This window comes from Streptomyces sp. BBFR51 (assembly GCF_044591655.1).
In the GTDB taxonomy this organism is placed as follows: Bacteria; Actinomycetota; Actinomycetes; order Streptomycetales; family Streptomycetaceae; genus Streptomyces.
Map to the genome: position 1 here is coordinate 5,101,803 of NZ_CP172448.1, position 111,316 is coordinate 5,213,118.

Below are 111,316 nucleotides of genomic sequence, written 5' to 3' on the forward strand. Positions count from 1 at the left end.
ACAAGGGCGACGTCAAGAACATCGCCGAGGTCCGCGCCGAGAACGCCGCCGCCCGTGCCGGCAACCGCCCGGCCCGTGGTGGCGCCGACCGCCCGGCCCGCGGTGGCCGCGGTGGCGAGCGTCGTGGGCGCAAGCCGCAGCAGCAGTCGGCCCCGGCCGCCGAGGCCCCCAAGGCCGAGGCTCCGGCCGCCGCTGCCGCTCCGGCCGAGGCCTCGTCCTCTTCTACTGGCGGAACGGAGGCCTGACCGAAATGCTGATCCCCCGTAGGGTCAAGCACCGCAAGCAGCACCACCCGAAGCGTCGTGGTCAGGCCAAGGGCGGTACCACGGTTGCGTTCGGCGAGTACGGCATCCAGGCCCTCACTCCGGCGTACGTGACCAACCGCCAGATCGAGGCCGCCCGTATCGCGATGACCCGCCACATCAAGCGTGGCGGCAAGGTCTGGATCAACATCTACCCGGACCGCCCGCTCACGAAGAAGCCGGCCGAGACCCGCATGGGTTCCGGTAAGGGTTCTCCCGAGTGGTGGATCGCGAACGTGCACCCGGGCCGGGTCATGTTCGAGCTGTCCTACCCCAACGAGAAGATCGCCCGTGAGGCGCTGACCCGTGCGGCCCACAAGCTGCCGATGAAGTGCCGGATCGTCAAGCGCGAGGCAGGTGAAGCGTGATGTCGGCCGGTACCAAGGCGTCCGAGCTGCGCGAACTGGGTGACGAGGAGCTTCTGGCGAAGCTTCGCGAGGCCAAGGAAGAGCTGTTCAACCTCCGCTTCCAGGCGGCGACGGGTCAGCTCGAGAACCACGGTCGGCTCAAGGCCGTCCGTAAGGACATCGCGCGGATCTACACCCTGATGCGTGAGCGCGAGCTGGGCATCGAGACGGTGGAGAGCGCCTGATGAGCGAGAGCAACGTGACTGAAGAGACGAAGGCCTCCCGCGGCTTCCGCAAGACCCGTCAGGGTCTGGTCGTCAGCGACAAGATGGACAAGACCGTCGTCGTCGCCGTCGAGGACCGCGTGACGCACGCGCTGTACGGCAAGGTCATCCGCCGTACCGAGAAGCTCAAGGCCCACGACGAGCAGAACGCCGCGGGTGTCGGCGACCGCGTCCTCCTCATGGAGACCCGGCCGCTGTCCGCGACGAAGCGGTGGCGCGTCGTCGAGGTCCTCGAGAAGGCCAAGTAGGCAATTCGCGTAAGCGAATTCCAGAAATGCGCCTGCGGGGCAAACCCACGCAGGTCAGTTCCGCCAGGCTCGGCAGGGGTTCTCGTACTGAGACCCCTGCCGGGAACCGGCAGACAAACAGGAGATAGACGTGATCCAGCAGGAGTCGCGACTGCGTGTCGCCGACAACACTGGTGCGAAGGAAATCCTTTGCATCCGTGTGCTCGGTGGCTCCGGTCGCCGCTACGCGGGCATCGGTGACGTCATCGTCGCCACCGTCAAGGACGCGATCCCCGGCGGCAACGTGAAGAAGGGTGACGTCATCAAGGCGGTCATCGTTCGCACCGTCAAGGAGCGCCGCCGTCCCGACGGCTCGTACATCCGCTTCGACGAGAACGCCGCTGTCGTTCTGAAGAACGACGGCGACCCTCGTGGCACCCGTATCTTCGGCCCGGTGGGCCGTGAGCTGCGCGAGAAGAAGTTCATGAAGATCATCTCCCTCGCGCCGGAGGTGCTGTGAGCATGAAGATCAAGAAGGGCGACCTGGTCCAGGTCATCACCGGCAAGGACAAGGGCAAGCAGGGCAAGGTCATCGCGGCCTTCCCCCGTGAGGACCGTGTCCTGGTCGAGGGTGTCAACCGGGTCAAGAAGCACACCAAGGCCGGCCCGACCGCTCGCGGTTCGCAGGCCGGCGGCATCGTGACCACCGAGGCTCCGGTCCACGTCTCCAACGTCCAGCTGGTCGTGGAGAAGGACGGCAACAAGGTCGTCACGCGCGTCGGTTTCCGCTTCGACGACGAGGGCAACAAGGTTCGCGTTGCCAAGCGGACGGGTGAGGACATCTGATGGCTACCACCACCACTCCGCGTCTCAAGACGAAGTACCGCGAGGACATCGCGGGCAAGCTGCGTGAGGAGTTCTCCTACGAGAACGTCATGCAGATCCCCGGCCTCGTCAAGATCGTGGTCAACATGGGTGTGGGCGACGCCGCCCGCGACTCCAAGCTGATCGAGGGTGCCATCAAGGACCTCACCACGATCACCGGTCAGAAGCCGGCCGTCACCAAGGCCCGCAAGTCCATCGCGCAGTTCAAGCTGCGCGAGGGCCAGCCGATCGGTGCCCACGTCACGCTCCGTGGCGACCGCATGTGGGAGTTCCTGGACCGCACCCTGTCGCTCGCGCTGCCGCGCATCCGCGACTTCCGCGGTCTGTCCCCCAAGCAGTTCGACGGCCGTGGCAACTACACCTTCGGTCTCACGGAGCAGGTCATGTTCCACGAGATCGACCAGGACAAGATCGACCGCACCCGGGGTATGGACATCACCGTGGTGACCACGGCGACCAACGACGCTGAGGGCCGCGCGCTCCTTCGTCACCTCGGCTTCCCCTTCAAGGAGGCGTGAGCGAGATGGCGAAGAAGGCTCTGATTGCCAAGGCTGCTCGCAAGCCCAAGTTCGGTGTCCGCGGCTACACGCGCTGCCAGCGCTGCGGCCGTCCGCACTCCGTGTACCGCAAGTTCGGCCTGTGCCGCGTGTGCCTTCGTGAGATGGCTCACCGTGGCGAACTGCCGGGCGTGACCAAGAGCTCTTGGTAATCCGGTAATTCCGGGTTATTCAGACTCTCGGTAAGCATCTGGGTGGAAGAGGCCCGGCTCCGCATGCCTTAGGCTTGTGGGGTTGGGCGTCTGCCGCCCCGAACGCCCGCAGGCAGCGCCTGCAAATACATGCTTACTACGCCGTAGGTCCACCGCGCCGCACCCGTCCCGTCTCGGATCGGGGAGAGGGATGGCGCACCAGGAAACCACGGCGAGAGAGGCCGAAGGCCAATTCATGACCATGACTGATCCGATCGCAGACATGCTTACGCGTCTGCGGAACGCGAACTCGGCGTACCACGACTCCGTGACGATGCCGGCGTCCAAGATCAAGTCTCACATCGCGGAGATCCTCCAGCAGGAGGGCTTCATCACCGGCTGGAAGACCGAGGACGCCGAGGTCGGCAAGAACCTCGTCCTCGAGCTGAAGTTCGGCCCGAACCGTGAGCGCTCCATCGCGGGCATCAAGCGGATCTCCAAGCCCGGTCTCCGGGTGTACGCGAAGTCCACCAACCTGCCCAAGGTGCTGGGTGGCCTCGGCGTGGCGATCATCTCCACGTCGCACGGGCTCCTCACTGGACAGCAGGCCGGCAAGAAGGGCGTAGGCGGAGAAGTTCTCGCCTACGTCTGGTAGCGGAAGGGAACGGAGGAAACAGCTATGTCGCGCATCGGCAAGCTCCCCATCGCGGTTCCCGCCGGCGTGGACGTCACCATCGACGGCCGTACGGTCGCGGTCAAGGGCCCCAAGGGTTCGCTGACTCACACCGTCGTGGCGCCGATCGACATCGCCAAGGGTGAGGACGGCGTGCTGAGCGTCACCCGCCCCAACGACGAGCGTCAGAGCAAGGCCCTGCACGGCCTGTCCCGCACGCTGGTGGCGAACATGATCACCGGCGTGACCCAGGGTTACGTGAAGAAGCTCGAGATCAGCGGTGTCGGTTACCGCGTGCTCGCCAAGGGTTCGAACCTGGAGTTCTCCCTCGGCTACAGCCACCCGATCCTCGTCGAGGCCCCCGAGGGAATCACCTTCAAGGTGGAGAACCCGACCCACTTCTCGGTCGAGGGCATCGACAAGCAGAAGGTCGGCGAGGTTGCGGCCAACATCCGCAAGCTGCGCAAGCCCGACCCGTACAAGGCCAAGGGCGTCAAGTACGAGGGCGAAGTCATCCGCCGCAAGGTCGGAAAGGCGGGTAAGTAAGCCATGGCATACGGACAGAAGATCCTCAAGGGCGACGCCTACAAGCGCGCCGCGATCAAGCGCCGTCACATCCGGATTCGCAAGAATCTCTCGGGTACGGCGGAGCGTCCCCGTCTGGTCGTTACCCGCTCGAACCGCCACATCGTGGCCCAGGTGATCGACGACCTCAAGGGTCACACCCTTGCGTCGGCGTCCACCCTGGACACCTCGATCCGTGGTGGCGAGGCGGACAAGTCCGCGCGGGCCAAGCAGGTCGGCGCCCTGGTCGCAGAACGCGCCAAGGCCGCCGGCATCGAGGCCGTCGTGTTCGACCGTGGTGGCAACCAGTACGCCGGGCGCATCGCCGCTCTGGCGGACGCCGCCCGCGAAGCCGGACTGAAGTTCTGAGCCGCCCGTCGCGGCAGCGACTGATGTCGCTGCGCAGCGCCGGAAACAGAGAGAGGTAATTCCAATGGCTGGACCCCAGCGCCGCGGTGGCGGTGCCGGTGGCGGCGAGCGGCGGGACCGGAAGGGCCGTGACGGTGGCGCAGCCGCCGCCGAGAAGACCGCTTACGTTGAGCGCGTAGTCGCGATCAACCGCGTCGCCAAGGTTGTGAAGGGTGGTCGTCGCTTCAGCTTCACCGCGCTGGTCGTGGTGGGCGACGGTGACGGCACCGTGGGTGTCGGATACGGCAAGGCCAAGGAGGTGCCGGCCGCCATCGCCAAGGGTGTTGAGGAGGCCAAGAAGCACTTCTTCAAGGTCCCCCGCATCCAGGGCACCATCCCGCACCCCATCCAGGGTGAGAAGGCTGCCGGCGTCGTGCTGCTCAAGCCCGCGTCCCCGGGTACCGGCGTTATCGCCGGTGGTCCGGTGCGTGCGGTGCTCGAGTGCGCCGGTATCCACGACATCCTGTCGAAGTCGCTCGGCTCCGACAACCAGATCAACATCGTGCACGCGACCGTGGAGGCCCTCAAGGGCCTGCAGCGTCCCGAGGAGGTCGCGGCCCGCCGTGGTCTGCCGCTCGAGGACGTCGCCCCCGCGGCTCTTCTCCGCGCACGTGCCGGGGCGGGTGCGTAATCATGGCGCAGCTCAAGATTACGCAGGTCAAGTCCTACATCGGCAGCAAGCAGAACCACCGTGACACCCTGCGTTCCCTTGGTCTCAAGGGGATCAACACGCAGGTCGTCAAGGAGGACCGCCCCGAGTTCCGCGGCATGGTGCACACCGTCCGCCACCTCGTGTCGGTCGAGGAGGTCGACTGATCATGGCGGAGAACAACCCGCTCAAGATCCACAACCTCCGTCCCGCCCCGGGCGCCAAGACCGCCAAGACCCGTGTGGGTCGTGGTGAGGCGTCGAAGGGTAAGACGGCCGGTCGTGGTACCAAGGGCACGAAGGCCCGTTACCAGGTTCCGGAGCGCTTCGAGGGTGGCCAGATGCCCCTCCACATGCGTCTTCCGAAGCTGAAGGGCTTCAAGAACCCGTTCAAGACCGAGTTCCAGGTCGTGAACCTCGACAAGCTGGGCGCGCTGTACCCCGAGGGTGGCGAGGTCACCGTCGAGGGCCTCGTGGCCAAGGGTGCCGTTCGCAAGAACAGCCTCGTCAAGGTCCTCGGCCAGGGCGAGATCTCCGTGGCGCTGCAGGTGACGGTCGACGCCGTCTCCGGCTCCGCCAAGGAGAAGATCACCGCCGCCGGCGGTACCGTCACCGAGCTCGTCTGAGTCCTTCAGGCGCCTCGATGACTTGAGCGATCCCGACCGGGGATACCCCACAAAAGGGGTATCCCCGGTTGGTCGTTCCAAGGGAAGTGCTCCCGCCGGTAAGGTGGCCTGCGCTGCCCTCTTTCACGGGTGCGTCACATGAGGCACTCTGAGCGGCGGTCCACCGTTACTCACTTAGTCGTCTACTCACTCAGCCGTCAGTCGAACCTCAAGACCGTCACCCTTGACGCAGTAGCGCGGGGGTCGCAGGAGGCACCGTGCTCACCGCGTTCGCCCGGGCGTTCAAGACGCCCGACCTGCGCAAGAAGCTGCTCTTCACGCTCGGCATCATCGTGGTGTACCGACTCGGTACCCACATCCCCATTCCAGGTGTCGACTACAAGAACGTCCAGGAGTGCGTGGACCAGGCGTCCGGCAACCAGGGCCTCTTCGGCCTGGTCAACATGTTCAGCGGTGGCGCCCTGCTGCAGATCACGGTCTTCGCGCTCGGCATCATGCCGTACATCACGGCGAGCATCATTCTGCAGCTGCTCACCGTCGTGATCCCGCGTCTGGAAGCCCTCAAGAAGGAGGGCCAGGCGGGTACGGCCAAGATCACGCAGTACACCCGTTACCTGACCGTCGCGCTCGCCATCCTTCAGGGCACCGGCCTGGTGGCCACCGCCCGCAGCGGCGCCCTCTTCTCCGGCTGCACCGTCGCCGGCCAGATCGTCCCCGACCAGGCGATCTTCACCACCGTCGTCATGGTCATCTGCATGACCGCCGGTACCTGCGTCGTCATGTGGCTCGGTGAGCTCATCACCGACCGCGGCATCGGCAACGGCATGTCGATCCTGATGTTCATCTCGATCGCCGCGACCTTCCCGTCGGCCCTGTGGGCCATCAAGAAGCAGGGTGAGCTGGCGGGCGGCTGGATCGAGTTCGGCACGGTGATCCTCGTCGGCCTGGTCATGGTCGGCCTGGTCGTCTTCGTGGAGCAGGCGCAGCGCCGCATTCCGGTGCAGTACGCGAAGCGGATGATCGGCCGCCGTTCCTACGGTGGTACCTCGACGTACATCCCGCTCAAGGTGAACCAGGCGGGTGTCATCCCCGTCATCTTCGCCTCGTCGCTGCTCTACATTCCGGCGCTGATCGTCCAGTTCTCGAACTCGCAGGCGGGTTGGGCGACCTGGATCACCAAGAACCTCGCCGACACGGCGGCGACGCCGCACATCATTCTGTACTTCTTCCTCATCGTGTTCTTCGCCTTCTTCTACGTGGCCATCTCGTTCAACCCCGAGGAAGTCGCGGACAACATGAAGAAGTATGGTGGCTTCATCCCGGGCATCCGGGCTGGCCGACCGACCGCTGAGTATCTGAGCTACGTACTCAACCGGATCACCTGGCCGGGTTCGCTGTACTTGGGTCTGATCGCTCTCGTCCCGACAATGGCGTTGGCTGGTTTCGGGGCAAACCAGAACTTCCCGTTCGGTGGCACCAGCATCCTGATCATCGTGGGTGTCGGTCTCGAGACGGTGAAGCAGATCGAGAGCCAGCTCCAGCAGCGCAATTACGAAGGGTTCCTCCGCTGATGCGAATCGTCCTCGTCGGGCCGCCGGGCGCCGGAAAGGGAACGCAGGCCACCCGCCTTGCCGAGACGCTGCACATTCCGCACATCTCCACGGGCGACCTGTTCCGCGCGAACATCAGCCAGCAGACCGAACTGGGCAAGCTCGCGAAGTCCTACATGGACGCCGGCAATCTCGTGCCGGACGAGGTCACCATCGCCATGGCGAAGGACCGCATGGAGCAGCCCGACGCCGAGGGCGGCTTCCTGCTGGACGGCTTCCCGCGCAACGTCTCCCAGGCCGAGGCGCTGGACGAGCTGCTCGAGACCGAGGACATGAAGCTCGACGCGGTGCTGGACCTGGAGGCCCCGGAGGACGAGGTCGTCAAGCGGATCGCCGGCCGGCGCGTCTGCCGCAACGACTCGGCCCACGTCTTCCACGTGACGTACACGCCGCCGAAGAAGGAAGACGTCTGCGACGTCTGCGGCGGCGAGCTGTACCAGCGGGACGACGACTCCGAGGAGACGGTCCGCAAGCGGCTGGAGGTCTACCACACGCAGACCGAGCCGATCATCGACTACTACAAGGCGCAGGGCCTGGTCGCCACCATCGCGGCGACGGGCCCCGTGGACGAGGTCACCGGCCGCGCGCTGGAGGCGCTCAAGCGCGACAAGTAGTTCTCAGCCCTGGCTGCGGCCGCGGTCCCTCGCTCAGGGGCCGCGGCTGTGCTGTGTGGGGCGGGTGGCGCCCGCCCCGTATCGTTGGAAGCGTTCCCCGTCCCCTCCGGTCGAGAAAGGCCGCAGCCCCCATGGTGCAGATCAAGAGCCCCGAGCAGATCGCCAAGATGCGTGAGGCGGGGCTGGTCGTCGCCGCCATCCACGCGGCCACGCGCGAGGCGGCCGTCCCCGGTGCCACGACCAAGGACCTGGACCAGGTCGCGCGCAAGGTGCTCGCGGAGCACGAGGCCAAGCCGAACTTCCTCGGGTACGGCGGCTTCCCCGCCACGATCTGCACCTCGGTGAACGAGGTCGTCGTCCACGGCATTCCGTCCGACGACGTGGTCCTCAAGGACGGCGACATCATCTCCATCGACTGCGGCGCGATCATCGACGGCTGGCACGGCGACGCCGCCTACACGGCCTTCGTCGGCTCGGGTCACGCCCCGGAGCTGGTGGAGCTCTCCCGGGTGACCGAGGAGTCGATGTGGGCGGGCATCGCGGCCATGAAGCAGGGCAACCGGCTGGTCGACGTCTCCCGGGCCGTGGAGACCTACATCCGCCGCCAGCCCAGGCCCGGCGGCGGCAAGTACGGGATCATCGAGGACTACGGCGGCCACGGCATCGGCACGGAGATGCACATGGACCCGCACCTGCTGAACTACGTCGACCGCCGCCGAGGCAAGGGCCCCAAGCTCGTCCCCGGCTTCTGCCTCGCCATCGAGCCGATGGTCTCCCTGGGCACCCCGCGCACCGAGGTCCTGTCGGACGAGTGGACGGTCATCACCACCGACGGCACCTGGTCCTCCCACTGGGAGCACTCGGTGGCCCTGACCGAGCAGGGCCCCCTGGTCCTGACGGCCCCCGACGGCGGCAGGGCGAAGCTGGCGGAGCTGGGCGTCACGGCGGCGCCGGACCCGCTTGCCTGACTGCCGCCCGGCCACGACCGCCGGTCGGAGGCCGGCGCAGCCGCTCGAAGCATGTGAGGCGCCCTCGGCGCCGAGCCCGCGAGAGCGGCATGAAGGATTGGTCGGCGGCAGGGCGAAGCTGGCGGAGCTGGGCGTCACGGCGGCGCCGGATCCTCTTGCATAACGATCTCGTATCCGGGGCAGACTTCCTCGTTTCGCCTTTCCGGGTGTGCTGACGTAGACTGACTCGTCGGCTCCCGTGCACCCGCATGTCTGCGTTCAAAGGTTGATATGCGATACGGCGCACAGGAGTCGATCAAGGTAGTCGATTCGAAGGGCGAAGCGTGGCCAAGAAGCAAGGTGCCATCGAGATCGAGGGCACTGTCGTCGAGTCTCTTCCGAACGCCATGTTCAAGGTCGAGCTCCAGAACGGCCACCAGGTCCTGGCACACATCAGCGGCAAGATGCGCATGCACTACATCCGCATCCTCCCTGACGACCGGGTCGTGGTGGAGTTGTCTCCGTACGACCTGACGCGTGGCCGGATCGTCTACCGGTACAAGTAGATCTTGCCCACGTCCCGCGTGCCTCGCGCGCGGGTCCGCCGGCAACTGACCCGGAGAACCTCACACCCATGAAGGTCAAGCCGAGCGTCAAGAAGATCTGCGACAAGTGCAGGGTGATCCGCCGTCACGGTCGGGTCATGGTCATCTGCGACAACCCGCGCCACAAGCAGCGCCAGGGCTGAAGCACGACCGTTCCCTCCGCGATTCGCAGGACTTCGCGCGACGCGAGCTGAATTTGTTCATACGCAGAACCCGGACGCCCAGGCGTCCGACACCCCCGGTTCGGAGGCCGGGGACCCGAGTCGTACCAAGTCTTCGAAATGAAGGCGCCGGCGACCGGGACCCGGTTCTGTGGAAGACCTCCGACAACCAACTGGAGCCATTGAATGGCACGCGTTTCCGGTGTTGACATCCCGCGCGAAAAGCGCGTCGAGATCGCCCTCACCTACGTGTTCGGCATCGGCCGGACCCTCTCGCAGCAGACGCTCGCTGCCACCGACGTGGATCCGAACACCCGTGTTCGGGACCTCTCGGAGGAGCAGCTCGTCGCGATCCGCGAGTACGTCGACAACAACATCAAGACCGAGGGTGACCTCCGCCGCGAGGTCCAGGCCGACATCCGCCGCAAGGTCGAGATCGGCACCTACCAGGGTCTGCGCCACCGTCGTGGTCTGCCCGTCCGCGGTCAGCGCACCAGCACCAACGCTCGCACCCGCAAGGGCCCGCGTCGCGCCATCGCCGGCAAGAAGAAGCCGGGCAAGAAGTAGTCCGCAGCGGACTCGCCGTCCAGCGGTCTTCGCTGTAGGACCGACCACCTCCCGTAGGAGAACGACATGCCCCCCAAGGGACGTCAGGGCGCTGCCAAGAAGGTGCGCCGCAAGGAAAAGAAGAACGTCGCTCACGGCCACGCGCACATCAAGAGCACGTTCAACAACACGATCGTGTCCATCACGGACCCGACCGGCAACGTGATCTCCTGGGCCTCCGCCGGCCACGTCGGCTTCAAGGGCTCCCGGAAGTCCACGCCGTTCGCCGCGCAGATGGCCGCCGAGTCGGCTGCCCGCCGCGCCCAGGAGCACGGCATGCGCAAGGTCGACGTGTTCGTCAAGGGCCCGGGTTCCGGTCGTGAGACCGCCATCCGCTCCCTCCAGGCGACCGGCCTCGAGGTCGGCTCGATCCAGGACGTCACGCCCACCCCGCACAACGGCTGCCGTCCGCCGAAGCGTCGTCGCGTCTGACGCACCGGTCGGCTCGGCTTCCGGCTGGGGGTGTGGGGGTTATCCCCCACATGTCGCGGCACGGCTGCCGTCCGCCGAAGCGTCGTCGCGTCTGATCTCGCTTCACCGCTTCACCGTTTCATCGCGTCACCAGGGTTTCCGGGCGGTACGGCTCTTTCGGGTCGTATCGCCCGTACCCTTGCAGTACTGGTCGGGCGTCAAATAGCGGGCGCCCCTGACTGAAGGATTCACGCATGCTGATCGCTCAGCGTCCCTCGTTGACCGAAGAGGTCGTCGACGAGTTCCGCTCCCGGTTCGTCATCGAGCCGCTGGAGCCGGGCTTCGGCTACACCCTCGGCAACTCCCTGCGCCGTACGCTCCTCTCCTCGATCCCGGGTGCGGCGGTCACGTCCATCCGCATCGACGGTGTCCTGCACGAGTTCACCACCGTGCCGGGCGTCAAGGAGGACGTCACCGACCTGATCCTCAACATCAAGCAGCTGGTCGTGTCGTCCGAGCACGACGAGCCCGTTGTGATGTACCTGCGCAAGCAGGGCCCGGGTCTGGTCACCGCCGCCGACATCGCGCCCCCGGCCGGTGTCGAGGTGCACAACCCCGACCTCGTCCTCGCCACGCTCAACGGCAAGGGCAAGCTGGAGATGGAGCTGACCGTCGAGCGCGGTCGCGGCTACGTCTCCGCCGTGCAGAACAAGCAGGTCGGTCAGGAGATCGGGCGCATCCCGGTCGACTCGATCTACTCGCCGGTCCTCAAGGTCACGTACAAGGTCGAGGCCACGCGTGTCGAGCAGCGCACCGACTTCGACAAGCTGATCGTCGACGTCGAGACGAAGCAGGCCATGCGTCCGCGCGACGCCATGGCGTCGGCCGGCAAGACCCTCGTCGAGCTGTTCGGTCTCGCCCGCGAGCTGAACATCGACGCCGAGGGCATCGACATGGGTCCGTCCCCGACGGACGCCGCGCTGGCCGCCGATCTGGCGCTGCCGATCGAGGAGCTCGAGCTCACCGTTCGGTCGTACAACTGCCTCAAGCGTGAGGGCATCCACTCCGTGGGTGAGCTCGTCGCGCGTTCCGAGGCGGACCTGCTCGACATCCGCAACTTCGGTGCGAAGTCGATCGACGAGGTCAAGGCCAAGCTCGCGGGCATGGGTCTGGCCCTCAAGGACTCGCCTCCCGGGTTCGACCCGACCGCCGCCGCGGACGCCTTCGGCGCGGACGACGACGCGGACGCCGGGTTCGTGGAGACCGAGCAGTACTAGAGCTCGGGTTCGACGGTCCGTTTTCGGCTGCCGGCCGGCTGTGGCTGGTCGCGCAGTTCCCCGCGCCCCTTAGGGGCGCGGGTCTCCGACGGGCGACCGCCCGCTCGGATACTGACCTCGGTACCTGATACGGCCGGGGCAGACACCTAGGAGAAACACCATGCCGAAGCCCACCAAGGGTGCCCGTATGGGCGGCAGCGCCGCGCACGAGAAGCTGCTCCTCGCGAACCTCGCGAAGGCGCTGTTCGAGCACGGCCGGATCACCACCACCGAGGCGAAGGCGCGCAAGCTGCGTCCGTACGCCGAGCGTCTGGTCACCAAGGCGAAGAAGGGCGACCTTCACAACCGCCGTCAGGTGCTCCAGGTGATCACGGACAAGAGCATCGTCCACACGCTCTTCACCGAGATCGGCCCGCGCTACGAGAACCGTCCCGGTGGCTACACCCGCATCACCAAGATCGGTAACCGCCGTGGCGACAACGCGCCCATGGCCGTCATCGAGCTGGTCGAGGCGCTGACCGTGTCGCAGCAGGCCACCGGCGAGGCCGAGGCCGCGACCAAGCGTGCCGCCAAGGACGCCGAGGGCTCCGCCGAGGTTTCCGAGGCCAAGGTCGACACGACCAAGGCCGACGACGAGGCTGCGGCCGAGGAGTCGAAGGACGCGTAAGCGTTCTGCCGGAGGCTGTGTGTCGGCGGCTGCGGCTTCGTCGTGGCTTGTCGCGCCCACGCGGCGGAGCCGCATATCGAGCACAGCCCCGCGCCCCTTTGGGGCGTTTGCGGGTCCGTCCTTTCAAGGGCGGGCCCGCTTTCGTGTGGGTGAGAGGATTTCTGGGTGAGTGACGAAGTGGAGCCCGGCTACGTTCGGGTGCGGCTGGATCTCTCCTACGACGGGAGCGAGTTCTCCGGGTGGGCCAAGCAGGCCGGGGGGCGGCGGACCGTGCAGGGGGAGATCGAGGACGCGTTGCGGACCGTCACGCGGTCGCCGCAGTCGTACGAGCTGACCGTGGCGGGGCGTACCGATGCCGGCGTGCACGCGCGGGGGCAGGTCGCCCATGTCGATCTGCCGCGTGAGGTGTGGGCCGAGCACCACGTGAAGCTGCTCAAGCGGCTCGCGGGACGGCTGCCGAGGGATGTGCGGGTCTGGGCGCTGCGCGAGGCGCCCAGGGGCTTCAACGCCCGGTTCTCGGCGGTCTGGCGGCGGTACGCCTACCGGGTCACCGACAACCCCGGCGGCGTCGACCCGCTGCTGCGGGGGCACGTGCTGTGGCACGACTGGCCGCTCGACGTGGACGCCATGAACGAGGCCGCCCGCGGACTGCTGGGGGAGTACGACTTCGCGGCCTACTGCAAGAAGCGGGAGGGCGCCACGACGATCCGGACCCTCCAGGAACTGAGCCTGGTGCGCGGCGAGGACGGGATCGTCACCGCCACCGTGCGGGCCGACGCCTTCTGCCACAACATGGTGCGCTCGCTCATCGGGGCGCTGCTGTTCGTCGGCGACGGGCACCGGACGCCCGACTGGCCGGCGAAGGTGCTCGCCGCCGGTGTACGGGACTCGGCGGTGCACGTCGTACGGCCGCACGGGCTGACGCTCGAGGAGGTCGGCTACCCGGCCGACGAGCTGCTGGGGGCCCGGAACAAGGAGGCGCGCAACAAGCGGTCGCTGCCGGGAGCAGGCTGCTGCTGACGGGTGCCGGCGGGCGGGTGTCGGTGCCGGCGGGCGGCGTCAGCCCTCCGCCGCCGCCGACGCCTGGGCCTCGCCGCGCCGGCGGATCTGCCGGAAGGCGAACTCGGCGAGGTCGTCGCCGGCCCGGAACACGCCGGTGGACTTCTCGGTGACGTCCTTGGTGCCCGTGAAACCGGCCACGGTGAAGTAGGCGTAGCGGCCGTAGGAGTTGGTGGTGGAGCGGCAGACGGCACCGGTGCAGAAGGACTTGACGCCGCCGCCGGACAGAGAGCGCACGATGCTCTTCTTGTCGGCCTGCTTCTTGGCCTTGGCGGCCTGCGCCTCGGTGTCGAAGACGGCCACGCCGACCGTCACGGCGGTGTCGCCCTTGGTGTACGTGACGCGGATCAGCCGCGTGCAGTCATTGGCGTCGAGGACCTTCGGCAGGGTGCCCTGGGCGGCGGAGCCGCAGGTGCGGGTGTCGGCCGTCGGGCCCTTCTTGTAGACCGTCTCGCCCATGGTCAGCTGGGTGCCGGGGAAGAGCAGGTCCGGGCTGAGCGGGGCCTTGTCCTTCTTGGCGCTGGAGACGAAGTCCTTCGGGTCCAGCGGCGGCGGGGCGCTGGTCGGCGCGAAGGACGGCTCGGTGGCCGTCGAGCTGGGTATGTCCGCAGTCGTGGGGAGCTGCGAGGAGCCGCCGCCGGATGCCTGGTCGGAGCCGTTCGCCGAGACCACGGCCACGGCGACGGCACTGGCTATCGCCACGGTGGCCAGCGCGCCGCCGCCGATGAAGAACAGCCGGCGCCGCTTGGCACGGGCCTCGGAGGCCTCGGCGAGAGCGGCCCAGTCCGGCGTGTTGTCAGTGTTCCCGCTGTTCCAGGGCTGCTGCGACTGCTGAGACTGCGGCTGCTGCGATTGCGGTTTCCAGGGATCCCACTGCGACTGAGGTCCCCCCTGCCCAAAGCTCATGGGGCGCATCTTAGACGGGCCGAGAGGCGTGCTGGTGCGCGTCCCCGGGCCTCGCAGGGCCTAGCGTTCCGTTCATGCGGACGGGCAAAAGCGACATCTCCGGGTGGTTGGTGCGACCGGCGGGACGGCACCTGTGGGCGGTGCTCGTGACGGTGCTGGCGGCGTCCGCCGCACACGCGGCCCGTGTGACCTCGGACGGCGGGATGGACAACGCGATCGTCGTGCGGGCCGCGCGCACCTGGCTGGCCGGTGGCTCCCCCTATGACGATCCCCACTTCCTCTATCTGCCGAGCGCGGTCCTGGCCGCCGTTCCGCAGGCGCTGCTGCCCGGGGCCGTGCTGCGGGTGCTGGTGCCGTGCGCGGTGACGGTCCTGCTGACGCTGGCCTGGGCGTGTGCGCTGCGGCTGCACCGCGTGCCGCTCGGCAGCCGGCTCGCGGCCCTCGGGCTCACGGGTCTCGCGCTGGGCTTCGCACCGTTCGGACACCTGGTGCGGCTCGGCAACTGGACGGTGACGGCGACGGTGGCGCTTCCGCTGGCCCTGCTGCTGGCCAGCCGGGGCCGGTGGACGGCGGCGGGCGCGGTGATCGGCGCGGCCGTGGCGCTCAAGCCGCTGCTCGCGCCGGTCGTCCTGCTCTTCGTCTTCGCCGGGCGGTGGCGGGCGCTGGCGGCGGCCGTCCTGGTGCCCGCGCTGGCCTCCGCCGCGGCGGCGCTGGCGATGCCCGACCCGGCCGGCTTCTTCACCCGCACCCTGCCCTTCCTGCTGCACGGCGACGACGGCTTCGTACGGCTCTACGAGGCGTCCCCGGCGGCCGTACTGCCCCGGCTCGGGGTGCCGCCGGCGCTCGCGCAGGGGCTCGCGGTGGCGGCGGCCTCGGCCGGGGTGCTCTGCGCGTACCGGCGCTGGCGCCGCGCCGACCCCGGTCCGCTGCGGCTCGCGGAGACCGGCGCGGGTCTGATGCTCTCGGCGTTCCTCGTCTCCCGGCCGTCCTACGACCACTACCTCCTGGTCGCCCTGCCGCTGCTGCTCGCCGGGCTGCCGTACGCCGGGTCGGTGGCCCGGGGGGCGTGGTTCTGGATCGCCCTGGTGCCCCAGGTACCGGGGCTGGCCTGGCCCTGGCTGGAGTCGGAGCGGCGGCGGGCCTTCCGGGACGCCTTCACGCTGTGCGTGCTGGCGGTGACGGTCGCCAGGCAGGCCAGGACGGGAGTGCCGGGCACGGACGATCATGCGGGCGCCGGGCGCGCACCGGAGCCGGTGCCGGAACCCGCGCGGGCTCCGGCGACCCCGTTTTGACCCGGCCGCCGAACCCCGGGTATTCTGCTCAGTCGTATGTGTATTGGCTTGCTCATTCTCACGTGAGGGGCCCTTACACCGGTCCACCGGGACCGATGACCAGCGACCTGCACGCGGTATGCGTCACCGCAGTGCGGTCAGGGCTGTCGTGATCGTCTTCGGTGACCATGTCAGGACCACTCACTGAAGAAGCGAAGGCTACGAACCGTGCGTACGTACAGCCCCAAGCCCGGCGATGTGACGCGCCAGTGGCACGTCATCGACGCCCAGGACGTAGTCCTGGGTCGTCTGGCCACCACTGCGGCCTCCATCCTGCGCGGCAAGCACAAGCCGATCTACGCGCCCCACGTCGACACCGGTGACTTCGTCATCATCATCAACGCCGACAAGGTGCACCTCTCCGGCAACAAGCGGACCCAGAAGATGGCGTACCGCCACTCCGGCTACCCGGGCGGTCTGCGCTCGGTGCGCTACGACGAGCTGCTCGACAAGAACCCGGAGAAGGCCGTCGAGAAGGCCATCAAGGGCATGCTCCCGAAGAACTCCCTGGGCCGTCAGATGCTCTCGAAGCTGAAGGTCTACAAGGGTGACCAGCACCCGCACGGCGCGCAGCAGCCGCAGCCGTTCGAGATCACCCAGGTCGCGCAGTAGTTCCGGCCACCCTTTAAGACTGAAGAGAATCTGAGGAGCATCGTGGCCGAGACCACCCCCGAGACGACTCCCGAGCAGCCGCTCGAAGAGCTCGACATCGACAGCTACACCACCGAGTCCGAGGTGCCCGTCGAGGGCGAGTACACCTCGGAGTCCATGGCGTCCGCGTTCGGCGAGCCCCAGCCGGCCGCCGGCCTGGGCCGTCGCAAGAACGCCATCGCCCGCGTCCGGATCGTCCCGGGCACCGGCAAGTGGAAGGTCAACGGGCGCACGCTCGAGGACTACTTCCCGAACAAGGTGCACCAGCAGGAAGTCAACGAGCCCTTCAAGGTGCTCGAGCTGGACAACCGCTACGACGTCATCGCCCGCATCTCCGGCGGCGGCGTCTCCGGTCAGGCCGGTGCGCTCCGTCTCGGTGTCGCCCGCGCGCTGAACGAGGCCGACGTGGACAACAACCGCGGCGCGCTCAAGAAGGCCGGTTACCTCAAGCGTGACGACCGTGCGGTCGAGCGCAAGAAGGCCGGTCTGAAGAAGGCCCGCAAGGCTCCGCAGTACAGCAAGCGCTAAGCCGCGCCTGCCTGTACTCCGAACGCCCCGGCGGCACGCCACTGTGCTGCCGGGGCGTTCGTTTATCCCAGCCGTTGGGCGTATAACGGCACAAGACGTTCAGACGTTCAGACGCTCAGAGGTTCAAAAGCCGAGAGGTTCAAAAGCTCAAAGGCTTGTGTGATCGGATGGCCGGACGGTGCGTTGCGACGCGTGTCCGTGACCACGGGAGCCGACTGCGTGGGCCGCACTCATCGGCAGCCGCTTCCGGAATTGACGTTTCCTCAGGAGGACAAGTGGGACGACTCTTCGGCACGGACGGCGTGCGCGGTGTCGCCAACGCGGATCTGACGGCCGAGCTGGCGCTGGGCCTCTCCGTCGCCGCGGCGCACGTACTGGCCGAGGCGGGCACCTTCGCCGGGCACCGGGCGACCGCGGTGGTCGGACGGGACCCGCGCGCCTCCGGGGAGTTCCTGGAGGCCGCGGTGGTCGCGGGCCTGGCCAGCGCCGGCGTGGACGTGCTGCGGGTCGGCGTGCTGCCGACGCCCGCGGTGGCCCACCTCACCGGCGCGCTCGGCGCCGACCTCGGCGTGATGCTGTCCGCGAGCCACAACGCCATGCCCGACAACGGCATCAAGTTCTTCGCCCGCGGCGGCCACAAGCTCGCCGACGAGCTGGAGAACCGCATCGAGTCCGTCTACGCCGATCACCGCACCGGCGCCCCCTGGGACCGCCCGACCGGCGCCGGCGTCGGCCGCGTCCGCGACTACGACGAGGGGCTCGACCAGTACGTCGCCCACCTCGTCGGCGTGCTCCCGAACCGCCTCGACGGACTGAAGATCGTCCTCGACGAGGCGCACGGCGCGGCCTCCCGGGTCTCGCCGGAGGCGTTCGCGCGGGCCGGCGCCGAACTGATCACCATCGGCGCGGTCCCGGACGGCCTCAACATCAACGACGGCTGCGGCTCCACCCACCTCGACCTGCTCAAGGCCGCCGTCGTCGAGCACGGCGCCGACCTCGGCATCGCCCACGACGGCGACGCCGACCGCTGCCTGGCCGTGGACCACACCGGCGCGGAGGTGGACGGCGACCAGATCCTCGCCGTGCTCGCGCTGGCGATGCGGGAGCGCGAGGCGCTGCGGTCCGACACCGTCGTGGCGACCGTCATGTCCAACCTGGGCTTCAAGCTCGCCATGGAGCGCGAGGGCATCCGGTTCGTGCAGACGGGCGTCGGCGACCGGTACGTCCTGGAGGAGATGAAGGAGCACGGCTACGCCCTCGGCGGCGAGCAGTCCGGCCACGTCATCATCCTCGACCACGCCACCACCGGCGACGGCACGCTGACCGGCCTGATGCTGGCGGCGCGGGTCGCGCAGACCGGCCGTACGCTGCGGGACCTCGCGTCCGTGATGGAGCGGCTGCCGCAGGTGCTGGTCAATGTGCCGGACGTGGACAAGTCGCGGGTGACGAGCTCTGCCGAGCTGGCGACCGCCGTGGCCGAGGCGGAGCGGGAGCTGGGCAGCACCGGGCGGGTGCTGTTGCGGTCCTCCGGAACGGAGCCGCTCGTGCGGGTCATGGTGGAGGCCGCGGACATCGAGCAGGCTCGGTCTGTTGCCGGGCGGCTGGCCGATGTCGTGAAGTCTGCGTTGGGGTAGTTTCCTGCGCCGAGTACGGGGTGGGGGTGCTGTGTGATGCGGGGTGCGGCGCCGTCGTGGCTGGTCGCGCCCGCGCGGCGGAGCCGCACATCAGCAGAGCCCCGCGCCCCTAGGTTGGTGCCCTTACCCCGAGTTGTCAGGTTTGGTCAGTCGGTTGCGTTGGGTTGACCAGAGTGCCTTCTGGGCCAGCAGGGTCAGGGTTCCGGCGACGACGATGCCTGCCAGGTTGAGCAGGAGCTGTTCGCTGGAGCCCACTGTCTGCTTCGTGTCGCCGAAGCTCAGGGCGACGGCCGCGTTGGCGGCCGCCGGGACCGTGGTGACGGAGATGGCGACGCCGACCAGGGCGCCGGACTTCGCCGAGGTCAGCGAGAGCGTGCCCGCGATGCCGGCGAGGATCGCGACCACGAAGGAGAAGGCGTCGGGGGCGTAGACGAAGCCGGTGTTGGGGCGGTCGCCCTCCAGTTTGCCCTCGCTGAACAGGTCGAACGCGGACATGATCCAGCTGAAGCCCACCGTCACCGCCATCGCCACCGCGAAGCCCACCAGCAGGGCGATCAGTGAGCGCAGCGCCAGGCGCGGGGCCCGTTGGACGATCGCCGTGCAGATCCCGGCCAGGGGGCCGAACTCCGGTCCGACCGCCATCGCGCCCACGATCAGGACCGCGTTGTCGAGGACGACACCGCAGGCCGCGATCATCGTGGCGAGCGTGATGAAGGCGACGTAGGTGATGGAGAGGGTCGACTCCTCGTGGGTCGCCTCCTCCAACTGCTCCCACAGCACCGCGTCGGCGGCCTCGCCGGGTGCGTCCCGCTCCGCCTTGTCGGCGCGCTCGGACAGCGACAGATCGATGTTCTCGGCGGTGATGGCGCCGCAGCTGTCCATGCCCAACGCCCGCAGGCCGTTGATGAGTTCGTCCCCGGCCTCGCGGGCCACGTCGCACATGACGACGTCGCCCTCGGGGTCGCGGGCGACGCCCGGCAGCACGACGAGGTGGGTGGTGCCGACCGTGCGGTCGATCAGGTGGACCACCTCGTCGGTGCGGTCGGCCGGGGTGATCACGCGCAGACGCAGCATCCGGTAGTTCTACCGTCCGGCGACGGCTCCCGTCACAACTCGCACCGCCTACAGCTTGCGCAGGCTCAGGCGCTGCACCTTGTGGTCGGGGCCCTTGCGCAGCACCAGGGTGGCCCGGCCCCGGGTGGGGGCCACGTTCTCCACCAGGTTGGCCTTGTTGATGGTGCGCCAGGTGGTGCGGGCGTAGTCGAGGGCCTCCTCCTCCGAGACCTGCGTGTACTTGCGGAAGTACGAGGACGGGTTCTGGAAGGCGGTCTCGCGCAGCTTCTTGAAGCGGTTGAGGTACCAGCGCTCGATGTCCTCGGTACGGGCGTCCACGTACACGCTGAAGTCGAAGTAGTCGGCCAGTCCGACCCTGGTGCGGCCGTCCTTGCCGGGCAGCGCGGGCTGGAGCACGTTGAGCCCCTCGACGATCAGGATGTCGGGGCGGCGGACGACGAGTTTCTGGTCCGGGACGATGTCGTAGATCAGGTGGGAGTAGACCGGAGCGGTGACCTCCGCCTTGCCCGCCTTGATGTCGGCGACGAAGCGGGTCAGGGCCCGGCGCTCGTACGACTCGGGGAAACCCTTCCGCGACATCAGGCCACGCGCCTCCAGCTCCCGCGTCGGCAGCAGGAAGCCGTCGGTCGTGACCAGTTCCACGCGCGGATGCTCGGGCCAGCGGGAGAGCAGCGCCTGGAGCAGCCGGGCGACGGTGGACTTGCCGACCGCGACCGAGCCGGCGACCCCTATGACGAAGGGGGTGCCGGACTGGGAGCCCTGCTCGCCGAGGAAGGTGTTCAGCGCACTGCGCAGGCCGTCGGTGGCGCCGACGTAGAGGTTGAGGAGCCGGGAGAGCGGGAGGTAGATGTCCCGCACCTCGTCGAGGTCGATGACGTCGCCGAGGCCGCGCAGCTTCTCGACCTCCTCGGCGGTCAGCGGCAGCGGCGTCTTGTCGCGCAGCGCGCTCCACTCGGGGCGGGTGAGGTCGACGTAGGGAGTCGCCTCCGGCCGGGACCGGTGGGCGCTCCGGGGAATCGAGGGGACCGGAGAGATCACAGTCCATTGTTAACGGAGTTTGAACGGGGCGGCAGGTGGGCTGCGTCACGCCGGCGGGTCCGCAGTGGCGACGCGGCCGTCGAGGTCACGGTCGGGTACCGGATGGCTGGTTATCGATCACCTGTGTGATTGCCATGTGTACGGTGCACAAAACCCAGCGGAGCCCGTCACGGATCTCGACATGCCCCGACAACGCTCGACATCCTGCGACACGGGCCGCCCCGACGAAAGAGTGCCGACGTGAGATCGACCGCTGTCCGCCGCACCGCCCTCGCGGCGTCCGCCGCCGCCCTGGTCCTGCTCGTCACCGCCTGTGGCGGGTCGTCCGACGACGACAGCGCGGCCGGTGACGACAAGGCCAAGGCGGACCGGTCCGCCCCCGCGGGCGACGCGGACCGGTCCGCCCCCGCGGGCAAGGCGCTGACCGCCGCCGAACTGGAGAAGGTCGCCCTCGCCCAGGCCGACGTCAAGAACGGCGAGGTCACCACCGAACTGCCCGCGGAGGACGAGGTCGCGAAGGACCAGATCTCGGCGGACGACAAGACCTGCCTGCCGCTCGTGCACGTTCAGGCCGCGGTGGCCCAGGGCGAGTCGGCAGCGGACGTGCAGCGTTCCTGGCAGGGCCAGACGGAGGCGCCCTCCGAGAGCAAGGGCCCGGACGGCCAGGACATGACCACCATCAACGTGAACCAGATCATGCTGAACGTCGCCTCCTACGAGGACGGCGGCGCCGAGCAGGCGCTGGCGGCGCTCAACACGGCCGCCGAGAAGTGCGCGGGCGGCTTCGAAGCCACTGTGGGCAGCGACAAGATGCGGGTCACCAAGGTGAGCGAGACGGACGCCCCCAAGGGCGGTGACGAGGGACTCGCCGTCGACCTCGGTGTGGCCACCGGCAAGGACAAGAGCGGGCTCATGAAGATCGTCGCGGTCCGCAAGGGATCCACGCTCGCCACCTTCGGTGTCGTCAACCTCTCCTCCGTGATGACCGGCGCGGACTTCGACGTCCCCACGGAGGTCATCGACGCACAGGTCGCCAAGCTGGGCTGACGCACCGGTACCCGCGGGCGGCGTTCGTACCCCGGTGGGAATTTCCGATTTCGGGCACGGAAAGCCCGCTTCGTGACCGCTTCACGGCGGATCCTGCTCGTAGGCTGCCGCTTATGTGCGGAATCGTGGGATACGTAGGGTCTCAGTCGGCGCTCGATGTCGTGATGGCCGGACTGAAGCGGCTCGAATACCGGGGATACGACTCGGCGGGCGTCGCCGTGCTCGCGGACGGCGGCCTCGCCACCGCCAAGCGCGCCGGCAAGCTCGTCAACCTCGACAAGGAACTGTCCGAACACCCGCTGCCGTCCGCCACGACCGGCATCGGCCACACCCGGTGGGCCACCCACGGCGGGCCCACCGACGCCAACGCCCACCCGCACCTCGACAACGCGGGCCGGGTGGCCGTGGTCCACAACGGCATCATCGAGAACTTCGCGCCCCTGCGCGCCGAACTGGCGGAACGCGGGCACGAACTGCCCTCCGAGACCGACACCGAGGTCGTCGCCCACCTGCTCGCCGAGGAGTTCTCCGCCTGCGCCGACCTCGCCGAGGCGATGCGGCTGGTGTGCCGGCGGCTGGAGGGCGCGTTCACGCTGGTCGCGGTGCACACGGACGCGCCGGACGTGGTGGTCGGCGCCCGCCGCAACTCGCCGCTCGTGGTGGGAGTGGGGGAGGGGGAGTACTTCCTCGCCTCGGACGTGGCGGCCTTCATCGCCCACACCCGGGACGCCGTCGAGCTGGGCCAGGACCAGGTCGTCGAACTGCGCCGGGACGGCGTGCGGGTCACCGCCTTCGACGGCAGCCCGGCGGACGTCCGCTCCTACCACGTCGACTGGGACGCCTCGGCCGCCGAGAAGGCCGGCTACGCCTCCTTCATGCTCAAGGAGATCGCCGAGCAGCCGAAGGCCGTCGCCGACACCCTCCTCGGCCGCATCGACGGCTCCGGCACACTGAGCCTGGACGAGGTGCGCATCGCGCCGGGTGTACTCCGGGAGGTCGACAAGGTCGTCGTCGTCGCGTGCGGTACGGCCTTCCACGCCGGCCTGATCGCCAAGTACGCCATCGAGCACTGGACGCGGATCCCCTGCGAGGTGGAGCTGGCCAGCGAGTTCCGCTACCGCGACCCGATCCTCGACCAGCAGACCCTGGTCGTCGCGATCTCCCAGTCCGGCGAGACCATGGACACCCTCATGGCGCTGCGCCACGCCCGCGAACAGGGCGCCAGGGTGCTGGCCATCTGCAACACCAACGGCTCGACGATCCCCCGCGAGTCCGACGCGGTGCTCTACACGCACGCGGGCCCCGAGGTCGCCGTCGCCTCCACCAAGGCCTTCCTCACCCAGCTCGTGGCCTGCTACCTGGTCGCCCTGTACCTGGGCCAGGTGCGCGGCACGAAGTACGGCGACGAGATCCGCGACGTCGTCCGCGACCTCTCCCGGATCTCCGGCGCGGTCGAACAGGTCCTCGGGACCATGGAGCCGGTACGGGAACTCGCCCGCTCCCTCGCCCACAAGAACACGGTGCTGTTCCTGGGCCGGCACGTCGGCCACCCCGTCGCCCTCGAAGGCGCCCTCAAGCTCAAGGAGTTGGCGTACATGCACGCCGAGGGCTTCGCGGCGGGCGAGCTGAAGCACGGGCCGATCGCGCTGATCGAGGAGGACCTGCCGGTCGTCGTGGTCGTCCCGTCCCCGCGCGGGCGCTCGGTCCTCCACGACAAGATCGTGTCCAACATCCAGGAGATCCGGGCCCGGGGCGCCCGCACCATCGTCATCGCCGAGGAGGGCGACGAGGCGGTCGTCCCCTACGCCGACCACCTCGTCCGCGTCCCGGTCACCCCGACGCTGCTGCAACCGCTGGTGGCCACGGTGCCGTTGCAGGTCTTCGCCTGCGAACTGGCGACGGCCCGGGGCAACGAGGTGGACCAGCCGCGCAACCTGGCGAAGTCGGTGACGGTGGAGTAGGCCCTCGGCTCAGCGGCCACCGGTGCCGGGCAGCACGGTCACGAGCCGGAAGCGTTCCAGGACCGCGGGCGTCGCGTCGTCCACCGTGAACTCCGGGTCGCCCAGGGCCGCGCGCATCTCCTCGCCGTGCCAGAACCGCTCGTGGCCCGCACGCCACTCGGCCACGCTCGTGTACCCCTCGCCCTCGTCGACCGCGTGGGCGAGGTCCACCTCCGCCAGCGGGACGACGCGTACGCCGGTCACCTCGATGACGGCGACGGGAAGCTCACGCGAGTCGACGACCACCTCGCGGCGCCCGACCTCCGGCAGCGGCTCGCCCTCGTGCTCGTAGTCGACGACGAGTCCGGTCGTGGAGGTCTTCGAGCCGTCGAGGACCGCCGCGACGAGCTGGTCGCGCAGGGGGCCGGGGAAGGCGAACTCGGCCTTGGGGAGCGAGCCGAGGGCTGCGGGGGTCGGGTTCGCGTCGGTGGCCACGCGGCCACACTACTGGCGTGGATGCGGGCCGGCGTGCCGGGGCGGGGGCCCGGATCGGCCACTTCGTCCCGGCAACACGCCGACCCGAGCCTCGTTTTGGCGGGACGATACGTCCAGTCGTCCCCTGCACACGCAGCGCGCGGCGTCGAGCACGTCAGTCCCCCCGCACGTTCCGCCACGCGCGGGGAATCGCCCCCGCCACGTCGTGCGCCCCCGCCGGCGCCCCCTGCGACGCGAACCGGCCCGCCAGCCCGTGGAGGTACGCCGCCGCGCTCCCCGCGTCCAGCGCCGGCAGTCCGGTCGCCAGCAGGGAGCCCGCGAGGCCGGACAGCACGTCTCCGCTTCCGGCCGTGGCCAGCCATGACGTGCCCGTCGCGTTGACCCGGACCGGGCCCCCGTCCGGCGCGGCCACCAGCGTCGTCGAGCCCTTCAGCAGCACCGTCGCCCCGTACCGCGCCGCCAGTTCGCGCACCGAGGTCAGTCGCGCGCCCTCGACCTCCTCCCGGCTCACCCCGAGCAGCGCCGCCGCCTCCCCGGCGTGCGGGGTCATCAGCGTCGGTGCCGTGCGCGCCCGTACCGCGTCCGCGTCGGCCAGCCGCAGGCCGTCCGCGTCGATCAGTACCGGCACCTGGGCCGCCAGCACCTCCGCCACCGTCGCCGCGTCGTCACCGGCCCCCGGTCCGACGACCCAGGCCTGGACCCGCCCCGCCCGCTTCGGGCCCCGGTCGGACACCAGCGTCTCCGGGAAGCGGGCGATCACCGCGTCCCCGGCCGGACCGACGTAGCGCACCGCCCCCGCCCCGCCTCGCAGCGCGCCCGCGACGGCGAGTACGGCCGCGCCCGGGTAGCGGGCCGACCCGGCGGCGATGCCGACGACTCCGCGCCGGTACTTGTCGCTCTCGGCCGCGGGCACCGGCAGCAGCCGCGCCACGTCCGCGTGCTGCAGGGCCTCCAGTTCGGCCGCCTCGGCGGGCAGGGGCAGGCCGATGTCCACCAGGCGCACCGCACCGGTGTACTCCCGCGCCGGATCGATCAGCAGCCCCGGCTTGTGCGTCCCGAACGTCACCGTCAGGTCGGCCCGGATCACGTCCCCACGCACCTGCCCGGTGTCCGCGTCGACACCGCTCGGCAGGTCGACGGCGACGACGGTGGCCCGTGAGCGCGCGGCCGCGTCCGCCAGCGGCACCGCCGCCTCCCGCAGGCCGCCCTTGCCGCCGATCCCGACGATGCCGTCGAGGACCAGATCGGCCCGCGCGATCCGTTCCAACGCCGAAGCCGAAGCCGAAGCCGAAGCCGGAGCCGCAGCCGCGTCGGTCTCCAGCGTCCGGCCGCCCGCCCGCCGCAGCGCCGCCAGGCCCGCGCCGTGCGCCCGCTCCGGCGCGAGCAGCACCGCCGTCACGCCCGCGCCCCGCCGGGCCAGCCGCGCGCCCGCGTACAGGGCGTCGCCGCCGTTGTCCCCGCTGCCGACCAGCAGCACCACCCGGCTGCCGTAGACCCGCCCGGCCACCCGGCCCAGCACCTCCGCGCAGGCGGCGGCCAGCCCGGCCGCGGCCCGTTGCATCAGCGCCCCCTCCGGCAGCCGTGCCATCAGCTCCCGTTCGGCGTTCCTGACCGTCTCCACGCTGTACGCAGTCCGCATGCCGTCGAGTCTTCCCCGTACGCCCGGAACACGCACGGCCCGTCGTACTCCGGGTTCCGGGATGGGGGACAGTTGTCCCATGAGCGGCGGCGACGACGAGACGGCACAGGTGATGACCTCGCTCGGGGCACGCCTGCGTGCCATCCGGCAGGCCCGCGGGCTCACCCTGGCCCAGCTCACCGCCGCCACCGGCATCTCCGTGAGCACCCTGTCCCGGCTGGAGTCGGGGCGGCGCGAGCCGGGGCTGCGGCACCTGCTGCCGCTGGCCAGGGCCCACCGGCTGCCACTGGACGAACTCGTCGGCTCGCGGACCGGCGACCCCCGCGTCCACCCCCGCCCCTTCACCCGGCACGGACAGACGTGGGTCCCGCTCACCCGGAACCCGAACGACGGCCTGCACGCCTACAAGCAGATCCTCCCCGCCCCGGCCACCCCGCGGACCGAGTGGACGCCACGTCCGGAACAGGGATCGCACGAGGGCCACGAGTGGCTCTACGTCCTCTCCGGCCGCCTGCTCCTCGCCCTGGGCGACCACGACCTCGTCCTGGCGGCCGGCGAGACGGCGGAGTTCGACACCCGCGTCCCGCACGGCATCGCCAACGCGGGGGACCAGCCCGTCGAGTGGATCGCCCTGTACGGCGCGCAGGGCGAGCGCATGCACATCCGGGTCCGGCCGACCGCGGACCGACCCCCCGGGCCTTAGGGGGTGTCGTTTGGATCCTGCCGGGGTCGCGGGGTCTGGCACGCACTTCCCCGCTGCCTTAAGGGCGTGGGAGGGGCCCCAGGCGTTGTCGTCGGTCGCCGACTCCCCCACGCTCGCTCGCGCGGGGGGACCCCCATCGCGGCGACTCCCTCCTCCGCCCCGCAGCCGCACGCACCAGACCCCGCCCGGGTCGGCAACACCACACCGTTGCCTGGAGCCGGCCTGATCCGAACGACACCCCCTAGCCCTCCGCGATCACCACCGCCGACGCGATCCCCGCGTCATGGCTCAGCGACACGTGCCAGGACGCCACCCCCAGCTCCGCCGCCCGCGCCGCCACCGACCCCGTCACCCGCAGCCGCGGTCGCCCGCTGTCCTCGACGTACACCTCGGCGTCCGTCCACAGCAGCCCCGCGGGCGCGCCCAGCGCCTTGGCCAGCGCCTCCTTCGCCGCGAAACGGGCGGCGAGCGAGGCGACGCCCCGGCGCTCCCCGCTCGGCAGTAGCAGCTCGCTCTCCAGGAAGAGCCGCCCCGCCAGGGCCGGTGTGCGTTCCAGCGACGCCCCGAACCGCTCGACCTCGGCCACGTCGATCCCGACCCCGATGATGCTCATGCCGGGCACCTTAACCAGTGCCGGGCGCAGTCGGGCGGGGGCGGCCGGGTGCTCTGAGAGACTGGGGGCACGATGAGTGAGACAGCTGCTCGGCGGGACGCGGTCCTGCGCGCCCGGGCCGAGATCGACCTGGCCGCCCTGCGGGCCAACGTACGCGCACTGCGCGAACGGGCCCCCGGGGCGGCTCTCATGGCCGTCGTCAAGGCCGACGCCTACGGCCACGGCGCGATCCCCTGCGCCCGCGCCGCCGTCGAGGCGGGCGCGACCTGGCTCGGCACCGCCACACCGCAGGAGGCCCTCGCCCTGCGCGCGGAGGCCGGACTGCCGGACGACGTGCGGATCATGTGCTGGCTGTGGACGCCGGGCGGTCCCTGGCGGGAGGCGATCGAGGCCCGCCTCGACGTGTCCCTCAGCGGGATGTGGGCCCTGGAGGAGGTCACCGAGGCGGCCCGGCGGGGCGGGGTTCCCGCGCGGGTGCAGCTCAAGGCCGACACCGGACTCGGCCGCGGCGGCTGCCAGCCCGGCGAGGACTGGGAGGAACTGGTCGGGGCCGCCCTGCGGGCCGAGAGCGAGGGGCTGCTCCGCGTCACCGGACTGTGGTCCCACTTCGCCTGCGCCGACGAACCCGGCCACCCCTCCATCGCCGCGCAGCTCACCCGCTTCCTGGAGATGACGGCCTACGCCGAGCAGCAGGGCGTACGCCCCGAGGTGCGGCACATCGCCAACTCGCCGGCCACGCTCACCCTCCCCGAGACCCACTTCGACCTCGTACGCCCCGGCATCGCGATGTACGGCGTCTCGCCCAGCCCCGAGATCGGCACCCCCGCCGACTTCGGACTGCGCCCCGTGATGACGCTGGCCGCCTCCCTGGCCCTGGTCAAGCACGTCCCCGGCGGCCACGGCGTCAGTTACGGGCACCACTACACCACCCCGGGCGACACCACCCTCGGTCTCGTCCCGCTCGGCTACGCGGACGGCATCCCGCGCCACGCCTCCTCCACCGGCCCCGTTCTCGTCGACGGCAAGTGGCGCACGGTCGCGGGGCGGATCGCGATGGACCAGTTCGTCGTCGACCTGGGCGGGGACCGGCCGGAGCCGGGCGCAGAGGCGGTGCTGTTCGGGCCCGGCGACCGCGGCGAGCCCACCGCCGAGGACTGGGCACAGGCGGCGGGCACCATCGCGTACGAGATCGTCACCCGGATCGGAAGCCGCGTCCCACGCGTCTATGTGAACGAGTGACGCGCCCGTCGGTGCAGTGACGCGCTTTGAGGAGAATCAGCGGCCGGCGGGTATCCGCACAGTGGCCCGGGCGAAGAGGAGCGGTGTACGTGAGCGAGAGCAACGGGGAGGCCGTCGCGGCGGCCGTCGCCTCCGCCACGGAGGCCGCCACCGAAGTCGCCGCCGGCGGCTGGCGCCGGGCCACCGGCATCGCCGGGGTCGCGATAGGCGTGGTCGCGGCGGGCGCCGCGGCCGGCGTGGCGATAGAACGGCTCACCGTCGGCCGCGGGATGCGCCAGAAGGCCCGCCTCGCCCTCGACTCGGCGGGACCGTACGGCGGAGTGCGCGGCACCCCCGGCAAGGCGTACGCCGAGGACGGCACCGAGCTGTACTACGAGGTCGACGACATCGACCCGGAGGCGGAGTCCGCGCTCACCCGGCGCCGCCGGCGGCTGTTCGGCCGGAAGGCACCCGCCCCCGTGACCGTCGTCTTCAGCCACGGCTACTGCCTCAACCAGGACTCCTGGCACTTCCAGCGCGCGGCCCTCCGGGGCGTCGTGCGCACCGTGTACTGGGACCAGCGCAGCCACGGCCGGTCCGGGCGGGGCGTGTCCCAGGTGCGGGACGACCGGCCGGTCACCATCGAGGACCTGGGCCGCGACCTGAAGGCCGTCATCGACGCCGCCGCGCCCGACGGCCCGATCGTGCTCGTCGGACACTCCATGGGCGGCATGACCGTGATGGCGCTGGCCGACGCCTTCCCCGAGCTGATCCGCGAGCGCCTCGTCGGCGTCGCCCTCGTCGGCACGTCCTCCGGGCGGCTCGGCGAGGTCAACTTCGGCCTGCCGGTGGCCGGCGTCAACGCGGTGCGGCGGGTGCTGCCGGGCGTGCTGAAGGCGCTGGGGCAGCGGGCCGAGCTGGTGGAGAAGGGACGGCGGGCGACGGCCGACCTGTTCGCCGGGATCATCAAGCGGTACTCGTTCGCGTCGCGGGACGTCGACCCGGCCGTGGCCCGCTTCGCCGAGCGGATGATCGAGTCGACGCCGATCGACGTGGTCGCCGAGTTCTACCCGGCCTTCAACGACCACGACAAGACCGAGGCCCTCGCCCATTTCGCCGACCTGCCGGTCCTCGTGCTGGCCGGGGTACGGGACCTGGTGACGCCGAGCGAGCACAGCGAGGCGATCGCCGACCTGCTGCCGGACGCGGAACTGGTGCTCGTCCCCGACGCGGGGCACCTGGTGATGCTGGAGCATCCGGAGCTGGTCACCGACCGCCTCGCCGACCTGCTCGCCCGCGCGGGCGCCGTGCCGGCAGCGGCTACCGTGGACGGCTATGGAAGCACCAGCAGCAGCGCGGGGCCCGGCTGAGCCCTCCGGGTCCTCCGGGATCTCCGGGTCCTCCGGGCCCTCCGAGTCCGCCCCCGGCGTCGAGATCACCGTCACCTCCCCCGAGCAGATGCGGGAACTGGGCCGCAGGCTCGCCAAGCTGCTGCGCGCCGGTGACCTGGTGATGCTCAGCGGAGAGCTGGGCGCGGGCAAGACCACGATGACCCGAGGGCTCGGCGAGGGCATGGGCGTGCGGGGCGCCGTCACCTCCCCGACCTTCGTGATCGCCCGCGTGCACCCCTCGCTCGGCGACGGTCCGCCGCTCGTCCACGTGGACGCCTACCGGCTGTCCGGCGGGCTGGACGAGATGGAGGACCTCGACCTCGACGTCTCGCTGTCCGACTCGGTGATCGTGGTCGAGTGGGGCGAGGGCAAGGTCGAGGAGCTGACCGACGACCGGCTGCGGGTCCGGATCGACCGTGCCGTCGGCGACACCACCGACGAGGTGCGGCACGTGACGGTCACCGGCATCGGCGCGCGCTGGGCCGCGGCCGACGTGAGCGTCCTCACCGGCTGAGCCGCCCCGGCACGCCCATCCCGGCTGCCGAGGGGGCGGTCCCGGGGCGGTCCCGGGGATGTTCCGACAAGACGTCGGCAAGATATTGCGTTCGGGGTCTTGCGCGTGGTCACATGGTACCCAGCTCGTAGTTAGGCATGCCTTACTACGCCCCGCCCCCGACCTTCAGGAGGCGTCCATGTCCCAGACCCCGCCCCAGCCCCGCCCGACGCCCCGGTCGCCCGAGCCCACCGGGGTGTCCATGCGTGACCTGCTCGCGTCCTGCGCCGCCGCGAGGGCGGTCTCGACGCCGCCGGCCGCGCCCGCCGAGGCCCAGGCCCGCCGACCCGTCCGGGAGCACCGCGAGGCCGCCTGACCACTCCCGCGTCCCCGGCGTCGTCAGGGGACGACGACGACCTGGTGCCCGATCGTCGCGAACTCCCACACGGCGTCGCCGTCCGCGCGCGACTCCCGGATGCCGCCGGTGCGCTCGGCCGGGTCCGGCTTCGCCGTCGAGCCGTCGACCGCGGCGCTGAAGCCGATGGCCACGCCCTCGGTGCTGGTGAAGCGCACGACGTGCTCGACCGGGATGCCGTCGGACCCGGTGACCCGGTTGGAGCGGGACGTGACCGTGTAGGTGCCCGGCGCCGGATCGACCGTACTGGGCGTGACCTCGAACGTGCGCCGCACCTTGTTCCCGGCGCCGACCAGCCAGACGCGGTCGTCGTCCACCGAGTACACCACCCGTTCACCCTTTCCGGACCCCGCGGGCAGGGCGTCGGGGTGCCGGCGGTCGCGCGGTGCCTTGGAGGCGCCCGGGGCGGGTGCGCCGCTCGCGTGGGTCCGGCGGAGGTCGGCCGGTGCGCTGTCGGACGCCTGGTGGGCGAGGACGCCGACCGTCACGAGAGCCGCCGTGGTGAGGCCGGTGACGATACCGGCGCTGCTGCTGACCACTGGCGACCACCTCGTCGTCGTATTCGTGCGTTGCCGTACTCGGGCGTTGTCGTACTCGGGCGTTGTCGTTCTCGTGCGTTCTCGCGTCGCGCGGCGCGCGTCCGCCCTCGGCGACGGTAGCAGTACGTGAGCGGGCGAACGCGGTGCGCGACACGGGGCGGACAGTCCCGGCCGGTCGGGCGCCGCCGGGGTTGTCCACAGGGCGTCCGGCGCGGGTCCGCGGCGCCGTAGGCTGTTTGCGTGCTCTTGCTCGCTCTGGATACCGCCACGCCCGCCGTGACCGTCGCGCTGCACGACGGTACGGACGTCATCGCCTCGTCGAGTCAGGTGGACGCACGCCGGCACGGTGAGCTGCTGCTGCCCGCCGTCGACCGGGTGCTCGCCGAGGCCGGTCTGCGGCTCGACGCGGTCACCGCCGTCGTCGCCGGTACCGGCCCCGGCCCGTACACCGGGCTGCGCGTCGGCCTGATGACCGCGGACGCCTTCGGACTCGCGCTCGGCGTACCCGTACACGGCCTGTGCACGCTGGACGGACTCGCCTTCGCCGCCGACCTGGAGGGCCCCTTCGTGGTGGCGACGGACGCCCGCCGCAAGGAGGTCTACTGGGCGCGCTACGCCGACTCGCACACCCGGCTCACCGACCCCGCCGTCGACCGCCCCGCCGACATCGCCGGGCAGGTGGCCGGACTCCCGGCCGTCGGCGCGGGCACGCTGCTGTACCCGGACACCTTCCCCCGGGCGCACGAGCCCGAGCACGTGTCCGCGGCCGCCCTGGCCCGGCTGGCCGCCGAGCGGCTGGCGGCGGGCGAGGAGCTGCCCGCGCCGCGGCCGCTGTACCTGCGCCGGCCCGACGCCCAGGTCCCCAAGAACTACAAGGTGGTCACCCCCAAGTGACCGAAGCCACCGAGCCCGTGACCCCGCCCGCGTCCGCCGCCGTACTGCGCGAGATGCGCTGGTGGGACATCGACCCCGTGCTCCGGATGGAGCGGGAGCTGTTCCCGGAGGACGCCTGGTCGCGGGGGATGTTCTGGTCCGAGCTGGCCCACGCGCGCGGACCGGGGGCGACCCGGCGGTACCTGGTCGCCGAGGAGGACGGCCGGATCGTCGGCTACGCGGGGCTGGTCACCTCCGGGGAGCAGGGCGACGTACAGACCATCGCCGTCGCCCGCGACCACTGGGGCACCGGTCTCGGGGCGCGACTGCTGACCGAGCTGCTGCGGGCGGCGACCGCCTTCGAGTGCACCGAGGTGCTGCTGGAGTGCCGGGTGGACAACACCCGCGCCCAACGGCTGTACGAGCGCTTCGGCTTCGAGCCCATCGGCTTCAGACGCGGCTACTACCAGCCGGGGAACGTGGACGCCCTGGTGATGCGCCTGACCGACCCCTCCACCTCCGTACCGGGAACCGAGCGAGGAACCGACAACCATGCCTGACGAACCTCTGGTCCTGGGGATCGAGACCTCCTGCGACGAGACCGGCGTCGGTGTCGTCCGCGGCACCACCCTGCTGGCCGACGCCGTCGCCTCCAGCGTCGACGAGCACGCCCGCTTCGGCGGCGTCGTGCCGGAGGTGGCGAGCCGCGCCCACCTGGAGGCGATGGTCCCCACCATCGACCGCGCGCTGAAGGAGGCGGGCGTCAGCGCCCGCGACCTCGACGGCATCGCCGTCACCGCCGGGCCCGGTCTCGCGGGTGCCCTGCTGGTCGGCGTCTCGGCGGCCAAGGCGTACGCCTACGCGCTGGGCAAGCCGCTGTACGGCGTCAACCACCTCGCCTCGCACATCTGCGTCGACCAGCTCGAACACGGCGCGCTGCCCGAGCCGACGATGGCGCTGCTGGTCTCCGGCGGGCACTCCTCCCTGCTGCTGTCGACGGACATCACGTCCGACGTCCGCCCGCTGGGCGCCACCATCGACGACGCGGCCGGCGAGGCCTTCGACAAGATCGCCCGCGTGCTGAACCTGGGCTTCCCCGGCGGCCCGGTCATCGACCGGTACGCGCGCGAGGGCGATCCGAACGCGATCGCCTTCCCGCGCGGGCTGACCGGTCCGCGCGACGCGGCGTACGACTTCTCCTTCTCCGGTCTGAAGACGGCCGTGGCCCGCTGGATCGAGGCGAAGCGGGCGGCGGGGGAGGAGGTGCCGGTGCGCGACGTGTCGGCCTCCTTCCAGGAGGCGGTCGTGGACGTGCTGACCCGCAAGGCGGTGCGGGCCTGCAAGGACGAGGGCGTGGACCACCTGATGATCGGCGGCGGCGTGGCCGCCAACTCCCGGCTGCGGGCCCTGGCCCAGGAGCGCTGCGAGGCGGCCGGTATCCGGCTGCGCGTGCCCCGCCCCAAGCTGTGCACGGACAACGGCGCGATGGTGGCCGCGCTCGGCGCCGAGATGGTCGCCCGCAACCGGTCCGCCTCCGACTGGGACCTCTCGGCCGACTCCTCCCTGCCGGTCACGGAACCGCACGTGCCGGGCCACGGCCACCCGCACGACCACGACCACGACCATGACCACGTCCACGAGGTCAGCAAGGAGAACCTGTACTCGTGACCGTCGCCCTGATGTGGGAGGCGCGAGCCGTCCCGGGCCGGGGCGAGGACCTGCTGGCCTGGGCCCGCGCCCAGCCACTCGCCGGCACCCCGCTCCGCCGCGAGACCCTGCGCGCCCCGCAGGACCGCGTCCTGGTCATCACCTGGTGGGCCGCCGCCTACGACGACGAACTGCCGGAACTGCCCGAACCGGGCGCGGAACTGGTCGCTCGGGCGGTGCACCGGTGGCGGTTCGAGTCGGTCGGGAGCGAGAGCCGGCAGGGCGAATGATTCGGGTCCCGCATCGAATGTTCCGATGGGCTTCGGTGCACCGGACCCTTCGTCAGGTGGCCCCATGGGGTTACGATCGCCGCCATGACATCCCCGCAGCCCGCTGAAACCCGGACGCAAAAGCGGTCCGCGCAGACCGCGACCCTCGCCGAGATCGCGCGTGAGGCCGGTGTGTCGGCGCCGACTGTTTCGAAGGTGCTCAACGGCCGGGCCGACGTCGCCCCGGCGACCAGGGCCCGCGTGGAGGATCTGCTGCGCACCCACGGCTACCGGCGCAGGCGGGCCGAGTCGACCCGCTCGCCGCTGATCGACCTGGTCTTCCACGAGCTGGAGAGCGCCTGGGCGATGGAGGTCATCCGGGGCGTGGAGAACGTGGCGCGGGACACCGGGCTCAGCGTCGTGCTCTCCGAGAGCGCGGGCCGCCTCACGCCCGGCCGGACCTGGGCCGACCAGGTCGCCGCCCGCCGTCCGCACGGCGTGATCCTCGTGCTGTCCGGCCTCGACGAGTCCCAGCGGGCCCTGCTCACCAGCCGCTCCATCCCGTTCGTCGTGATGGACCCGGCCGGCGACCCGGGCGCCGACGTGCCGTCCATCGGCGCCACCAACTGGCAGGGCGGACTCGCCGCCACCCGCCACCTCGTCGACCTCGGCCACACCCGCATCGGCGCGATCAGCGGACCCACCCGCATGATGTGCAGCCGCGCCCGCGTCGACGGCTACCGGGCCGCCCTGGAGACCGCCGGGCTGCCGGTCGACCCCGACCTGATCGTGACCGGCGACTTCCACCACGAGGCCGGCTACCGGCAGGGCCTGGAGCTGCTGCGCCGCCCGGACCGGCCGACCGCCGTCTTCGCGGGCAACGACCTCCAGGCGCTCGGGCTGTACGAGGCCGCACGCGAGCTGGGGCTGCGCATCCCGCAGGACCTGAGCGTGGTCGGGTTCGACGACCTGCCGGTGGCCCGCTGGGTGGGCCCGCCGCTGACGACCGTACGGCAGCCGCTCATGGAGATGGCCGAGGCGGCGGCGCGGCTGGTCCTGGACCTCGGGCGGGACGACGGCGCCTCGACGGCGACCCGCGTCGAGCTGGCCACCAGCCTGGAGGTGCGCAGCAGTACGGCACCGCCCCGGGAGGGCTAGGCGAGGGTTTCGGGGTCACCCCTCCCCGCCCGAAACGTTCGGCAGTCTCCGAAGTCTGAGAATTTCCGCAGAAGCCCGACCCGCATGTTCCTGTTTCAATAATTCGGACTTATGTTCTTTCCGGCGGGGCATTCGCGTGGGGACGCGAACGGGACGGCAGGGGCGGGGGCTGACGCATGGCGACGCGGGACGGGCAGGGAGAGCGGAGCGGCCGCTCGAGAGGCCTGAAGGTGGCCGCGCTGGCCCTGACCGGCGCCCTGCTGCTCGGCGCCGGGGCGGCGGGCTGGGCCTACTGGCACCTCAACGGCAACATCAAGGGCGTCGACATCAACGGCGCGCTCGGCGACGACCGCCCCGCACGACCGGTCACCGTGCCCTCCGCCTCGCCCTCCGCGTCCCCGGTGCCCACCGGCGCCCTGAACCTCCTGGTCCTCGGCTCGGACTCGCGCAGCGGCGACGAGAACCAGGAACTCGGCGGCGGCGACAGCGGAGGCGCCCGCTCGGACACGGCGATGGTCGTCCACCTCGACGCCGGCCGCACCGCCGCCACCGTCGTCAGCATCCCGCGCGACACCCTCGTCGACCGGCCCTCCTGCCCGCTGCCGTCCGGCGGCTCGACCCGGGAGGCGAGCGGCGCGATGTTCAACACCGCCTACGAACTGGGCGGGCCGGTCTGCGCGGTCAAGACCGTCGAGTCGCTCACCGGCGTCCGCATGGACCACTACATCGAGATCGACTTCTCCGGTTTCGCCGACCTGGTCGACGCGCTCGGCGGGGTCACGGTCACCACGGACGTGGACATCGACGACGACAAGAGCCACCTGCACCTGGACGCCGGCACCCATCACCTCGACGGCACCGAGGCCCTCGGCCTGGCCCGCACCCGGTACGGGCTGGCGGGCGGCAGCGACCTCGCCCGGATAGGGCTCCAGCAGAAACTGGTCAAGGCGCTGCTGGAGCAGATCTCCGCCACCGACCTGCTCACCGACCCCGCCCGGCTCTACCAGGTCGCCGACGCCCTCACCGGCAGCCTCACCACCGACACGGGACTGGACTCGCTGGGTGAGCTGACCGGCCTGGGCCGCAGCCTCGGCGACCTGTCGGCGGACGACGTACGCACCGTGACCATGCCGGTGCTGCCCGCGCCCTCCGATCCCAACCGGGTGGTGGCGGACCAGCCGGACGCCGATGACCTGTGGAAATCGCTGCGCTGAGAAATTCTCCGGGAAATCTCACGGCGGGTGTCGATCCGGGTCCCGCCCGTTCGACGCACTGGGTGAGAGGCCGGGGACGAACCCCGGCCGCCGAACCCGAGGAGGCACCATGCCCCGCTACCTCTCCCTGATCCGCATCGAGGAGTCCGACGCCCTCTCCGGCGGCCCCAGCCCCGAGCTGATCCAGCGGATGGAGAAGCTGATGGAGGAGATGACCAAGGCCGGCGTCCTGCTCGACACGGCCGGGCTGACCCCGACCGCCCAGGGCACCCGCGTGCACTACGAGGGCGGGCAGCTGTCCGTCACCGACGGGCCCTTCACCGAGTCCAAGGAGGTCATCGGCGGCTACTCCCTCCTCCAGGCCAAGGACAGGGCCGAGGCGGTCGAGTGGACCAAGCGCTTCCTGAAGGTGCACGAGGAGTACTGGACGGTGACCTGCGAGGTGCGGGAGCTGATGGAGGGCTGAGTCCCGTTTTGCCCCGGCGGCCCGAGGGTGTTGCATGGTGGGCTGTGGAACCGCAGCCCACCGAGGCCCTCGAAACCGTCTTCCGGCTGGAGTCGCCCCGCGTCATCGCCGCCGTCGCCCGGCTCGTCCGCGACGTCGGCATCGCGGAGGAACTCACCCAGGACGCCCTGGTCGCCGCCCTCCAGCAGTGGCCCCGGGACGGTGTGCCCGACAATCCGGGCGCCTGGCTCATGGCCGCCGCCCGACGCCGCGCCGTCGACCTGATCCGGCGCCGGGAGAACTACGCCCGCAAGCTCGCGGAGATCGGCCGGGACCTGCCCGCCTCGACGGCGCCGCCCGAGGAGCCCGCCGGCCCGGAGGACATCGACGACGACCTGCTGCGGCTGGTGTTCACCGCCTGCCACCCGGTGCTGTCCGCCGAGGCCCGCATCGCCCTCACCCTGCGGCTGCTCGGCGGCCTGACCACGCCCGAGATCGCCCGCGCCTTCCTCGTACCGGAACCGACGGTCGCCCAGCGCATCGTGCGCGCCAAACGGACCCTGGCCACCAAGAACGTCGCCTTCGAGGTGCCCTACGGCCCGGACCGCGCAGCCCGCCTCGGCTCGGTCCTGGAGGTCATCTACCTGATCTTCAACGAGGGCTACGCGGCGACCGCGGGCGACGACTGGCTGCGCCCCGGCCTGTGCGAGGACGCCCTGCGCCTGGCCCGCGTCCTGGCCGCCCTGATGCCCAAGGAACCCGAGGTCCACGGCCTGACTGCCCTGCTGGAGTTCCAGGCCTCCCGCACCGCCGCCCGCACCGGACCCGGCGGCGAGCCGGTCCTCCTGCGGGACCAGAACCGCCGCCGCTGGAACCGCATGCTCATCGCCCGCGGCATCACCGCCCTCGACCACGCCCACGCCACCACCGGCTCCGGCGCCCCGGGCCCGTACGTCCTCCAGGCCGCGATCGCCGCCTGCCACGCGACGGCCCACACCTACGACGAGACCGACTGGCCGCGCATCGCCACGCTCTACGGCCTCCTCGCGGCCCGCGCCCCGTCCCCGGTCGTCGAACTCAACCGCGCGGTCGCCGTGTCGATGGCCGAGGGCCCGGCCTGCGCCCTGCCCCTCGTCGACGCCCTCGCCGCCGAACCGGCCCTGCGCGACTACCACCTGCTCCCCAGCGTCCGCGGCGACCTCCTGCAACGCCTGGGCCGCACGGCGGAGGCGCGCACGGAGTTCGAAAGGGCCGCTTCCCTGGCCCGCAACGAACGCGAACGCACCCTCCTGACACGCCGCGCGCAGGAGACGGCCGACTAGGGGGTGTCGTTTGGATCAGGTCGGCTCTAGCCAACGTTGCGTTGTTGCCGACCTGAGCGGGGTCTGGTGCGTGCAGCTGCAAGGCGGAGGAGGGCGACAACGCGGAGCGTTGGCAACCGACGACAACGCCGCAGATGTGCGTGCCAGGCCCCGCGACCCCGGCATGATCCAAACGACACCCCCTAGCGCACCGGGTGCCCGATCAGCATCGTCGGCGCCCCCGCGACCCGGGTCAGGAACACGGTCGCCGAGTTCGGCCCCTGCGGTCTGACCTTCTTGCGCAGTTCCTCCGGCTCGACCGCCGAGCCGCGCTTCTTCACCGTCAGCGTGCCGACCTCGCGCTCCCGCAGCAGTGCCTTCAGCTTCTTCACGTTGAAGGGCATCAGGTCGGTGATCTCGTACGCCGTGGCGTACGGCGTCGGCAGCAGTGCGTCGGCGGTGACGTACGCGATCGTCGCGTCGAGCAGCCCGCCGCCGACCTGTTCGGCGACCTCGGCGACCAGGTGGGCGCGGATGACGGCGCCGTCCGGCTCGTACAGGTACCGGCCGGGCGTGCGGACGTCCGGGTCGGGCAGGCCGGCGCCGGGCAGGGTGCGCGGCCCCGGCAGCAGCGTGGCCCGCACCGCCCCAGGCGACGCGCCGGTGCCGAACCACAGCACCGCCTCCTTCACGTCCCCGCCGTCGGAGATCCACTCGGCCTCGGCGTCCTCGGGCACCGCCTCGTGCGGGATGCCGGGCGCGACCTTCAGCGCGGCGGCGCGGGACGCCGTACGGGCCGCCCGGACGGCCCAGGACAGCGGCGGCGAGTACGCCTCGGGGTCGAAGATCCTTCCCCGTCCACCCCGCCGCGCGGGGTCGACGAACACGGCGTCGTACCCACCCGTGTCCACCTCCGTGACATCCGCCTTGCGCACCTCGATCAGGTCGTCGAGACCCAACTCCGCGGCGTTGGCGCGGGCCGCCGCGGCCGTCGCCGGGTCACGGTCGACGGCCAGGACCCGGATCCCGGCGCGGGCCAGTGCGATCGCGTCGCCCCCGATCCCGCAGCACAGGTCGGCGACGGAGGTCACGCCCAGGGCCGTCAGCCGCCGGGCCCGGTACGCCGCCACACTCGTCCGCGTCGACTGCTCGACCCCGTGGGGAGTGAAGAACATCCGCCCGGCGTCCTCGGCCCCGAACTTCGCCACCGCCCGCTGCCGCAGCCGCGCCTGCCCGAGCGCCGCCGACACCGACTCGGCGGGATGCGTGCGCCGCAGCCGGGTGGCGACGGTCAACTCCTGCGCGGGGTCGGTGTCGCGCACCTCGTCGAGGAGCGCGCGGCCTTCGGGGGTGAGCAGGGTACGGAGGGCGTCGAGGTCGTTCACCGGGCCATTGTGGGCCAGTCGGTGGATCGTGTGCCTCCGGCGCGGTGTCGGGCCCGGTTCTGCGGCGGGGGACTGCGAGGATCCCGCTCCATGCGAGCAGTCGTACAAAATGACAAAAGTCGGGCGTCAGGCATGTTTCGGGCGTCGTCCTCCCCCGGTCGCCGGATGCGCGGCGCCACCGTCACCGCGTCCGCCGCCCTCGCCCTCGCCGCCCTCGCCTCCGGTTGTGCGCAGGACGACGGCCACGGGGTGCGGGGCGCCGCCGGTCAGCAAGCCGCGCAGGCGCCCCCGGCCCGCGCGCTCGACGGCGCGGCCAAGGCGCGCGAGGCCCGGGCCGCCCTGGCCGCCGCCGCCAAGCGCTGGGACCTCAGGAAGGTCCCGCTGGCGGCCCCCGCGCCCCCCGCGAAGAAGCCGGAGATCAAGGCCCGCGAGGGCTTCGAGGTGGACGGTCAGGAGACGGAGAACCTCCCGCCCGTCTTCACCACCGTCCCCACCAAGGAGAAGATCGTCTTCCTCACCATCGACGACGGCGCCGAGAAGGACCCGGCGTTCCTGAAGATGATGAGCGAGCTGAAGATCCCGTACACGGTCTTCCTCACCGACGAGGAGATCAAGGACGACTACGGCTACTTCAAGAAGATGCAGGCCCGGGGCATCACCCTCAACAACCACACCCTGAGCCACCCCTACCTCCCCGCGCTCTCCTACGAGGAGCAGAAACGGGAGATCTGCGGCATGCAGGACGTGATGGAGAAGCACTACGGCAAGCGCCCCGCCCTCTTCCGCCCGCCCTTCGGCAACTACAACCACGACACCCTGCGCGCCGCGAAGTCCTGCGGCATCAAGTACGCCCCGATCTGGAGCGAGGAGGTGTACGTCGACCACTGGGAGTACCGCGAGTGGGACCAGGACCTGCACCCCGGCGACATCGTCCTCACCCACTTCCGGGGCAAGGGCGACTGGGACGGCACGATGACCGACATGGTCCGCCGCTTCCTGAACCGGATCACCGCCGACGGGTACGCGGTGGCCCGGCTGGAGGACTACCTGTGAGCCGAGGGCGGTTCCGGCCGGCCCTCGCCGTCCTCGCCGCCCTCCTGCTCGCCGGCTGCGCCCAGCTCGCCGCCCCCGCCGAACACACCGGGGCCACAAGACCCGCCCAGGGTGGAGCCCAGGACGGCGACCAGGGGCGGAACCTGCCGCCCGTCGTGGACCACGTCCGCACCACCGACCGGGTCGTCTTCCTCACCTACGACGACAGCGCCGAGCGCGACCCCCGCTTCACCGGCCTGATCCGCGAACGGCGGCTCCCGGTCACCCTGTTCCTCACCGACACCGTCGCGGGGCCGGCCTACGGCGACTTCGCCCGGCTGCGCTCGGTCGGCGCGAGCATGCAGAACCACACCCTCGACCACCGCTCCCTGCGCGGCCTGCCCTACGCAGGACAGCGGGCCGAGATCTGCGGCCAGCAGACCAAGCTCAAGTCCCGCTTCGGCGTCCGCCCCCACCTCTTCCGCCCGCCCCACGGCACGTACGACACCACGACCCTGCGCGCCGCCGCCGACTGCGGCATCACGGCCCTCGTCCTGTGGCGGGCCACCCTCGACGCCGACGGCGCCCTCGCCTGCACCCGCGGCGAGAACCGCCTCCACCCAGGCGACATCGTGGCCGTCGACCCGGACCACCCCACGGGCGCGGACCTGACCGCCCGCACGGAGCGTTTGCTGAAGACGATCGAGGAGCAGGGGCTCAGGGTGGGCAAGCTGGAAAACTACCTGTAATCACCAGCCCGTCCGGCGCTTGAGGACGAGGCCGTCCAGGCCGAAGCGGGGGCCTGGGGGCGGCAGCCCCCAGCGGGCCCGGCACCGACGCAGGGTGCCTCCACGCACCGGCGTTCACCCGAAAACCCCGGCGACGCGCCGCCGGCATTGGCACTCCGCTTGACCGAGTGCTAATCGCAGTCATAGTCTCGGCACTGGCACTCCCCACTGGAGAGTGCCAACTACGCGACGGGCAGGTCCGGCACCCGCGACGACGGATCCACCTGGTCGCCACCTCAGACAGTTAACCCCGTGAGATCTCCGAAGGGGGAGGTCGGATCGTGACGACCACCAGCTCCAAGGTTGCCATCAAGCCGCTCGAGGACCGCATCGTGGTCCAGCCGCTCGACGCCGAGCAGACCACGGCTTCGGGCCTGGTCATTCCGGACACCGCCAAGGAGAAGCCCCAGGAGGGCGTCGTCCTGGCCGTGGGCCCGGGCCGCTTCGAGGACGGCAACCGTCTTCCGCTCGACGTCAGCGTTGGCGACGTCGTGCTCTACAGCAAGTACGGCGGCACCGAGGTGAAGTACAACGGCGAGGAGTACCTCGTCCTCTCGGCCCGCGACGTGCTCGCGATCGTCGAGAAGTAATTCACCGAAGCACCTTGCTTTCCAGCTGCGCCCCTGGCTCCCGCGACCATAAAAAAGCCGGGTGTCGGGGGCGCAGTGCCGTATAACCCCAAGATTTCCGGAAGAGGGCTCACGCTCCCATGGCGAAGATCCTGAAGTTCGACGAGGACGCCCGTCGCGCCCTCGAGCGCGGCGTCAACAAGCTCGCCGACACCGTGAAGGTGACGATCGGCCCCAAGGGCCGCAACGTCGTCATCGACAAGAAGTTCGGCGCCCCCACCATCACCAACGACGGCGTCACCATCGCCCGCGAGGTCGAGGTCGAGGACCCGTACGAGAACCTCGGCGCCCAGCTGGTGAAGGAGGTGGCGACCAAGACCAACGACATCGCGGGTGACGGCACCACCACCGCCACCGTGCTGGCCCAGGCCCTGGTCCGCGAGGGTCTGAAGAACGTCGCCGCCGGCGCCTCCCCGGCGCTGCTCAAGAAGGGCATCGACGCGGCCGTGGCCGCCGTGTCCGAGGAGCTCCTCGCGACGGCCCGCCCGATCGACGAGAAGTCCGACATCGCCGCCGTCGCCGGTCTGTCCGCCCAGGACCAGCAGGTCGGCGAGCTGATCGCCGAGGCGATGGACAAGGTCGGCAAGGACGGTGTCATCACCGTCGAGGAGTCCAACACCTTCGGTCTGGAGCTGGACTTCACCGAGGGCATGGCCTTCGACAAGGGCTACCTGTCGCCGTACTTCGTGACGGACCAGGAGCGCATGGAGGCCGTCCTCGACGACCCGTACATCCTGATCAACCAGGGCAAGATCTCCTCCATCGCGGACCTGCTGCCGCTGCTGGAGAAGGTCATCCAGGCCAACGCCTCCAAGCCGCTGCTGATCATCGCCGAGGACCTGGAGGGCGAGGCGCTCTCCACCCTCGTCGTCAACAAGATCCGCGGCACCTTCAACGCGGTGGCCGTCAAGGCCCCCGGGTTCGGCGACCGCCGCAAGGCGATGCTCCAGGACATGGCCGTCCTCACCGGCGCCACGGTCATCTCCGAGGAGGTCGGCCTCAAGCTCGACCAGGTCGGTCTCGAGGTGCTCGGCACCGCCCGCCGCATCACCGTCACCAAGGACGACACCACCATCGTCGACGGTGCCGGCAAGCGCGACGAGGTCCAGGGCCGCATCGCCCAGATCAAGGCCGAGATCGAGTCCACGGACTCCGACTGGGACCGCGAGAAGCTCCAGGAGCGCCTCGCGAAGCTGGCCGGCGGCGTGTGCGTGATCAAGGTCGGCGCCGCCACCGAGGTGGAGCTCAAGGAGCGCAAGCACCGTCTGGAGGACGCCATCTCCGCGACCCGCGCCGCGGTCGAGGAGGGCATCGTCTCCGGTGGTGGCTCCGCGCTGGTCCACGCCGTCAAGGTCCTCGAGGGCAACCTCGGCAAGTCCGGCGACGAGGCCACCGGTGTCGCGGTCGTCCGCCGCGCCGCCGTCGAGCCGCTGCGCTGGATCGCCGAGAACGCCGGCCTGGAGGGTTACGTCATCACCTCCAAGGTCGCCGAGCTCGACAAGGGCCAGGGCTTCAACGCCGCCACCGGCGAGTACGGCGACCTGGTCAAGGCCGGCGTCATCGACCCGGTGAAGGTCACCCGCTCCGCCCTGGAGAACGCCGCCTCCATCGCCTCCCTCCTCCTGACGACCGAGACCCTGGTCGTCGAGAAGAAGGAAGAGGAAGAGCCGGCCGCCGGCGGCCACAGCCACGGTCACTCGCACTGAGCGCCGCGCTGAGCTGAACGGTGCCCAGTCCCCTGCGGGGGGCTGGGCACCGCTTCTTTGTGGCGCCGCCGGGTTCGCGTCCGTCCGATCGGGTTCGCCAGGGCCCCGCGCCGGCAACGCCTCGCTGTTCGTGGGCCGGCCGCGGCTCCGCGTCGCGCCCGGGCACCCGCCCGCGGGTGACGGCGTCGGCCGCAGGCTCGCCCGCGAGGCCGGCCGTCGGGTCAGGCGGGCGCCGCGCGGTGGCGCTGAGACGGAGGACGAAGGACGCGGCGACCGCGTCGGCGACCGCCGCTGCCTCGGCGACATGAAGGTGGCGTGTCACCGAGGAGCCGTCACAGCAGCCCGCTCAGCGGCAGTACCCGCTCGGCGAGCCGCCCCCGCAGCCTTCCCCCGGCGGTGTCGGCCTCCTCGGCGAGCCAGCCGGCGGCGACCAGCAGCCCGGCGTGTTCGGCGACATCCTCGGGACGCAGAGCGCAGAACGAGGCGACCGTGTCCAGCGCGAGGCCGCCGCCGTCCTCGCCGACGCCTCCGAGACGCCCGTCGGGCCGACTGTGGGCGGCGGTGTACACGGCGAGGAGCCGGGTGGCGGCGCACGCCTTCTTCTTACGGAGCTTCCGGTCGCCCACCACCTTCTGCGCCCACCCCGAGAGCCTCGCACGGGTGACCTTGCCGAAGGAGAACGGGCGTGGCTCGGTGGGCAGCAGCGTGGGGACGGTGACCTTGGTGGGCTCCTCGGGCCGGGACGTCAGCGCGTCGTCGGCGGTGACGTCCTCCGGCAGCCGCAGCCAGCCGACGTCGGCCAGCTCCTGGAGGACCCGCTCGGCATCTCCCTGCAGCCAGCCGGTGAGATCCTGCCCCGTGACGTTCCCCGTACCGGCGCGCGCGGCCCGCAGGGTGAGCATCAGCACCGCGAGCCGCGCCTCGGCCTCGGGGAGCGGGGCGTGGGCCCGCACGTGCTCCAGCACGGTGCGCCCGTGGGCGGCCTGGGCCCGGGTCAGCAACCGCTCGACGACCGGCCCGTCCCCATCGACGCCGACGCGGTTCGCGTTCATCTCGCGGGTGGTCCGTGCCGCCGCCCCCGCCCGTTCCGCCTCCTCGCGCAGCGACGCGTCGCCGGTGACGGTGCCCCACACGGCGAACGCGCGGGCCTTGCGGTCGTGCAGTTCGGCCAGGACGGCGAGGTCCGGTTCGGGGCGCCGCTGATAGGCGCGGAACGCGTCCCCGAGTTCGATCAGCTCCAGCCGCAGCACGTCGGGCTGAAGGTCGTACGGCACGATCCGCTGCGCGACCTTTCCCGACTGCCTCTTCTCCGGCCGGGACGACGCTCCACGCGGTGCGGCGGTGCGGGCGCGGGGCACCGGAGCGGGCCCGGGGTCCGGGGCGGGCGTGCCGACCATGTCGGAGTCGGAGGGTGCGTGGTCGGAGAACATCACCGCCGCACCGCCGCCCACCGGCCCCCGGTCGGGTCCGGTGGCAACCGCCTGCCGCGTGCCGTCCTCCGCAGCCCTCTCCGTGCGTCCCCTGTCCGTACGCCCCCTGTCGGTGCCGTCGACGAACAGTCCGCCCCCGTCACCAGTACCCGCGCTCACCCGATGCCGCCCTCTCCCTTGCCGACCTGCGACCTCCCGCACGCTGCGGGCGCAGCCACCTGACGCTACGTCGCACCGCCACACAACGTGACGTACGGACCGGGGTAGACCACACGTTCGGGTGACGATCCTTGCCCGGACCCGACTCGGCCGGACCGTTCGTCAAGCGGTCACCTCACGCAGCGGGGGCAGTAGGTCCCGTCCCCGACCGACCGCGCGGGCCCGGCTCAGGCCGAGCCGGGCGTACGGGACAGGGCGGTGCGCAGCGCGAAGACGCCGAGCAAGCCGCCTGACGCGAACCGCTGAGCGGTCATCACGCGTGGCCGGGCGGCCAGAAACCCCGACACCCGTGCGGCGCCCAGCATGACCACGGCGTTCACGGAGATTCCCACGATGATCTGCACCCCACCGAGCTGGAGCAGTTGCGCCCAGGCCGGGCCCGCCTGGGGATCCATGAACTGGGGCAGAAGAGCGGCGTACAGGAGAGCGATCTTGGGGTTGAGCAGGTTGGTCAGAAGCCCCATCGAGAACAGGCGGGCGTCGGAGACGGGAGGCACGTCCCCGGCCGGGGCGAAGGGCGAGCGGCCACCGGGCCTGAGCATGTCCCAGGCCAGGTAGGCCAAGTAGGCGGCACCGGCGAGCTTGACCGCCGTGTACGCCGGCGGTACGGCCGCGAACAACGCGGACATGCCCGCGGCCGCGGCCAGCAGGTAGCACACGAACCCCACAGCGGTCCCGCTCAGGCTGACCAGGCCCGCCCTGCGACCTTGGGTGATCGCACGGGACGCGAGGTGGATCATGTTCGGTCCGGGAGTCAGGGCCATGCCCAGTTCGACCAGGGCCACTCCCCCCGCCGCGGCCGGACTGATCACCGGTCAACTCCTGATCGTTCGTCGGGTGGCCGGTGCTCGGAGCAGGACGGCACCTGATTGCCAAGGGCGGCTGCGACGCATCGGCAACGCCTGCTTCGCCCGCCCCAGGGTACGGCCCTGCCCTTCGCCGCCTCCCTCCCCGTACGCGGGCATGCTTGACGATCACCGGAAGGCGGACGTCCACGTCGGGGACGTCCGGCGGGCGAAGGGGCGGAGGTCGCCCCCGCCCCTACTGCGGCCCGTACTTGCGCCCCGTCCGTGAGGTGATCCCGCCCAGCAGTCCCCGGGGCACCAGCTTCGCCGCGCCCATGAGGGTCTTGTAGCGGGGGTCGGGGATCGAGAGGGACTTGCCGCGGGCGAGGTCGCCGACGGCGGCCGCGACGACCTTGTCCGCGTCGAGCCACATCCAGTTCGGGATGCTGTCCGTGCCCATGCCGGCCCGCTCGTGGAACTCCGTGCGGACGAAGCCGGGGGCGAGGGCCATCAGGCGTACGCCGCTGCCGGCCAGGTCCTTCGCCACGCCCTGGGTGAACTGCACGACCCACGCCTTGGAGGCGCCGTAGGTGCCGCGCGGGACGAAGGCGGCGACCGAGGCGACGTTGACGACGCCGCCGCGGCCCCGCTCGCGCATCGCCTCCACCGCCGCCGAGGTCAGCCGGAGCACCGCCTCGCAGTGCACCTTGAGCATGGTCAGCTCGTCGGTCATGGGGACGTCGAGGAAACGGCCCTTGTTGCCGAAGCCGGCGTTGTTGATCAGCAGGTCGACGGGGTTTCTGCGCGCCCCCAGCCGGGCGGCCACCGAGTCGATGCCGGCGTCCGTCGACAGGTCCGCCGTCAGCACCTCCGCCTCGATGCCGTGCCGGTCGTGCAGTTCGGTCGCCTGTTCGCGCAGCCGCTTCGTGTCGCGGGCCACCAGCACCAGGTCGTGTCCGTCGGCCGCCAGCCGACGCGCGAACGCGGCGCCGAGGCCCGCCGTCGATCCCGTAATCAATGCCGTTGTCATGGCGCAAGGTTATGGGTCCGGACCGGGCAGGTCCGCTTCACTCAGGCGCCGTACCGCGCCACGTACTTCCGCGCCGACGCCAGCGCCTCCGGGTGCAGCGCGTCGCCCGCCGCGAGCAGCCGGGGGAGCAGCTCCCGCTGGGTCGTCACCGCCCGGAACTGCAGGGCGACCGTGACCTCGTGGGCGGGCCGGTGCACGATCCGCACCGGGTCGCCCGCGCGGATCTCGCCGGGCTCGATCACCCGGAAATAGGCGCCCGGCGCGCCCTTCTCCATGAAGCGCTTCATCCAGCGCTCCTCACCCATGTGGCCCTGGAAGGTGCGGCAGGGAATGCGTCCGGACGTCACCTCCAGCAACAGCTCCGGCCCGACCTGCCAGCGCTCGCCGATCAGGGCGCCGGAGACGTCCAGGCCCGTGGTGGTGAGGTTCTCGCCGAAGGAGCCGTTCGGCAGCGGACGGTCCAGTTCGCGCTCCCAGGCGTCCATGTCCTCGCGCGCCATCGCGTACACCGCCTGGTCCGCGCCGCCGTGATGCCGCGTGTCGCACACGGTGTCCCCGGCGAGCCCGCTCGCCCCGACGCCCTTCGACCAGGGCGCCGCCACCCGTACGGGACCGTCGGCGGGGCGCTTGTCGATGCCGGTGACGCCCTCGGGCTGGTCCGTGTACGGCACGGCCTCGGCGCGGCCCAGGTTGACGGACAGAAGCTGCATGGCGGAACGGTTCATGGAGGAACGGTAGGACAGCCCCTGTCAAAGCGTCGACGCATTATTCGCCGTCCGGTCAAAGCGTCGCTTATCCTCGGTGGTGTGATCGAGGCTCGTCATCTCCGCGTGCTGCGCGCCGTGGCATCGACCGGTTCCTTCTCCGCCGCCGGGCGCGAGCTGGGCTGCACCCAGCCCGCCGTCAGCCAGCAGATGAAGGCCCTGGAGTCGTCCGTCGGCACCCCCCTGCTCGTGCGCACCGGGCGCGAGATGCGGCTGACCCAGGCCGGTGAGGCACTGGTGCGGCACGCCGCCGGGATCATCGCCGGGCTCACCGCGGCCGAGGAGGAGGTCGCCGCGATCGCCGGGCTGCGCGCCGGGCGGGTACGGCTGGTCTCCTTCCCCAGCGGCAGCTCCACCCTCGTACCGACGGCCCTGGCCGCGCTGCGTGCCGCGCATCCGGGCACCCAGGTCTTCCTGGAGGAGGCCGAGCCGCCGAAATCCGTCGAGCTGCTGCGCGAGGGCGACTGCGACGTGGCCCTCGCCTTCCGCTACGAGGGCGCGGCCGGCGCGGAGGAGTGGGACGACCTCGTCGTACGGCCGCTGCTGACCGACCGCCTGGTGGCGCTGGTGCCCGAGCGGCACCGGCTCGCGCGCACGGAGGCCGCCGGACCCGTGGCCATCGGGGAGCTGGCCGGGGAGTCGTGGATCGCGGGCTGCCCGCGCTGTCGCGGCCAGCTGGTCGAGGTCTGCGAGGGCGCCGGCTTCACCCCCCGCATCGACTTCGCGACCGACGACTACCCGGCGGTGGTCGGCCTGGTCGGCGCCGGCCTGGGCGTCGCCGTCCTGCCCCAGCTCGCCGTCGAGTCCGTACGGCCCCGGGGCGTCCGCACGGTCGCGCTGGAGCCGGCCGTACGGCGGGAGATCGTCGCGCTGACCCTGCCCGACCTGGCTCAGGTGCCGGCGGTGGCGGCGACGCTGGACGAGCTGGCCCGGGCGGGCGCGCGCCAGTCGGCGACGCGCTGACCGCGTCGGGGAGCCTTGCGTCGCGTTCTTCCAGAGAAACGTTCCTTCAGTGAGGTGCGGCCGCCTCCCCGCCGGCCGACGCCGAGGCCGTCGCCGCCACCAGGCGGTTGCGTGCCCGTCCCATCAGCTCCTCGCGCTCGTCCTCGGTCAGCCCGCCCCAGACGCCGTACGGCTCACGCACCGCCAGCGCGTGCGCCGCGCACTCGGCGCGGACCGGGCACCTCATGCAGACCTCCTTGGCCGAGTTCTCGCGAGCACTCCGCGCCGCACCGCGTTCGCCCTCCGGATGGAAGAAGAGCGAGCTGTCCACCCCGCGGCACGCAGCCAGGAGCTGCCAGTCCCACAGGTCCGCGTTCGGTCCGGGAAGGCGGGAGAAATCTGCCATTGCGTGACCCCTTGTAGCCGTTCTGGGTGGAGACGGTGTCCACGACCGTACAACTACGATCTAAGGAGATGAAAATATGACTCATTGCGAATCTAGCCGCAGACACCAGCGAAGTGGAAGAAAAGCGGCTAAATGGGGCACCGGTTGTGATGAAACGGGGCGGGTCCGAGGCGCATGTCTGCTGCGTGGCCGCCCCCTCACGTAGAGTGCCGAAGACGACACACAGCCCCGTAACTCTTTCGAGTGACCATCGTTGAGAGTGCGGAGGCGGTTGAAGGAACAAGTGCTCGGGCGGGCGTCCGGGACGGTCGACCGCACAGGTGACGATTTCGTACCAGCCTGGAGGCTCAACGTGACGCGCAAGAGCTGCGGAGGACGGCCATGACTTCCGTCCTCGTCTGCGACGACTCCCCGCTTGCCCGAGAGGCGCTCCGCCGCGCGGTCGCGACCGTGCCCGGCGTCGAGCGCGTGACGACGGCGGCCAACGGCGAGGAAGTCCTCCGCCGCTGGGGTGCCGACCGCTCGGACCTGATTCTGATGGACGTGCGCATGCCCGGTCTGGGCGGCGTCGAGACCGTGCGGCGGCTGCTGTCCGCCGACCCCGGCGCGCGCATCATCATGCTCACCGTCGCCGAGGACCTGGACGGCGTGGCCCTCGCGGTCGCCGCCGGTGCCCGCGGCTATCTGCACAAGGACGCCTCGCGCGCCGAGCTGCGCGCCACGGTCACCCAGGCCCTCGCCGACCCGACCTGGCGGCTCGCCCCGCGCCGGCTGCGCTCGGCCGAGATGGGTGCCGCGCCCACGCTCACCGCCCGTGAGATCCAGGTGCTGGAGGGCATGAGCCACGGCCGCTCCAACGCGGAGATCGGCCGCGAGCTGTTCCTCTCCGAGGACACCGTCAAGACCCATGCCCGTCGGCTCTTCAAGAAGCTCGGCGCCTCGGACCGGGCGCACGCGGTGGCGCTCGGCTTCCGGTGGGGCCTGGTCCGCTAGGGCCTGTTCGGCGTGTCAGGTCGCAGGAAAGGGGCGGTGCATGGTCAGCGCAGGTGAGCGGGGTCTGGCGCGTGCAGATGCAAGGCGGAGGAGGGCGGCGACGCGGAGCGTCGGCAACCGACGACAACGCCGCAGATGTGCGTGCCAGACCCCGCGTCTGCGGCATGACACGCCGAACAGGCCCTAGGGGGCACCCCGTGCGGAGGAGGCCGAAAGGGCCCGTCGGGGACGTGGCGATCCCCGCTTATCGCGAGGTGAGCGGGGGTGACAAGGCGACCCGCCGGGTGCCCACTGCTCGTTTCGCCGCGGATGACGCATCCTTGAGGTGTGGAGTTCCTCGGGGACGAGTCGGTCGAGCGGAAGGGGAGGGCGCAGGGGATGAGTTCCGGCGCACCTGCTCATAACGCTTCGGTGCACAACAACGGGCACGGAGCCACGGATCGGACGGCCGCAAGGCACCATGGACCGATGCGTGACGACGAGGCGGCCCCTGACCAAGGGACGGTCGGTGGGCTCGTTCACCGCGCCGTCGACGGGGACGAGCAGGCCACGCACGACCTGCTCGCCCATGTCCACCCCTTGGCGCTGCGCTACTGCCGCACGCGGCTGTCCCGGCTGCCCGGCGACGCCCGGCACTTCGTCGAGGACCTCGCCCAGGAGGTCTGCGTCGCGGTGCTGCTCGCGCTGCCCCGCTACAAGGACACCGGACGCCCCTTCGAGGCGTTCGTCTTCGCCATCGCCGCCCACAAGGTCGCCGACCTCCAGCGCGCGGCGATGCGGCACCCCGGCTCGACGGCCGTCCCGTCCGACGAGATGCCCGAGCGGCCGGACGACTCACTGGGCCCCGAGGAGCGGGCGCTGCTCAACAGCGACGCCGCCTGGGCCAAGAAACTGCTGGCCAACCTGCCCGAGAACCAGCGCGAGCTGCTCCTGCTGCGCATCGCGGTCGGGCTCACGGCCGAGGAGACCGGGCAGATGTTGGGAATGTCACCAGGTGCCGTGCGGGTCGCCCAGCACCGGGCGCTGAGCCGGCTGCGGGCACTCGCGGAGCAGTAGCCGCCGTCCTGAACGGGCGACGGCCGCCGTCCGTACGAAGCTACGAAGACCGCGGGCCGCCCTGATCGTGGAATGAGCCACCCCCGCTTCCCGTTAGCATGGACATCCGCACCGATCAAGGCCATTTGGGGAAGGTGTCATGACTGCCAACGTCGACGGAGTGCCCGAGAAATTCGCGACGCTCGGGCTGACCTACGACGACGTGCTGCTGCTGCCGGGTGCATCAGAGGTGCTCCCCAACGCGGTCGACACCTCGTCCCGCATCTCCCGCAACGTCCGGGTGAACATCCCGCTGCTCTCGGCCGCGATGGACAAGGTGACCGAGTCCCGCATGGCGATCGCCATGGCCCGCCAGGGCGGTGTCGGTGTGCTGCACCGCAACCTCTCCGTCGAGGACCAGGTCAACCAGGTGGACCTCGTCAAGAGGTCCGAGTCCGGCATGGTCACCGACCCGATCACGGTGCACCCGGAAGCCACGCTGACCGAGGCGGACGCGCTGTGCGCCAAGTTCCGCATCAGCGGCGTCCCGGTCACCGACCCGGCCGGCAAGCTGCTCGGCATCGTCACCAACCGGGACATGGCCTTCGAGTCCGACCGCACGCGCCAGGTGCGCGAGGTCATGACGCCGATGCCGCTGGTCACCGGCAAGGTCGGCATCTCCGGCGTGGACGCCATGGGGCTGCTGCGCCGCCACAAGATCGAGAAGCTGCCGCTGGTCGACGACGAGGGCGTCCTCAAGGGCCTCATCACGGTCAAGGACTTCGTCAAGGCCGAGCAGTACCCCCACGCCGCCAAGGACTCCGAGGGGCGGCTGCTGGTCGGCGCCGCCGTCGGCGCCAGCCCCGAGGCGCTGGAGCGCGCCCAGGCCCTGGCCGCCGCGGGCGTGGACTTCCTGGTCGTCGACACCTCGCACGGCCACAACAGCAACGCCCTGAGCTGGATGGCGAAGATCAAGTCCAGCGTCGGCGTGGACGTGATCGGCGGCAACGTCGCCACCCGTGACGGCGCCCAGGCCCTGATCGACGCCGGCGTCGACGGCATCAAGGTCGGTGTCGGCCCCGGTTCCATCTGTACGACCCGTGTCGTCGCCGGCATCGGCGTCCCGCAGGTCACCGCCATCTACGAGGCCTCCCTCGCGGCCCGCGCCGCCGGCGTCCCCCTGATCGGCGACGGCGGACTCCAGTACTCCGGCGACATCGGCAAGGCCCTCGCCGCCGGTGCCGACACGGTGATGCTGGGCAGCCTCCTCGCGGGCTGCGAGGAGTCGCCGGGCGAGCTGCAGTTCATCAACGGCAAGCAGTTCAAGTCGTACCGCGGCATGGGCTCGCTGGGCGCCATGCAGTCCCGCGGCCAGGGCCGGTCGTTCTCGAAGGACCGCTACTTCCAGGCCGAGGTCGCCTCCGACGACAAGCTCGTGCCCGAGGGCATCGAGGGCCAGGTGCCCTACCGCGGCCCGCTGGGCAACGTGCTGCACCAGCTCGTCGGCGGTCTGCGCCAGACCATGGGGTACGTGGGCGCCGCCACGATCGGGGAGATGGAGTCGAAGGGCCGCTTCGTGCGGATCACCTCCGCGGGTCTCAAGGAGAGCCACCCGCACGACATCCAGATGACGGTCGAGGCACCGAACTACAGCCGCAGCAAGTAGGCAGACAGGCAGCAGCCTCCCGAGGGCGGCTCCGGACCATCCGGGGCCGCCCTCTGCGGTGCCCCGGCGAGCCCGTCGGGGATACTGGAAGGCGCTGCAACGCATCAGGGAAAGGCCACAGACGTGACTGAGATCGAGATCGGGCGCGGCAAGCGCGGCCGCCGGGCGTACGCCTTCGACGACATCGCCGTCGTCCCCAGCCGCCGTACGCGGGACCCGAAGGAGGTCTCGATCGCCTGGCAGATCGACGCCTACCGCTTCGAGCTGCCGTTCCTGGCCGCTCCCATGGACTCGGTCGTCTCCCCGGCCACCGCCATCCGCATCGGCGAGCTGGGCGGCCTCGGCGTCCTGAACCTGGAAGGCCTCTGGACCCGGCACGAGGACCCGCAGCCCCTGCTCGACGAGATCGCGGAGCTGGACACCGACAACGCGACCCGCCGCCTCCAGGAGATCTACGCCGCTCCCATCAAGGAGGAGCTGATCGGGCAGCGCATCAAGGAGGTGCGCGACTCGGGCGTGGTCACCGCCGCCGCGCTCTCCCCGCAGCGCACCGCCCAGTTCTCCAAGGCCGTCGTGGACGCGGGCGTCGACATCTTCGTCATCCGCGGCACCACGGTCTCCGCGGAGCACGTCTCCGGCTCGCACGAGCCGCTGAACCTGAAGCAGTTCATCTACGAACTCGACGTCCCGGTGATCGTCGGCGGCTGCGCCACCTACACCGCCGCCCTGCACCTGATGCGCACCGGCGCCGCGGGCGTCCTCGTCGGCTTCGGCGGCGGCGCCGCCCACACCACGCGCAACGTGCTCGGCATCCAGGTGCCCATGGCGACCGCGGTCGCCGACGTGGCGGCGGCCCGCCGGGACTACATGGACGAGTCCGGCGGCCGGTACGTCCACGTCATCGCCGACGGCGGCGTCGGCTGGTCCGGCGACCTGCCCAAGGCCATCGCCTGCGGCGCCGACTCCGTGATGATGGGCTCCCCGCTGGCCCGCGCGACCGACGCGCCGGGCAAGGGCAACCACTGGGGCATGGAGGCCGTCAACGAGGAGCTGCCGCGCGGCAAGAAGGTCGACCTCGGCACGGTCGGCACCATCGAGGAGATCCTCACCGGTCCGTCCCGCAACCCCGACGGCTCGATGAACTTCTTCGGCGCCCTGCGCCGGGCGATGTCGACGACCGGGTACAGCGAGCTCAAGGAGTTCCAGCGCGTCGAGGTGACGGTGGCGGACTCGCAGCACCGGCGGTAGCCGCCTGACGGCTTCGAGGAGGCCGGTCGCCCCGACGGGGGTGACCGGCCTCTTTCGCGTGCTCAGGGGCTCGTGAGGGGGCGCGTGACGTGGCGCGGGGGCGTGCGGTGGCGTTCGGGGCGAATACGCGGGGGAGGGCCGTGCCGGGTCGGTAATGTCCCTGCTCGGCGACCCGCTCTCTGGGGCGCCCCCTTCCAAGGAACCGTTCCGGACCCCGCTCCTCGGGGCCCGGCCCGAATTCCAGACGGACCGCCTACCGGGATATGGGCGGCATCGTGGAAGGGGGCGCGCCATGGGCCGTCACCGCAAGCCCACCCGCTGGGACCGGATCCGTCTGCGGACGGTGAAGTTCCGGAGGAGGTGGATCCTGCGGATTCACGGGAAGTGAGCGGCCACCCCTAAGAGAGTTAGGGGTGGACACTCCGTTCACTTCTCTGGAGCCTGCCTCAGTATCCGGCTGCGGTGGGCTCCAGCCTTTGCGGATGGTGAGCGGCCGTCCCTACGAGAAATAGGGGCGGACACCCGTTGCCCGGCCGCAGACCCACTGCGGTGGGCTCCATCCGCTCCCACCGTACCGGCGCAGCCGCCCTCCCACCACCAACCCCGTGGCACGGTCACCCCCGTGCGCCCCCGCCTCACAACCGGTGCGCCGCCCCCGTGGGCGTGGCCCCCCGGGTGTCCAGGAGGAGCTGGGCCTTGACCGACAGGCCCTGGAGGTCGTACGTGCGGTGCTGCTGGAGGAGGATCGTGAGGTCGGCGTCGGCGGCGGCCTCGTAGAGGGAGTCGGCGCGGGGGACGGGGCGGTCGGCGACGTTCCAGGACGGGATGTGCGGGTCGTGGTAGCTCACGGCGGCGCCCATCGACATCAGGCGGGTCGCGATCTCCTCGGCCGGGGTGGCCTGCTGGTCGGCGAGGTCGGCCTTGTAGGTGACGCCGAGGAGGAGGATGCGGGCGCCGCGCGCGGACTTGCCGTGCTCGTTGAGCAGGGCGGCGGCGCGCTGGACGACGTAGCGCGGCATCTGGGAGTTGACCTGCTGGGCCAGCTCCACCATGCGCAGGCTGTGCGGGGCCCGGCCGGTCAGGTCCTGGGCGACGGAGTGGCCGCCGACGCCGGGTCCCGGGCGGAAGGCCTGGAAGCCGAAGGGCTTGGTCTCCGCGCAGCGCAGGACGTCCCACAGGTCGACGCCGAGGTCGTCGCAGAGCACGGCCATCTCGTTGACCAGCGCGATGTTCACGTGCCGGAAGTTGGTCTCCAGGAGCTGCACCGTCTCCGCCTCCCGCGGCCCACGCGCGCGGACCACCTTGTCGGTGAGGCGGCTGTAGAAGGCGGCGGCCGACTCGGTGCAGGCGGGGGTGAGGCCGCCGATGACCTTCGGGGTGTTGGCCGGGGTGAAGTCGCGGTTGCCGGGGTCGACGCGGCTGGGGGAGTACGCGAGGTGGAAGTCGCGGCCGGCGCGCAGCCCGGAGCCCTGCTCCAGGAGGGGGCGCAGGAACTCCTCCGTCGTGCCGGGCCGTACGGGCGACTCCAGGATCACCGTGGTGTGGGGGCGCATGTGGGCGGCCAGGGTGCGGGCCGCGGCCTCCACCTGGGTGAGGTCCAGGCCGCCGTCCGCGCCCGGCGGGGTGGGGGCGCAGATGACGGCGGTGCGGACGCGGCCCAGCTCCTGCGGCCCGGTGGGGGTCCGGAATCCCGTCGCGAGCATCCGGCGCACCTCGGCGGGGGTGAGCGGGTCGGCCTCGGGACCGGTGCGGTAGCCGAGGGTGGGGATGCCTGCGGCGACGGCGGCCTGGGCCAGGGGCAGGCCGTACGGGCCGAGTCCGATGACGGCGAGATCTGCGGGCATGGCGTGGGCCGTCCTTCCCGGTAGCCGAAGTGGGACAGGTGCGCAAGCCCGGTGGACAGGATGGGCGAGCACAACGTCAGACTAGGAGTAAATATGACCGATTTGCGGGATTGATCCGCCTGGTTTCGGTGAGTGTCGAGCGTCGACGGTGAGCTGCGGGGCAGCGACGGGGAAGTTGTCCACAGGCTGGGGCCGCGCGGCGGCCGATGTCGGGCAGGGCGGTCAGAATCTGGGCATGGTGGGTACCAGGAACCGGGCTTCGCCTCCACGGGTGCGGCCGACGCTACCGACAGCGGGAGGCAGCAGTGAGGACAGCGACCCTGGGGCCGGCGCAGCGCGCCGAGTCGCTCGCGGCCATGGCCGAGCGCGAGCTTGACGTACTGGTGGTGGGCGCCGGTGTGGTCGGCGCGGGCACCGCGCTCGACGCCGTGACGCGCGGCCTGTCCACCGGGCTGGTCGAGGCGCGGGACTGGGCGTCGGGCACCTCCAGCAGGTCCAGCAAGCTGATCCACGGCGGCCTGCGCTATCTGGAGATGCTCGACTTCGTGCTCGTCCGGGAGGCGCTGAAGGAGCGCGGGCTGCTGCTCGAGCGGCTCGCGCCGCATCTGGTGAAGCCGGTGCCCTTCCTGTACCCGCTCCAGCACAAGGGCTGGGAGCGGCTCTACGCGGGCTCGGGCGTCGCGCTCTACGACGCCATGTCGATGGCCCGGGGCCACGGCCGGGGCCTGCCCGTGCACCGGCACCTGAGCCGCCGTCACGCCCTGCGCGTCGCACCCGCCTTGAAGAAGGACGCGCTGGTCGGCGCGTTGCAGTACTACGACGCCCAGATGGACGACGCCCGGTTCGTGACCACGCTGGTGCGCACCGCGGCGGCGTACGGCGCCCAGGTCGCCAACCGTGCGCGGGTCACCTCCTTCATTCGCGAGGGCGAACGCGTGGTCGGGGCGCGGGTGCAGGACGTCGAGGCGGGCGGGGAGTACGAGGTCCGCGCCAAGCAGGTCGTGAACGCGACCGGGGTGTGGACCGACGACACCCAGTCGATGGTGGGCGAGCGCGGCCAGTTCCACGTCCGGGCCTCCAAGGGCATCCACCTGGTCGTGCCCAAGGACCGCATCCACTCCAGCACCGGCCTGATCCTGCGCACGGAGAAGTCCGTGCTGTTCGTCATCCCCTGGGGCCGGCACTGGATCATCGGCACCACCGACACCGAATGGGACCTGGACAAGGCCCACCCGGCCGCGTCCAGCGCGGACATCGACTACCTCCTCGAGCACGTCAACTCGGTGCTGTCGGTGCCGCTCACGCGCGACGACGTCGAGGGCGTGTACGCCGGGTTGCGCCCCCTGCTGGCCGGCGAGTCGGACGCCACCAGCAAGCTGTCGCGCGAGCACACGGTCGCGCACCCGGTGCCCGGCCTGGTCGTCGTGGCGGGCGGCAAGTACACGACGTACCGCGTGATGGCCAAGGACGCCGTGGACGAGGCGGTGCACGGACTCGATCTGCGGGTCGCCGACAGCGTCACCGAGGAGACCCCGCTGCTCGGCGCCGAGGGCTACCACGCGCTGTGGAACGCGCGGGCGCGGATCGCCGCGCGCACCGGACTGCACGTGGTGCGCGTGGAGCACCTGCTGAACCGGTACGGCGCGCTCACCGAGGAACTGCTCGAACTCGTCACCGCCGACCCCTCGCTGGGCGAACCGCTCGGCGCCGCCGACGACTATCTGCGCGCCGAGGTCGTCTACGCGGCCTCGCACGAGGGTGCCCGGCACCTGGACGACGTACTGACCCGCCGCACCCGCATCTCCATCGAGACCTTCGACCGGGGAACGCGCAGCGCCCGCGAGGCCGCCGAGCTGATGGCGCCGGTGCTGGGCTGGGACGAGGGCCAGGTCGAACGAGAGGCCGAGCACTACGAGAAGAGGGTCGAGGCCGAGCGGGAGTCGCAGCGTCAGCCGGACGACCTGACGGCCGACGCGGCCCGGCTGGGGGCGCCGGACATCGTGACACGGTAGGGGCGCCCGGGGCGGGTGCGACCGGAGGCCGGCCCGCCCCGCCGCCCGCCCCCGAGTCCGGTTGGCCCCATTGGCACCCTGGGCGTCGATCACTTGTCGGGTGAGGGACAATGAAGGCTCTGTCAGGGCGGGTTGCATGAGGGGACGCATGTCGGAGGCGGAGCGGGCGGGGACATCCCGTACGGACAAGAGTGCACGTCTCCTCGCCGGGCGGTACCGGCTGGGAGACGTGCTCGGCCGCGGCGGCATGGGGACGGTGTGGCGGGCCGAGGACGAGACCCTCGGACGCACGGTCGCCGTCAAGGAGCTGCGGTTCCCGGGGAACATCGACGAGGAGGAGAAGCGGCGCCTGATCACGCGCACGCTGCGCGAGGCGAAGGCGATCGCGCGGATCCGCAACAACAGCGCCGTCACGGTCTACGACGTGGTCGAGGAGGACGACCGGCCGTGGATCGTGATGGAACTCGTCGAGGGCAAGTCGCTCGCCGAGGCCATCCGTGAGGACGGTCTGCTGGAGCCCAGGCGCGCGGCCGAGGTCGGCCTCGCCGTCCTGGACGTACTGCGCTCCGCACACCGCGAGGGCATTCTGCACCGCGACGTGAAGCCGTCGAACGTACTGATCGCCGAGGACGGCCGGGTCGTGCTCACCGACTTCGGCATCGCCCAGGTCGAGGGCGACCCCTCCATCACCTCCACCGGCATGCTCGTCGGCGCTCCCTCCTACATCTCCCCGGAGCGCGCCCGCGGCCACAAGCCCGGCCCGGCCGCAGACCTGTGGTCGCTGGGCGGACTGCTGTACGCCGCCGTCGAGGGCACCCCGCCCTACGACCGGGGCTCGGCGATCGCGACGCTCACCGCGGTGATGACGGAGAACCTGGAGGAGCCGAAGAACGCCGGCCCGCTGCGGGACGTCATCTACGGGCTGCTCACCAAGGACCCCGCCCAGCGGCTCGACGACGCGGGCGCCCGCGCGATGCTCAACGAGGTCGTCCACGCCCCGGAGAAGGCGGCCGAGAGCGAACCGCTCGACGCCACCAGGGTCGTGCCGCTGCCCGCGCAGCCGGACGGGCGCAGGCGCCGCGGCGGTTCCCCGGGAGCCGGTGGCAAGCGGGCCGAGGAGGCCGGGGAGCGGTTGCGCGGGGCGATGCGTTCCGTGCGCAAGGCCGCCGCCGGGGCCGGTGCGGCCGGTGCGGCCGGTGCGGCCGCCGCCTCGCGGACCAAGGCGGGCGACGGCGACAGGACCGCGGCGCGGGGATCCGCGGGGGCGACCGCCGCGCAGGGGTCCGCCGGGACGGCCGCGGTCGCGCCGGCGCCGAGGGCGGGATCGGGCGCCGGTACGCGTGCCGGTGCCGGTGGGGCCACCGGAGCCGGCCCGACGGCCGGTACGCCGAACGCCCCTGGGGGAGCGCGGAGTTCCGGCTGGCCCGTCGTACCGCCGCCGGACATGCCGGCCAGGGCCGTGCCCCGGGCGCCGCTCACCGACGTGGTGCCGCGCCGGACGCTGATCATCATCGCGGTGGTCGTGGCGCTCGCCGTGCTCGGCACCGTACTGGCGCTCACGCTCGGCGGTGGCGACGACGAGAAGGGCGCCGAGGGCGGCAGCGGTGGCAAGGCCGTCGCCTCCACGGGACCGAGCGGCGACACCAAGCAGGACGAGGGGAGCGGGACCGGCACCGACGGCTCCGCCTCCGACCCGGCGGCCGACGGGGACGCGACCGGCGCCCCGGAGGCAGGGGCGAGCGCGTCCGGCGGCGGGAGCGAGTCGGACGACGCGGGCAAGTCCGACGCCGACGACGACACGGACGTGGCCACCACCCACCAGGGGACCCAGGGGTACGGCATCGGGCTGCCCAAGGGCTGGAAGTACGCCTCCACGGGCTCCTCGGGCGACCGGTTCACCGGACCCGGCGGGCAGAAGCTGCTGGTCGCCTGGACCTCCACGCCCAAGGGCGACCCCGTCGCCGACTGGAAGAGCCAGGAGCAGTACATGGTCCGCTCGAACTACAAGAAGATCCGCATAGAGAAGGTGGGCTACCGGGGCTGGAACGCGGCCGACTGGGAGTTCACCTACACCGAGGGCGGCACCAAGTACCGCACCGTGGACCGGGGATTCGTCGTCAACGACCACCAGGGCTACGCCCTCATGTACACCGCGAAGGCCGACGACTGGGGCAGCGACCTGCGCCGGGACACCTGGCGGACCCTGTCGAAGACCTTCGAACCCAAGTCCTGAGCGGGCGGGGCCCGGGTTTCCCGGGTTTGAGCGCTCCGATATCTGGCATCAGCTCTTTGCGGGTTGCCTCCGGCACGTATCGTGAGTGCTTGCGGACCGTACGCAGCCGGAACGGCCCGCCGGGCGAACGGAATTGACCGACGGGCTGCCGGGGGTGGCGACGTGGACGACTATGCGGGACGGGTGCTCGCCGACCGCTACCGCCTGCCCCTGCCGCCGTCCGACGAGTACGAACTCACCGAGACCCGGGCCTTCGACACCTACAGCGGCCAGGAAGTCCTGGTCCGGCAGGTGCCGTTGCCGGAGGTCGTCGAGGCCGAGGTGCTCGACGCGGACGGACTGCCCGACGGCTTCACGGCCCGGGACGGCGGTGCACAGCACCCCGGCAGGCGGCCGCCCGCGGCGGGCGGCAGCACCCGGCGGCCGGCCGACCCGGTGGTGCGGCGGGCCGTCGAGGCCGCGCAGGCCGCGGCCGCCGTCCCCGACCATCCGCGCCTCGACCAGGTCTTCGACGTGTTCGCCGAGGGCGGTTCGCTCTGGATCGTCAGCGAGCTGGTGGCCGCGAGGCCGCTGGCCGCCCTGCTCGCCGAACAGACACTCACGCCCTACCGGGCGGCCGAGGTGGCCTCCGACGTCCTCCTGGCGCTGCGGGTGCTGCACACGTACGGCTGGGTGCACCGCAACATCACCGCGCGCACCGTGCTCGTCTGCGACGACGGGCGGGTGATGCTGACCGGCCTGGCGGTCGGAGCCGCGGAGGAGGCGCTGTGCGGGTACGACCCGGTGCCCCCGCCCGACGAGGACCCCGCCCCCGCCGCGGTCGACCCGAACGGAACCTTCGGCCCGGGCGGCGGCGTCGCCACCCGGACGCGCGGCCCCGGTGGCGCCGGGGCCGGGGCCCTGGGGCCCGGCGGTGCGCGGACCGGGATCTTCCGCCCCGGCGACGCCGACCCCGAGGCCGCCCGGCGGGCCGCCATCGAGGCGCGAGGCGTCGGCGAGCTCCCGGTGCCCGGGGCGCCGGGGCCGGGCGGCGCCCCCGCCGGACTCGCGCCCGCGTCGCTCGACACCGCCGGGGACGCGCGTGCCGCCCGCGCCGGGGCGATCGCCGCGTACCGCGCGGGCGCCCGGGCCGCGGCCCGCGTCCAGGAGGCCCAGAACGGCCGCGCGGCCCTGCCGGGCGCCCGTCCCGCCCCCGACGAGGCGGCGCATACCGGTGGCCCTGAGGCGCCCGGCTCTTCGTTCGGCGACGGGCCCGGCCGGCCACCGCACGACACCGCGTCCGGCGGGGCGCGGCCCGGCCACGGCGTCGAGGCGGGCGGGACCGGGTACGACGCCGGGCCCGGCACAGCCGGCGGGCGACCGGGTTTCGCCTCCGGTCCAGGGGACGTGTCCGGTGTCCCGGGGTCCAACGACGGTGTCGGTCACGCCTCTTCGTCCGGGACAGCCGTCCCACCCGGTCAGATCGCCGACCCGTACGGAGTGGGCGCGACCTCCTGGCACGGTGCCACACCCCGTCGCAGCGACGATCCGGCCTTCTCCACCCCCCGCACGGGCGGCGAACCGGCCACCGGTCCCGGCCCGGCTACCGGTCCCGGCCCGGCTACCGGGCGCGCCCTGCCCGCCGCGCGGCAGGAGGACACCGCCGGGCTCGCCGCCCCGCGCCAGGGGGGCGGCGCCGCCGGCCCACGGCACGAGGGCGGACCCGCCGCCCCGCACCAGGAAGGTGGCCCCGCCGCCGCCCTGCACCAGGAAGGTGGCCCCGCCGCCCCGTGGCAGGAGGGCGGCGCCGAGACCGCCGCGCGCTGGGGCGACCTGGTCGCCCGTACCCCCGCGCCGCGCGGTCCCGCCACCGCGCTCGCGGCCGAGCGGGCCCGGCAGACGCGGATGGCCGTGGTCGGCCCCGTGACCGAGCGCTGGGCGCCGGAACAGGCCGGTCCCGTGCACGAGAACTGGCAGCTGGCCGCGCCCATCGGCCCCGCCACCGACCTGTGGGCGCTGGGCGCGCTGCTCTTTCGCGCCGTACAGGGGCACGCGCCCTACCCGGAGGAGTCGACCGCCGAGCTGGTGCAGATCGTGTGCGCGGAGCCGCCCGCGTTCGCCGAGGAGTGCGGACCGCTGCGGCCGGTCGTGGAGTCGCTGCTGCGTCAGGACCCCACCGAACGCATCGACTTCGAGGAGCTGCGCGGCTGGCTGCGCTCGCTCGTGCGCTCGGCGCCCGAGCCGGAGGCCGGACTGCACGTCATCTCGGCGCCGCCCGCCGAGACCGGCCGACTGCCCATCGTGCGCCGCCGCGGCGAGCTGGTGCGCAGGCGGCGTGCCGGGCTGCCCGCGCACCACGGACGGCACAAGCGGGGCAGGCCGGAGACGAACCGCTCCCCGCGCAGCCTCGGCCGGACCCTGCTCGTGCTGATACTGCTGGCGATGGCCGGCGCGGTCGCGTACGCCATGTTCTTCATGCCGAAGGGCGACACGAACGGCACGGGCGCCGCCGACCGCACCGGCGCCGCCGGCGAGGCGAGCCAGGCGCCGCCCGCGAAGTCGCCGGACGTCAGCAGCGAGCCCCGGCCCGAGCAGACGTCCCCGAAGGCCGACCCCGGCGCCTCCCGGACGGCGGGCGGCTCCACCGAGACGCAGTCCAACGTCGCCGACGGCTTCACCCTGCGCAAGGACCCGGAGGGCTTCCGCATCGCCGTCGCCGAGGGCTGGGACCGCGCCCCGCGCAACGGCAGCGGCCAGGTCGTCTACAGCAAGGGCGACTTCGAGCTCATCGTCGTACCCGGCCGGGACCGCACGTCAGAGTTCGGCGACGATCCGATGGCCTACCAGCGCGACAGCGAGGCCGAGTTGGCCTCCTACCGTGCCTCCAGCTGGGCCACCTCCAGCGGGCTGAAGACCATCGAGGTCGGCGGACGGACCATGGCCGAGGGGCAGTTCACCTGGACCGGCGCCGGCGGCGAGCTGTACGTGCGCAACGTCGCCATCCTCATCGACGGCCGCTACCACGTGGTGCAGGTGCGCGGTCCGGAGGCGGAGCGTGACGAGGTGACCCGGCTGTACGAACAGGCCTCGGCCACCTACCAGTACGCGCGCTGAACGCAGTTCGGCCCGATGGTTGCCTCCCGTCACGGAAAGCGACAACCGTCACAGAGCGGTTTCCATACCACCCCACCCGTTCCGCGGAGGGTGGCCGGTCCCTAGTGTGGCCCTGACAAGACCATTGCGGGGCAACGTGAATCAGATGCAGGGCCGGCTCGTCGCGGGCCGTTACCGGCTCGGGGAAGCCATCGGCAGCGGCGGCATGGGCCGGGTGTGGCGAGCGCACGACGAGGTGCTGCACCGGACCGTCGCCATCAAGGAGTTGACCGCCGCGCTCTACGTCTCCGAGAGCGACCAGGCCATACTCCTGGCGCGCACCCGGGGCGAGGCACGCGCGGCGGCGCGGATCAACCACTCGGCCGTCGTCACCGTGCACGACGTACTCGAACACGACGGCCGGCCCTGGATCGTGATGGAGCTGGTCGAGGGCCGCTCGCTGGCCGACGCGGTCAAGGAGGAGGAGCGGGTCGACCCGCGGGAGGCGGCCCGGATCGGCTTGTGGGTGCTGCGTGCGCTGTGCGCCGCGCACACCGCGGGCGTCCTGCACCGCGACGTCAAGCCGGGCAACGTGCTGCTCGCCGATGACGGCCGGGTGCTGCTGACCGACTTCGGCATCGCGCAGATCGAGGGCGACTCCACCATCACCCGGACCGGAGAGGTCGTCGGCTCCGTCGACTACCTCGCGCCCGAGCGCGTCCGCGGTCACGACCCCGGCCCCTCCTCCGACCTGTGGGCGCTCGGCGCGACGCTGTACACGGCGGTGGAGGGCAGGTCGCCGTTCCGCCGCACCTCGCCGCTCACCACCATGCAGGCGGTCGTCGAGGAGGAGGCCGGCGAGCCCCGGTACGCCGGTGCGCTCGCGCCCGTCATCAGCGCCCTGCTGCGCAAGGACCCGGCCGCGCGGCCCGACGCGACCGAGGCCGAGCACCTGCTCGCCCAGGCGGCCGAGGGACGGCGCCCGGACGCGGCCCAGGCGTACGTGCCGACCACCCGGTATCCGGGCCCGCCGCGGCAGGGCGACACGGTCCACCAGGGAACACCGGGCCCGGCGGGCGGGACCACGGCGACGCCGTACCCGCCGGTGACCGGCCCCACGACGGTCGGCCCCTCGGCGACGGGACACACCGCGTCGGGCTACGCGGAGCCGGGATACGCGCAGCAGGCCTACGCGCAGCCGGCCTACGGGGAGCCGGGTTACGCGTCGGCGGGCCCCATACAAACGGGCCCCGCGGCCCCGGGGCACACCCCCGCCGTACCGGCGGACCCGGCCGCTCCCCGACGCCCCCGGCGCGGCCGCCTGCGCACGCTCGTCCTGGTCGTCGCCGTCGCCGCCCTCATCGGTGCGGGAACCGCCGTGGTGCTGCAACAGCGCGGCGAAGGCGGCGCGTCGGCCGGCTCCGACCCCACCGACGCGCCGTCCACCTCCGGCTCGCCCTCCGCCTCCGCGACGCCCGGCAAGGGCCCAGGCGGCTCCGTTCCGGCCGACTGGGTACGCCGCGACGACCCGCTGGGTTTCAGCCTGTACCTGCCCAAGGACTGGCAGCGGACGGACTTCGACGGCAACAGCGGCGAACTCCGGCAGATCGACTACACCCCCGACGGCGGGAAGCACGTCCTGCGCATATCCGCCGACTCCGCCCCCGACTACAACGACCCCTACGCACACCAGCTCGACCTGGAGGTGCAGCTCCAGCGGCTGGTCGACTACCAACGCGTCGCCCTGGAACGCGCCGACTACCGCGACCGCGACAGCGCCCGGTGGGTGTACACCTGGACCGCGCTGGCGAAGGACACCTCCTTCCCCGGCCCGCGCCGCGCCGTGTCGCAGGCGTACATGTCCCGGGACGGCGTCGAGTACGCCCTCAACATGTCGGGGCCCGCGGGCGACTGGCCGGCCACGCAACGGCGGTTCAAGGCGGTGCTCCAGAGCTGGCAGGAGAAGACCGGCTGACCCCCGTCGTACGGCGGCCGGGAGCCGGCCGGGCGGCGTCCGTGCGCCCGTCGGTTGTCGGCCACCCGTGTGACAGCGACCCGGAGCCGGTGCGTCCGGTGGGGCATGATGGGGCGCATGGTGACCGAGGGGGCGGGCGGGCGTGTCATCGCGGGCCGTTACCGGCTCCACGAGCGGCTCGGCAGCGGCGGTATGGGCATCGTGTGGCGGGCCACCGACCAACTGCTCGCCCGCGAAGTGGCCGTGAAGGCGCTCCCCCTCGACGAGACCCTCTCCGCGGCCGAGGCCCGGCGCCGCCGTGAGCGCACCCTGCGCGAGGCCCGCGCGGTCGCACAGCTGCGGCATCCGCACGTCATCGTCGTGCACGACGTCGTCGAGGACGACGAACGCGCGTACATGGTCATGGAACTGGTCGACGGCGGCTCGCTCGCCGACCGCGTCCTCACCCGCGGCCCGGTCGACGCCGGCGAGGCCGCCCGCATCGGCATCGCCCTGCTCGACGCCCTGAGCACGGCCCACACCGCCGGCATCCTGCACCGGGACGTGAAGCCGTCCAACGTGCTGATCGCCGAGGACGGCAGGGTCTTCCTCACGGACTTCGGCGTCGCCCAGGTCGCGGGTGCCACCACGCTCACCGAGAGCGGATCCTTCGTCGGTTCCCCCGAATACACCGCCCCGGAGCGGATGTCCGGCGCCGGGACCGGGCCGGAGTCCGACCTGTGGTCGCTGGGCGTGCTGCTGTGCGCGGTCCTCAGCGGCGCGTCCCCTTTCCATCGCGACTCGCTGGGCGGCGTCCTGCACGCCGTGGTCACCGACGAGATCCGCCCGCCCGCGCAGGCCGGACCGCTCCTTCCGGTCGTACGGGGCCTGCTGGAACGCGACCCGCGGCAGCGGCTGGACGCGGCCTCGGCGCAGCGGATGCTGCGCGCCTTCCTCAGCACGGGCCGTACGCCCGCCACGGCGGAGACGCCCGGGAGCGGCGAGTCCCGGCGCGTGAAGCGGAGCGTGCTCATGGCGGTGCTGCTGGTCGTGGTGGCGGCGGGCGCGGGCATCTCGGCGGCCGCGCTGCTCGCGGACGGGGGCGGCGACGGGGGCGGTACGCCTACGCGTTCGGTGCCCATGACGCCGACCACCGCGACGCCCACGACCGAGCCGGACTCTTCGGCACCGGACGCGTCGGCATCGAACGAGTCGGCACCGAACGCGTCGGAGTCCGTCGCACCGGACCTAAACAGGAGATAAGCGGCAACCCGCGTCACGGGTCTGTGACCGCCGCGCACCGGCGGTGGAAACGGACGCGTCCGGCGCGATATGGATGGACCCATGAGCAGCAACGGGGGACCCCGCAGCGGGTCGGACGAGCCGACGAGTTTTGACCTGCAACCGCCGAACCAGCCCGTCGCCGTGCCGCATCCCGGCAACCCGTACGCGGCACCCACCCAGGTCGTGCCGCCGCGGTCGCAGGCCACGTCGTCGGTGCCGTCGCCCGCCCCGTCGGCGGGCACGCCGGACCCGGGCGCCGGACGGCTCATCGCCGGGCGCTACCGGCTGCTCGCCAAGCTCGGGCACGGCGGCATGGGCACGGTGTGGCGGGCGAAGGACGAGACCGTGGACCGCGAGGTCGCCGTCAAGGAGCCCCGCGTACCCGACCACCTTCCCGAACGCGAACGGGACAACGCCTTCGAGCGGATGCGCCGCGAGGCGCGCGCCGCGGCCCGGCTCGACCACCCCGCGGTGGTCGACGTGCACGACGTGGCGGTCGTGGACGAGCAGCCGTGGATCGTGATGGAACTCGTGCGCGGGCGCTCACTGGGCGACGCCCTCCAGGAGGGCACGCTGGGCGCGCGCGAGGCGGCCAGGATCGGCCTGGAGGTGCTCGGCGCCCTGGAGGCCGCGCACGCCGCCGGCATCCTGCACCGGGACGTGAAGCCGGACAACGTCCTGCTCGGCCGCCACGACCGGGTCGTCCTCACCGACTTCGGCATCGCCCAGATCGAGGGCGAGACCAACCTGACCGACACCGGAGGCTTCGTCGGCTCGCCCGAGTACATCGCCCCGGAGCGGGTCCTCGGCCAGCGCCCCGGACCGGCGAGCGACCTGTGGTCGCTGGGCGTGGTGCTGTACGCGGCGACGGAGGGCGTCTCGCCGTTCCGCCGCAGCAACACCCCCGCCACGCTCCAGTCGGTGCTCAACGCCACGCCCGCGCCGCCCGCCTCCGCGCAGGGCCCGCTGGCGGAGGTGATCACGGGCCTGCTGGACAAGGACCCGGCGCGCCGCCCCGACGCGGCCCGGGTGCGCTCCCTGCTGGACGCGGCCGCGAACCCGCCCGCGCCGCCGCCCACCCAGGTGGTCCGGGTCGACGGGCCGCAGGGGGCGGGCGGGGCTCCCCCGTCCCGGTGGAGCGTCCGGCTGGGCCGCAACGCGTGGATCACCCTCGGCGCGGTGGTCGTCGCGGCGGCGGTGGCGTCGTACTTGGTGGTCACGGACCCCTTCGCGGGGGCCCTGCCGGAGGGCTGGAAGCAGCAGAAGCTCCCCGCCAAGGTCGGCATGAGCGTCGCGGTGCCGTCCGAGTTCGTGAAGGCGAAGCACCCGGACGACTGGGACGGCACCAACGAGACCTTCGTGGACCCGAGCGGTGCGGTCACCGTCCTCGTGGACCGGGACATCAAGGCCGACGACAAGACCAACGAGATCCCGGACACCGCCGGCGCCAACGCCTGGGCCGACTGGGAGATGCTCAAGGACGGCGAGTACTCCTGGGACTTCGCCGACGACCCCGCTCCCAAGGGCGAGCCGAGCGAGACCGAGTACAAGGGCAGGAAGGCCGCCGAGAACACCATCGAGTACACGACCTCGGACACGCAGAACCCCCGCGCCCGCGAGTTCCACATCCTCTACTACCGGGCCGACAACGGCGACATGTACAAGGTGTCGATCGACTACCCCCGCAAGGGCTACTTCGCCGACGAGGGACGGGAGATCGCCCGGACGGTGCTCGCCAACTGGGAGGTCGACAAGCTCTGATGGGACTGAGGGGCCGGCTGGTCGGCGAGCGCTACCGGCTGCTGCGGCGCGTCGGTTCCGGCGCGTCGGGCACCGTCTGGCACGGACTCGACGAGGTCGCGGACCGCGAAGTGGCGGTCAGGCGGCCGCGGTTGCCCGGTGACCCGGCCGAGGAGACCTACCGCCGGGCCGCCCACCGCCTCTACCGCGAGGCCCGTGCCGCCGCCCGCGTCGACCATCCCGCCACCGTCCGCATCCACGACGTGGTCGTGGAGGAGGCCGGGCCGGACGGACTGCCCTGGATCGTCATGGAGTGGGTCCCCGGCGAGTCCCTGCACGAGATGCTCCTGCGCGGACCGCTGGCGGCGCCCGAGGCCGCCCGCATCGGCCTCGCCGTCCTCGGCGCCCTGCGGGCCGCGCACGCCGTCGGCATCGTGCACCGCGCGGTCCGGCCCGCCAACGTGCTGCTCGGCGCGCACGGCCGGGTCGTCCTCACCGACCTCGGCACCGCCCACGCGCCGGGCGAGGGGCCCCTGCGGGGCGCGGGGCCCGCGGCCGACCTGCGGTCCCTGGGCGTCCTGCTGCACACGGCCGTCGCGGACGGGTCGCCGGCCGGGCCGCTGGGCCCGCTGATCGAACGGCTGCGGATGCCGGACGCCGGGTCGCGGCCGGACGCGGAGGCAGTCGCCGAGCACCTGGAGGCGGTCGCGGGGGGCCCGGGTGCGGTGACGGGCGGCTTTCCGGCCTCTCCGGGGCGAAAAGAAGTGATCAGGTCCAGCCCTTCCGCGTAACGCCCTGATCAGCGGGTTTGTTGCCAGCGATCACTGGCGTCATGTGAGCACTCGGTGAATCACGGTGAATCCCCATTACCGACGGGTACACAAAGCCCTCGCGGCGTCATACCCTGCGGCTCATGACGGACGCGCAGGCCCCGGAACTCACCGGCACGAACCCCCTCGCCCCCACCCCGGAGGGCGCCCGCACCGCTGCCGACGTGGTGACGCCCGAGCTGGTCGCCCAGCTCACCAAGGGCGTGGCCGGCTCCGGCCGCACCGCCAACCACACCCCGTTCACCGGCGAGAAGCTGGCCGACCTGCCCGAGTCGACGCCCGAGGACGTGGCGGGCGCCTTCGAGCGGGCCCGCGCCGCCCAGGCCGTGTGGGCGCGTACGCCGGTGCGGCAGCGCGCCGCCGTCCTGCTGCGCTTCCACGACCTGGTCCTGGAGCGCCAGGCCGAGGTCCTCGACCTCATCCAGCTGGAGACCGGCAAGGCCCGCCTGCACGCCCACGAGGAGGTCCAGGCCGTCGCCGTCGCCGCCCGCCACTACGGGCGCAAGGGGCCCGCCTACCTGCGGCCCAAGCGGCACACCGGCGCCGTACCGACCCTGACCAAGGTCACCGAGCTGCGCCACCCGCGCGGCGTCGTCGGCCAGATCGCTCCCTGGAACTACCCGCTGGAGCTGTCCGTCGGTGACGCGATCCCCGCCTTCGTCGCGGGCAACGCCGTCGTCATGAAGCCCGACACCGAGACCTGCCTGACCGCCCTGTGGGCGCGTGACCTGCTCATCGAGGCAGGCCTGCCCGCCGAGGTCTTCCAGGTCGTGCTCGGCGAAGGACCGGTCGTCGGCCCCGAGGTCGTCAAGCACGCCGACTACGTCTCCTTCACCGGCTCCACCCGCACCGGCCGCGAGGTCGCCCAGGGCGCCGCCGCCCGCCTCGTCGGCGTCTCCCTCGAACTCGGCGGCAAGAACGCCATGCTGGTCCTCGAGGACGCCGACATCGAGAAGGCCGCGGCGGGCGCCGTACGCGCCTGCTTCTCCTCGGCCGGCCAGCTCTGCATCTCCATCGAGCGGCTCTACGTCCACGAGTCCGTCGCCGACGCCTTCCTGGAGCGCTTCGCCGCCCGCACCAGGGCGATGCGGCTCGGCACCTCCCTCTCCTACGGCGCCGACATGGGCTCGCTGGTGGGGGAGCGGCAGCTGGAGACCGTGAAGGCGCACGTCGCCGATGCCGTGGAGCGGGGCGCGAAGCTCGTCGCCGGCGGCGTCGCCCGCCCGGACATCGGCCCGTACTTCTACGAGCCCACCATCCTCGACGGTGTCGCGGCGCCCATGACCGTGTGCGCCGAGGAGACCTTCGGCCCGGTCGTCTCCGTCTACCGTTTCAAGACCGAGGACGAGGCGGTCGAGCACGCCAACTCCACGCCGTACGGCCTGAACTCCGCGGTCTGGACCAAGGACGCCCGGCGCGGCCGTGACGTCGCCGCCCGGCTGCGCACCGGCACCGTCAACATCAACGAGGGCTACGCCTCCGCCTACGGCAGCGTCCAGTCCCCGATGGGCGGCATGAAGGACTCCGGCCTCGGCCGCCGGCACGGCTCCGAGGGCATCCTCAAGTACACCGAGGCCCAGACGGTCGCCCACCAGCGACTGCTGCCGATGGCACCGTCGCTGGGAATGGACGACGAGGGATACGCCCGGTTCATGAGCCGCAGTCTCCGGATCATGAAGACACTCCGGTTCAGGTAACCGACCCAGGGGCGCGGGGCCGCATCAATGTGCGGCTCCGCCGCGCGAGCGCGACCAGCCACGAACTACCCGCAGCCGACACTCAAAGAGGAGACACCCGTGCCCAAGGACGCTTACGACTACGACGTCCTCGTCGTGGGGTCGGGATTCGGAGGCTCCGTCTCCGCCCTCCGCCTCACCGAGAAGGGCTACGACGTCGGCGTCCTGGAGGCCGGCCGCCGCTTCACCGGCGAGAGCCTCCCCAAGAACTCCTGGGACCTCAAGAACTACCTCTGGGCGCCGAAGCTCGGCATGTTCGGCATCCAGCGCATCCACCTGCTCGGCAACGTCATGGTCCTGGCAGGCGCCGGCGTCGGCGGCGGCTCCCTGAACTACGCCAACACCCTCTACGTGCCGCCGAAGCCCTTCTTCGACGACCCCCAGTGGCGGGACATCACCGACTGGCACGAGGAGCTGACGCCGTACTACGACCAGGCGCGGCGCATGCTCGGGGTACGGCTCAACCCGACGATGACCCCCTCCGACGTGCACCTGAAGGCGGCCGCCGAGCGGATGGGCTGCGGCGACAGCTTCCACATGGCGCCGGTCGGCGTGTTCTTCGGCGACGGCGAGGACGCCGACGGCAAGACGAAGGCCAAGGCGGGCGAGCGGGTGCCCGACCCGTACTTCGGCGGCGCGGGGCCCGACCGCAGGGCCTGCAACGAGTGCGGCGAGTGCATGACCGGCTGCCGGCACGGCGCGAAGAACACCCTCAACGAGAACTACCTGTACCTCGCGGAGAAGGCCGGCGCCGTCGTGCACCCGATGACGACGGTCGTCTCCGTCACGGACGACTCGCGCGGCGGGTTCGCCGTCGCCACGCTCCCCACCGACCGGCAGAAGAAGGACGAGGGCCGCACGTTCACCGCCCGCCGGGTCGTCGTCGCCGCCGGCACCTACGGCACCCAGACCCTGCTGCACCGCATGAAGGCGGGCGGCCAGCTCCCCCACATATCGGACAAGCTCGGCGAGCTGACCCGCACCAACTCCGAGGCCCTGGTCGGCGCCCAGACCGACGACCGGCGCTACCGCAGGGCCACCGGCGAGTCACGGGCCGACTTCACCCGCGGCGTCGCCATCACGTCCTCGATCCACCCGGACGCCAACACCCACATCGAGCCGGTGCGTTACGGCAAAGGCTCCAACTCGATGGGCGGCCTGTCGATCCTCCAGGTCCCCTACGCCGGGCAGACCGCCTCGGGCACCTCCCGCGTCCTGGGCTTCCTCGGCCACGCGGCCAAGCACCCGCTGCTGGTCCTGCGTTCCCTGTCCAACCGGAAGTGGTCGGAGCGGACCATCATCGGCCTGGTCATGCAGTCCCTGGACAACTCCCTGTCCACGCACCTGAAACCGACCGGCGTCGGCAAGGGCCTGCTCACCGCCCGCCAGGGCCACGGCTCGCCCAACCCCAAGCAGATCAAGGCCGCGACCGAGGGCGCCGCCGCGCTCGCCACCGAGATCAACGGCTTCCCCGGCTCCAACGTCGGCGAGCTGATGGGCACCCCGCTCACCGCGCACTTCCTCGGCGGCTGCCCGATCGGCGCCTCCCGCGAGACCGGGGTCATCGACCCGTACCACCGGCTCTACGGTCACCCCGGCATCTCGGTCGTCGACGGTGCCGCCGTCTCGGCCAACCTGGGCGTCAACCCGTCGCTGACCATCACGGCGCAGGCCGAGCGGGCGATGTCGTACTGGCCGAACAAGGGCGAGAGCGACCCGCGCCCCGAACAGGGCGCCGGGTACGAACGGCTGGCCGCCGTCGAGCCCGCGTCCCCGGCGGTCCCCGCGGAGGCCTTCGGCGCGCTGCGGCTGCCGTTCCTGGGCCTGCCGACGGTGCCGCCGAAGAAGTAGTGGCGACGGCCGGCCGGCTGTGGCCGGGCAGCGGAAAGGTGAGAGGGACCCGCACCCCCCTCCGAGCGCGGGTCCCTCTCACCCAGCCTGTGCTGTACCGACTCACCCAGCCTGTGCCGTGCCGCCTACGCGGCTGTCACGCGTCCGAGCCGGCCTTGCGGCGCCGCACCACGAACACCGCACCGCCGCCCACGACGACGGCGAGCCCGCCGACGAGGCCGATCATCGGCAGCGCCGAGCTGGAGCCGGTCTGGGCGAGACTGCCGGTGACCTCGGGGGTGTTGGCGGCCGGCTTCTCGACGGCGACCGGTGCCTTGCCGCCCTCCTGCGGCTTGGTGCCCTCCGTGTCCGTGCCGGCGGCCACGATCTTGAACTTGTAGGCGACGTCGCCGAAACCGGTGCACTCGCCGTCCGCGTCGCCGTAGATCGTCGCGCCGAGCGTGAAGCCCGCGCCGACCGGGGCGCCGGCCCGCACGTTGAGCCGCATCGGGATGTCGACCTCGTAGTCGGGCGCCAGCTCGTCGGTGTAGCCGATGTAGCCGACGGCGTAACCGAGTTCGTTGAGGTCCTCCCAGACCTTGTCCTCGGGGTTCCAGGCCTGGAGGCCGACCTTCTTGCTCTCGAACAGCTCCTCGCCGTCGCGGTCGGCGGAGGCGCCGGCCAGGTACTCGAGGTTGTCCAGCGTGGAGCCGGAGTTGTTGGCGACGTTCAGCGAGAACTCGTGCCAGCCGCTGCCCGCCGCGATCTCGCCGGGCAGGCCCTCGATGTCGACGTCGACCTTGGAGTCCTCGCACACGGACGGCTCGGGGTCCGGGGTCTCGGTCTCCTCGGGCGTGGAGGTGCTCGGCGACGGGGCCGCGGGGGCGGTCGTGGTCGTCCCGGACTCGCCGGGCGCGGGAGTGCCCTCGTCGTCCGTCTCGCTCGGGGAGCCGGGAGCGCCCGGGGAGTCCGCAGACCCCGGGGAAGTGCTCGTCGAGTCGCCCGGAGCCGACGTGGTCTCGCCCGTCGACTCGTTCTGGGACGGCGTCTGGCCGGTGGACGGGTTCGAGTCCGGCCCGCCCGTGGAGCCGTCCGACGAGGCGGACGGGGACGGCGACGTGCCGTCGGTGGCGTAGGCGGTCGGGGCCGCGAGGAGCGCGGCGGGGGCGATCACTGCCGTGACGGCGGCTGCGGCAAGTGCGCGACGAAGCTTCATGCCTCTTTGATCAGTGGAACCTGTGAATGGTTGTCCCCACATTCACAGAATCTTTATGTGGCCTGCGTCACTTCCGACCGGATCGCCGCACGTGGGCGGGGGCATGGCGAAGGGCCCCGCGGAACCGGAGCCGCGAGGCCCTTCCTCGGCCGGCACCGGCGTCAGGGCAGCGCCGGTGCCTCGGGAGCGGCGCCGGGGGGTTGCGCCGCGTGCCTGGGAAGCTTGCGTCGAACGAGGGACCCGTTCCGTCGGCCGGCCCCGGGCGTCCCCGGAGCCGGCCGTTCTCTTGGGTGACCGGGCTGCTGTCCCCTGCCGTCCGGTCACTTCCTGGAGCGAGGTCCCACGACGTACGGCATGATCCGTACGTCTCATCGCTCCAGCGAGCCACGCGTGGTTCTTTCGGGCCCGCCCCTGGCTGACACGGACACCGGGACCAACGAAGCCGCTCGCGCACCGGTCACGCGCCGTACGGGTGAGAAGACGCCCGAACTCAGATACGACCCCGGCACAGCTCCAGCATCGTCATCGCCAGGGCCGTGCCCGGCTTGCCCAGCGCCTGCCGGTAGTGGTCGAGGACCTCCATCTCGCGGGAGAGGTTCACGCGCCGGCCGCCCGAGGTGATCCGCGCGTCCTGGATGACGGCCGAGACGGCCATCCGTTCCTGGATCAACCCGATGATCCGGTCGTCCAGGGCGTCGATGCGCTCCCGGGCGCCGGTGATCACGCCGGCGGCCTCGGTGGTGCGGGCGCCGGTCTTGTCGGCTGCGGCGGTCTTGGCGTCCGCGGTGGACGTGTCCGCTGCGGTGGACGTGTCTGCTGCGGTGACGGTCATCTCGGTGGCTCCTCGCCGAAGAGTGGCGGCGACCGGGAGCGGCGGGGTCCGAAAACGCCAGGCGCCCCGGACCTTGTCGGCCCGGGGCGCCTGGGAAGTCGCTTGTCAGTTGCTCAAGCAGCACGACCATGGCAGCCGGTGGGCCGGTTGCCATAGGTAAACAGGAACGCCTGGTGCGTGAGCATGGGCCAAGTATGCCCCGGCGACGGTCGGTGTCCAAGCCGGTTCGCATGGTGAGACCCGAGGCGAGACCGGGCCACCCGCCCACCTCGGTAGAATCGGCAGCACAAGCCCCCCGCCCGACCGCCGGAAGGCACCCCGTGTCATCAGCGACTCCCGCTGCCGCCGCCCCCGACACCGTCCTGGTCGTCGACTTCGGCGCGCAGTACGCCCAGCTCATCGCCCGTCGTGTCCGCGAGGCGCGGGTCTACAGCGAGATCGTGCCGAGCTCCATGCCGGTCGAGGAGATCCTCGCCAAGAACCCGGCGGCCATCATCCTCTCCGGCGGCCCCTCGTCGGTGTACGAGCCGGGCGCCCCCACCGTCGACCGCGCCCTCTTCGAGGCCGGCGTCCCCGTCTTCGGCATGTGCTACGGCTTCCAGCTGATGGCGCAGGCGCTCGGCGGCACCGTCGACAACTCCGGCGCCCGTGAGTACGGCCGCACCGACCTCGCGGTCTCCAAGCCGTCCTCCACCCTCTTCGAGGGCACCCCGGCCGAGCAGGCGGTGTGGATGTCGCACGGCGACGCCTGCTCCGCCGCTCCCGAGGGCTTCACCGTCACCGGCTCCACGGACGTCGTCCCGGTCGCCGCCTTCGAGAACGACGAGAAGAAGCTCTACGGCGTCCAGTACCACCCCGAGGTCATGCACTCCACCCACGGACAGCAGGTGCTGGAGCACTTCCTGTACCGGGGCGCGGGCCTGGCCCCCGACTGGACCACGGGCAGTGTGATCGAGGAGCAGGTCGCGGCGATCCGCGCGCAGGTCGGCGACAAGCGCGCCATCTGCGGCCTGTCCGGCGGCGTGGACTCCGCGGTCGCCGCCGCCCTCGTCCAGAAGGCCATCGGCTCCCAGCTGACCTGCGTCTACGTCGACCACGGCCTGATGCGCAAGGGCGAGACCGAGCAGGTCGAGAAGGACTTCGTGGCCGCGACCGGCGTGCAGCTGAAGGTCGTGGACGCCAGCGAGCGCTTCCTGGGCGCGCTGGCCGGGGTCTCCGACCCCGAGGAGAAGCGGAAGATCATCGGCCGCGAGTTCATCCGCGTCTTCGAGCAGGCGCAGCTGGAGATCCTCGAGGAGGACGGCCCCGAGGTCGCCTTCCTCGTGCAGGGCACGCTCTACCCGGACGTCGTCGAGTCCGGCGGCGGCACCGGCACCGCCAACATCAAGTCCCACCACAACGTGGGCGGACTCCCCGACGACATCGAGTTCGAGCTGGTCGAGCCGTTGCGCCAGCTGTTCAAGGACGAGGTCCGGATGGTCGGCGCCGAGCTGGGCCTGCCGGACGAGATCGTCCAGCGCCAGCCGTTCCCGGGCCCGGGCCTCGGCATCCGGATCGTCGGCGAGGTCACGCGCGAGCGCCTCGACCTGCTGCGCGAGGCCGACGCCGTCGCCCGCGAGGAGCTGACGGCGGCCGGCCTCGACCGCGACATCTGGCAGTGCCCCGTGGTGCTGCTCGCGGACGTCCGCTCCGTCGGAGTCCAGGGCGACGGCCGTACCTACGGTCACCCGATCGTGCTGCGGCCGGTCTCCTCCGAGGACGCCATGACGGCCGACTGGTCCCGGCTGCCGTACGACGTGCTCTCCAAGATCTCGACCCGGATCACCAACGAGGTCAAGGACGTCAACCGGGTCGTCCTCGACGTGACCTCGAAGCCGCCGGGGACGATCGAGTGGGAGTGACACCCCCTAGGTGCGCCTGAGGGTGCGCAAAGGCTTCCCGGGCTGCCAGACCTGCACGACGAGGTACGCGTCGTCCTCCACGTAGGTCCGCACGACCTCCGTCAGCTCGGTACGGAAGAGGTGGAACGGCTCCGGCGGTTCCACCTCTTTCACGTATCCGGCCTTGGTCTGCGGGTCCTCGACCTCGACCGCCCGGCCGCCGATCCGCACGTCCCCGCCGCCCATGCCGGTGCCGTCCCCGGGGTTCGCCTGCAGTGCGAACCGGGGGTCGCGGCGCAGGTCGAGCGCCTTGAGCGAGTCCGGCATCATGCCGAGCCACAGCTCGCCGTTCAGGAACCGCACCTCGAGGCCGCTGGTGCGGGGCGATCCGTCCTTGCGCAGGGTGGCCAGGGTGTGGTGGGTGTACGCGCCGAAGCGTGCCTCGACGGTGGCGGCCAGTTCGGGTTCGGCCGTGGTGAAGCCGGCCCAGTTCGCGGGGGTGCCTGGTGTCATACGCCGAGTCTGGACCCGAATTCCGACACCGTCTGTCGGGTATGCGGCCCGGATCTGTCCTCCTGGCCCCACCACCGGTAACTTCCGGCTCCTAAGGCACATCCGGCGCCGAAGGACAGAGAACACCGGAGCCGAAGGACAGAGAACAAAGGACAGAGAACACATGGACGGGACGCCCGGGGCCACCCCGCCCCCGCCGCTGCCCACCGACCGGCTGCGCTTCGCGATGCCGCCGATGCACGACTCGGTCGAGGACGAACGCCGGCACCGCAAGGAACGGCTCGCGGGCGCGCTGCGCGTCTTCGGGCGGTACGGGTTCGAGGACGGGGTCTCCGGACACATCACGGCCCGCGACCCCGAGTACAGCGACTGCTTCTGGGTCAATCCCTTCGGCGTGCCGTTCGCGCACGTCACGGTGAGCGACCTCGTGCTGGCCAACTCCGAGGGCCAGGTGGTGGAGGGCGGCCACCACGTGAACCAGGCCGCCTTCACCGTGCACTCCCAGGTCCACGCCGCCCGTCCCGACGTCGTCGCGGTCGCCCACTGCCACTCGGTGCACGGGCGCGCGCTCTCGGCACTCGGCGACCTCCTCGACCCGATCACGCAGGAGAGCTGCGCCTTCTACGAGGACCACGCGCTGTACGACTCCTACTCGGGCGTCGCCGTCGACGCCGAGGAGGGGCGGCGCATCGCACGCGTCCTCGGCTCCGGCAAGGCGCTCGTGCTGCGCAACCACGGACTGCTGACGGTCGGCGACTCGGTGGACGCGGCGGCCTGGTGGTTCCTGTCGCTGGAACGGTCCTGCCAGGTGCAGCTGACGGCGAAGGCGGCGGGGCGGCCGGTGCTGATCGACCACCGGCAGGCCGTGGCGACCCGCGAGCAGCTCGGCGGCGACCTGGTGGCGTGGATCAACTACCAGCCCTTGTGGCGCCAGATCAGCCGGAGCGAGCCGGACCTGTTCGACTGAGTGTCTCGCAGCCCGGTCGCCCCGGTCGGCACGGTCGCCCCGGTGGCGGGCGCGGTCGTCAACACGGCGGTCCGGGCGTCACCCGCGCTGAGCAGAGCGGACCGGGGGCGCCGGGCGCACGAGGGGTGGTGTACGGCACAATTCGCAGTCGTCCCACGGGACTTAGGCATTCTGCCGCGGCCGGTGCCGTGGTGGTCGAGGTGTTCTTTCACGGGTTCGGGAAGGCAGGCGTCGGGCGTGGCGGTGCAGGAAGCGAGACGCGGGAGCGGCTCGGACAAGGACGCGTACGACGGGGCGCACCGCGGCGGCTGCACCTGCGGGGACTGCCCGCACGGGGCCCGTGAGAGGCACCGTCGGGCGGTCGCCGCGTTCCTGCTGCGGCGGGACGAGTTCGCGGCCGGGCAGGGGCTGCCCGCGGCGGTGGCCCACTCGGCCTCTGCCTCCCGCCAGTGGGTCTCGGAGGAGCTGACCCAGTCCGCGGAACTCGTCGCCGAACGCGGTCGCGCCGAGGGCGACGCCTGGCTGGCGGGACTGGGCCGGCGCACGTCGGCCGCCGTGTGGGCGACGGTCGTACTGCTGCTGCTCGGGCAGGCGCTGACCGCGGTCGGGGCCGGCTGGACCGCGGCGCGCACCGCCGGGCTCGCGGCGGCGCTGTTGGTGGCCGGCGCGCTGACGGCGGCGTCGTGGTTCCACCGGACGCGGGGCGGGGCGCTGGCCCCCGTCATCGGCGAGGACAACCGCCTGTCCACGTCCCGTGCCGTGGCGGTGGTCTGGGTGCTGTTCGTCGCCTACGCGGTGCTCGTGCTGGCCGGGCAACTGGCCGTGGCCTCGAGCCACGACCGGCGGGACGCGCTGATCTCGGGTCTCGAACTCGGCCGGGGCGCCGGTGCGGTGACCGTGCTCGCGGTGGTCTGCGGGATCGCGGTCCTGGTGCGGCGGGTGGTGGGCCTGCGGGTGCTGGGACAGCGGCTGCAGAAGGTACGGGCGGACCGGCCGCGCGCGTCCGACCTGCTGACCGACGACGCGGGCCGCGGGACCTTCGCCGACATCCAGTACGTCGTGATCAGCACCGTCGCCCTGGTGTTCGCGGCGGTCCGGCTGGCCCGGCGCCCGGAACAGCTGCCCGACCTGCCGTGGGGGCTCGCCGTGGTGGTCCTGGTGTCGGCCGCGACGTACGTGGCCGGGAAGTACGCGGAGGGCGGCAGGCCGGTGATCCTCTCCGTCGTCCGGGCACGGGAGGCCGGTGACCTGGACGCGCCGATCCGCACCGGCGACGACATCGAGATCCGCGGCGCGGGCTTCGTGCCGCCGGGTGCCCAGCGCGCGGACCGCCTCTCCCGGATGGTCGTGCGCATCGGCGCGGTCAACGTCCACGTCCCCCTGGTCCCGGTGCCGGGCGGCTTCAGCAACCCCACGGACGACCTGCTGACGGTCCCGGTACCGGCGGACGTGGAACCGGGCCGCGTGGACGTCCAGGTGGTCACCGGCGCGGGCGTGGAGACCAACCGGTACGCGATCGACGTGACGGACTGACACCACCCGCCTTCGCCGCGTCCACGGCGGCCGCGACCTGTCGAAACCGACAGCAAGAAACCGGTTGCAGGAGGGTTGAGCGGGGCCTCCGTGTCGTACGTATGGTCTGGTGGGGGGCTCGGCATGCGCGCGGGAGGCGGCTGGCAGTGATGACGCACGGTATGCGGACGGATGTCCACACCTCGTCCCAGGGCGGCGGGGGCTGGCGGGACGACGCCGCCCGGTACGCCCTCCTTCCCCTACGGATCTTTCTCGGTGTCACCTTCGTCTACGCGGGCTTGGACAAGCTCACCGACAGCGCCTTCATGAAGGACGCGGGCGCCGGTTCCGTCGGCGACATGATGCGTGCCGTGCGCGACTCCTCGGCCGTCCCCGCCCTGGTCGACCTGGCCCTGAAGAACCCGCCCGGCTTCGGCTACGCCATCGCCCTCGGTGAACTGGCCGTCGGCATCGGCACTCTGCTCGGACTGCTCACCCGCCTCGCGGCGCTCGGCGGTGCGCTGATCTCGCTCAGCCTGTGGCTGACCGTCAGCTGGGCCTCCGACCCGTACTACTACGGCAACGACCTCGCCTACCTCATGGCCTGGCTTCCTCTCGTCCTCGCGGGCGCCCCGCTCCTGTCGCTGGACGCCGCGCTGCGCTCCCGGCGCCGGCGGCGGACGGGCGGGTACCGGTAGCCCGTCGCCGGCCCGAGTGGCGTCAGCGGCGGGGGAGGCCCGCCCGGGGCTCGTCCGCCGACGACGCCGGGCCGAGCGCTCCACGGCGTCGGTGGACGGTCCGGGCCACGACCCCGACCGCGCCGGCGAGGCAGAGCCCGCCCACGACCACGGGGATCACCACGAACCACGGCGTCTCCCAGAGACCGCCCGCGTCGCCCGCGTAGATGACACCGGCGAGCATCAGGAAGAGCCCGGCCACCAGTCGTCCCGGCTGGAACCTATGACGCAGCACGGGTCACCTCCGCCTGACCGACGCCGACCTGGAGGTCGAGGTCGAGCGTGCCGGCGTCCTTGCCGCCCGGGGTGGGGGACAGGGTGATCTCCTTGTGCTTGCCCGGTGCCACGTCCACGTCCTTCTCGTCGTCGCCGGGCAGCTGTATGTCGCCCACGCCCACCTCGACGTTCAGCCGCACGGTCACGTCCTGCGGCACGACGACCCGTATGCGGCCCATGCCCACGTCGGCCCGGGTGGTCACCGTCTGCCCCTCGGCCACGTCCAGCCGGGACAGGTCGAGGGTGCCGCTGCCGGCCCCGATGTCGTACTGCTCGCGCACGTCCGCCGCCACCGCGGGCTCCCAGGTGGTCCGGACCCACTCGGTGCCGACGTCCTTCGGCACGGCGGCCGAACCGGCGAGCAGCCCCGCCGTGACGACCGCCAGGAAGATCGACCCGGCTCCCGTGCGCCCGAGGAAGGCGCTGACGGCGATACCGAGGCCGAAGACGGCGAGCGCGCACGCCAGGCCGGTCTGCAGACTGGTGCCGAGCGGGTGCTCGTCCCACGTCAGCCGGGTCCCGAGGAAGCCCGCGAGCAGGGCGAGGAGGAACACCCAGCCGCCGATGCCGCGCGGGCCGCGCGTCTGCGCGGACCGGGAGCGCCGGTCACCCGCGGGGACGTGGTCGCGCCGCCCCGGGACCCCGCGACCGATGTTGACGGCCGCCGCGATGTCACGCTCCTCGGAGTCCGGCGGGCCCCACATGTATCCCGTCCCGCCGTCATGGGTGCCGTCCTTGACTATGGGTTCGCGCCACCAGGAGGGCCAGGTGTACATGATCGGGGGCGCCTGCGCCTCCGGCGGGGCGTCGGCGGCGGCCTGCGTGGACAGCGGGTCGGGGTCGGGGGTCCTGCGCTGCCGCGACCAGTACCCGGCGCCCGCGAGGAGCAGGGAGAGGACGACGGCGAAGGTCAGCACGCCGCCGTTGTTCAGCATGGTGAGGAAGACCCCGCAGCCGACCAGGGCGAAGAGCACGGCCGCCAGGGCCTGGCCGTCGACCCGGCCGGTCAGCAGCTTGCGCACCTCGTTCTCCTCCTCGTCCTCGTAGGGGACGAAGAGCCAGGCGAAGCCGTAGAAGATGAGCCCGATGCCGCCGGTCGCGGAGAGCACGGCGAGCGTGATCCGGAATATCACCGGATCCAGGTCGCACTGCCGCCCCAGACCGGCGCACACACCGGCGAGCGCCTTGTGCCGCCGGTCGCGCCGGAACCGGTGCGGCGGCCCGGGGACCTCCGGACCGCCGTCGGCCGCCGCGCCGGCCGTGGCACCCGCAGCCCCCGCAGCCCCCGCCGCACCCGTGGCATCCGTGGCATCCGCGTCGGGCACGGCGTCCCGCGGCCCGGCGCCCCGTGGCGGGCGCGGGCCGGAGCCGGGTCCCGGACCCGTCGCGGCGCGCTCGTGATCTGTCATGAGTCCATGGTGACGGGCGCGGCGCCGTGACGGCAGTCGGTTCGACCCTGGTCCGACCCTGATATCGGCCCTGACCCCGTGCCGGGGGAGTGTTCGAGCCCTTTCCCGCCTTCCGCGCCCCGAAGATCAGGGGTGATTGGGGGAACGACCCTGATGCTCCGGCTCCCGCACCCGTGTGACCATCGGTGTCATGCCGGAAGCCGCAGCAGCACCCGTCGTCGAACCGCGGCCGCCGCGCAAGCTCTACCGCAGCAGCGACGGACGCTGGCTCGGTGGCGTGGCGCGGGGGCTCGCCGGGCATCTCGGGCTGCCCGTCATCTGGGTGCGGTTCGCCTTCGTCGGCCTGTTCATGGCCGATGGCCTGGGCGCGCTGCTGTACGCGGCCTTCTGGTTCTTCGTGCCGCTGGGCGTCGGCGGCGTCGAGGCGCAGAAGCCGCCCTTGCTCGTCACCTCCGAGACCTCGCCGGACGGCCGCCGCAGACTCGTCGCCCGCAAGCCGGACAAGGGGCAGATGGTCGCCCTGCTCCTCATGGTCGTCGTCGCCCTGGTCTTCGTGGGCAATGTCGACCTCGGCGGCGGAGCCAAGGCCTACCTCTGGCCGACCGTGCTCGTCGGCGCCGGCGTCGCCCTCGTCTGGCGCCAGGCGGACAACGCACGCCGGGCCCGCTGGGCCGAGGTGGGACGCCACCGCCGCACCGTCACCCTGCTGCGCTCGGTCGGCGGTGTCCTGCTGGTGACGGCCGGTGTCACCGGCATCTTCGTCCTCCAGGGATCCGCCGCCCACCTCGGCTCCGTCCTCCAGGCGGCCCTCGCCGTCCTGGTCGGCATCACGCTCCTCGCCGGGCCCTACCTGGTGCGCATGACGCAGGACCTCTCCGAGGAGCGGCTGATGCGCATCCGCGCGCAGGAGCGCGCCGAGGTCGCCGCCCACGTCCACGACTCGGTGCTGCACACCCTGACCCTGATCCAGCGCAACGCGGAGAACGCGGGCGAGGTGCGCCGCCTGGCCCGGGCCCAGGAGCGCGACCTGCGCTCCTGGCTCTACAAGCCGGAGGGCAACGGCAAGGACGAGGACGACGAGCCCACCACCCTGGCCGAGGCCGTGAAGCGCAACGCGGCGGAGGTCGAGGACAAGCACGGCGTCCCCCTCGAGGTGGTGGTCGTCGGCGACTGCCCGCTCGACGAGAGGATCAGCGCACAGATGCAGGCCGCGCGCGAGGCGATGGTGAACGCGGCCAAGTACGGTGGCGAGGGCGGCGCCGTACAGGTCTTCGCCGAAGTCGAGGGCAGGACGGTCTTCGTGTCCGTCCGGGACCGCGGCCCCGGCTTCGACCTCGACTCGATACCCGCCGACCGCATGGGCGTCAGAGAATCGATCATCGGCCGCATGGAACGCAACGGCGGCACGGCGCGGCTGCGCGCGGTGCCGGACGGCGGCACGGAGGTCGAACTGGAAATGGAGAGGGCGGAGAAGACGTCATGAGCGACCCGACCGAGGCGAACGGAACGGCGGGAGCGGGCGAGTCGGCGGAGCGCCACGTACGTGTGGTGCTCGTCGACGACCACCGCATGTTCCGCACCGGCGTGCAGGCAGAGATCGGCCAGACCGCCGAGACCGGCGTCGAGGTCGTCGGCGAGGCCGCCGACGTCGACCAGGCCGTCACGGTCATCACCGCGACCCGCCCCGAGGTCGTGCTCCTCGACGTCCACCTCCCCGGCGGCGGCGGGGTCGAGGTACTGCGCCGCTGCGCCCCCCTGATGAGCGACACCGAACGGCCCGTCCGCTTCCTCGCCCTGTCCGTCTCGGACGCGGCGGAGGACGTGATCGGTGTGATCCGCGGCGGTGCCCGGGGTTACGTGACCAAGACCATCACCGGCACGGACCTGGTCAACTCCGTCTTCCGCGTCCAGGAGGGCGACGCCGTCTTCTCCCCGCGCCTGGCCGGCTTCGTCCTCGACGCCTTCGCCTCCACCGACGCCCCGCCGGTCGACGAGGACCTCGACCGTCTCACCCAGCGCGAGCGCGAGGTACTGCGCCTGATCGCCCGCGGCTACGCGTACAAGGAGATCGCCAAGCAGCTCTACATCTCGGTGAAGACGGTCGAGTCCCACGTCTCGGCCGTCCTGCGCAAACTCCAACTGTCCAACCGCCACGAGCTGACGCGGTGGGCTACGGCTCGGCGGCTGGTGTGAGCATGTGGGGCGGTCCGGAAGAGGGGATTCGGCAGTAGGGACTCCGCCCCGACGCGGCCCCGGCAGCATGTGACCATGCAGGCATGGCTTCTGGGCGGATCATCTTCCTCAACGGCACCTCCAGTTCGGGCAAGTCGAGCATCGCTCGGGAGCTTCTGACGATCCTGGACGACGGTGTTTTCTTCCACATGGCGGTCGACGGCTTCAACGCGATGCGGACCAAACGACAGCTCGGGGACGAAGAGCTCGACGCCGCGTTGCGGCGGACCAGGATGGGCTTCCACCGTTCGATCGCGGCCATGGCGGAGGCGGGCAACGACATCGTGGTCGACCATGTGCTCAGTGAGCCGTGGCGGCTGCTCGACTGCCTGACGTTGTTGCCGGCCGAGGACGTACTGTTCGTCGGGGTCCACTGCCCGCTCGACGAGCTCACCCGCCGCGAGCTTGCCCGAGGTGACCGCCCGTCGGGCCTTGCCGCCCACCAGTACGAGCGTGTGCACAGCCACGGCGACTACGACCTGGAATGCGACACGGGCACGGCGAGCCCGCGTGAGTGCGCGCAGCGGATCAAGGAGTTCCTTCCGCACCGCTCCAGCCCCACCGCCTTCACCCGGCTCCGCCTGAGACACGCCGGCTCGCCTCTTCGCTGATCCCAGGCACGAGTGACACCTCGAACCACACCTCCTTGCCGATGCCGCAAGCCCTTCCCTGCGTGCCCCAGTCGTCCGCCAGCGCCACCACCAGCGCGAGGCCCCGGCCCGACTCGTCGTCCGGGCAGGCCGTGGCGGGTTTCGGGAGCGTGGCGTCCGCGTCCGTCACCATGACGCGGAGGCGGTCTTCCGTGAGGATGCAGCGGGCCCAGATTTCGCGGCCGGCCGGGACCTTCGCGTGGCGGTACGCGTTGGTCACCAGTTCGCTCAGGAGGAGTTCCGCCGTGTCCGTCACGTCCTGCGGCAGTTCCCAGGAAGCCGCCTGTTCACGGAAAAGGGCGCGCGCCCGGCCGACGCTGCGTGCGTGACGGGGGAGGCGCCACTCGGTGTCCTTCGGGGCGGTCGTGGGCAGCGGAAGCCGTGGGCTCTGCATGTGCGGTTCATCCCTTGCGCTGACGTTTCGCGGTTGGCGGGATCACCGTCCCGGCTCACGCGTAGCCTCACGAGTAACGGAGTGGGTACAGCGGGTGGTTGTACCCTGCGCGGACCTGCGGGGGTGTGCATGGCGACCGAGGTGAACTCCCAGCCGCCGATCGCGTGGCGGTACTGCGGCAGCCAGATCAAGATGTGGCGTGCGGAGGCCGGTGTCGGTAGAGAGGCGCTGGCCAAAGAGGCTGGGTACGACTACGAGTACGTCAAGTCGATGGAGAACGGTCGGCGTCGACCCACGTTGCGGTTCTTGCAGATCGCGGATCAGGTGTGTGGGGCGGGCGGGAAGCTCGTTGCGGCTCAGGAGTACTTGAAGCCGGAGCCGTTTCCGGCGCGTTCGCAGGAGTTCATGGCTATTGAGGCCGAGGCAATCGCCGTCTCGTGGTACGAGCCGCTGCTCATCCCAGGCCTGTTGCAGACGGAGGACTACGCCCGTGCACTGATCGGCGACAGCTCGCCTCCGCTGGATGATGAAACGGTTGCCGAGCGAGTGGCGGCCAGGCTTCGTAGGGCCGAGGCGCTCCGTCGCAAAGTTGGCGTCATGTATGGGTTCGTGATCTACGAAGCCACGCTACGCACCAACGTTGGCGGTGTTGAGGTGATGCACGAGCAGTTGCGGCACCTCTTGGATGTAGGTGTGCTCCGCAATGTCTCGATCCAGGTTTTGCCGTTCGGTCGCTGTAGCGGCGTTGCGCTGAACGGCAGCATTGTTCTGTTGGAGACACCTGAGCACGAGCACTGTGGGTACATCGAGGCGCCCGAGGTCAGTGTCCTGCACGGCAGCCCTGACAAGGTGAGTGCACTCACTCAGGCTCATGCGATGATCCGCATGCACTGTCTCGGCGTGGAGGAGTCGGCCACGTTCATCAGAAGGGTGATGGAGGAGTGATGGCTGAGGGCCTGATCTGGTTCAAGTCGAGCTACAGCGATAGCCAGGGCGGTGCCTGCCTCGAAGTAGCCCTTGACTGGCGCAAGTCGAGCTACAGCGATAGCCAGGGCGGCAACTGCGTCGAAGTAGCACCGTGCCCCCACACCATCCACGTCCGAGACTCGAAGCTCGGCCCCCAGAGCCCCCGTTTCGCCGTTGCCGGTGGCGCCTGGACGGCCTTCGTCTCGTACGCCCGTACCGGCGCTTGAGCTTCGAGGGGCGAGGCTCGGGATTCGAGCGGCGTTTGTGAGGAATGGGTGGTTGGGGTTCTACCCACCACCCGCCCTCCCGGCGGCAAGCAGCCGCACTGCCAGCCGGGATGACTTTTTGTGATCGGCTTGCGACGCGCCGTCGTCGCCCTCTAGCGTTCGCAGCGACTAAACAACCCCGGTCGGGTGCTGACAACACCCGCCGGGGTCTCACCTCAAGATCTCGACTCTAGGAAAGATCTCGTGGCTTACGAAGACTCTAACGTCGCCCTGCCTGCACACGCAGCACATCCCATGGCCAATCCCGGCTACGGGAAACGCACCGCCCCCGCTGAGCCCGGCGCCGCCTTCCGGCCCGTCGACTTCTCGCACCTGCCCGCCCGCGAGGCCTACATCGCCGCCTACGTGCACCGGCTCCCCGAGGGTGCCGCCATGGACGTCAAGAGCCTCGCCAAGGCTCTCCCGCTCTACGGCCAGCAAGCCGTCCGCAGCGCGCTCAACTTCCTCTCCCGCGCCGGGCATCTGCACCGCGTCCGTGGCCTCGCCGCGACCGGCGACGGCGGCACGCGCTGGGTGTTCCGTACGTTCTGGTCCAGCACGGCACAGGACGGCGCTTGGTGGGCACGCCTCTTGGGCGGTGAAATCACCGTGGAGGCCACGGCATCGGTCGGTGACACCCCCGAGGTCACTCCAGCGAGCGAGCCCACGCCCGCACCCACCACCCCCGAAACGCACCACTCCACCGCCTACGGCACCCTCGCCCGCCTCGGCCGTGTCGAACCCCGTCTCGCCCTGTCCGACGACGACTGCAACGCCCTCGCCGACCTGGTCGTGCCCTGGCTCGAACGAGGGGCGAGCCCCGTATCCCTGATGCAGGCCCTGACCACCGGCCTGCCCGACGCCATCCACGCGCCGCGTGGGTTCGTCGCTCGCCGTCTGCGGGACAAGCTGCCGCCCATGCCTCTGCCTTCCACAGTGCAGGAAGCGCAACTCGACGCCTCTGAACCCCACCTCCTCGGCCGTCTCATGCCGGAGTGCACCGAGTGCGGGGTGCCGGGCCGCCCGGCTGCCTTCGTCGGCGGCCTGTGCCAAGGCTGTCGTACCGTCGTGCCGCGCGGTGATGCCGAGTACGGCGTCGCGAAGGGCGTGTCGCCCAACGTCCCCCGAGCCGTCGTCCTCGCCCGCGAGGGCGCCCTGGCCGCCCGCGACCGTTGCCGTCAGGCCGTCGCGCGCCCCGTGTAGTCCCTGCGGACGGTCTCTGCCGCTGCGTGTGTGAGCCGTTTCCGCGCACGGTCCCCCAGTACCTCCAGTTCACCACGTCTGTTCACACGCCTAATAGGAGTCTCACGCATGGCCATGCGATACCCTCGCATCATGGCAGCCAAGAAGCCCATCTCCGTCACCCTCGACCCTGACCTGCTCGAAGAGCTGCAGCGGATCGTCGACGCGGGCGAGGCGGCGTCGATCTCGGCTGTGATCAACGAGACCCTGCGAAGCCGTGTCGAACGTCAGCGGCGAGCCGAACAGGCGCGGAAATATGTCGAGGAAACCCTGCTGGGCGGTCAGGCACTCACGGACGAGGAACTCGTCGAGGCGCGCGGCATGCTGGCCGCGAGCAAGGCCCGCACCGATGCACGCCGCAAGGGTGCTGCGGCGTGAGTGACGGCATCATCCTGGACCATCACGGTCTCCTGGCCCTCGGGCGTGGGCATCGCATGCTGTCCGGGTTCGTCGTGGCGGCGCATGAGGATCCGCTGTACACGGTGGTGGTACCGGCCCTCAGCCTGGCCGAGGCCACCAGGCGTCGCCCCGGCATTTCGGGTCACCTGGCCCAGCTTTCCGCCGTGGAGGTGGCATCGGTGGACCGGATCGTCGCCGACACCATGGGACACATCGCGACCACGCACTTCCCCGCCCAGGGATGGTCGGTCGTTCACGTGGCTGCCGTGAGTATGGCAACCGGCTGGGAAGTCGCTACCACGGAGCCAGGCGGCTATCGCGGGTTCGGTGTGCCAGTGCTGCCGTTGACCGGGTGAACGGCCAGGGCTTCGCGGCGGACGGCCCTGCCTCGTCTGCAGCAGAAGATGTGCGGAGCCTGATTGAAGACGGGCGTGGCATGCCTCCGTCATAGCACCGCGCTGCCCCCGTGCACGGTAACTCGTCGACGAGGGCGACGCGGACCGGGGCCGAGAGGTTCGGGGCGTGGATCATCTGCGGAGCCGCAGCTCACGCAGTGGCCCCTCAAGGTGATCGGACCACGGCCCACCGAGCGCGGGCCTCAGTTCCGCCAGCAGGTCGGCCACTTCGTCGACGCGCTTGAAATCGTGGCTACTGAGGCCTTGTAGCCATGCGCGCACCTCCGGCTCGATCTCGAAACGATAGAGCTCGCTCATGAGGTTGGCGCACCACGGGTGATGGCCGCATTCCGGAACCTGGCGGTGGCGGGTGTGTCCGGGACCCGTCCCGGGCACCCGCGTATAGAACGGTGCCATGACCACATCGGAATCATTGGCCCGCCGCCGTAGGGCCAGGGCCAGGCTGTCTGCGGCGCGCGGCCCGGCGGGGACCGTCTGCGCCCTGGCCCTCGCCGCCGCGCTGACCGGCTGCGGCTCCGACTCGGGCGGCGACGCGGGGGCGCCCGCGCCAGCCGCTCCCTCGCGTTCGGCCGAGTCGTCGCCCGCCTCGCCAACGCCCACGAAGCCCTCTTCACCGCCGTCGCCGACCGCGGTGAAGCCGATGAAGCCGATGAAGCCGTCAACACCAGCCGAGCTGCGGGCGTGTGCAGACGGAAGCTGCACGGTCGTCGTGACGAAGGGCACCGAGATCCCGCGTGCCGGCAGCCTTGGGGCGGGACCGTTCACGGTGAACGCCGTCGGTGCCGAGGGCGTGGACCTGACCTCGGTCGACGCGAGCGGATTCACCTCCAACCTGTTTGGGCAGCGCCCCGACCAGGGCGGGCCCTCCACCGTCAACGAGCTGTCGATCGCCGTTCTCGTCATCGTGGGAGACACCGCGAAGCTGCGGCTCTTCCCGGCGGAGTAGGGCGGTGGCGTTCCGGCGGCGCCGCCGGGGAACTCCAGCGGCGCCGCCGACACCGTGAGCTGACGTACGACGGGCTGATGGCCTCCGAGGCCAATCGACTCGGTCGCAGCGGACCGCAGCCGGGAAGAGCCGGTGGACACCGTTGCCCGGCTGTTCGAGCAGACCCTTACGGGCAGCGGCTGGTTCGAGCAGTGGGGCTGCGTTCTCGCGGGTGTCCGGCCACGACGCGAGGAGCCCGACGTCCCCGAGGGGCGCACCAGCTCCGAGGGGGTCGATGTCGAATTCCACCAGATCCAGGCGCCGGGGGAGCGTGCGTGCTGCTACGGATACGAATTCTTCGTCACCCGCGATCAGTCCGTGGAGGAGGAGGTACGGCGGCTCGCGGCCTTCATTCTGGCGGACGATCCGCGCAAGACTGCTGAGCTTCGAGAACGGTGAGGACCAGGTGCAGGAACGCGCGAGTTGAGATTGGCCACGTCTGTCTCGTCGAAGCGCATCTGGCAGGTAGCGGTTCGCTGACCTACTGGGGTGCCAGGTCGTTTGAGAACACCGATGACTGGTGTTCTCAAACGACCTGGCTTTCGCGGTGGGCTGGTCACGCATCCTCAGCCGGGCGGGGCGGCGAGCCGGCCAGCGGCGAGGTGTCTTCGTATCGGATCTCGTAGACGCGCTCAGCGAACTTCCAGCCGTCGCTGGTGCGCTGGTAACGGTCATGGTAGATGGCGTAGTTCAGCCCCCCGCTGCCGTCGCGGCCACGCCCGATCTCTGACATATATGCACGGCCGGACGCTGTGTCGCCGTCAAGCTGGATCAGGCCCGGGTGCGTGTTCTGCACGAGGAAGTCCACAAAGTCCGGCACCCGCCTGCCCCAGGCGCGGATCGCCTCCTGGCCGTCGAGCTCAACGGGGATATTGGGCATCCGCAGCGCCCCGTCCGGTGTGAACAGCAAAGCGAGACGGTCGTAGTCGCGCATCATCGCCGCGTCGGTAAACTCACCGCGGATCGCCTCGATCTCGACGCGATCCGCGATGGCCTGAAAGTCACTCATCGTTTTCCTCCTCATGGCCTTGAGCTCGGTGCACGAACGACACCGGGCTGCCATGGGTACGACGACACGGCTCTCCGGAATGTGACACGGCCCCGCTCAGAGCGCACCGCATTGAGGATCCGCCAGCACGAACGAGAACGTGTGAGAACCCGACAGCTTCAATGCGACGGGACAACGTCCTTGACGGCCCTGTTCTCGTACAACTACGGCGTACGGGCATGTAGCACTGTGTAACGCTCGGGGCTGGGTTCACCGGCTCAACGGTTCCTACACTGACGAGGGTGGAAGACCATAAGGCCACCAGGATCGATGCGCGTCCGGCACCCGCCTTGCGGCGGTACGTCGGCTCGTATGTCGGTTTCGACCTGCGCGGGTTCCCGGCGGGGGTGCACTGCGGTCCGCCGGGCCGCGTGCTCACTGCGGTGATCAGCCTGTCCAACCCTTTGGAGGTGGCGGCGGGCGTCGACGACGGGTCACCGGTCACCCGATTCGACAGCGTGGCCGGCGGTCTGATGTGCCGGTCCGTCGCGATCCACCACGACGGACGCCAGCAAGGCGTGCAGGTGTCGCTGACACCGCTCGGGGCCCGGGCCGTCTATGGCATGCCCGCCGCTGCGCTCGCCCACCGGCTGGTCCCACTCGACGAGCTTCTCGGAGCGCTTGGCGTCGAGCTGGTCGAACGGCTCCGAGCGGCGACAACATGGACCGCGCGGTTCGCCGCGCTGGACGAGTTGCTCCTGCAAGCCGTCCAGCGCGGCGGCGGCGACCGCGTGCCCCGGGTGCGCCCCGAGGTGGCCGAGGCATGGCGCCACCTCGTCGCCGCGCGGGGCCGCGTTCAGGTTGAGGCGGTCGCCGCAGAACTGGGCTGGAGCCGTCGGTATCTCACCGAGCGGTTTCGCGGTGAGGTGGGCCTGTCGCCGAAGACCTTCGCTCGAGTTCTGCGCTTCGAGCACGCACACGAACTGGCGACGGCGCACGACCCGCTCCCGTGGGCCGACGTGGCGAGCGTCTCCGGCTACGCCGACCAGGCCCATCTCGTGCGGGACTGGCGCGAGTTCACGGGCCGACCGCCGACGGCCTGGCGTCGCGGCGAAGTCCTCCTCGGGACCGGGTAGTCGCCAACCGGCTGCCCGTCGCGTCGGCTTCCGTTCCCTTTCCTTCAAGACCACCCGATCGTCGTCCTGTGACGATCGTCGGCATGAGACTCGTCAACCACGAACGCAATGCCATCGACCTGCGGACCACGCCCGTGCACCTCGGGCTGGGATCGCGAGCGAAACCCGTCGAGGGTTTCGCCTGGAACCCGGAGGTGCTCCAGGCATACAGCGCCGCCGTCGCAGCGGACGGCGCCGAGGGCCGGATGGTGGCGATCTTCGACGGCGACGGCCTCGGCGACCATTGGGAGCGCCACCCCGCCGGCGACGAACTGGTCATCTGCCTCAGCGGGTCGGTGACGGTCACCCGCGATGTGGACGGGGTGCCCGACCGCGTTGTGCTCGGGCCGGGGGAGGCCACGGTCAACCCGGCCGGGGCATGGCACGCGGTCGACATGACGGGGCCGTCGTCCATCCTGTCCATCACCGCCGGCCTCGGCACCGACCACCGTCCCCGGACCGAGAGCCCGACCGAACACGTCGGCACGCCCGGCCCGCAAGCGCCGTGACGACACGCGTCGCGTGCCTCGGCGACAGCCTCACCCGCGCGCAGCTCAGCGTCGACTACCTGGACCTTCTCGAACGACGCCACCCTCCCGGCGACATGCGGATCGCCCGCTTCGGCGCCAACGGCGACTTCGCCTACAACCTCTCGCGACGCCTCGATGCCGTCGTCGCGGACCCGCCTGATGTGATCACCGTGTTGATCGGGACCAACGACGCCCGAGCGAGCCTCGCCGACTACCCCGTGGAGCGCGCCATGAAGCGCAAACAACTCCCCGAGCGCCCGTCGGCCGGCTGGTTCCAGCAGTGCCTGGGAGCCGTCGTCGAACGGCTGCGAACGGAGACCGACGCGACGATCGGTCTGGTGTCGCTCCCGGTCCTCGGCCAAGAACTCGACGGAGCGGCGGCGCAAGCATCGCTGGCGTACAGCCGGATGATCGCCGAGGTCGCCACCGCCAACGAGGCGACCTACCTCCCGCTCCACGAACGCCAGATCGAGGAGCTACGTCAAGCGGGCCCGCCGCCGATCCCGTACCGGGAGCCGACGCCCGCCGCGGGCGTCGGCGTCCTGGTCCAGCACGCCGTGCTGCGCCGCAGCCTCGACACGATCTCGCGGCGCCGAGGTCTCGTGCTCACAACCGACCACATCCATCAGAACAGCCGTGGCGCCGCCCTTGTCGCCGAGGTCATCGACAATTGTCTGCCGACGCGGAGCGCGTAGCCGGTTCCGGCGTGTTCAGTTTCCCCGGCCCCGATGTTCCCCGAGGCCGCCCTGGCCGCCCTGGCCGCCCGTGACCGTCGCCGTCAAGCCGTCACGCGACCCGCGCAGCCCCCGCGAACGGCATCTCGTCGACCGGGGCGACGCGGACCGGTGCCGACGGGTTGGGGGCGTGGATCATCTGGCCCTTGCCGATGTAGATGCCGACGTGGCTGATGCCGGAGTAGAAGAAGACCAGGTCGCCGGGGCGGAGTTCGGACCGTGGGACGCGTCGGCCCGCGTCGATCTGGGCGTAGGTGGTGCGGGGCAGGGAGACCCCGGCGGCGCGGTAGGCGGCCTGGGTGAGGCCCGAGCAGTCGAAGGCGTTCGGGCCGGTCGCGCCCCAGACGTAGGGGCTGCCGAGCTTCTGGTGGGCGTAGGCGACGGCCGCCGCGGCGCGGGAGTTGGGGGCCTGGGCCGGGGCGGGCAGTGCGCCTCGGGGGCCTGAGGCGCTGCGGGAGGCGCGGGCGGCCGTGCCGTGGCCCACGCCGGCGCGTTCCTCGGCGGTGAGGCCGGACAGCAGGCGGCGGGCTGTCTCCAGTTTGCCGGTGACGGTCTCGCGGTGGCGTTTCAGCTCGGCCCGGCGCGACTTCAGCGAGCTCAGCTCGAGACGGGCGGCGCCGCGCAGTTGTTCGATGTCGCGCAGTTGCTTGCGCACCCGGCCGACGGCGGCCTTCTGCCGGCTGCCCGCCCGTTCGACGAAGGCGGCGCCGTCGAGATACCCGTCGGGGTCGGTGGAGAGCGCGAGTTGCAGCGCCGGGTCGAGGCCGCCGCTGCGGTACTGCGCCGCGGCCACCGAACCCAGCGCCTCCCGCGCGGTGTTCAGCCGGTCCTCCTTGCGCGCCGCCTCGTCCCGCAGCTCCTCCAGGCGCCGTTCGGCGGTGGCCGCCTTCTCCTTCGCGCCGTTGTACTTCTCGGTGGCGACCTCAGCCTCCTGGTAGAGCTTGTCCACCTTGGCCCTGACCTGCGCCGCCGTGGGCTGCGGATCCGCGTGCCCGGTCCCGCCCAGGCCCGTCGCGGTGGCCGCTCCCGCGAGGGTGATCGTGGCCGCCGTACGGGCTCTGCCGCCGCCCGTCGCCCGCTGTCGCGGCTTGCGGTGCGCTCCCACCTGCGATCCACGTCCTTTCGTACGACTCGACTCCGCCCCCGGCGCAGCTCGACTTCGGCTGCCTGGGTGAGGACGCTAGGCGCGTCGGTAACGGCCCGGTGACGGGATGTGCGGAAGTGGCAGTTGCGGATCGGGCGGCGACTGTATGTGAGCGTGAACCCGCCCGGCGGCCGTCGGCTTCACGCAGGGTGATGACCGATGTGACGGATCGGGGGCGGGTGAGGGGCGTGAGCTGTTATGGGGCGTCGGGGCGGGCCGGTGTCCAGGCGCCTCGGGCTCCTCATTAGGCTCCGGCCCCATGGACGTACTCATCCACCTCTTCGTCGGTCTGCACATCGTCGGCATCGCCGCGCTTCTCGGCGGCTTCCTGACCCAGATGAAGGCGATGGGTCAGGGCGCGGCCCGTTTCACCCCCGCGATGCTGCACGGCGCGCTGACGATGCTCGTCACCGGAGCGGTCCTCGTCGGCCTCAACCAGGCGCAGGACACCGCCGTCGACAACGTCAAGATCGGCGTGAAGCTCGCCGTACTGGTCGTGATCCTCGGCCTGGTCTACGTGAAGCGCGACGACGAGAAGGTGGAGAAGCCGCTGTTCGGCCTGGTGGGTCTGCTGACCGTGGCGAACATCTTCATCGCGGTGCTGTGGACCTGACCGTCCCGGCGTCCGTTCCCGCCGACCGCAGCCCGGTCCGGGCCTGGACCACCGCCCCCGCGGCGACCGCCAGCCACCCGGCCACCGCGATCCACAGCAGCGCCCGCCCCGGCGCGTCCAGCCACGGGACGTCGACGACGGCGGCCACGGACAGTGCCGCCGCCGCCGTCATGCCGAGCGGGAAGACGGTCGACCAGCGGCGTACGTCGTAGCGGACCCGCGGCCACACGATCTCGGCGGCGAGGAGGACGACGTACCAGGCGAGGTCGAGGGCGAGCAGGAAGACGGTCAGGTCGTGCAGAACGGCGTGGTCGTCGGCGTTCCACAGGTACATGCCGGTCCCGGCCGCCGCGAGCAGCTTGGCGCCCGCGAGGGCCGAGATGGCGAGCGCGCCTCCCGCCACCCAGTGGTCCCCGGAGCCGCGCGCCACCTGCCGCAGATCGAAGCGGAACAGCGCGATCAGGTAGAGCACGATGCCCAGCCAGAACGGCACCAGGGCGGCGTGCGCCAGCCAGGCCGTCGAGGTGGCGGCGGCCAGCGTGGCGCCGAGCACGGCGAGTCCCTCCGTGGCCACGCAGCCCAGGAACACCGCCCCGGGCATCCTCCGTCCCCAGTGCCGCACCACCAGGACCAGCAGCCACGGCCACAGCAGCGCCGCCAGCGTCAGCAGCACCGCCGCCAGGGGTGACGAGCCGAGCAGCGAGAAGCGGGTGCCGAGCACGGTCGTCGCGGCGACGGCGGTGAGCGCGCCCGGCGTGCCCGCCCGCGTCAGCCACTGCGCGCGCTCGACCAGCAGCAGGTAGACGAAGTTCGTCGCCAGCGTCAGCCAGGCGGCACAGGCCAGGACCAGGGCGATCCGGGACAGGACCTCGCGGCCCGTCAGATGCAGGGCGACCGACACGATGCCGGTCGCCATCACCGCGGCCCCGGCCGCCGGCGGACGCTGCGCCCACCAGGCGCGCAGGGCGTGGGGAGAGGTGGCCGAAGACATGCGCCGATGCTAGGGCCTGCCCGGCGGATCAGGTCGCAGGAAAGACACGGCATCTGATCAGCGCCGGTGAGCGGGGTCCGGTGCGTGCGGCTGCAAGGCGGAGGAGGGAGCCGACGCGATGGGGGTCCCCCCCCGCGAGCGAAGCCGAGCGTGGGGGAGTCGGCGACCGACGGCAACGCCTGGGGGCCCCTCCCACGCCCTTAAGGCAGTGGGGGAGTGCGTGCCGGACCCCGCGTCTGCGGCATGATCCGCCGGGCAGGCCCTGAGACCCACCTGGGTCAGGCCGGGCGCACCACGCTGTAGATCGACGACTCGCCGTCGTAGAAGATCGACTCCTCGCGGACGTACGCGCCCGGCTTCGGCGCGTGGATCATCATGCCGTCGCCGATGTAGAGGCCGACGTGGCTGATGTCGTCGTAGAAGAAGACCAGGTCACCGGGTTGTGCCTGGGAGACGGAGACGGTCGTGCCGGCGTCGACCTGGTCGTAGGTGACGCGCGGCAGGGTCACGCCGGCGGCCTTCCAGGCGGCCTGGGTCAGGCCCGAGCAGTCGTAGGAGCCGGGGCCCGTGGCGCCCCAGACGTACGGCTTGCCGATCTGGGCGCGGGCGAAGGCGATCGCCTTCTCGGCCTTGGTGCCGTTCGAGGTGTCCGGCGTCGACGATCCCGAGGATTCCGACGAACCGGTGCCGCTCTCCTGCTGCTGGGCGGCCTCCTCCTGCCGTTGGCGCTCCGCCTCCTGCTGCGCCTGTTGCTGCTTCGCCAGCTCCGCCGCCTTGCGCGCGGCCTCCGCCTGCTTCTTCTTCTCGATCGCCGCGAGCCGGGCCTTCTCCTCGGCGGTCAGCTCCGACAGCAGCTCCCGCGCGGTGGCGAGCTTCTTCTGGACGGTCGACTTGGCCGTCTTCAGGTCGTTCTGCGAGTCGGTGAGCGTCTCGAGGCTCTCGGTGGCCTCCCGGCGCTTCTGCATCGTCTCGGACTGCTGCGTGACGTAGTCGTCGACGGCGGTCTTCTGGCGGCCGGTGAGCCGGCTCATCAGCTGGTTCTGGTCGAAGTAGTCCTGCGGCGAGTCCGCGAGCAGAAGGGTCGCGGTCTCCGGGACCGCCGCACCCGTGCGGTACTGGGCGGAGGCGAAGGAACCCAGCTCCTCGCGCGCGTCGTTGAGCTTCTGGGTGCGCTTGGCCACGTCGTCGAGGAGCGTGTCGACGCGCCCCCGCTGCTTGGAGGTCTTCTCCTTGGCCGCGTTGTACTTCTCGGTCGCCGACCCCGCCTGGCGGTACAGGTCGTCGACTTTCTTCTCCACCTCTTCGAGGCTCGGCCGGTCGTCCGACGGCGCGGCGTTGGCCGTCTGGGACAGCAGGGCGACGGAGGTGAGGGCCGCCGTGGCGATGGCCGGGGTCCGTATGCCTGCGACGCGTGTACCGGAGGGACGCGACTTGCGGTGCGACGCCAAGGGAGGCGACTCCTTCCAATGCTCCGCCTACCGGGTTAGCTGTCGGGTTCGGGCGGTGTGGCACGGAAGGGTTGCCCTACGGCGGTCCCGTCCTCGTCGAGGGCCGGGCGGCCGATTCACCCCAAGTTCTCGGTTGGGTCCCCGGCTCCGGATGCCATGCGGGCACGCCGGACTCGGCGGAGGCCGCGCGGCCCGGCGAGGTTCGCCGGTGGGGGTCGTGCGGCCTGCCCGCACCGTAGCCAACTCGTGTGGCCGCTGTGAAGGTTGGTGGGTGATATGCCCGATACATTTTCGTGACCTTGGGTGTGACCTCGGGCGGGGGCGTCGCTCGTGTCACTCTTCGTGTCATGACCCGTCGCAGGGCGTGTCCGGCACCGGGATACCGGCGATTTTCCGGGGTGGCGCCGGGTTGTCGGTGGGGCGCCCTAGACTCGGAGAGCGATGAGCAGCCTCTTTGACGACAACTTCCTGGCGAGCCTCCAGACCCCCCGGGGTCGCGAGGAGGAACCCCCGCCGCCACCCGAGGACGATCACGGACCGGAGCCGGTTCCGCACGATCTGTTCGGCGGGAAGTTCGACGCGCCGCCGGACCGGGACACCCACTACCGCGACGGCGCCCCGCGCCCCGCCCTGGACGCCGCGGCGCTTTTGGACGGGCTGAACGAGAACCAGCGGGCCGCCGTCGTCCACTCCGGCTCCCCGCTGCTCATCGTGGCCGGTGCCGGCTCCGGCAAGACCCGCGTGCTCACCCACCGCATCGCCCACCTGCTGGCCGAGCGGAGCGTCCACCCGGGCCAGATCCTCGCGATCACCTTCACCAACAAGGCCGCGGGCGAGATGAAGGAGCGCGTCGAGCAGCTCGTCGGCCCGCGCGCGAACGCGATGTGGGTGATGACCTTCCACAGCGCGTGCGTCCGCATCCTGCGCCGCGAGTCGAAGAGGCTGGGCTTCACGTCGTCGTTCTCGATCTACGACGCGGCCGACTCCAAGCGCCTGATGGCGCTGGTGTGCCGGGATCTCGACCTGGACCCCAAGCGCTTCCCGCCCAAGTCCTTCAGCGCCAAGATCAGCAATCTGAAGAACGAGCTGATCGACGAGGAGGACTTCGCCGCCCAGGCCGCCGACGGGTTCGAGAAGACCGTCGCCCAGGCCTACGCGCTCTACCAGTCGCGGCTGCGCGAGGCCAACGCCCTCGACTTCGACGACCTGATCATGACGACGGTCAACCTGCTCCGCGCCTTCCCGGACGTAGCCGAGCACTACCACCGTCGCTTCCGGCACGTCCTGGTCGACGAGTACCAGGACACCAACCACGCCCAGTACTCCCTGGTCCGCGAGCTGGTCGGCACCTCCGAGCACCCCGTCGACGTGCCGCCCGAGGCCGAGGTCCCGCCCGCCGAGCTGTGCGTGGTGGGCGACGCCGACCAGTCGATCTACGCCTTCCGCGGCGCCACCATCCGCAACATCCTCCAGTTCGAGGAGGACTACCCGGACGCGACGACGATCCTGCTCGAGCAGAACTACCGCTCCACGCAGACGATCCTGACCGCCGCCAACGCGGTCATCGAGCGCAACGAGTCCCGCCGCCCCAAGAACCTGTGGACCAACCAGGGCGCCGGCTCGCAGATCACCGGGTACGTCGCCGACACCGAGCACGACGAGGCCCAGTTCGTCGCCGACGAGATAGACCGCCTCACCGACGCGGGCGAGGCGAAGGCCGGCGATGTCGCCGTCTTCTACCGCACCAACGCCCAGTCCCGTGTCTTCGAAGAGGTCTTCATCCGCGTCGGCCTGCCCTACAAGGTCGTCGGCGGCGTCCGCTTCTACGAACGCAAGGAGGTCCGGGACGTCCTGGCCTACCTGCGCGTGCTGGCCAACCCGGAGGACTCGGTGCCGCTGCGCCGCATCCTCAACGTCCCCAAGCGCGGCATCGGCGACCGCGCCGAGGCGATGATCGACGCCCTCTCCCAGCGCGAGAAGATCAGCTTCCCGCAGGCCCTCAAGCGGGTCGACGAGGCGTACGGCATGGCCGCGCGCTCCGCGAACGCCGTGAAGCGGTTCAACACGCTCATGGAGGACCTCCGTACGATCGTCGAGTCCGGCGCCGGACCGGCGACCGTCCTCGAGGCGATCCTCGAACGCACCGGGTACCTGGCGGAGTTGCAGGCCTCCACCGACCCGCAGGACGAGACCCGCATCGAGAACCTCCAGGAACTCGCGGCCGTCGCCCTGGAGTTCGAGCAGGAGCGGGCCGAGAGCGAGGAGCCCGGGACGCTGGCCGACTTCCTGGAGAAGGTCGCGCTCGTCGCGGACTCCGACCAGATCCCCACAGCGCCTGATGATGCTGCTGACGCAGCGGGGTCGGACGGCGACGGCGTCGTCACCCTGATGACCCTGCACACCGCCAAGGGCCTGGAGTTCCCGGTCGTCTTCCTCACCGGCATGGAGGACGGCGTCTTCCCGCACATGCGCGCCCTCGGCCAGGCCAAGGAGCTGGAGGAGGAGCGTCGCCTCGCGTACGTCGGCATCACGCGCGCCCGGGAGCGGCTGTACCTGACCCGGTCGACGCTGCGCAGCGCCTGGGGCCAGCCCTCCTACAACCCGCCCTCGCGCTTCCTCGAGGAGATCCCGGCCCCCCACCTGGAGTGGAAGCGGACCGGGGCGAACGGGCCCGCGCCCTCCGCGCCGGTCTCGGGCGTGGCGGCCTCGCTGTCCTCGTCCCGTTCCCGCTCGTCGGCGTCGGGCGCCTCCGGCTTCGCCACGCGCCGGTCGGCCTCCGCCGAGCAACCGGCCGTCTCGCTGGCGGTCGGCGACCGCGTCACGCACGACCAGTTCGGACTCGGGACGGTGGTCGGGGTCAAGGGCACCGGGTCGAACGCCGAGGCGACGGTCGACTTCGGGGACACCAAGCCGAAGCGGCTGCTGCTGCGGTACGCGCCGGTGGAGAAGCTCTGAGGCAGCGGTGAGGTGCGGCGCGGTTACGGCGTCACTGCGGGTTGAGTCCGTGGCTGCGCAGCCACGAGAGCGGGTCGATCGCCGAGCCGCCCGAGGGGCGCACCTCGAAGTGCAGGTGCGGACCGGTCGAGTTGCCGGAGTTGCCGGAGAACGCGATGGCGTCCCCGGCCTTCACGGTCGTACCTGAGGGGACCTGATAGCTGGAGAGGTGGCAGTACCACGTCTCCGTGCCGTCCTTCGCGGTCAGGATCAGCATGTTCCCGTACGCGCTGTTGTACTGCGTACGGACCGTCCCGTCGGTCGCGGCCAGCACGGACGTCCCGTACGACACGGGGAAGTCGATGCCGGTGTGCACGGACATCCAGTTGATGCCGGCCTGCCCGTAGTACGCGCTGAGGCCGTGCTGCGCCACCGGGAGTGCGAACTTGGGACGCAGCCGCTCCTTGCGGGCCGCCTCCTCTGCCGCGCGCCTCTTCTCGGCGGCCTGCTGGGCCTTGAGATCGATGCGTTCCTGCGTCCGGCTGGCCCGGTCGGCGAAGTCGTCGGCTCCGGCGGCGAGGCTCGTGAGCTGGGTGTCCAGCTTGTTGTTGGCGGCGGACGGTTTGACCGGCGCGGCCTTCGCGTTGCCCGGGTCCGGTGCGGACGCCGTGGTCTCCGCGCCGTCTTCCCCGGTCAGGCCACCGACGGAGGCGGCGGCGATCCCGGCGACGCTCATCACGCAGGCCGACGGCACGGCGATGGTCAGCAGGGCGGAACGCTTGGCGGGCTGGCGGCGGCGGGAGCGCGCCGCACCGCGCGGGGCGGTGCGTGCGGCCGGGATCCGTGCGCCCGGCGTGGCCTCTTCCTGGTCGTCCAGGAGAGGGGTCACCGTGGGGAGTTCACCGGTGGTGGCCAACTCGCCGTCGTACGCGGTGGGTTCGTCGGCGGCCGACGGGGCCTCCGGCGTGGCGGCGTCGTCCGGAGCGGGGTGCTCGGTGGGTCGGCCCGGGTCCGTCGTGGTGGCGTCCGGGTTCCACTGCGTGGCGTCGTAGGCGCCGGTGTCGACCGGGCCGCCTGCGAACGCGCCGGTGTTGAACGTGCCGGTCGCGAAGGCGTTCGCCTCGAAGGTGCCGGAGTCGAAAGTGCCGGTCTCGAAGACGGCGGTTTCGAAGGCGCCTGTCTCGAAGGTGCCTGTCTCGAAGGTGCCGGTTTCGAAGGTCTGCGTGCCCCAGTTCCACTGCTGGGTCGGATCGGCCGGTTCGCCGGACTGGTCCGGCCCGCTCCAGGCGCCGGTGTCCCACTGTCCGGTGGCCTCGGCACCCGCGGCCTGCGGCGGCACGGCACCGGGCTGCTGGTAGCCGGCCGTCCAGGTCGTCGTGTCGTAGGCGCCGGTGTCGTAGGCGGCGTGGTGCTGGGCCGCGTACGCGTCGTAGTTCAGGGCCTGCCCACTGCCGTTGGACCACTGGGTGGCGTCGTACGAACCGGTGGCCTCGGGGGCGCCCGCGTAGTGCTCGCCCGGCATGCTGCCGAAGAGGGGGTCCGCGTCGAAGGTCGAGGTGGCGGTGGAGCCGGTGGAGAATCCGGTGGCGTCGTAGCCGCCGTACGTGGTGAGGTCGCCGTACTGGGGCTCCCCTGTGCCGTACGACGCGTACTGCGCCGAAGCGGCGTCGGAAGCCGGAGCCGGGGTGGTCATGGTCCCCGACGGGTGACGGTCGTTCACCAACTTCTCTTTCGCCTCGACAACAGGGGCTGCCAGAGCAGTGCGGTGACTGTACCCGGCGGTATACGGGCACGACAATCTTCCTCAGGTTTCGCGCCCGAAGGAAACGGGCAATCGGCCGTGTTTTGGGGGACGGCGGGCACGAGTTTGGCTTTGTGTTCGAGAGTTGTTCGATGCCGAACGGGTTGCGCCGGACTCAGGCGACGGTCAGCCCGCCGGTGTGTTTGCCCGTTTCCGTACCTGTTTCCGCATGTGTTTCCGTGCTTGTTTCCTGCTCGACGGCGTCGAGTGCCTGCCGTATGCCCGTGGCCACGGCGGGGTGCACGGGCAGCGCGAGGTGGCCGATGCCGCTGACCCGTACGTTCTCCACGGTCAGGTCGGGGTGGTCGAGGCAGGCCGTCTCCAGCGGGTCCATCACGCGGTCCAGGTCGCTCCAGAAGCTGACGAACCGCGTGCGGCAGCCGGGCGTCGGCAGGGCCAGCTCCTCCAGCACCGCCGATCCGGGACGCATCTGGCGCACGATCGGGTGCGCGTTCGCCAGCGGGACCACCCGGGTGCCGGTGTGCGGGGTGCCGAGCGTCACGAGCGTCCGGACGCGGAGGTCTCCGTTGAGGCGCTGCACGTAGTACCGCGCGATCAGACCGCCGAGGCTGTGTCCCACGACGTCGACCCGCTCGCTGCCCGTCCGCTCGCAGATCTCCTCGATGTGCCGGCCGAGCAGCTCGGCCGCGGTGCGGATGTCGCAGGTCAGAGGGGAGTAGTTCAGTGACTCGACCTGGTGCCTGCCGTGCTGGGCCAGGCTGCGGCGCAGGAGGAGGAAGACCGAGCGGTTGTCGATGAAGCCGTGCAGCAGGATGACCGGGGGGCTCACGGGGGCCGGGAGCCGGGGAGTGGGAGGGGCGGGCCGCGAGTCCTCGGAGTCCGCCGGCGGGAGGACCGAGACGGGGCGCCGCTCCTGGATGATCCCCGAGGGGTAGAGGAGGAGGTGTCCCGCGAGGATCGCGGCCTCCAGGGCGCTCGCCTTCAGGAGGGTCAGGGAGAGCCCGGTCAGCCGACCCGGAATGCGTGCCAGCTCCGGAAGTCCTGGGATCCCGGGGAGGCCGGGTAGACCGGGGAGGCCGGGCAGGAATCGCTGAAAGAGCGGAAGAAGGGGCAGTGCTGCCGTGGTGACCTTCATGGGCCGACCTCCTGTCGGCACGACCAGGGACGCCTCTGTCCCCCGTGTGCCCTCGTGGAGTGCCGTGACACCAGTTATCGGTGGTGTTTGCGAGGTTTATCCCTACCCGCGTGTCGGCGTGCCGTATCAGAGCCCTGGGGGCCTTGTGGGCCCGGTGGTGTCGGTGAAACGGCGACGAGGCCCGCTGCTGCCCTGTCCTGCCCTCGCTGCGGCTCTCCGTGCGCGTATGGCCGCCGCGCCCTGGAGCGGTGCGCGGCGAACATGTCCCACCGTGTGATTTCCCCCTCTGTATCCGCCGCGAAACTGCCGGTTGCGGGATGCTGGCGATAACGTTCGTTCACTTCTCCGGACGCTGTGGTGCGGGGGTTCCGCGCCGCGAGGATGCGTACTTTGCGCACTTCGTGCGGGATGTGCGGCTTCGAGTGCCGTGCCCCCTGTGTACGGCGTCGGTGAAGTGTGCGGTACTTGTCGGTACGGATGGATGTAGTCGCTTCATGGAGGCAGTGATGGGTGTGGCAGCCGGTCCGATCCGCGTGGTGGTGGCCAAGCCGGGGCTCGACGGCCACGATCGCGGGGCCAAGGTGATCGCGCGGGCCCTGCGCGACGCCGGTATGGAGGTCATCTACACCGGGCTTCACCAGACTCCCGAGCAGATCGTGGACACCGCGATCCAGGAGGACGCCGACGCGATCGGGCTGTCCATCCTCTCCGGTGCGCACAACACGCTCTTCGCCGCCGTGATCGAGTTGCTCCGGGAGCGGGACGCGGCGGACATCCTGGTCTTCGGCGGCGGGATCATCCCCGAGGCGGACATCGCCCCGCTGAAGGAGAAGGGCGTCGCGGAGATCTTCACTCCCGGGGCGACCACGGCGTCGATCGTGAACTGGGTCCGGGCGAACGTACGGGAGCACGCGGAGGCGTGATCGCCGTCCGCTCCGCCGGTGTGGGCGCGGGGGCGTGCGCGCGGGACCACCCCGTGTCGACGCCGCGCCCTGCCTACCCCGCCCGGAGTTCCTCGGCCATCGCCGCCCGCAGACGCAACGTCGTGACGAGCCGCTGGAACGCCTCCGCCCAGTACCCCCCGGCTCCCGGCGACGCGTCCTCCGACTCGTCCGGTATCGCCAGCAGGCCGTCGAGACGGCCCGCCTCCGAGGGGTCGAGGCAGCGTTCGGCCAGGCCCATGACGCCGCTGAAGCTCCACGGGTAGCTCCCGGCGTCCCGGGCGATGTCGAGCGCGTCGACCACCGCCCGGCCCAGCGGCGTGGCCCACGGCACCCCGCACATGCCGAGCAGCTGGAACGCCTCGGACAGTCCGTGCGTCGCGATGAAACCGGCGACCCACTCGGCGCGTTCGCCCGCGCCCAGGGTGCCGAGCAGTTTGGCCCGCTCGGCCAGGGACACCGCGCCCGGACCGCCTGCCTCGGGCGCCGTGGGCGCTCCCAGCAGCGCCCTCGCCCACGCGCCGTCCCGCTGCCGTACCGCCGCGCGGCACCACGCCGCGTGCAGCTCGCTCTGCCAGCCGTCCGACACCGGAAGGGCGACGATCTCCTCGGCCGAACGTCCTGCGAGCCGGGCCGGCCAGGTGGCGAGCGGGGCCGCCTCCACCAACTGGCCGAACCACCACGACCGTTCCCCCCGGCCCGCGGGCGGCTTGGCCACCACGCCGTCCCGCTCCATGCCCGCGTCGCACTCGTGGGGCGCCTCGACGACTATCGCCGCCGGATCGAGGGTCCGGTCCAGGGACACGGACGTCGCCGCCCGCGCCGCCATCCGCGCGGCCAGCGCCGATTCCGGCAGCGCCGACAGCAACTCCGCGGCCGTCGCCCGTACGTTGCGGCTTCGGTCGGCCAACGCCTGCTCCAGGAACGGCTCGTCCGCCGGTGCCAGTCCCGTCCGCAGCGAGTCGAGGAACATCAGCCGGTCCTCGGCCCGCTCCGTCGACCAGGTCGAGTCCAGCAACTCGCGCGCGCCGGCGGGATCCCGGGCGCGCAGGGACGCGAGGAGAGCGACCCGCTCGGCGAACAGGCCCTCGTCCCAGAGCCGTCTTACCCGCTCCGTGGCGTCGGTGCCGGGCAGCGCCTGCCCTCCGCCCGGCGTCGCGCGCAGGGCGAACCGCCAGTCCGGATTCAGCCGGGCCAGCCACAGGGCACGGGGCCCCGCGAACGTCAGCGCCGCCGGTCGCAGGTCCGTGCGTCCCCGCGCCGCGTCCAGCAGCGCCGGAAGCGCCTGGGGCGGGGCCGCGAAACCCCGGGCGTTCGCCGTCGCCAGCCACTGGGGCAACAGCTCCATCAGATCGGGCGCGCTGCCTCTGCGCCCGCCGCCCGCCGCGCCGGGGCGGTCGGTCAGCAGCATCGTGAGCCGGCGGGCTGCCGCGTCCGGCAGCGGTGGGCGCGAATCCTCGGGCGCGGGGTCGGGGCGCCGGGCCGCGCGGGCGGGCCGCAGCCCGGCACGGCGGCGGACGGTCTCGGCGGCCGCCGCGTCCAGCAGCGCGGCCGCCGCCCCGGGCCCCGCCTCGCCGCCCGGCGGGGTGCGCCGGTCCGTACCCAGCAACGCCGCGGTGACCAGTTCCTCCCAGACACCCGCGCCGGAGACTGGTGCCGCCGGTGCGGGTGCGGGTGCGGACGCCGCAGGGGCGGCATCGCCCGGTACGGAGCCCGCGTCCGGCAGGGAATCGGCAGCCGGCGCGGCAGCGGGTTCGGGGGTCGAGGCAGCCGTGGCCCGGACGGCGGCCTTGGGGTCGACGGTGGGCGCCGGTGCGGTGGACAAGTGGGGATCGGTGGTGGTCACGGTCCGGGACGTGGCCGCGGGCCCGGCGTCAGCCCCGGGGGCGGCGTCTGCTCCGGGCACCCTGGTGGCCGAGGGCTCGACGGCCGACGTGGTGGGCGTGGGCTCGACGGCCGACGTGGTGGGCGTGGGCTCGACGGCCGGCGTAGAGGCCGTGGGTTCGGTGGCCGACCCTGCCGCGGTGGACGGCGTCGGTGCGGACGTTTCCGTGGGGGCGGGCGTGCTGGTCAAGTGTTTCCCCTCTGGTTCCATGGCCCGGGACGGGTCAGCACAGCGGCACCGCGGGACCCGGGCCGGTCGGCCAGGCCGTCAGCGGTGTGAAGCCCCGGTGGCCGCACTCGCCGAAGACCGTGACGGGCGCACCGCCCGACAGGGCGACCAGGCGCCACAGGCCCGGATGGTTTCCGGCGGACCGGGCGAGCGGCAGTGCCGTGTCCCCGTCGGCGTCCGCCAGTTGCCAGGACCCGCCGTCCGGCACCGGGACCACCCCTCCCAAGGTCACCGGCACGGAGTCCAGCCACGGGTCGTCGCGCAGGGCGTCTCCGTAACGGACGGCCGCCTGTGAGGTGGTCACTCCCCTCGGGCGTGTCCGCGTGGGCTCGGGAGGCGTGAACCGCCGCCCCAGGGCCGCCCGTCGCTGACCCGCGCCCGGATACGCCGAGAGCTCCGCCTCCAGGGCCAGGCCCACCGGCAGCGCCTGCTCCGGGGCACGGCCGGCGGCGCCGTAGGAGAGGAGAAGTGCGGTGCGGTCCGTCTCCGCGCCGTGCAACCAGATGCGACGGGTCGTCAGCCGTGCGTCGGAGGTGTCGTACTGGGCGAGGACGAGCCAGCGGTCCCGCACGGGCGGTCCGTCCGCGGCCGCCGGCAGACCGACGCGCGAACGAACCGTCGCCGCCAGACCGTCGGGCAGCCCCTCGCGGCGCGACCAGCCCTGGTCGAGCAGGTGGAGGAGGGCGCACTCCTCGAGCAGCCGCACCGGCCAGCCGGGACCCGACGACGGTATGGACCCCAGCTCCCGCACCCGCGAGGCCAGCCCCGGTGCCTGGGCGTCGACCATGCGGGCCGCGGTCTCCTCCCACAGCCCGTGTCCCGCCTGTTCCGCGCCGGCCAGACCGCCGCGCAGGAGGTCCGCCAGCCGTTGCTCCAGCTCCGTCGCTCCCGCCGTGATCCGCTCGGCCCGCCGCGCCGCCCGGCGCCGCGCCGCCTCGGGGTCACCGGAGCCGGCCGAGGGAGCGGGCGAGCCCTCCGTCCCCTCCGTCCCGTCCGCTACAGCTCGTACGCCCTGTCCGCGCCCGCGCCGTCCGGCGATCCACCGCTGCGCCCACTCCGGCGCCTCCGCGCCCGGCACCGCAGCGGCTCCGCCCGCCCAGAGCAGCAGCAGCCCCAGCGCGTGCTTGCACGGGAACTTGAGGCTCGGGCACCCGCAGGCGTACGCGGGCCCGGACGCGTCCGCGACGTCGACGACCGTCCGATACGGCTCGCTGCCGCTGCCCTTGCACAGTCCCCACACCGCCCCCTCGTCGGAACTCCCCACCTCGGACCACGGCCCCGCCGCGCCGAGCCTGCTGCCCGCCCTGCGTGACGCGGCGTCAGGCGCCAGTGCCAGCACCTGATCCGTGGTCCAGCGCACCCCCTGCTGAGTCATGACATCGAAGGTAGATCCCCCCACTGACAATGGCCCGAGCGAGAGCATTTCCGCAGGTCAGAGCGATTGTCAGTGGCGTGGTGCACCGTGGATGACAGATCGAACCGGCCGAGCTGGAGGGGGAATCAGCCATGCCCGCATTCGTGGAACAGACATCGGGGAACTCGGCGTCGGTGGAGCCGCAGTCCGTCGATTCGGGCGCGATCGGATCCGCGTCCGACGTCATGTCCGCGGCCGGGGCGTTGCGGCCGCACGCCGAGCACGCGTTCGCGGCCGAACTCGCCGCACTGGCCGCGCAGGACGACCGTCCGCGTCCGGCCCGATGGAAGCTGTCGCCCTGGGCCGTCGCCACCTACCTGCTCGGCGGCACCCTGCCCGACGGCACGGTGATCACCCCGAAGTACGTGGGCCCGCGCCGCATCGTCGAGGTCGCGGTCACCACGCTCGCCACCGACCGCGCCCTGCTCCTGCTCGGCGTGCCCGGCACCGCGAAGACCTGGGTGTCCGAACACCTCGCCGCGGCCGTCAGCGGCGACTCGACGCTGCTGGTGCAGGGCACGGCCGGCACCCCCGAGGAGGCGATCCGCTACGGCTGGAACTACGCGCGGCTCCTCGCCCACGGCCCCAGCCGGGACGCCCTCGTGCCCAGTCCGGTCATGCGGGCCATGGCGGAGGGCATGACCGCCCGCGTGGAGGAGCTGACCCGTATCCCGGCCGACGTGCAGGACACCCTGATCACGATCCTGTCGGAGAAGACCCTGCCGATACCGGAGCTGGGCCAGGAGGTGCAGGCGGTCCGCGGCTTCAACCTGATCGCCACCGCCAACGACCGCGACCGCGGGGTCAACGACCTGTCCAGCGCCCTGCGCCGCCGCTTCAACACCGTGGTGCTGCCGCTGCCGGAGAGCGCCGAGGCCGAGGTCGACATCGTCACGCGCCGCGTCGACCAGATCGGCCGCTCCCTCGACCTGCCGGCCGCTCCCGACGGCAGTGACGAGATCCGCCGTGTCGTCACCGTCTTCCGCGAGCTGCGCGACGGGCTGACGAGCGACGGGCGTACGAAGGTGAAGTCGCCCAGCGGCACGCTGTCCACGGCCGAGGCGATCTCCGTCGTCACCGGAGGCCTCGCGCTGTCCGCCCACTTCGGCGACGGGGTGCTGCGACCCGGGGACATCGCCGCGGGCATCCTCGGCGCCGTCGTCCGCGACCCGGCCACCGACCGCGTCGTCTGGCAGGAGTACCTCGAGACGGTCGTGCGCGAGCGCGACGGCTGGAAGGACTTCTACCGGGCCTGCCGGGAGGTGACCGAGTGAACGGCACGGGGACGCGGACGCGACGTGGGGCCGGGGCAGCCGTGACCGGCACGACGGGCGACGACGAGGACTCGGCATGGACCCGTAGGCGAGGGGGACCGCGTGACGGGCACTGACACGGCCGGCAGCGACCGCCCCGGCGGGCCGGACGGCACCGGGGATCTCGGGGACCGGACGCTGCTGCTGGGCGTACGGCACCATGGGCCGGGGTCGGCCCGGGCGGTGCGGGCCGCGCTGGAGGCGGCCCGGCCGGGGGTCGTGCTGATCGAAGGGCCGCCGGAGGCCGACGCCCTGATCCCGCTGGCCGCCCACGAGGACATGCGGCCGCCGGTCGCGCTCCTTGCCCACGCCGTGGACGAACCCGGCCGCTCGGTGTTCTGGCCGCTGGCCGAGTTCTCCCCGGAGTGGGTGGCCGTCCGCTGGGCGCTGGAACACGGCGTCCCGGCCCGCTTCATCGACCTCCCGGCCACGCACACGCTGGCGTGGCGGGCGGCGGACGACCGGGCCGCGCGGGAGGGCACGGAGCCGGGGGAGTCCGAGCCCGCGCCGGGCCCGGCCGACGATCCCGGTGCACGGGGGCGCTCGCCCGGCGCGGCCGGCGCGGCCTTCCAGGACGTCCGGGGCGATCCGCTCGCCGCCCTCGCCGAGGCCGCCGGCCACGACGACCCCGAGCGCTGGTGGGAGGACGTCGTCGAGCACCGGGGCGCGGGAGACGGGGACGCGCTCGCTCCGTTCACCGCACTGGAGGAGGCGATGGGGGCGCTGCGGGAGACGGAGGAGGACGGCGGACAGGACCGGGACCTCGTGCGGGAGGCGTACATGCGACTCCAGGTCCGGGCGGCGCGGCGGGAGTTCACCCGGCAGGAGGTCGCCGTGGTCTGCGGGGCGTGGCACGTGCCCGCGCTGCGGCGCAAGGTCGCCGTCGCCGCCGACCGTGCCCGGTTGAAGGGGCTGCCCAGGACCAAGGTGGACATGACCTGGGTGCCCTGGACCCATCGCAGGCTGTCCCGGGCCGGGGGGTACGGGGCGGGCATCGAGTCGCCCGGTTGGTACGGGCATCTGTTCGCCGCGGTCGACCGGCCCGTCGAGCGCTGGCTGACCAGGGTGGCCGGGCTGCTGCGGGAGGAGGACCGGATCGTCTCCCCGGCGCACGTCATCGAGGCGGTGCGGCTGGCCGGGACGCTCGCGGTGATGCGCGGACGCCCGCTGCCCGGGCTGAGCGAGACGACGGACGCCGTGCGGGCGGTGATGTGCGACGGCTCCGACGTGCCGCTCGCGCTGGTCCACGACCGCCTGGTGGTGGGGGACGTGCTGGGGGAGGTCCCCGCGGGGGCGCCCGCGGTGCCGTTGCAGCGGGACCTGACCCGGATCCAGCGGCGGCTGCGGCTCAAGCCAGAGGCGTCGCAGCGGGAGCTGGAACTCGACCTGCGCAAGGAGACCGACGCGGGGCGCAGCAGACTGCTGCACCGGCTGCGGCTGCTCGGCGTCGACTGGGGCGCGCCCGCCGCCTCGCGCAGCACGGGCACCTTCCGGGAGACATGGCGGCTGCGGTGGGAGCCGGAGCTGTCGGTGCGGGTCGCCGAGGCCGGGGTGTGGGGCACCACCGTGCTGTCCGCCGCGACCGCCAGGGCCGAGGCGGACGCCGTCACCGTGCCGGGCCTCGCCGAAGTCACCGCGCTCGCCGAACGCTGCCTGCTGGCCGAACTGCCGGACGCGCTCGCGCCGGTGATGCGGATACTCGCCGACCGGGCGGCGCTCGACACGGACGTCGGCCACCTCGCCCAGGCCCTGCCCGCCCTCGTCCGTTCGCTGCGCTACGGCGATGTGCGCGGCACGGACACCGGCGCCCTGGCCGAGGTCGCCGCCGGTCTCGCCGAGCGCGTCTTCGTCGGCCTGCCCGCGGCCTGCGTCGCACTGGACGCCGACGCGGCCGAGGAGATGCGCCGCCACGTGGACGCCGTGCACGGCGCGGTGGGCCTGCTCGGCGACGCCCCCGCGCCGGGCCACCGCGACCTGCGGACCCGCTGGCGGGCCGTGCTGCGGACGCTCTCCGCGCGGGACACCGTGCCCGGCGTCGTCCGCGGGCGCGCCGTACGGCTCCTGCTGGACGACGGCGAGCTGGCACCGGACGAGGCGGCGCGGCTCATGGGCCTGGTGCTGTCCCCGGGGACCGCGCCGGCGGACGCGGCGGCCTGGATCGAGGGCTTCGTCGGCGGCGGCTCGGGCGGCGGCATGCTCCTCCTGCACGACGAGCGGCTGCTCGCCCTGGTCGACGCCTGGCTGACCGGCGTGGCCGCGGAGGCGTTCACCGACGTACTGCCGCTGTTGCGCCGTACCTTCTCGGCCTACGAGCCGGGAGTGCGCCGCAGCCTGGGCGAGCTGGTCCGGCGCGGACCGCGGGCGCGGGGGAGTGTGACGACGGCCGGTGCCGGCATACCGGGCTTCGCGGACGGCCTCGACACCG

111 protein-coding genes, 1 pseudogene and 1 riboswitch (2 of these 113 only partly in view) are annotated in these 111,316 nt (G+C 71.8%); of the genes and pseudogenes, 83 read left to right on the forward strand and 29 right to left on the reverse strand.

The features are described 5' to 3' along the window. The 24 genes from rpsC to truA all read left to right on the forward strand — a co-directional run. Positions 1–245, forward strand: the 3' portion of a protein-coding gene (gene rpsC, locus ACGH7X_RS23400) for a 30S ribosomal protein S3 (RefSeq protein ID WP_399887593.1). It extends 604 nt beyond the left edge of the window; only the last 245 of its 849 coding nucleotides appear in the window; the start codon falls outside the window, past its left edge; the stop codon is at positions 243–245. Between the two features lie 5 nt (positions 246–250). Next, the gene (gene rplP / locus ACGH7X_RS23405; protein ID WP_004927269.1) at positions 251–670 is read left to right on the forward strand and encodes a 50S ribosomal protein L16; all 420 of its coding nucleotides are present in this window, start codon (positions 251–253) and stop codon (positions 668–670) included. Continuing rightward, a complete protein-coding gene (rpmC, locus tag ACGH7X_RS23410; RefSeq protein WP_003998824.1) occupies positions 670–894 on the forward strand; it encodes a 50S ribosomal protein L29 in 225 nt (74 codons plus the stop codon). Before rplP ends, rpmC begins: the two co-directional genes overlap by 1 nt. Beyond that, complete coding sequence (gene rpsQ, locus ACGH7X_RS23415; protein ID WP_217167010.1) at positions 894–1,181, forward strand: 30S ribosomal protein S17; 288 nt, start codon at positions 894–896, stop codon at positions 1,179–1,181. Before rpmC ends, rpsQ begins: the two co-directional genes overlap by 1 nt. 130 nt (positions 1,182–1,311) lie before the next feature. Beyond that, positions 1,312–1,680, forward strand: coding sequence for a 50S ribosomal protein L14 (gene rplN / locus ACGH7X_RS23420; RefSeq protein WP_006376015.1), 369 nt, complete (start codon positions 1,312–1,314; stop codon positions 1,678–1,680). A 2-nt stretch (positions 1,681–1,682) separates the two neighbouring features. After that, entirely contained in the window at positions 1,683–2,006 is a 324-nt protein-coding gene (gene rplX, locus ACGH7X_RS23425) for a 50S ribosomal protein L24 (protein WP_217167011.1), read from the forward strand. Beyond that, on the forward strand, positions 2,006–2,563 hold the full coding sequence (gene rplE, locus ACGH7X_RS23430; protein WP_399887596.1) for a 50S ribosomal protein L5: 558 nt from the start codon (positions 2,006–2,008) through the stop codon (positions 2,561–2,563). Before rplX ends, rplE begins: the two co-directional genes overlap by 1 nt. A 5-nt stretch (positions 2,564–2,568) precedes the next feature. Continuing rightward, the gene (locus tag ACGH7X_RS23435; protein ID WP_003948630.1) at positions 2,569–2,754 is read left to right on the forward strand and encodes a type Z 30S ribosomal protein S14; all 186 of its coding nucleotides are present in this window, start codon (positions 2,569–2,571) and stop codon (positions 2,752–2,754) included. A gap of 235 nt (positions 2,755–2,989) precedes the next feature. Beyond that, complete coding sequence (gene rpsH, locus ACGH7X_RS23440; protein ID WP_031041548.1) at positions 2,990–3,388, forward strand: 30S ribosomal protein S8; 399 nt, start codon at positions 2,990–2,992, stop codon at positions 3,386–3,388. Between the two features lie 24 nt (positions 3,389–3,412). Continuing rightward, positions 3,413–3,952 (forward strand): 50S ribosomal protein L6, encoded by a 540-nt coding sequence (gene rplF / locus ACGH7X_RS23445; protein ID WP_328562192.1) that lies wholly within the window; start codon positions 3,413–3,415, stop codon positions 3,950–3,952. Between the two features lie 3 nt (positions 3,953–3,955). After that, complete coding sequence (gene rplR / locus ACGH7X_RS23450; RefSeq protein WP_399887599.1) at positions 3,956–4,339, forward strand: 50S ribosomal protein L18; 384 nt, start codon at positions 3,956–3,958, stop codon at positions 4,337–4,339. Between the two features lie 64 nt (positions 4,340–4,403). After that, complete coding sequence (gene rpsE, locus ACGH7X_RS23455) at positions 4,404–5,009, forward strand: 30S ribosomal protein S5 (protein WP_073725073.1); 606 nt, start codon at positions 4,404–4,406, stop codon at positions 5,007–5,009. Positions 5,010–5,011: 2 nt separating this feature from the next. Further along, positions 5,012–5,194 carry a 50S ribosomal protein L30 gene (gene rpmD, locus ACGH7X_RS23460; protein WP_006140898.1) on the forward strand — a complete coding sequence of 61 codons (183 nt, stop codon included), beginning with the start codon at positions 5,012–5,014 and terminating at the stop codon, positions 5,192–5,194. Positions 5,195–5,196: 2 nt separating this feature from the next. Next, positions 5,197–5,652 (forward strand): 50S ribosomal protein L15, encoded by a 456-nt coding sequence (gene rplO, locus ACGH7X_RS23465; protein ID WP_053746341.1) that lies wholly within the window; start codon positions 5,197–5,199, stop codon positions 5,650–5,652. A 257-nt stretch (positions 5,653–5,909) separates the two neighbouring features. Further along, the gene (gene secY / locus ACGH7X_RS23470) at positions 5,910–7,223 is read left to right on the forward strand and encodes a preprotein translocase subunit SecY (protein ID WP_399887602.1); all 1,314 of its coding nucleotides are present in this window, start codon (positions 5,910–5,912) and stop codon (positions 7,221–7,223) included. Continuing rightward, on the forward strand, positions 7,223–7,876 hold the full coding sequence (locus ACGH7X_RS23475; protein ID WP_399887604.1) for an adenylate kinase: 654 nt from the start codon (positions 7,223–7,225) through the stop codon (positions 7,874–7,876). Before secY ends, ACGH7X_RS23475 begins: the two co-directional genes overlap by 1 nt. 131 nt (positions 7,877–8,007) lie before the next feature. Then, the gene (gene map / locus ACGH7X_RS23480; RefSeq protein ID WP_399887606.1) at positions 8,008–8,844 is read left to right on the forward strand and encodes a type I methionyl aminopeptidase; all 837 of its coding nucleotides are present in this window, start codon (positions 8,008–8,010) and stop codon (positions 8,842–8,844) included. Between the two features lie 323 nt (positions 8,845–9,167). Next, positions 9,168–9,389 (forward strand): translation initiation factor IF-1, encoded by a 222-nt coding sequence (infA, locus tag ACGH7X_RS23485; protein WP_003948620.1) that lies wholly within the window; start codon positions 9,168–9,170, stop codon positions 9,387–9,389. 68 nt (positions 9,390–9,457) lie between these two features. Continuing rightward, a complete protein-coding gene (gene rpmJ / locus ACGH7X_RS23490) occupies positions 9,458–9,571 on the forward strand; it encodes a 50S ribosomal protein L36 (RefSeq protein WP_003974245.1) in 114 nt (37 codons plus the stop codon). A gap of 204 nt (positions 9,572–9,775) precedes the next feature. After that, complete coding sequence (gene rpsM / locus ACGH7X_RS23495; protein WP_399887608.1) at positions 9,776–10,156, forward strand: 30S ribosomal protein S13; 381 nt, start codon at positions 9,776–9,778, stop codon at positions 10,154–10,156. Positions 10,157–10,222: 66 nt separating this feature from the next. Further along, positions 10,223–10,627, forward strand: a complete 405-nt coding sequence (gene rpsK / locus ACGH7X_RS23500) for a 30S ribosomal protein S11 (protein WP_003948617.1) — start codon at positions 10,223–10,225, stop codon at positions 10,625–10,627. A gap of 233 nt (positions 10,628–10,860) precedes the next feature. After that, entirely contained in the window at positions 10,861–11,883 is a 1,023-nt protein-coding gene (locus tag ACGH7X_RS23505) for a DNA-directed RNA polymerase subunit alpha (RefSeq protein ID WP_003966937.1), read from the forward strand. A gap of 160 nt (positions 11,884–12,043) precedes the next feature. Then, a complete protein-coding gene (gene rplQ, locus ACGH7X_RS23510; protein ID WP_399887610.1) occupies positions 12,044–12,550 on the forward strand; it encodes a 50S ribosomal protein L17 in 507 nt (168 codons plus the stop codon). Between the two features lie 165 nt (positions 12,551–12,715). Then, positions 12,716–13,570 carry a tRNA pseudouridine(38-40) synthase TruA gene (gene truA, locus ACGH7X_RS23515; RefSeq protein WP_399887612.1) on the forward strand — a complete coding sequence of 285 codons (855 nt, stop codon included), beginning with the start codon at positions 12,716–12,718 and terminating at the stop codon, positions 13,568–13,570. A 39-nt stretch (positions 13,571–13,609) separates the two neighbouring features. Here the strand turns inward: truA and ACGH7X_RS23520 are convergent, their stop codons facing one another. Then, positions 13,610–14,515 carry a hypothetical protein gene (locus tag ACGH7X_RS23520; protein WP_399887614.1) on the reverse strand — a complete coding sequence of 302 codons (906 nt, stop codon included), beginning with the start codon at positions 14,513–14,515 and terminating at the stop codon, positions 13,610–13,612. Positions 14,516–14,589: 74 nt separating this feature from the next. Between ACGH7X_RS23520 and ACGH7X_RS23525 the strand changes: the two genes are divergently transcribed. The 4 genes from ACGH7X_RS23525 (at position 14,590) to glmM (ending at position 18,659) form a co-directional block, all read left to right on the forward strand. Then, on the forward strand, positions 14,590–15,807 hold the full coding sequence (locus tag ACGH7X_RS23525; RefSeq protein ID WP_399887616.1) for a glycosyltransferase 87 family protein: 1,218 nt from the start codon (positions 14,590–14,592) through the stop codon (positions 15,805–15,807). 207 nt (positions 15,808–16,014) lie between these two features. Further along, the gene (gene rplM, locus ACGH7X_RS23530; protein WP_003974239.1) at positions 16,015–16,458 is read left to right on the forward strand and encodes a 50S ribosomal protein L13; all 444 of its coding nucleotides are present in this window, start codon (positions 16,015–16,017) and stop codon (positions 16,456–16,458) included. A gap of 42 nt (positions 16,459–16,500) precedes the next feature. Beyond that, positions 16,501–17,025, forward strand: coding sequence for a 30S ribosomal protein S9 (gene rpsI / locus ACGH7X_RS23535; protein WP_153178381.1), 525 nt, complete (start codon positions 16,501–16,503; stop codon positions 17,023–17,025). 275 nt (positions 17,026–17,300) lie between these two features. Further along, positions 17,301–18,659 (forward strand): phosphoglucosamine mutase, encoded by a 1,359-nt coding sequence (gene glmM, locus ACGH7X_RS23540; protein ID WP_399887618.1) that lies wholly within the window; start codon positions 17,301–17,303, stop codon positions 18,657–18,659. A 123-nt stretch (positions 18,660–18,782) separates the two neighbouring features. Here the strand turns inward: glmM and ACGH7X_RS23545 are convergent, their stop codons facing one another. Together ACGH7X_RS23545 and coaA are read right to left on the reverse strand one after the other, a co-directional pair. Beyond that, the gene (locus ACGH7X_RS23545; protein ID WP_399887620.1) at positions 18,783–19,733 is read right to left on the reverse strand and encodes a DUF389 domain-containing protein; all 951 of its coding nucleotides are present in this window, start codon (positions 19,731–19,733) and stop codon (positions 18,783–18,785) included. Between the two features lie 48 nt (positions 19,734–19,781). Next, positions 19,782–20,771: a type I pantothenate kinase gene (coaA, locus tag ACGH7X_RS23550; RefSeq protein ID WP_399887622.1), complete on the reverse strand. Its 990-nt coding sequence runs from the start codon at positions 20,769–20,771 to the stop codon at positions 19,782–19,784. A 240-nt stretch (positions 20,772–21,011) separates the two neighbouring features. On the opposite strand from coaA, the gene ACGH7X_RS23555 reads away from it, so the two are divergent. Both ACGH7X_RS23555 and glmS read left to right on the forward strand, forming a co-directional pair. Beyond that, a complete protein-coding gene (locus ACGH7X_RS23555; RefSeq protein WP_399887624.1) occupies positions 21,012–21,818 on the forward strand; it encodes a hypothetical protein in 807 nt (268 codons plus the stop codon). Positions 21,819–21,931: 113 nt separating this feature from the next. Next, positions 21,932–23,779 carry a glutamine--fructose-6-phosphate transaminase (isomerizing) gene (glmS, locus tag ACGH7X_RS23560; protein ID WP_399887626.1) on the forward strand — a complete coding sequence of 616 codons (1,848 nt, stop codon included), beginning with the start codon at positions 21,932–21,934 and terminating at the stop codon, positions 23,777–23,779. A 9-nt stretch (positions 23,780–23,788) separates the two neighbouring features. Here the strand turns inward: glmS and ACGH7X_RS23565 are convergent, their stop codons facing one another. Together ACGH7X_RS23565 and ACGH7X_RS23570 are read right to left on the reverse strand one after the other, a co-directional pair. Further along, positions 23,789–24,253, reverse strand: coding sequence for an ASCH domain-containing protein (locus tag ACGH7X_RS23565; protein ID WP_399887628.1), 465 nt, complete (start codon positions 24,251–24,253; stop codon positions 23,789–23,791). 154 nt (positions 24,254–24,407) lie between these two features. Then, entirely contained in the window at positions 24,408–25,892 is a 1,485-nt protein-coding gene (locus ACGH7X_RS23570) for an NAD(P)H-hydrate dehydratase (RefSeq protein WP_399887630.1), read from the reverse strand. 79 nt (positions 25,893–25,971) lie between these two features. Here ACGH7X_RS23570 and ACGH7X_RS23575 point away from each other — a divergent pair, with 79 nt between their 5' ends. Beyond that, entirely contained in the window at positions 25,972–26,595 is a 624-nt protein-coding gene (locus ACGH7X_RS23575) for a helix-turn-helix domain-containing protein (RefSeq protein WP_399887632.1), read from the forward strand. Between the two features lie 241 nt (positions 26,596–26,836). Here ACGH7X_RS23575 and ACGH7X_RS23580 read toward each other — a convergent pair whose 3' ends face one another. Beyond that, a complete protein-coding gene (locus ACGH7X_RS23580; RefSeq protein WP_399887634.1) occupies positions 26,837–27,208 on the reverse strand; it encodes a holo-ACP synthase in 372 nt (123 codons plus the stop codon). A 72-nt stretch (positions 27,209–27,280) separates the two neighbouring features. On the opposite strand from ACGH7X_RS23580, the gene alr reads away from it, so the two are divergent. The 4 genes from alr to ACGH7X_RS23600 all read left to right on the forward strand — a co-directional run bounded on the left by alr (position 27,281) and on the right by ACGH7X_RS23600 (position 30,686). Next, positions 27,281–28,447, forward strand: a complete 1,167-nt coding sequence (gene alr / locus ACGH7X_RS23585) for an alanine racemase (RefSeq protein ID WP_399887636.1) — start codon at positions 27,281–27,283, stop codon at positions 28,445–28,447. An 89-nt stretch (positions 28,448–28,536) separates the two neighbouring features. Next, positions 28,537–29,796, forward strand: a complete 1,260-nt coding sequence (locus tag ACGH7X_RS23590) for an alpha/beta fold hydrolase (protein ID WP_399887638.1) — start codon at positions 28,537–28,539, stop codon at positions 29,794–29,796. Next, a complete protein-coding gene (gene tsaE / locus ACGH7X_RS23595; protein WP_399887640.1) occupies positions 29,762–30,331 on the forward strand; it encodes a tRNA (adenosine(37)-N6)-threonylcarbamoyltransferase complex ATPase subunit type 1 TsaE in 570 nt (189 codons plus the stop codon). The genes ACGH7X_RS23590 and tsaE overlap by 35 nt, the downstream gene beginning before the upstream one ends. Before the next feature lie 178 nt (positions 30,332–30,509). Next, positions 30,510–30,686: a hypothetical protein gene (locus ACGH7X_RS23600; protein WP_399887642.1), complete on the forward strand. Its 177-nt coding sequence runs from the start codon at positions 30,510–30,512 to the stop codon at positions 30,684–30,686. 23 nt (positions 30,687–30,709) lie between these two features. On the opposite strand, the gene ACGH7X_RS23605 is transcribed toward ACGH7X_RS23600, so the two are convergent. Next, positions 30,710–31,264, reverse strand: coding sequence for a hypothetical protein (locus ACGH7X_RS23605; RefSeq protein WP_399887644.1), 555 nt, complete (start codon positions 31,262–31,264; stop codon positions 30,710–30,712). 240 nt (positions 31,265–31,504) lie between these two features. Between ACGH7X_RS23605 and tsaB the strand changes: the two genes are divergently transcribed. From tsaB to ACGH7X_RS23645, 8 genes are all read left to right on the forward strand, one after another. Then, on the forward strand, positions 31,505–32,158 hold the full coding sequence (tsaB, locus tag ACGH7X_RS23610) for a tRNA (adenosine(37)-N6)-threonylcarbamoyltransferase complex dimerization subunit type 1 TsaB (RefSeq protein ID WP_399887646.1): 654 nt from the start codon (positions 31,505–31,507) through the stop codon (positions 32,156–32,158). Between the two features lie 53 nt (positions 32,159–32,211). Further along, positions 32,212–32,697 (forward strand): ribosomal protein S18-alanine N-acetyltransferase, encoded by a 486-nt coding sequence (gene rimI, locus ACGH7X_RS23615; RefSeq protein WP_399897282.1) that lies wholly within the window; start codon positions 32,212–32,214, stop codon positions 32,695–32,697. Then, positions 32,690–33,805 (forward strand): tRNA (adenosine(37)-N6)-threonylcarbamoyltransferase complex transferase subunit TsaD, encoded by a 1,116-nt coding sequence (tsaD, locus tag ACGH7X_RS23620; protein WP_399887648.1) that lies wholly within the window; start codon positions 32,690–32,692, stop codon positions 33,803–33,805. The genes rimI and tsaD overlap by 8 nt, the downstream gene beginning before the upstream one ends. Next, positions 33,802–34,074: a hypothetical protein gene (locus ACGH7X_RS23625; protein WP_399887650.1), complete on the forward strand. Its 273-nt coding sequence runs from the start codon at positions 33,802–33,804 to the stop codon at positions 34,072–34,074. Before tsaD ends, ACGH7X_RS23625 begins: the two co-directional genes overlap by 4 nt. An 84-nt stretch (positions 34,075–34,158) precedes the next feature. After that, positions 34,159–35,211, forward strand: a complete 1,053-nt coding sequence (locus ACGH7X_RS23630) for a LacI family DNA-binding transcriptional regulator (RefSeq protein ID WP_399887651.1) — start codon at positions 34,159–34,161, stop codon at positions 35,209–35,211. Between the two features lie 176 nt (positions 35,212–35,387). After that, a complete protein-coding gene (locus ACGH7X_RS23635) occupies positions 35,388–36,425 on the forward strand; it encodes an LCP family protein (protein WP_399887653.1) in 1,038 nt (345 codons plus the stop codon). 109 nt (positions 36,426–36,534) lie between these two features. Further along, positions 36,535–36,891 (forward strand): YciI family protein, encoded by a 357-nt coding sequence (locus tag ACGH7X_RS23640; protein ID WP_399887655.1) that lies wholly within the window; start codon positions 36,535–36,537, stop codon positions 36,889–36,891. A 44-nt stretch (positions 36,892–36,935) separates the two neighbouring features. Further along, positions 36,936–38,192: an RNA polymerase sigma factor gene (locus ACGH7X_RS23645; protein ID WP_399887657.1), complete on the forward strand. Its 1,257-nt coding sequence runs from the start codon at positions 36,936–36,938 to the stop codon at positions 38,190–38,192. A gap of 182 nt (positions 38,193–38,374) precedes the next feature. Here ACGH7X_RS23645 and ACGH7X_RS23650 read toward each other — a convergent pair whose 3' ends face one another. Further along, positions 38,375–39,556, reverse strand: a complete 1,182-nt coding sequence (locus tag ACGH7X_RS23650) for a methyltransferase domain-containing protein (RefSeq protein WP_399887659.1) — start codon at positions 39,554–39,556, stop codon at positions 38,375–38,377. A 165-nt stretch (positions 39,557–39,721) separates the two neighbouring features. On the opposite strand from ACGH7X_RS23650, the gene ACGH7X_RS23655 reads away from it, so the two are divergent. The 4 genes from ACGH7X_RS23655 (at position 39,722) to groL (ending at position 43,711) form a co-directional block, all read left to right on the forward strand. Further along, a complete protein-coding gene (locus tag ACGH7X_RS23655; RefSeq protein ID WP_399887661.1) occupies positions 39,722–40,609 on the forward strand; it encodes a polysaccharide deacetylase family protein in 888 nt (295 codons plus the stop codon). Further along, positions 40,606–41,337 carry a polysaccharide deacetylase family protein gene (locus tag ACGH7X_RS23660; RefSeq protein WP_399887663.1) on the forward strand — a complete coding sequence of 244 codons (732 nt, stop codon included), beginning with the start codon at positions 40,606–40,608 and terminating at the stop codon, positions 41,335–41,337. The genes ACGH7X_RS23655 and ACGH7X_RS23660 overlap by 4 nt, the downstream gene beginning before the upstream one ends. A 320-nt stretch (positions 41,338–41,657) precedes the next feature. Continuing rightward, the gene (groES, locus tag ACGH7X_RS23665) at positions 41,658–41,966 is read left to right on the forward strand and encodes a co-chaperone GroES (RefSeq protein ID WP_003974211.1); all 309 of its coding nucleotides are present in this window, start codon (positions 41,658–41,660) and stop codon (positions 41,964–41,966) included. A 119-nt stretch (positions 41,967–42,085) separates the two neighbouring features. Further along, positions 42,086–43,711 (forward strand): chaperonin GroEL, encoded by a 1,626-nt coding sequence (gene groL / locus ACGH7X_RS23670; protein ID WP_399887665.1) that lies wholly within the window; start codon positions 42,086–42,088, stop codon positions 43,709–43,711. 332 nt (positions 43,712–44,043) lie between these two features. On the opposite strand, the gene ACGH7X_RS23675 is transcribed toward groL, so the two are convergent. From ACGH7X_RS23675 to ACGH7X_RS23690, 4 genes are all read right to left on the reverse strand, one after another. After that, positions 44,044–45,300, reverse strand: a complete 1,257-nt coding sequence (locus ACGH7X_RS23675) for a hypothetical protein (protein WP_399887667.1) — start codon at positions 45,298–45,300, stop codon at positions 44,044–44,046. A 227-nt stretch (positions 45,301–45,527) separates the two neighbouring features. Next, complete coding sequence (locus tag ACGH7X_RS23680; RefSeq protein WP_399887669.1) at positions 45,528–46,172, reverse strand: LysE family translocator; 645 nt, start codon at positions 46,170–46,172, stop codon at positions 45,528–45,530. Between the two features lie 229 nt (positions 46,173–46,401). Then, complete coding sequence (locus ACGH7X_RS23685; RefSeq protein WP_399887671.1) at positions 46,402–47,175, reverse strand: SDR family NAD(P)-dependent oxidoreductase; 774 nt, start codon at positions 47,173–47,175, stop codon at positions 46,402–46,404. A gap of 41 nt (positions 47,176–47,216) precedes the next feature. Beyond that, positions 47,217–47,885: an MOSC domain-containing protein gene (locus tag ACGH7X_RS23690; RefSeq protein WP_399897285.1), complete on the reverse strand. Its 669-nt coding sequence runs from the start codon at positions 47,883–47,885 to the stop codon at positions 47,217–47,219. A gap of 96 nt (positions 47,886–47,981) precedes the next feature. On the opposite strand from ACGH7X_RS23690, the gene ACGH7X_RS23695 reads away from it, so the two are divergent. Then, positions 47,982–48,902 (forward strand): LysR family transcriptional regulator, encoded by a 921-nt coding sequence (locus tag ACGH7X_RS23695; protein WP_399887673.1) that lies wholly within the window; start codon positions 47,982–47,984, stop codon positions 48,900–48,902. Positions 48,903–48,948: 46 nt separating this feature from the next. Here ACGH7X_RS23695 and ACGH7X_RS23700 read toward each other — a convergent pair whose 3' ends face one another. Beyond that, positions 48,949–49,287, reverse strand: a complete 339-nt coding sequence (locus ACGH7X_RS23700) for a WhiB family transcriptional regulator (protein WP_029394253.1) — start codon at positions 49,285–49,287, stop codon at positions 48,949–48,951. Positions 49,288–49,668: 381 nt separating this feature from the next. Here ACGH7X_RS23700 and ACGH7X_RS23705 point away from each other — a divergent pair, with 381 nt between their 5' ends. The 4 genes from ACGH7X_RS23705 to ACGH7X_RS23720 all read left to right on the forward strand — a co-directional run bounded on the left by ACGH7X_RS23705 (position 49,669) and on the right by ACGH7X_RS23720 (position 54,229). Continuing rightward, positions 49,669–50,280, forward strand: a complete 612-nt coding sequence (locus ACGH7X_RS23705) for a response regulator transcription factor (RefSeq protein WP_003948568.1) — start codon at positions 49,669–49,671, stop codon at positions 50,278–50,280. A gap of 468 nt (positions 50,281–50,748) precedes the next feature. After that, on the forward strand, positions 50,749–51,336 hold the full coding sequence (locus tag ACGH7X_RS23710) for a sigma-70 family RNA polymerase sigma factor (RefSeq protein WP_019329587.1): 588 nt from the start codon (positions 50,749–50,751) through the stop codon (positions 51,334–51,336). Between the two features lie 139 nt (positions 51,337–51,475). After that, positions 51,476–52,981 (forward strand): IMP dehydrogenase, encoded by a 1,506-nt coding sequence (gene guaB / locus ACGH7X_RS23715; RefSeq protein ID WP_399887675.1) that lies wholly within the window; start codon positions 51,476–51,478, stop codon positions 52,979–52,981. A gap of 123 nt (positions 52,982–53,104) precedes the next feature. Continuing rightward, positions 53,105–54,229, forward strand: coding sequence for a GuaB3 family IMP dehydrogenase-related protein (locus ACGH7X_RS23720; protein WP_210957883.1), 1,125 nt, complete (start codon positions 53,105–53,107; stop codon positions 54,227–54,229). Between the two features lie 635 nt (positions 54,230–54,864). Here ACGH7X_RS23720 and ACGH7X_RS23725 read toward each other — a convergent pair. Then, complete coding sequence (locus ACGH7X_RS23725) at positions 54,865–56,073, reverse strand: nucleotide sugar dehydrogenase (protein ID WP_399887677.1); 1,209 nt, start codon at positions 56,071–56,073, stop codon at positions 54,865–54,867. A 305-nt stretch (positions 56,074–56,378) separates the two neighbouring features. On the opposite strand from ACGH7X_RS23725, the gene ACGH7X_RS23730 reads away from it, so the two are divergent. The 9 genes and pseudogenes from ACGH7X_RS23730 to ACGH7X_RS23770 all read left to right on the forward strand — a co-directional run bounded on the left by ACGH7X_RS23730 (position 56,379) and on the right by ACGH7X_RS23770 (position 72,785). Continuing rightward, positions 56,379–58,085: a glycerol-3-phosphate dehydrogenase/oxidase gene (locus ACGH7X_RS23730; RefSeq protein ID WP_399887679.1), complete on the forward strand. Its 1,707-nt coding sequence runs from the start codon at positions 56,379–56,381 to the stop codon at positions 58,083–58,085. 148 nt (positions 58,086–58,233) lie between these two features. After that, positions 58,234–60,318 (forward strand): serine/threonine-protein kinase, encoded by a 2,085-nt coding sequence (locus tag ACGH7X_RS23735; RefSeq protein ID WP_399897288.1) that lies wholly within the window; start codon positions 58,234–58,236, stop codon positions 60,316–60,318. Between the two features lie 162 nt (positions 60,319–60,480). After that, positions 60,481–63,411: a protein kinase gene (locus ACGH7X_RS23740; protein ID WP_399887681.1), complete on the forward strand. Its 2,931-nt coding sequence runs from the start codon at positions 60,481–60,483 to the stop codon at positions 63,409–63,411. 145 nt (positions 63,412–63,556) lie between these two features. Then, complete coding sequence (locus ACGH7X_RS23745) at positions 63,557–65,365, forward strand: protein kinase (protein ID WP_399887683.1); 1,809 nt, start codon at positions 63,557–63,559, stop codon at positions 65,363–65,365. A 108-nt stretch (positions 65,366–65,473) separates the two neighbouring features. After that, positions 65,474–66,607 carry a serine/threonine-protein kinase gene (locus tag ACGH7X_RS23750; RefSeq protein ID WP_399897291.1) on the forward strand — a complete coding sequence of 378 codons (1,134 nt, stop codon included), beginning with the start codon at positions 65,474–65,476 and terminating at the stop codon, positions 66,605–66,607. A gap of 81 nt (positions 66,608–66,688) precedes the next feature. Beyond that, positions 66,689–68,389 (forward strand): serine/threonine-protein kinase, encoded by a 1,701-nt coding sequence (locus ACGH7X_RS23755; protein ID WP_399887685.1) that lies wholly within the window; start codon positions 66,689–66,691, stop codon positions 68,387–68,389. Beyond that, positions 68,389–69,084 (forward strand): annotated as a pseudogene (locus ACGH7X_RS23760) (serine/threonine-protein kinase); the annotation flags it as partial. The gene ACGH7X_RS23755 and the pseudogene ACGH7X_RS23760, both read left to right, overlap by 1 nt. Positions 69,085–69,281: 197 nt before the next feature. Beyond that, positions 69,282–70,895, forward strand: coding sequence for a succinic semialdehyde dehydrogenase (locus ACGH7X_RS23765; protein WP_399887687.1), 1,614 nt, complete (start codon positions 69,282–69,284; stop codon positions 70,893–70,895). A gap of 99 nt (positions 70,896–70,994) precedes the next feature. After that, a complete protein-coding gene (locus tag ACGH7X_RS23770; RefSeq protein ID WP_399887689.1) occupies positions 70,995–72,785 on the forward strand; it encodes a GMC oxidoreductase in 1,791 nt (596 codons plus the stop codon). 136 nt (positions 72,786–72,921) lie between these two features. On the opposite strand, the gene ACGH7X_RS23775 is transcribed toward ACGH7X_RS23770, so the two are convergent. Together ACGH7X_RS23775 and ACGH7X_RS23780 are read right to left on the reverse strand one after the other, a co-directional pair. Then, positions 72,922–73,980 (reverse strand): LAETG motif-containing sortase-dependent surface protein, encoded by a 1,059-nt coding sequence (locus tag ACGH7X_RS23775; RefSeq protein ID WP_399887691.1) that lies wholly within the window; start codon positions 73,978–73,980, stop codon positions 72,922–72,924. 490 nt (positions 73,981–74,470) lie between these two features. Further along, positions 74,471–74,812 carry a chorismate mutase gene (locus ACGH7X_RS23780; protein ID WP_399887693.1) on the reverse strand — a complete coding sequence of 114 codons (342 nt, stop codon included), beginning with the start codon at positions 74,810–74,812 and terminating at the stop codon, positions 74,471–74,473. Positions 74,813–75,132: 320 nt separating this feature from the next. Here ACGH7X_RS23780 and guaA point away from each other — a divergent pair, with 320 nt between their 5' ends. Then, the gene (gene guaA / locus ACGH7X_RS23785) at positions 75,133–76,713 is read left to right on the forward strand and encodes a glutamine-hydrolyzing GMP synthase (RefSeq protein ID WP_399887695.1); all 1,581 of its coding nucleotides are present in this window, start codon (positions 75,133–75,135) and stop codon (positions 76,711–76,713) included. A gap of 6 nt (positions 76,714–76,719) precedes the next feature. Here guaA and ACGH7X_RS23790 read toward each other — a convergent pair whose 3' ends face one another. Next, positions 76,720–77,205: a pyridoxamine 5'-phosphate oxidase family protein gene (locus ACGH7X_RS23790; RefSeq protein ID WP_399887697.1), complete on the reverse strand. Its 486-nt coding sequence runs from the start codon at positions 77,203–77,205 to the stop codon at positions 76,720–76,722. 163 nt (positions 77,206–77,368) lie between these two features. Here ACGH7X_RS23790 and ACGH7X_RS23795 point away from each other — a divergent pair, with 163 nt between their 5' ends. The 3 genes from ACGH7X_RS23795 to ACGH7X_RS23805 all read left to right on the forward strand — a co-directional run bounded on the left by ACGH7X_RS23795 (position 77,369) and on the right by ACGH7X_RS23805 (position 80,382). Beyond that, positions 77,369–78,172 (forward strand): class II aldolase/adducin family protein, encoded by an 804-nt coding sequence (locus ACGH7X_RS23795; RefSeq protein WP_399887699.1) that lies wholly within the window; start codon positions 77,369–77,371, stop codon positions 78,170–78,172. 237 nt (positions 78,173–78,409) lie between these two features. Continuing rightward, positions 78,410–79,705: a hypothetical protein gene (locus ACGH7X_RS23800; protein WP_399887701.1), complete on the forward strand. Its 1,296-nt coding sequence runs from the start codon at positions 78,410–78,412 to the stop codon at positions 79,703–79,705. Positions 79,706–79,866: 161 nt separating this feature from the next. Further along, entirely contained in the window at positions 79,867–80,382 is a 516-nt protein-coding gene (locus ACGH7X_RS23805) for a DoxX family membrane protein (RefSeq protein ID WP_399887703.1), read from the forward strand. Positions 80,383–80,404: 22 nt separating this feature from the next. Here the strand turns inward: ACGH7X_RS23805 and ACGH7X_RS23810 are convergent, their stop codons facing one another. Both ACGH7X_RS23810 and ACGH7X_RS23815 read right to left on the reverse strand, forming a co-directional pair. Further along, positions 80,405–80,656: a hypothetical protein gene (locus ACGH7X_RS23810; protein ID WP_399887705.1), complete on the reverse strand. Its 252-nt coding sequence runs from the start codon at positions 80,654–80,656 to the stop codon at positions 80,405–80,407. Beyond that, on the reverse strand, positions 80,643–82,106 hold the full coding sequence (locus ACGH7X_RS23815; RefSeq protein WP_399887707.1) for a PspC domain-containing protein: 1,464 nt from the start codon (positions 82,104–82,106) through the stop codon (positions 80,643–80,645). Before ACGH7X_RS23815 ends, ACGH7X_RS23810 begins: the two co-directional genes overlap by 14 nt. Before the next feature lie 190 nt (positions 82,107–82,296). Between ACGH7X_RS23815 and ACGH7X_RS23820 the strand changes: the two genes are divergently transcribed. From ACGH7X_RS23820 to ACGH7X_RS23830, 3 genes are all read left to right on the forward strand, one after another. Then, positions 82,297–83,589: a PspC domain-containing protein gene (locus ACGH7X_RS23820; protein WP_399887709.1), complete on the forward strand. Its 1,293-nt coding sequence runs from the start codon at positions 82,297–82,299 to the stop codon at positions 83,587–83,589. Beyond that, positions 83,586–84,299 carry a response regulator transcription factor gene (locus tag ACGH7X_RS23825; RefSeq protein ID WP_217167395.1) on the forward strand — a complete coding sequence of 238 codons (714 nt, stop codon included), beginning with the start codon at positions 83,586–83,588 and terminating at the stop codon, positions 84,297–84,299. Before ACGH7X_RS23820 ends, ACGH7X_RS23825 begins: the two co-directional genes overlap by 4 nt. A gap of 83 nt (positions 84,300–84,382) precedes the next feature. Beyond that, positions 84,383–84,949, forward strand: coding sequence for a chloramphenicol phosphotransferase CPT family protein (locus ACGH7X_RS23830; protein WP_399887711.1), 567 nt, complete (start codon positions 84,383–84,385; stop codon positions 84,947–84,949). On the opposite strand, the gene ACGH7X_RS23835 is transcribed toward ACGH7X_RS23830, so the two are convergent. After that, positions 84,906–85,382 (reverse strand): ATP-binding protein, encoded by a 477-nt coding sequence (locus ACGH7X_RS23835; protein ID WP_399887713.1) that lies wholly within the window; start codon positions 85,380–85,382, stop codon positions 84,906–84,908. The genes ACGH7X_RS23830 and ACGH7X_RS23835 overlap by 44 nt on opposite strands. Before the next feature lie 129 nt (positions 85,383–85,511). On the opposite strand from ACGH7X_RS23835, the gene ACGH7X_RS23840 reads away from it, so the two are divergent. The 5 genes from ACGH7X_RS23840 to ACGH7X_RS23860 all read left to right on the forward strand — a co-directional run bounded on the left by ACGH7X_RS23840 (position 85,512) and on the right by ACGH7X_RS23860 (position 88,611). Beyond that, positions 85,512–86,327, forward strand: coding sequence for a helix-turn-helix domain-containing protein (locus ACGH7X_RS23840; protein WP_399887715.1), 816 nt, complete (start codon positions 85,512–85,514; stop codon positions 86,325–86,327). Next, complete coding sequence (locus ACGH7X_RS23845) at positions 86,327–86,575, forward strand: DUF397 domain-containing protein (protein ID WP_399887717.1); 249 nt, start codon at positions 86,327–86,329, stop codon at positions 86,573–86,575. The genes ACGH7X_RS23840 and ACGH7X_RS23845 overlap by 1 nt, the downstream gene beginning before the upstream one ends. 294 nt (positions 86,576–86,869) lie before the next feature. Beyond that, positions 86,870–87,817: a MarR family transcriptional regulator gene (locus tag ACGH7X_RS23850; protein WP_399887719.1), complete on the forward strand. Its 948-nt coding sequence runs from the start codon at positions 86,870–86,872 to the stop codon at positions 87,815–87,817. A gap of 132 nt (positions 87,818–87,949) precedes the next feature. Beyond that, positions 87,950–88,234 carry a ribbon-helix-helix protein, CopG family gene (locus tag ACGH7X_RS23855; RefSeq protein WP_399887721.1) on the forward strand — a complete coding sequence of 95 codons (285 nt, stop codon included), beginning with the start codon at positions 87,950–87,952 and terminating at the stop codon, positions 88,232–88,234. Then, positions 88,231–88,611, forward strand: a complete 381-nt coding sequence (locus ACGH7X_RS23860; protein ID WP_399887723.1) for a hypothetical protein — start codon at positions 88,231–88,233, stop codon at positions 88,609–88,611. The genes ACGH7X_RS23855 and ACGH7X_RS23860 overlap by 4 nt, the downstream gene beginning before the upstream one ends. Before the next feature lie 171 nt (positions 88,612–88,782). On the opposite strand, the gene ACGH7X_RS23865 is transcribed toward ACGH7X_RS23860, so the two are convergent. Beyond that, the gene (locus tag ACGH7X_RS23865) at positions 88,783–89,394 is read right to left on the reverse strand and encodes a hypothetical protein (RefSeq protein ID WP_399887725.1); all 612 of its coding nucleotides are present in this window, start codon (positions 89,392–89,394) and stop codon (positions 88,783–88,785) included. Between ACGH7X_RS23865 and ACGH7X_RS23870 the strand changes: the two genes are divergently transcribed. Both ACGH7X_RS23870 and ACGH7X_RS23875 read left to right on the forward strand, forming a co-directional pair. Continuing rightward, positions 89,381–89,617, forward strand: a complete 237-nt coding sequence (locus tag ACGH7X_RS23870; RefSeq protein WP_399887727.1) for a hypothetical protein — start codon at positions 89,381–89,383, stop codon at positions 89,615–89,617. The two genes, ACGH7X_RS23865 and ACGH7X_RS23870, sit on opposite strands and share 14 nt — an antisense overlap. 132 nt (positions 89,618–89,749) lie before the next feature. Further along, a complete protein-coding gene (locus ACGH7X_RS23875; protein WP_399887729.1) occupies positions 89,750–90,055 on the forward strand; it encodes a hypothetical protein in 306 nt (101 codons plus the stop codon). 157 nt (positions 90,056–90,212) lie between these two features. On the opposite strand, the gene ACGH7X_RS23880 is transcribed toward ACGH7X_RS23875, so the two are convergent. Then, positions 90,213–90,665, reverse strand: a complete 453-nt coding sequence (locus ACGH7X_RS23880) for a nuclear transport factor 2 family protein (protein WP_399887731.1) — start codon at positions 90,663–90,665, stop codon at positions 90,213–90,215. A gap of 281 nt (positions 90,666–90,946) precedes the next feature. Here ACGH7X_RS23880 and ACGH7X_RS23885 point away from each other — a divergent pair, with 281 nt between their 5' ends. The 3 genes from ACGH7X_RS23885 to ACGH7X_RS23895 all read left to right on the forward strand — a co-directional run bounded on the left by ACGH7X_RS23885 (position 90,947) and on the right by ACGH7X_RS23895 (position 93,044). Continuing rightward, positions 90,947–91,780, forward strand: coding sequence for a helix-turn-helix domain-containing protein (locus tag ACGH7X_RS23885; protein ID WP_399887733.1), 834 nt, complete (start codon positions 90,947–90,949; stop codon positions 91,778–91,780). A gap of 83 nt (positions 91,781–91,863) precedes the next feature. After that, the gene (locus tag ACGH7X_RS23890) at positions 91,864–92,328 is read left to right on the forward strand and encodes a cupin domain-containing protein (protein WP_399887735.1); all 465 of its coding nucleotides are present in this window, start codon (positions 91,864–91,866) and stop codon (positions 92,326–92,328) included. Further along, on the forward strand, positions 92,325–93,044 hold the full coding sequence (locus ACGH7X_RS23895) for an SGNH/GDSL hydrolase family protein (protein ID WP_399887736.1): 720 nt from the start codon (positions 92,325–92,327) through the stop codon (positions 93,042–93,044). The genes ACGH7X_RS23890 and ACGH7X_RS23895 overlap by 4 nt, the downstream gene beginning before the upstream one ends. Positions 93,045–93,135: 91 nt before the next feature. Here the strand turns inward: ACGH7X_RS23895 and ACGH7X_RS23900 are convergent, their stop codons facing one another. After that, the gene (locus tag ACGH7X_RS23900) at positions 93,136–94,188 is read right to left on the reverse strand and encodes an NlpC/P60 family protein (RefSeq protein ID WP_399887738.1); all 1,053 of its coding nucleotides are present in this window, start codon (positions 94,186–94,188) and stop codon (positions 93,136–93,138) included. A gap of 298 nt (positions 94,189–94,486) precedes the next feature. On the opposite strand from ACGH7X_RS23900, the gene ACGH7X_RS23905 reads away from it, so the two are divergent. Continuing rightward, on the forward strand, positions 94,487–94,840 hold the full coding sequence (locus ACGH7X_RS23905; RefSeq protein ID WP_399887740.1) for a hypothetical protein: 354 nt from the start codon (positions 94,487–94,489) through the stop codon (positions 94,838–94,840). On the opposite strand, the gene ACGH7X_RS23910 is transcribed toward ACGH7X_RS23905, so the two are convergent. Beyond that, entirely contained in the window at positions 94,818–95,831 is a 1,014-nt protein-coding gene (locus ACGH7X_RS23910) for a tellurite resistance/C4-dicarboxylate transporter family protein (protein ID WP_399887742.1), read from the reverse strand. The genes ACGH7X_RS23905 and ACGH7X_RS23910 overlap by 23 nt on opposite strands. Positions 95,832–96,109: 278 nt before the next feature. Further along, on the reverse strand, positions 96,110–97,279 hold the full coding sequence (locus ACGH7X_RS23915; RefSeq protein ID WP_399887744.1) for an NlpC/P60 family protein: 1,170 nt from the start codon (positions 97,277–97,279) through the stop codon (positions 96,110–96,112). Between the two features lie 7 nt (positions 97,280–97,286). Continuing rightward, a riboswitch (cyclic di-AMP (ydaO/yuaA leader) is annotated at positions 97,287–97,468 on the reverse strand. Positions 97,469–97,720: 252 nt separating this feature from the next. On the opposite strand from ACGH7X_RS23915, the gene pcrA reads away from it, so the two are divergent. Beyond that, positions 97,721–100,234 carry a DNA helicase PcrA gene (pcrA, locus tag ACGH7X_RS23920; RefSeq protein ID WP_399887746.1) on the forward strand — a complete coding sequence of 838 codons (2,514 nt, stop codon included), beginning with the start codon at positions 97,721–97,723 and terminating at the stop codon, positions 100,232–100,234. A 31-nt stretch (positions 100,235–100,265) separates the two neighbouring features. Here pcrA and ACGH7X_RS23925 read toward each other — a convergent pair whose 3' ends face one another. Beyond that, entirely contained in the window at positions 100,266–101,933 is a 1,668-nt protein-coding gene (locus tag ACGH7X_RS23925; protein ID WP_399887748.1) for a peptidoglycan DD-metalloendopeptidase family protein, read from the reverse strand. Between the two features lie 196 nt (positions 101,934–102,129). Then, positions 102,130–103,110: an esterase/lipase family protein gene (locus ACGH7X_RS23930; protein ID WP_399887750.1), complete on the reverse strand. Its 981-nt coding sequence runs from the start codon at positions 103,108–103,110 to the stop codon at positions 102,130–102,132. Positions 103,111–103,616: 506 nt separating this feature from the next. Here ACGH7X_RS23930 and ACGH7X_RS23935 point away from each other — a divergent pair. Then, on the forward strand, positions 103,617–104,033 hold the full coding sequence (locus ACGH7X_RS23935; protein WP_399897293.1) for a cobalamin B12-binding domain-containing protein: 417 nt from the start codon (positions 103,617–103,619) through the stop codon (positions 104,031–104,033). A gap of 73 nt (positions 104,034–104,106) precedes the next feature. Here ACGH7X_RS23935 and ACGH7X_RS23940 read toward each other — a convergent pair whose 3' ends face one another. After that, positions 104,107–105,777 (reverse strand): DUF5691 domain-containing protein, encoded by a 1,671-nt coding sequence (locus ACGH7X_RS23940; RefSeq protein ID WP_399897296.1) that lies wholly within the window; start codon positions 105,775–105,777, stop codon positions 104,107–104,109. A gap of 382 nt (positions 105,778–106,159) precedes the next feature. Continuing rightward, the gene (locus ACGH7X_RS23945) at positions 106,160–107,539 is read right to left on the reverse strand and encodes an SWIM zinc finger family protein (RefSeq protein WP_399887752.1); all 1,380 of its coding nucleotides are present in this window, start codon (positions 107,537–107,539) and stop codon (positions 106,160–106,162) included. Between the two features lie 224 nt (positions 107,540–107,763). Here ACGH7X_RS23945 and ACGH7X_RS23950 point away from each other — a divergent pair, with 224 nt between their 5' ends. Then, positions 107,764–108,852: an AAA family ATPase gene (locus ACGH7X_RS23950; protein WP_399897299.1), complete on the forward strand. Its 1,089-nt coding sequence runs from the start codon at positions 107,764–107,766 to the stop codon at positions 108,850–108,852. A gap of 102 nt (positions 108,853–108,954) precedes the next feature. Next, on the forward strand, positions 108,955–111,316 hold the 5' portion of the coding sequence (locus tag ACGH7X_RS23955; RefSeq protein ID WP_399887754.1) for a DUF5682 family protein. The gene runs 98 nt beyond the window's last position; 2,362 of the gene's 2,460 nt are visible here — the first part of the coding sequence; the start codon lies at positions 108,955–108,957; its stop codon lies off the right edge, out of view.

Excerpts from the sequence above, each read along its gene's own strand:
- rplP (WP_004927269.1), top strand. The coding sequence starts at position 251 with ATGCTGATCCCCCGTAGGGTCAAGCACCGCAAGCAGCACCACCCGAAG.
- rpmC (WP_003998824.1), top strand. The coding sequence starts at position 670 with ATGTCGGCCGGTACCAAGGCGTCCGAGCTGCGCGAACTGGGTGACGAG.
- rpsQ (WP_217167010.1), top strand. The coding sequence starts at position 894 with ATGAGCGAGAGCAACGTGACTGAAGAGACGAAGGCCTCCCGCGGCTTC.
- rplX (WP_217167011.1), top strand. The coding sequence starts at position 1,683 with ATGAAGATCAAGAAGGGCGACCTGGTCCAGGTCATCACCGGCAAGGAC.
- rplE (WP_399887596.1), top strand. The coding sequence starts at position 2,006 with ATGGCTACCACCACCACTCCGCGTCTCAAGACGAAGTACCGCGAGGAC.
- ACGH7X_RS23435 (WP_003948630.1), top strand. The coding sequence starts at position 2,569 with ATGGCGAAGAAGGCTCTGATTGCCAAGGCTGCTCGCAAGCCCAAGTTC.
- rpsH (WP_031041548.1), top strand. The coding sequence starts at position 2,990 with ATGACCATGACTGATCCGATCGCAGACATGCTTACGCGTCTGCGGAAC.
- rplF (WP_328562192.1), top strand. The coding sequence starts at position 3,413 with ATGTCGCGCATCGGCAAGCTCCCCATCGCGGTTCCCGCCGGCGTGGAC.
- rplR (WP_399887599.1), top strand. The coding sequence starts at position 3,956 with ATGGCATACGGACAGAAGATCCTCAAGGGCGACGCCTACAAGCGCGCC.
- rpsE (WP_073725073.1), top strand. The coding sequence starts at position 4,404 with ATGGCTGGACCCCAGCGCCGCGGTGGCGGTGCCGGTGGCGGCGAGCGG.
- rpmD (WP_006140898.1), top strand. The coding sequence starts at position 5,012 with ATGGCGCAGCTCAAGATTACGCAGGTCAAGTCCTACATCGGCAGCAAG.
- rplO (WP_053746341.1), top strand. The coding sequence starts at position 5,197 with ATGGCGGAGAACAACCCGCTCAAGATCCACAACCTCCGTCCCGCCCCG.
- ACGH7X_RS23475 (WP_399887604.1), top strand. The coding sequence starts at position 7,223 with ATGCGAATCGTCCTCGTCGGGCCGCCGGGCGCCGGAAAGGGAACGCAG.
- map (WP_399887606.1), top strand. The coding sequence starts at position 8,008 with ATGGTGCAGATCAAGAGCCCCGAGCAGATCGCCAAGATGCGTGAGGCG.
- rpmJ (WP_003974245.1), top strand. The coding sequence starts at position 9,458 with ATGAAGGTCAAGCCGAGCGTCAAGAAGATCTGCGACAAGTGCAGGGTG.
- rpsM (WP_399887608.1), top strand. The coding sequence starts at position 9,776 with ATGGCACGCGTTTCCGGTGTTGACATCCCGCGCGAAAAGCGCGTCGAG.
- rpsK (WP_003948617.1), top strand. The coding sequence starts at position 10,223 with ATGCCCCCCAAGGGACGTCAGGGCGCTGCCAAGAAGGTGCGCCGCAAG.
- ACGH7X_RS23505 (WP_003966937.1), top strand. The coding sequence starts at position 10,861 with ATGCTGATCGCTCAGCGTCCCTCGTTGACCGAAGAGGTCGTCGACGAG.
- rplQ (WP_399887610.1), top strand. The coding sequence starts at position 12,044 with ATGCCGAAGCCCACCAAGGGTGCCCGTATGGGCGGCAGCGCCGCGCAC.
- ACGH7X_RS23520 (WP_399887614.1), bottom strand. The coding sequence starts at position 14,515 with ATGAGCTTTGGGCAGGGGGGACCTCAGTCGCAGTGGGATCCCTGGAAA.
- ACGH7X_RS23525 (WP_399887616.1), top strand. The coding sequence starts at position 14,590 with ATGCGGACGGGCAAAAGCGACATCTCCGGGTGGTTGGTGCGACCGGCG.
- ACGH7X_RS23545 (WP_399887620.1), bottom strand. The coding sequence starts at position 19,733 with ATGCTGCGTCTGCGCGTGATCACCCCGGCCGACCGCACCGACGAGGTG.
- glmS (WP_399887626.1), top strand. The coding sequence starts at position 21,932 with ATGTGCGGAATCGTGGGATACGTAGGGTCTCAGTCGGCGCTCGATGTC.
- ACGH7X_RS23570 (WP_399887630.1), bottom strand. The coding sequence starts at position 25,892 with ATGCGGACTGCGTACAGCGTGGAGACGGTCAGGAACGCCGAACGGGAG.
- ACGH7X_RS23575 (WP_399887632.1), top strand. The coding sequence starts at position 25,972 with ATGAGCGGCGGCGACGACGAGACGGCACAGGTGATGACCTCGCTCGGG.
- ACGH7X_RS23580 (WP_399887634.1), bottom strand. The coding sequence starts at position 27,208 with ATGAGCATCATCGGGGTCGGGATCGACGTGGCCGAGGTCGAGCGGTTC.
- alr (WP_399887636.1), top strand. The coding sequence starts at position 27,281 with ATGAGTGAGACAGCTGCTCGGCGGGACGCGGTCCTGCGCGCCCGGGCC.
- tsaE (WP_399887640.1), top strand. The coding sequence starts at position 29,762 with ATGGAAGCACCAGCAGCAGCGCGGGGCCCGGCTGAGCCCTCCGGGTCC.
- ACGH7X_RS23600 (WP_399887642.1), top strand. The coding sequence starts at position 30,510 with ATGTCCCAGACCCCGCCCCAGCCCCGCCCGACGCCCCGGTCGCCCGAG.
- rimI (WP_399897282.1), top strand. The coding sequence starts at position 32,212 with ATGCGCTGGTGGGACATCGACCCCGTGCTCCGGATGGAGCGGGAGCTG.
- tsaD (WP_399887648.1), top strand. The coding sequence starts at position 32,690 with ATGCCTGACGAACCTCTGGTCCTGGGGATCGAGACCTCCTGCGACGAG.
- ACGH7X_RS23630 (WP_399887651.1), top strand. The coding sequence starts at position 34,159 with ATGACATCCCCGCAGCCCGCTGAAACCCGGACGCAAAAGCGGTCCGCG.
- ACGH7X_RS23635 (WP_399887653.1), top strand. The coding sequence starts at position 35,388 with ATGGCGACGCGGGACGGGCAGGGAGAGCGGAGCGGCCGCTCGAGAGGC.
- ACGH7X_RS23640 (WP_399887655.1), top strand. The coding sequence starts at position 36,535 with ATGCCCCGCTACCTCTCCCTGATCCGCATCGAGGAGTCCGACGCCCTC.
- ACGH7X_RS23655 (WP_399887661.1), top strand. The coding sequence starts at position 39,722 with ATGCGCGGCGCCACCGTCACCGCGTCCGCCGCCCTCGCCCTCGCCGCC.
- groL (WP_399887665.1), top strand. The coding sequence starts at position 42,086 with ATGGCGAAGATCCTGAAGTTCGACGAGGACGCCCGTCGCGCCCTCGAG.
- ACGH7X_RS23685 (WP_399887671.1), bottom strand. The coding sequence starts at position 47,175 with ATGACAACGGCATTGATTACGGGATCGACGGCGGGCCTCGGCGCCGCG.
- ACGH7X_RS23690 (WP_399897285.1), bottom strand. The coding sequence starts at position 47,885 with ATGCAGCTTCTGTCCGTCAACCTGGGCCGCGCCGAGGCCGTGCCGTAC.
- ACGH7X_RS23700 (WP_029394253.1), bottom strand. The coding sequence starts at position 49,287 with ATGGCAGATTTCTCCCGCCTTCCCGGACCGAACGCGGACCTGTGGGAC.
- ACGH7X_RS23705 (WP_003948568.1), top strand. The coding sequence starts at position 49,669 with ATGACTTCCGTCCTCGTCTGCGACGACTCCCCGCTTGCCCGAGAGGCG.
- ACGH7X_RS23710 (WP_019329587.1), top strand. The coding sequence starts at position 50,749 with ATGCGTGACGACGAGGCGGCCCCTGACCAAGGGACGGTCGGTGGGCTC.
- guaB (WP_399887675.1), top strand. The coding sequence starts at position 51,476 with ATGACTGCCAACGTCGACGGAGTGCCCGAGAAATTCGCGACGCTCGGG.
- ACGH7X_RS23725 (WP_399887677.1), bottom strand. The coding sequence starts at position 56,073 with ATGCCCGCAGATCTCGCCGTCATCGGACTCGGCCCGTACGGCCTGCCC.
- ACGH7X_RS23735 (WP_399897288.1), top strand. The coding sequence starts at position 58,234 with ATGTCGGAGGCGGAGCGGGCGGGGACATCCCGTACGGACAAGAGTGCA.
- ACGH7X_RS23745 (WP_399887683.1), top strand. The coding sequence starts at position 63,557 with ATGCAGGGCCGGCTCGTCGCGGGCCGTTACCGGCTCGGGGAAGCCATC.
- ACGH7X_RS23750 (WP_399897291.1), top strand. The coding sequence starts at position 65,474 with ATGGGGCGCATGGTGACCGAGGGGGCGGGCGGGCGTGTCATCGCGGGC.
- ACGH7X_RS23755 (WP_399887685.1), top strand. The coding sequence starts at position 66,689 with ATGAGCAGCAACGGGGGACCCCGCAGCGGGTCGGACGAGCCGACGAGT.
- ACGH7X_RS23765 (WP_399887687.1), top strand. The coding sequence starts at position 69,282 with ATGACGGACGCGCAGGCCCCGGAACTCACCGGCACGAACCCCCTCGCC.
- ACGH7X_RS23775 (WP_399887691.1), bottom strand. The coding sequence starts at position 73,980 with ATGAAGCTTCGTCGCGCACTTGCCGCAGCCGCCGTCACGGCAGTGATC.
- ACGH7X_RS23780 (WP_399887693.1), bottom strand. The coding sequence starts at position 74,812 with ATGACCGTCACCGCAGCAGACACGTCCACCGCAGCGGACACGTCCACC.
- ACGH7X_RS23790 (WP_399887697.1), bottom strand. The coding sequence starts at position 77,205 with ATGACACCAGGCACCCCCGCGAACTGGGCCGGCTTCACCACGGCCGAA.
- ACGH7X_RS23795 (WP_399887699.1), top strand. The coding sequence starts at position 77,369 with ATGGACGGGACGCCCGGGGCCACCCCGCCCCCGCCGCTGCCCACCGAC.
- ACGH7X_RS23805 (WP_399887703.1), top strand. The coding sequence starts at position 79,867 with ATGCGGACGGATGTCCACACCTCGTCCCAGGGCGGCGGGGGCTGGCGG.
- ACGH7X_RS23815 (WP_399887707.1), bottom strand. The coding sequence starts at position 82,106 with ATGACAGATCACGAGCGCGCCGCGACGGGTCCGGGACCCGGCTCCGGC.
- ACGH7X_RS23820 (WP_399887709.1), top strand. The coding sequence starts at position 82,297 with ATGCCGGAAGCCGCAGCAGCACCCGTCGTCGAACCGCGGCCGCCGCGC.
- ACGH7X_RS23825 (WP_217167395.1), top strand. The coding sequence starts at position 83,586 with ATGAGCGACCCGACCGAGGCGAACGGAACGGCGGGAGCGGGCGAGTCG.
- ACGH7X_RS23830 (WP_399887711.1), top strand. The coding sequence starts at position 84,383 with ATGGCTTCTGGGCGGATCATCTTCCTCAACGGCACCTCCAGTTCGGGC.
- ACGH7X_RS23835 (WP_399887713.1), bottom strand. The coding sequence starts at position 85,382 with ATGCAGAGCCCACGGCTTCCGCTGCCCACGACCGCCCCGAAGGACACC.
- ACGH7X_RS23840 (WP_399887715.1), top strand. The coding sequence starts at position 85,512 with ATGGCGACCGAGGTGAACTCCCAGCCGCCGATCGCGTGGCGGTACTGC.
- ACGH7X_RS23845 (WP_399887717.1), top strand. The coding sequence starts at position 86,327 with ATGGCTGAGGGCCTGATCTGGTTCAAGTCGAGCTACAGCGATAGCCAG.
- ACGH7X_RS23850 (WP_399887719.1), top strand. The coding sequence starts at position 86,870 with ATGGCCAATCCCGGCTACGGGAAACGCACCGCCCCCGCTGAGCCCGGC.
- ACGH7X_RS23855 (WP_399887721.1), top strand. The coding sequence starts at position 87,950 with ATGGCAGCCAAGAAGCCCATCTCCGTCACCCTCGACCCTGACCTGCTC.
- ACGH7X_RS23880 (WP_399887731.1), bottom strand. The coding sequence starts at position 90,665 with ATGAGTGACTTTCAGGCCATCGCGGATCGCGTCGAGATCGAGGCGATC.
- ACGH7X_RS23890 (WP_399887735.1), top strand. The coding sequence starts at position 91,864 with ATGAGACTCGTCAACCACGAACGCAATGCCATCGACCTGCGGACCACG.
- ACGH7X_RS23905 (WP_399887740.1), top strand. The coding sequence starts at position 94,487 with ATGGACGTACTCATCCACCTCTTCGTCGGTCTGCACATCGTCGGCATC.
- ACGH7X_RS23910 (WP_399887742.1), bottom strand. The coding sequence starts at position 95,831 with ATGTCTTCGGCCACCTCTCCCCACGCCCTGCGCGCCTGGTGGGCGCAG.
- pcrA (WP_399887746.1), top strand. The coding sequence starts at position 97,721 with ATGAGCAGCCTCTTTGACGACAACTTCCTGGCGAGCCTCCAGACCCCC.
- ACGH7X_RS23930 (WP_399887750.1), bottom strand. The coding sequence starts at position 103,110 with ATGAAGGTCACCACGGCAGCACTGCCCCTTCTTCCGCTCTTTCAGCGA.
- ACGH7X_RS23935 (WP_399897293.1), top strand. The coding sequence starts at position 103,617 with ATGGGTGTGGCAGCCGGTCCGATCCGCGTGGTGGTGGCCAAGCCGGGG.
- ACGH7X_RS23945 (WP_399887752.1), bottom strand. The coding sequence starts at position 107,539 with ATGACTCAGCAGGGGGTGCGCTGGACCACGGATCAGGTGCTGGCACTG.
- ACGH7X_RS23950 (WP_399897299.1), top strand. The coding sequence starts at position 107,764 with ATGTCCGCGGCCGGGGCGTTGCGGCCGCACGCCGAGCACGCGTTCGCG.